General features: G+C 65.9%; 103 protein-coding genes and 2 tRNA genes. 51 read left to right on the top strand and 54 right to left on the bottom strand.

The window, feature by feature from the left end; all coding sequences use genetic code 11:
* Positions 1–500, top strand: a 500-nt coding sequence (locus tag GGQ93_RS13095; RefSeq protein WP_375782444.1) for a Fic family protein, incomplete at its 5' end; no start/stop codon positions are given.
* A gap of 378 nt (positions 501–878) precedes the next feature.
* Here GGQ93_RS13095 and GGQ93_RS13090 read toward each other — a convergent pair.
* Both GGQ93_RS13090 and cpdR read right to left on the bottom strand, forming a co-directional pair.
* Positions 879–953, bottom strand: a tRNA-Val gene (locus tag GGQ93_RS13090).
* Positions 954–1,077: 124 nt separating this feature from the next.
* Positions 1,078–1,434 (bottom strand): cell cycle two-component system response regulator CpdR, encoded by a 357-nt coding sequence (cpdR, locus tag GGQ93_RS13085; RefSeq protein WP_054764657.1) that lies wholly within the window; start codon positions 1,432–1,434, stop codon positions 1,078–1,080.
* Positions 1,435–1,684: 250 nt separating this feature from the next.
* On the opposite strand from cpdR, the gene GGQ93_RS13080 reads away from it, so the two are divergent.
* Positions 1,685–2,509: an N-formylglutamate amidohydrolase gene (locus GGQ93_RS13080; protein WP_183217598.1), complete on the top strand. Its 825-nt coding sequence runs from the start codon at positions 1,685–1,687 to the stop codon at positions 2,507–2,509.
* Between the two features lie 260 nt (positions 2,510–2,769).
* On the opposite strand, the gene GGQ93_RS13075 is transcribed toward GGQ93_RS13080, so the two are convergent.
* Positions 2,770–3,456 (bottom strand): DUF599 domain-containing protein, encoded by a 687-nt coding sequence (locus tag GGQ93_RS13075; protein ID WP_054764656.1) that lies wholly within the window; start codon positions 3,454–3,456, stop codon positions 2,770–2,772.
* A 127-nt stretch (positions 3,457–3,583) separates the two neighbouring features.
* Here GGQ93_RS13075 and ppa point away from each other — a divergent pair, with 127 nt between their 5' ends.
* Positions 3,584–4,144: an inorganic diphosphatase gene (ppa, locus tag GGQ93_RS13070; protein ID WP_183217596.1), complete on the top strand. Its 561-nt coding sequence runs from the start codon at positions 3,584–3,586 to the stop codon at positions 4,142–4,144.
* A gap of 73 nt (positions 4,145–4,217) precedes the next feature.
* Here ppa and arsH read toward each other — a convergent pair whose 3' ends face one another.
* From arsH to GGQ93_RS13055, 3 genes are read right to left on the bottom strand one after another with little or no spacing between them, the layout of a single operon-like run.
* Positions 4,218–4,961: an arsenical resistance protein ArsH gene (gene arsH, locus GGQ93_RS13065; protein WP_183217594.1), complete on the bottom strand. Its 744-nt coding sequence runs from the start codon at positions 4,959–4,961 to the stop codon at positions 4,218–4,220.
* Positions 4,958–5,395: an arsenate reductase (glutaredoxin) gene (arsC, locus tag GGQ93_RS13060; RefSeq protein ID WP_183217585.1), complete on the bottom strand. Its 438-nt coding sequence runs from the start codon at positions 5,393–5,395 to the stop codon at positions 4,958–4,960. Before arsC ends, arsH begins: the two co-directional genes overlap by 4 nt.
* 7 nt (positions 5,396–5,402) lie before the next feature.
* Complete coding sequence (locus GGQ93_RS13055) at positions 5,403–5,738, bottom strand: ArsR/SmtB family transcription factor (RefSeq protein ID WP_183217583.1); 336 nt, start codon at positions 5,736–5,738, stop codon at positions 5,403–5,405.
* Between the two features lie 79 nt (positions 5,739–5,817).
* Between GGQ93_RS13055 and GGQ93_RS13050 the strand changes: the two genes are divergently transcribed.
* Both GGQ93_RS13050 and hslU read left to right on the top strand, forming a co-directional pair.
* Positions 5,818–7,101 (top strand): arsenic transporter, encoded by a 1,284-nt coding sequence (locus GGQ93_RS13050; protein ID WP_183217581.1) that lies wholly within the window; start codon positions 5,818–5,820, stop codon positions 7,099–7,101.
* Between the two features lie 63 nt (positions 7,102–7,164).
* Positions 7,165–8,466 carry an ATP-dependent protease ATPase subunit HslU gene (gene hslU / locus GGQ93_RS13045; RefSeq protein ID WP_183217579.1) on the top strand — a complete coding sequence of 434 codons (1,302 nt, stop codon included), beginning with the start codon at positions 7,165–7,167 and terminating at the stop codon, positions 8,464–8,466.
* Here the strand turns inward: hslU and GGQ93_RS13040 are convergent.
* Complete coding sequence (locus GGQ93_RS13040) at positions 8,456–9,787, bottom strand: YihY/virulence factor BrkB family protein (protein ID WP_224764360.1); 1,332 nt, start codon at positions 9,785–9,787, stop codon at positions 8,456–8,458. The genes hslU and GGQ93_RS13040 overlap by 11 nt on opposite strands.
* Positions 9,788–9,796: 9 nt before the next feature.
* On the opposite strand from GGQ93_RS13040, the gene prmC reads away from it, so the two are divergent.
* Positions 9,797–10,711, top strand: coding sequence for a peptide chain release factor N(5)-glutamine methyltransferase (gene prmC, locus GGQ93_RS13035; protein WP_183217576.1), 915 nt, complete (start codon positions 9,797–9,799; stop codon positions 10,709–10,711).
* A gap of 18 nt (positions 10,712–10,729) precedes the next feature.
* On the opposite strand, the gene GGQ93_RS13030 is transcribed toward prmC, so the two are convergent.
* Both GGQ93_RS13030 and GGQ93_RS13025 read right to left on the bottom strand, forming a co-directional pair.
* Complete coding sequence (locus tag GGQ93_RS13030) at positions 10,730–11,338, bottom strand: DUF1134 domain-containing protein (protein ID WP_183217575.1); 609 nt, start codon at positions 11,336–11,338, stop codon at positions 10,730–10,732.
* Positions 11,339–11,443: 105 nt separating this feature from the next.
* Positions 11,444–12,439 carry an alpha/beta fold hydrolase gene (locus tag GGQ93_RS13025; protein WP_183217573.1) on the bottom strand — a complete coding sequence of 332 codons (996 nt, stop codon included), beginning with the start codon at positions 12,437–12,439 and terminating at the stop codon, positions 11,444–11,446.
* 59 nt (positions 12,440–12,498) lie between these two features.
* Between GGQ93_RS13025 and GGQ93_RS13020 the strand changes: the two genes are divergently transcribed.
* On the top strand, positions 12,499–13,335 hold the full coding sequence (locus GGQ93_RS13020; RefSeq protein ID WP_183217571.1) for an aldo/keto reductase: 837 nt from the start codon (positions 12,499–12,501) through the stop codon (positions 13,333–13,335).
* A 14-nt stretch (positions 13,336–13,349) separates the two neighbouring features.
* On the opposite strand, the gene GGQ93_RS13015 is transcribed toward GGQ93_RS13020, so the two are convergent.
* Entirely contained in the window at positions 13,350–13,751 is a 402-nt protein-coding gene (locus tag GGQ93_RS13015; protein WP_183217569.1) for an HIT domain-containing protein, read from the bottom strand.
* Positions 13,752–13,857: 106 nt separating this feature from the next.
* Here GGQ93_RS13015 and mdh point away from each other — a divergent pair, with 106 nt between their 5' ends.
* Positions 13,858–14,820: a malate dehydrogenase gene (gene mdh / locus GGQ93_RS13010; protein WP_183217567.1), complete on the top strand. Its 963-nt coding sequence runs from the start codon at positions 13,858–13,860 to the stop codon at positions 14,818–14,820.
* Between the two features lie 227 nt (positions 14,821–15,047).
* On the opposite strand, the gene zapE is transcribed toward mdh, so the two are convergent.
* A complete protein-coding gene (gene zapE, locus GGQ93_RS13005) occupies positions 15,048–16,139 on the bottom strand; it encodes a cell division protein ZapE (protein WP_183217565.1) in 1,092 nt (363 codons plus the stop codon).
* A 148-nt stretch (positions 16,140–16,287) separates the two neighbouring features.
* Between zapE and GGQ93_RS13000 the strand changes: the two genes are divergently transcribed.
* On the top strand, positions 16,288–17,334 hold the full coding sequence (locus tag GGQ93_RS13000; protein WP_183217563.1) for an aspartate-semialdehyde dehydrogenase: 1,047 nt from the start codon (positions 16,288–16,290) through the stop codon (positions 17,332–17,334).
* A 210-nt stretch (positions 17,335–17,544) separates the two neighbouring features.
* The gene (gene rarD / locus GGQ93_RS12995; RefSeq protein ID WP_183217548.1) at positions 17,545–18,468 is read left to right on the top strand and encodes an EamA family transporter RarD; all 924 of its coding nucleotides are present in this window, start codon (positions 17,545–17,547) and stop codon (positions 18,466–18,468) included.
* Here the strand turns inward: rarD and GGQ93_RS12990 are convergent.
* From GGQ93_RS12990 to GGQ93_RS12960, 7 genes are all read right to left on the bottom strand, one after another.
* The gene (locus tag GGQ93_RS12990; protein WP_183217546.1) at positions 18,465–19,598 is read right to left on the bottom strand and encodes a serine hydrolase domain-containing protein; all 1,134 of its coding nucleotides are present in this window, start codon (positions 19,596–19,598) and stop codon (positions 18,465–18,467) included. The genes rarD and GGQ93_RS12990 overlap by 4 nt on opposite strands.
* A 224-nt stretch (positions 19,599–19,822) precedes the next feature.
* A complete protein-coding gene (locus GGQ93_RS12985; RefSeq protein WP_054764641.1) occupies positions 19,823–20,092 on the bottom strand; it encodes an ATP synthase F1 subunit epsilon in 270 nt (89 codons plus the stop codon).
* A complete protein-coding gene (locus GGQ93_RS12980) occupies positions 20,092–20,610 on the bottom strand; it encodes a hypothetical protein (protein WP_182713410.1) in 519 nt (172 codons plus the stop codon). Before GGQ93_RS12980 ends, GGQ93_RS12985 begins: the two co-directional genes overlap by 1 nt.
* Positions 20,611–20,612: 2 nt before the next feature.
* Entirely contained in the window at positions 20,613–22,163 is a 1,551-nt protein-coding gene (atpD, locus tag GGQ93_RS12975; protein ID WP_152949430.1) for a F0F1 ATP synthase subunit beta, read from the bottom strand.
* 37 nt (positions 22,164–22,200) lie between these two features.
* On the bottom strand, positions 22,201–23,094 hold the full coding sequence (locus GGQ93_RS12970; protein WP_183217544.1) for a F0F1 ATP synthase subunit gamma: 894 nt from the start codon (positions 23,092–23,094) through the stop codon (positions 22,201–22,203).
* Between the two features lie 33 nt (positions 23,095–23,127).
* Positions 23,128–24,660 carry a F0F1 ATP synthase subunit alpha gene (atpA, locus tag GGQ93_RS12965; RefSeq protein WP_183217542.1) on the bottom strand — a complete coding sequence of 511 codons (1,533 nt, stop codon included), beginning with the start codon at positions 24,658–24,660 and terminating at the stop codon, positions 23,128–23,130.
* 71 nt (positions 24,661–24,731) lie between these two features.
* Positions 24,732–25,286, bottom strand: coding sequence for a F0F1 ATP synthase subunit delta (locus GGQ93_RS12960; protein ID WP_054764637.1), 555 nt, complete (start codon positions 25,284–25,286; stop codon positions 24,732–24,734).
* Positions 25,287–25,544: 258 nt separating this feature from the next.
* Here GGQ93_RS12960 and GGQ93_RS12955 point away from each other — a divergent pair, with 258 nt between their 5' ends.
* From GGQ93_RS12955 to GGQ93_RS12945, 3 genes are all read left to right on the top strand, one after another.
* A complete protein-coding gene (locus GGQ93_RS12955) occupies positions 25,545–26,420 on the top strand; it encodes an endonuclease/exonuclease/phosphatase family protein (protein WP_224764361.1) in 876 nt (291 codons plus the stop codon).
* Between the two features lie 97 nt (positions 26,421–26,517).
* Positions 26,518–27,345 (top strand): TerC family protein, encoded by an 828-nt coding sequence (locus GGQ93_RS12950; RefSeq protein WP_082382597.1) that lies wholly within the window; start codon positions 26,518–26,520, stop codon positions 27,343–27,345.
* Between the two features lie 2 nt (positions 27,346–27,347).
* Positions 27,348–28,121, top strand: coding sequence for a glutaminyl-peptide cyclotransferase (locus tag GGQ93_RS12945; protein ID WP_183217540.1), 774 nt, complete (start codon positions 27,348–27,350; stop codon positions 28,119–28,121).
* On the opposite strand, the gene GGQ93_RS12940 is transcribed toward GGQ93_RS12945, so the two are convergent.
* Entirely contained in the window at positions 28,108–28,689 is a 582-nt protein-coding gene (locus GGQ93_RS12940) for a DJ-1/PfpI family protein (RefSeq protein WP_183217538.1), read from the bottom strand. The genes GGQ93_RS12945 and GGQ93_RS12940 overlap by 14 nt on opposite strands.
* A gap of 116 nt (positions 28,690–28,805) precedes the next feature.
* Positions 28,806–31,076, bottom strand: a complete 2,271-nt coding sequence (katG, locus tag GGQ93_RS12935) for a catalase/peroxidase HPI (protein ID WP_183217536.1) — start codon at positions 31,074–31,076, stop codon at positions 28,806–28,808.
* Between the two features lie 144 nt (positions 31,077–31,220).
* On the opposite strand from katG, the gene GGQ93_RS12930 reads away from it, so the two are divergent.
* The gene (locus tag GGQ93_RS12930) at positions 31,221–32,120 is read left to right on the top strand and encodes a hydrogen peroxide-inducible genes activator (RefSeq protein WP_054766817.1); all 900 of its coding nucleotides are present in this window, start codon (positions 31,221–31,223) and stop codon (positions 32,118–32,120) included.
* A gap of 68 nt (positions 32,121–32,188) precedes the next feature.
* Complete coding sequence (locus GGQ93_RS12925) at positions 32,189–32,650, top strand: hypothetical protein (protein ID WP_183217534.1); 462 nt, start codon at positions 32,189–32,191, stop codon at positions 32,648–32,650.
* Between the two features lie 111 nt (positions 32,651–32,761).
* Here GGQ93_RS12925 and acnA read toward each other — a convergent pair whose 3' ends face one another.
* Positions 32,762–35,488, bottom strand: a complete 2,727-nt coding sequence (gene acnA, locus GGQ93_RS12920; RefSeq protein WP_183217532.1) for an aconitate hydratase AcnA — start codon at positions 35,486–35,488, stop codon at positions 32,762–32,764.
* 360 nt (positions 35,489–35,848) lie between these two features.
* Between acnA and ccmA the strand changes: the two genes are divergently transcribed.
* The 6 genes from ccmA to GGQ93_RS12890 all read left to right on the top strand — a co-directional run bounded on the left by ccmA (position 35,849) and on the right by GGQ93_RS12890 (position 39,196).
* Positions 35,849–36,472 carry a heme ABC exporter ATP-binding protein CcmA gene (gene ccmA, locus GGQ93_RS12915; RefSeq protein ID WP_183217530.1) on the top strand — a complete coding sequence of 208 codons (624 nt, stop codon included), beginning with the start codon at positions 35,849–35,851 and terminating at the stop codon, positions 36,470–36,472.
* Positions 36,469–37,176, top strand: a complete 708-nt coding sequence (ccmB, locus tag GGQ93_RS12910; RefSeq protein ID WP_183217528.1) for a heme exporter protein CcmB — start codon at positions 36,469–36,471, stop codon at positions 37,174–37,176. Before ccmA ends, ccmB begins: the two co-directional genes overlap by 4 nt.
* Positions 37,177–37,369: 193 nt before the next feature.
* The gene (locus GGQ93_RS12905; RefSeq protein ID WP_183217526.1) at positions 37,370–38,089 is read left to right on the top strand and encodes a heme ABC transporter permease; all 720 of its coding nucleotides are present in this window, start codon (positions 37,370–37,372) and stop codon (positions 38,087–38,089) included.
* 1 nt (position 38,090) lies between these two features.
* Complete coding sequence (gene ccmD / locus GGQ93_RS12900) at positions 38,091–38,309, top strand: heme exporter protein CcmD (RefSeq protein ID WP_182713397.1); 219 nt, start codon at positions 38,091–38,093, stop codon at positions 38,307–38,309.
* Positions 38,306–38,872, top strand: coding sequence for a DsbE family thiol:disulfide interchange protein (locus tag GGQ93_RS12895; protein ID WP_183217524.1), 567 nt, complete (start codon positions 38,306–38,308; stop codon positions 38,870–38,872). The genes ccmD and GGQ93_RS12895 overlap by 4 nt, the downstream gene beginning before the upstream one ends.
* 69 nt (positions 38,873–38,941) lie before the next feature.
* Entirely contained in the window at positions 38,942–39,196 is a 255-nt protein-coding gene (locus GGQ93_RS12890) for a hypothetical protein (protein ID WP_183217522.1), read from the top strand.
* On the opposite strand, the gene GGQ93_RS12885 is transcribed toward GGQ93_RS12890, so the two are convergent.
* The 3 genes from GGQ93_RS12885 to GGQ93_RS12875 all read right to left on the bottom strand — a co-directional run bounded on the left by GGQ93_RS12885 (position 39,197) and on the right by GGQ93_RS12875 (position 41,947).
* Positions 39,197–39,967, bottom strand: coding sequence for a M48 family metallopeptidase (locus GGQ93_RS12885; protein ID WP_054764624.1), 771 nt, complete (start codon positions 39,965–39,967; stop codon positions 39,197–39,199).
* An 81-nt stretch (positions 39,968–40,048) separates the two neighbouring features.
* Positions 40,049–41,587, bottom strand: a complete 1,539-nt coding sequence (locus GGQ93_RS12880) for a cryptochrome/photolyase family protein (RefSeq protein ID WP_183217520.1) — start codon at positions 41,585–41,587, stop codon at positions 40,049–40,051.
* 3 nt (positions 41,588–41,590) lie between these two features.
* Complete coding sequence (locus tag GGQ93_RS12875) at positions 41,591–41,947, bottom strand: thiol-disulfide oxidoreductase DCC family protein (RefSeq protein ID WP_183217518.1); 357 nt, start codon at positions 41,945–41,947, stop codon at positions 41,591–41,593.
* Between the two features lie 147 nt (positions 41,948–42,094).
* Here GGQ93_RS12875 and GGQ93_RS12870 point away from each other — a divergent pair, with 147 nt between their 5' ends.
* Positions 42,095–42,556, top strand: coding sequence for a DUF3429 domain-containing protein (locus tag GGQ93_RS12870; RefSeq protein WP_183217516.1), 462 nt, complete (start codon positions 42,095–42,097; stop codon positions 42,554–42,556).
* 72 nt (positions 42,557–42,628) lie between these two features.
* Here GGQ93_RS12870 and GGQ93_RS12865 read toward each other — a convergent pair.
* Both GGQ93_RS12865 and GGQ93_RS12860 read right to left on the bottom strand, forming a co-directional pair.
* Positions 42,629–42,703 (bottom strand) — tRNA-Gly (locus GGQ93_RS12865).
* Positions 42,704–42,969: 266 nt separating this feature from the next.
* Positions 42,970–43,752: an SDR family NAD(P)-dependent oxidoreductase gene (locus GGQ93_RS12860; protein ID WP_054764620.1), complete on the bottom strand. Its 783-nt coding sequence runs from the start codon at positions 43,750–43,752 to the stop codon at positions 42,970–42,972.
* Between the two features lie 55 nt (positions 43,753–43,807).
* Between GGQ93_RS12860 and GGQ93_RS12855 the strand changes: the two genes are divergently transcribed.
* A complete protein-coding gene (locus GGQ93_RS12855) occupies positions 43,808–44,206 on the top strand; it encodes a YkvA family protein (protein ID WP_152949415.1) in 399 nt (132 codons plus the stop codon).
* Between the two features lie 158 nt (positions 44,207–44,364).
* Here GGQ93_RS12855 and GGQ93_RS12850 read toward each other — a convergent pair whose 3' ends face one another.
* A complete protein-coding gene (locus GGQ93_RS12850) occupies positions 44,365–45,366 on the bottom strand; it encodes an NADPH:quinone oxidoreductase family protein (RefSeq protein ID WP_183217514.1) in 1,002 nt (333 codons plus the stop codon).
* 141 nt (positions 45,367–45,507) lie between these two features.
* On the opposite strand from GGQ93_RS12850, the gene GGQ93_RS12845 reads away from it, so the two are divergent.
* Positions 45,508–46,380 (top strand): isoaspartyl peptidase/L-asparaginase family protein, encoded by an 873-nt coding sequence (locus tag GGQ93_RS12845; RefSeq protein WP_183217512.1) that lies wholly within the window; start codon positions 45,508–45,510, stop codon positions 46,378–46,380.
* Between the two features lie 77 nt (positions 46,381–46,457).
* Positions 46,458–49,325 (top strand): M16 family metallopeptidase, encoded by a 2,868-nt coding sequence (locus GGQ93_RS12840; protein WP_183217510.1) that lies wholly within the window; start codon positions 46,458–46,460, stop codon positions 49,323–49,325.
* 167 nt (positions 49,326–49,492) lie between these two features.
* Here GGQ93_RS12840 and GGQ93_RS12835 read toward each other — a convergent pair whose 3' ends face one another.
* The 3 genes from GGQ93_RS12835 to GGQ93_RS12825 all read right to left on the bottom strand — a co-directional run bounded on the left by GGQ93_RS12835 (position 49,493) and on the right by GGQ93_RS12825 (position 51,185).
* The gene (locus GGQ93_RS12835; RefSeq protein WP_183217508.1) at positions 49,493–50,323 is read right to left on the bottom strand and encodes a S1 family peptidase; all 831 of its coding nucleotides are present in this window, start codon (positions 50,321–50,323) and stop codon (positions 49,493–49,495) included.
* Between the two features lie 19 nt (positions 50,324–50,342).
* Entirely contained in the window at positions 50,343–50,783 is a 441-nt protein-coding gene (locus tag GGQ93_RS12830; RefSeq protein ID WP_183217506.1) for a DUF350 domain-containing protein, read from the bottom strand.
* Between the two features lie 69 nt (positions 50,784–50,852).
* A complete protein-coding gene (locus GGQ93_RS12825) occupies positions 50,853–51,185 on the bottom strand; it encodes a metalloregulator ArsR/SmtB family transcription factor (protein ID WP_054764614.1) in 333 nt (110 codons plus the stop codon).
* A 90-nt stretch (positions 51,186–51,275) separates the two neighbouring features.
* Here GGQ93_RS12825 and GGQ93_RS12820 point away from each other — a divergent pair, with 90 nt between their 5' ends.
* Positions 51,276–52,187 (top strand): acyl-CoA desaturase, encoded by a 912-nt coding sequence (locus GGQ93_RS12820; protein ID WP_054764613.1) that lies wholly within the window; start codon positions 51,276–51,278, stop codon positions 52,185–52,187.
* Positions 52,184–52,645, top strand: coding sequence for a hypothetical protein (locus GGQ93_RS12815; protein WP_054764612.1), 462 nt, complete (start codon positions 52,184–52,186; stop codon positions 52,643–52,645). Before GGQ93_RS12820 ends, GGQ93_RS12815 begins: the two co-directional genes overlap by 4 nt.
* On the opposite strand, the gene rlmN is transcribed toward GGQ93_RS12815, so the two are convergent.
* Complete coding sequence (gene rlmN / locus GGQ93_RS12810; RefSeq protein WP_183217504.1) at positions 52,617–53,777, bottom strand: dual-specificity RNA methyltransferase RlmN; 1,161 nt, start codon at positions 53,775–53,777, stop codon at positions 52,617–52,619. The genes GGQ93_RS12815 and rlmN overlap by 29 nt on opposite strands.
* 80 nt (positions 53,778–53,857) lie before the next feature.
* Positions 53,858–54,157 (bottom strand): DUF6356 family protein, encoded by a 300-nt coding sequence (locus GGQ93_RS12805; protein WP_054764610.1) that lies wholly within the window; start codon positions 54,155–54,157, stop codon positions 53,858–53,860.
* Positions 54,158–54,316: 159 nt separating this feature from the next.
* Here GGQ93_RS12805 and GGQ93_RS12800 point away from each other — a divergent pair, with 159 nt between their 5' ends.
* Positions 54,317–55,687 (top strand): trypsin-like peptidase domain-containing protein, encoded by a 1,371-nt coding sequence (locus tag GGQ93_RS12800; protein WP_183217502.1) that lies wholly within the window; start codon positions 54,317–54,319, stop codon positions 55,685–55,687.
* A 295-nt stretch (positions 55,688–55,982) separates the two neighbouring features.
* Entirely contained in the window at positions 55,983–56,327 is a 345-nt protein-coding gene (locus GGQ93_RS12795; RefSeq protein ID WP_152949409.1) for a DUF2794 domain-containing protein, read from the top strand.
* Positions 56,328–56,379: 52 nt separating this feature from the next.
* On the opposite strand, the gene GGQ93_RS12790 is transcribed toward GGQ93_RS12795, so the two are convergent.
* Positions 56,380–57,129 carry a Bax inhibitor-1/YccA family protein gene (locus GGQ93_RS12790; RefSeq protein ID WP_152949408.1) on the bottom strand — a complete coding sequence of 250 codons (750 nt, stop codon included), beginning with the start codon at positions 57,127–57,129 and terminating at the stop codon, positions 56,380–56,382.
* Positions 57,130–57,260: 131 nt separating this feature from the next.
* Between GGQ93_RS12790 and thpR the strand changes: the two genes are divergently transcribed.
* A complete protein-coding gene (thpR, locus tag GGQ93_RS12785) occupies positions 57,261–57,800 on the top strand; it encodes an RNA 2',3'-cyclic phosphodiesterase (RefSeq protein ID WP_183217500.1) in 540 nt (179 codons plus the stop codon).
* Positions 57,797–58,345: a GNAT family N-acetyltransferase gene (locus GGQ93_RS12780; RefSeq protein ID WP_183217498.1), complete on the top strand. Its 549-nt coding sequence runs from the start codon at positions 57,797–57,799 to the stop codon at positions 58,343–58,345. The genes thpR and GGQ93_RS12780 overlap by 4 nt, the downstream gene beginning before the upstream one ends.
* A gap of 24 nt (positions 58,346–58,369) precedes the next feature.
* Here the strand turns inward: GGQ93_RS12780 and GGQ93_RS12775 are convergent, their stop codons facing one another.
* On the bottom strand, positions 58,370–59,914 hold the full coding sequence (locus GGQ93_RS12775) for a methyl-accepting chemotaxis protein (protein ID WP_183217496.1): 1,545 nt from the start codon (positions 59,912–59,914) through the stop codon (positions 58,370–58,372).
* A gap of 303 nt (positions 59,915–60,217) precedes the next feature.
* On the opposite strand from GGQ93_RS12775, the gene GGQ93_RS12770 reads away from it, so the two are divergent.
* From GGQ93_RS12770 to mmcB, 5 genes are all read left to right on the top strand, one after another.
* Complete coding sequence (locus GGQ93_RS12770; protein WP_183217494.1) at positions 60,218–60,736, top strand: lipocalin family protein; 519 nt, start codon at positions 60,218–60,220, stop codon at positions 60,734–60,736.
* 134 nt (positions 60,737–60,870) lie between these two features.
* On the top strand, positions 60,871–61,404 hold the full coding sequence (locus tag GGQ93_RS12765; protein ID WP_182713383.1) for a carbonic anhydrase: 534 nt from the start codon (positions 60,871–60,873) through the stop codon (positions 61,402–61,404).
* Positions 61,405–61,513: 109 nt separating this feature from the next.
* Entirely contained in the window at positions 61,514–61,873 is a 360-nt protein-coding gene (locus GGQ93_RS12760; protein WP_182713382.1) for a type II toxin-antitoxin system RelE/ParE family toxin, read from the top strand.
* A complete protein-coding gene (locus tag GGQ93_RS12755) occupies positions 61,870–62,160 on the top strand; it encodes a helix-turn-helix domain-containing protein (protein WP_182713381.1) in 291 nt (96 codons plus the stop codon). The genes GGQ93_RS12760 and GGQ93_RS12755 overlap by 4 nt, the downstream gene beginning before the upstream one ends.
* Positions 62,161–62,207: 47 nt before the next feature.
* A complete protein-coding gene (gene mmcB, locus GGQ93_RS12750; RefSeq protein ID WP_054764603.1) occupies positions 62,208–62,663 on the top strand; it encodes a DNA repair putative endonuclease MmcB in 456 nt (151 codons plus the stop codon).
* 306 nt (positions 62,664–62,969) lie between these two features.
* Here mmcB and GGQ93_RS12745 read toward each other — a convergent pair whose 3' ends face one another.
* Complete coding sequence (locus tag GGQ93_RS12745; protein ID WP_183217492.1) at positions 62,970–63,755, bottom strand: C40 family peptidase; 786 nt, start codon at positions 63,753–63,755, stop codon at positions 62,970–62,972.
* Positions 63,756–63,928: 173 nt separating this feature from the next.
* Between GGQ93_RS12745 and GGQ93_RS12740 the strand changes: the two genes are divergently transcribed.
* Positions 63,929–64,414 carry a hypothetical protein gene (locus tag GGQ93_RS12740; protein ID WP_183217490.1) on the top strand — a complete coding sequence of 162 codons (486 nt, stop codon included), beginning with the start codon at positions 63,929–63,931 and terminating at the stop codon, positions 64,412–64,414.
* A 2-nt stretch (positions 64,415–64,416) separates the two neighbouring features.
* On the opposite strand, the gene GGQ93_RS12735 is transcribed toward GGQ93_RS12740, so the two are convergent.
* Complete coding sequence (locus tag GGQ93_RS12735; protein ID WP_183217488.1) at positions 64,417–65,799, bottom strand: leucyl aminopeptidase family protein; 1,383 nt, start codon at positions 65,797–65,799, stop codon at positions 64,417–64,419.
* A gap of 76 nt (positions 65,800–65,875) precedes the next feature.
* Between GGQ93_RS12735 and GGQ93_RS12730 the strand changes: the two genes are divergently transcribed.
* From GGQ93_RS12730 to GGQ93_RS12705, 6 genes are all read left to right on the top strand, one after another.
* On the top strand, positions 65,876–66,751 hold the full coding sequence (locus tag GGQ93_RS12730) for a tetratricopeptide repeat protein (RefSeq protein ID WP_183217486.1): 876 nt from the start codon (positions 65,876–65,878) through the stop codon (positions 66,749–66,751).
* 51 nt (positions 66,752–66,802) lie between these two features.
* Positions 66,803–67,468 carry an HAD-IA family hydrolase gene (locus tag GGQ93_RS12725; protein ID WP_183217483.1) on the top strand — a complete coding sequence of 222 codons (666 nt, stop codon included), beginning with the start codon at positions 66,803–66,805 and terminating at the stop codon, positions 67,466–67,468.
* 50 nt (positions 67,469–67,518) lie between these two features.
* On the top strand, positions 67,519–67,974 hold the full coding sequence (locus tag GGQ93_RS12720; RefSeq protein WP_183217481.1) for an iron-sulfur cluster assembly scaffold protein: 456 nt from the start codon (positions 67,519–67,521) through the stop codon (positions 67,972–67,974).
* Positions 67,975–68,053: 79 nt separating this feature from the next.
* The gene (yidD, locus tag GGQ93_RS12715; protein ID WP_054764596.1) at positions 68,054–68,302 is read left to right on the top strand and encodes a membrane protein insertion efficiency factor YidD; all 249 of its coding nucleotides are present in this window, start codon (positions 68,054–68,056) and stop codon (positions 68,300–68,302) included.
* Positions 68,299–70,233: a threonine--tRNA ligase gene (gene thrS, locus GGQ93_RS12710; RefSeq protein ID WP_183217479.1), complete on the top strand. Its 1,935-nt coding sequence runs from the start codon at positions 68,299–68,301 to the stop codon at positions 70,231–70,233. Before yidD ends, thrS begins: the two co-directional genes overlap by 4 nt.
* 89 nt (positions 70,234–70,322) lie before the next feature.
* Positions 70,323–70,823, top strand: a complete 501-nt coding sequence (locus GGQ93_RS12705; RefSeq protein ID WP_152949394.1) for a YciE/YciF ferroxidase family protein — start codon at positions 70,323–70,325, stop codon at positions 70,821–70,823.
* Positions 70,824–70,875: 52 nt separating this feature from the next.
* On the opposite strand, the gene GGQ93_RS12700 is transcribed toward GGQ93_RS12705, so the two are convergent.
* From GGQ93_RS12700 to argB, 5 genes are all read right to left on the bottom strand, one after another.
* Positions 70,876–72,018, bottom strand: coding sequence for an AGE family epimerase/isomerase (locus tag GGQ93_RS12700; protein WP_183217477.1), 1,143 nt, complete (start codon positions 72,016–72,018; stop codon positions 70,876–70,878).
* Between the two features lie 2 nt (positions 72,019–72,020).
* Entirely contained in the window at positions 72,021–73,493 is a 1,473-nt protein-coding gene (rfaE1, locus tag GGQ93_RS12695) for a D-glycero-beta-D-manno-heptose-7-phosphate kinase (protein WP_183217475.1), read from the bottom strand.
* A 97-nt stretch (positions 73,494–73,590) separates the two neighbouring features.
* A complete protein-coding gene (gene dapD / locus GGQ93_RS12690; RefSeq protein WP_183217473.1) occupies positions 73,591–74,460 on the bottom strand; it encodes a 2,3,4,5-tetrahydropyridine-2,6-dicarboxylate N-succinyltransferase in 870 nt (289 codons plus the stop codon).
* Positions 74,457–75,116 carry a pyrimidine 5'-nucleotidase gene (locus tag GGQ93_RS12685; protein ID WP_183217471.1) on the bottom strand — a complete coding sequence of 220 codons (660 nt, stop codon included), beginning with the start codon at positions 75,114–75,116 and terminating at the stop codon, positions 74,457–74,459. The genes dapD and GGQ93_RS12685 overlap by 4 nt, the downstream gene beginning before the upstream one ends.
* Positions 75,113–76,042 carry an acetylglutamate kinase gene (gene argB / locus GGQ93_RS12680; RefSeq protein ID WP_183217604.1) on the bottom strand — a complete coding sequence of 310 codons (930 nt, stop codon included), beginning with the start codon at positions 76,040–76,042 and terminating at the stop codon, positions 75,113–75,115. Before argB ends, GGQ93_RS12685 begins: the two co-directional genes overlap by 4 nt.
* 156 nt (positions 76,043–76,198) lie before the next feature.
* On the opposite strand from argB, the gene GGQ93_RS12675 reads away from it, so the two are divergent.
* Together GGQ93_RS12675 and GGQ93_RS12670 are read left to right on the top strand one after the other, a co-directional pair.
* Positions 76,199–77,551: a glycosyltransferase family 4 protein gene (locus tag GGQ93_RS12675; RefSeq protein ID WP_183217469.1), complete on the top strand. Its 1,353-nt coding sequence runs from the start codon at positions 76,199–76,201 to the stop codon at positions 77,549–77,551.
* Positions 77,552–77,839: 288 nt separating this feature from the next.
* Positions 77,840–78,700: a class I SAM-dependent methyltransferase gene (locus tag GGQ93_RS12670; RefSeq protein ID WP_183217467.1), complete on the top strand. Its 861-nt coding sequence runs from the start codon at positions 77,840–77,842 to the stop codon at positions 78,698–78,700.
* A gap of 13 nt (positions 78,701–78,713) precedes the next feature.
* Here the strand turns inward: GGQ93_RS12670 and GGQ93_RS12665 are convergent, their stop codons facing one another.
* From GGQ93_RS12665 to putA, 13 genes are all read right to left on the bottom strand, one after another.
* Complete coding sequence (locus GGQ93_RS12665) at positions 78,714–83,819, bottom strand: rhamnosyltransferase WsaF family glycosyltransferase (protein WP_183217464.1); 5,106 nt, start codon at positions 83,817–83,819, stop codon at positions 78,714–78,716.
* 96 nt (positions 83,820–83,915) lie between these two features.
* Positions 83,916–84,671 carry a class I SAM-dependent methyltransferase gene (locus tag GGQ93_RS12660; protein ID WP_182713367.1) on the bottom strand — a complete coding sequence of 252 codons (756 nt, stop codon included), beginning with the start codon at positions 84,669–84,671 and terminating at the stop codon, positions 83,916–83,918.
* Positions 84,672–84,720: 49 nt separating this feature from the next.
* Positions 84,721–85,668: an NAD-dependent epimerase/dehydratase family protein gene (locus GGQ93_RS12655; protein ID WP_182713366.1), complete on the bottom strand. Its 948-nt coding sequence runs from the start codon at positions 85,666–85,668 to the stop codon at positions 84,721–84,723.
* Positions 85,669–85,789: 121 nt separating this feature from the next.
* On the bottom strand, positions 85,790–86,659 hold the full coding sequence (rfbA, locus tag GGQ93_RS12650; RefSeq protein ID WP_183217462.1) for a glucose-1-phosphate thymidylyltransferase RfbA: 870 nt from the start codon (positions 86,657–86,659) through the stop codon (positions 85,790–85,792).
* Positions 86,656–87,558, bottom strand: coding sequence for a dTDP-4-dehydrorhamnose reductase (gene rfbD / locus GGQ93_RS12645; protein WP_183217460.1), 903 nt, complete (start codon positions 87,556–87,558; stop codon positions 86,656–86,658). The genes rfbA and rfbD overlap by 4 nt, the downstream gene beginning before the upstream one ends.
* Positions 87,551–88,606 carry a dTDP-glucose 4,6-dehydratase gene (gene rfbB / locus GGQ93_RS12640; RefSeq protein ID WP_183217458.1) on the bottom strand — a complete coding sequence of 352 codons (1,056 nt, stop codon included), beginning with the start codon at positions 88,604–88,606 and terminating at the stop codon, positions 87,551–87,553. Before rfbB ends, rfbD begins: the two co-directional genes overlap by 8 nt.
* A gap of 26 nt (positions 88,607–88,632) precedes the next feature.
* Positions 88,633–89,238, bottom strand: coding sequence for a dTDP-4-dehydrorhamnose 3,5-epimerase (gene rfbC / locus GGQ93_RS12635; RefSeq protein WP_224764348.1), 606 nt, complete (start codon positions 89,236–89,238; stop codon positions 88,633–88,635).
* Between the two features lie 126 nt (positions 89,239–89,364).
* Positions 89,365–90,255, bottom strand: a complete 891-nt coding sequence (locus GGQ93_RS12630) for a hypothetical protein (protein WP_183217456.1) — start codon at positions 90,253–90,255, stop codon at positions 89,365–89,367.
* Positions 90,255–90,929, bottom strand: a complete 675-nt coding sequence (locus GGQ93_RS12625) for an ABC transporter ATP-binding protein (RefSeq protein ID WP_182713361.1) — start codon at positions 90,927–90,929, stop codon at positions 90,255–90,257. The genes GGQ93_RS12630 and GGQ93_RS12625 overlap by 1 nt, the downstream gene beginning before the upstream one ends.
* Entirely contained in the window at positions 90,929–92,086 is a 1,158-nt protein-coding gene (locus GGQ93_RS12620) for a KpsE/RkpR family capsule polysaccharide export protein (RefSeq protein ID WP_182713360.1), read from the bottom strand. The genes GGQ93_RS12625 and GGQ93_RS12620 overlap by 1 nt, the downstream gene beginning before the upstream one ends.
* 26 nt (positions 92,087–92,112) lie before the next feature.
* Positions 92,113–92,892 carry an ABC transporter permease gene (locus tag GGQ93_RS12615; RefSeq protein ID WP_183217454.1) on the bottom strand — a complete coding sequence of 260 codons (780 nt, stop codon included), beginning with the start codon at positions 92,890–92,892 and terminating at the stop codon, positions 92,113–92,115.
* Between the two features lie 86 nt (positions 92,893–92,978).
* Positions 92,979–93,773 carry a class I SAM-dependent methyltransferase gene (locus GGQ93_RS12610; RefSeq protein WP_183217452.1) on the bottom strand — a complete coding sequence of 265 codons (795 nt, stop codon included), beginning with the start codon at positions 93,771–93,773 and terminating at the stop codon, positions 92,979–92,981.
* An 83-nt stretch (positions 93,774–93,856) separates the two neighbouring features.
* Complete coding sequence (gene putA, locus GGQ93_RS12605; RefSeq protein WP_183217450.1) at positions 93,857–96,988, bottom strand: bifunctional proline dehydrogenase/L-glutamate gamma-semialdehyde dehydrogenase PutA; 3,132 nt, start codon at positions 96,986–96,988, stop codon at positions 93,857–93,859.
* A gap of 108 nt (positions 96,989–97,096) precedes the next feature.
* Between putA and GGQ93_RS12600 the strand changes: the two genes are divergently transcribed.
* From GGQ93_RS12600 to GGQ93_RS12575, 6 genes are all read left to right on the top strand, one after another.
* Complete coding sequence (locus GGQ93_RS12600) at positions 97,097–97,558, top strand: Lrp/AsnC ligand binding domain-containing protein (RefSeq protein ID WP_182713356.1); 462 nt, start codon at positions 97,097–97,099, stop codon at positions 97,556–97,558.
* Positions 97,559–97,655: 97 nt separating this feature from the next.
* Positions 97,656–99,893, top strand: coding sequence for an AGE family epimerase/isomerase (locus GGQ93_RS12595; protein WP_311734610.1), 2,238 nt, complete (start codon positions 97,656–97,658; stop codon positions 99,891–99,893).
* A gap of 86 nt (positions 99,894–99,979) precedes the next feature.
* Positions 99,980–101,065: a glycosyltransferase family 4 protein gene (locus GGQ93_RS12590; RefSeq protein WP_183217448.1), complete on the top strand. Its 1,086-nt coding sequence runs from the start codon at positions 99,980–99,982 to the stop codon at positions 101,063–101,065.
* Positions 101,066–101,124: 59 nt separating this feature from the next.
* On the top strand, positions 101,125–102,624 hold the full coding sequence (locus tag GGQ93_RS12585) for a phosphomannomutase/phosphoglucomutase (RefSeq protein ID WP_183217446.1): 1,500 nt from the start codon (positions 101,125–101,127) through the stop codon (positions 102,622–102,624).
* 59 nt (positions 102,625–102,683) lie between these two features.
* Positions 102,684–102,947 (top strand): DUF6894 family protein, encoded by a 264-nt coding sequence (locus tag GGQ93_RS12580; protein WP_183217444.1) that lies wholly within the window; start codon positions 102,684–102,686, stop codon positions 102,945–102,947.
* Complete coding sequence (locus GGQ93_RS12575; RefSeq protein WP_182713353.1) at positions 102,944–103,687, top strand: Crp/Fnr family transcriptional regulator; 744 nt, start codon at positions 102,944–102,946, stop codon at positions 103,685–103,687. Before GGQ93_RS12580 ends, GGQ93_RS12575 begins: the two co-directional genes overlap by 4 nt.
* Positions 103,688–104,096: the final 409 nt, after the last annotated feature.

The raw sequence follows: 104,096 nt of genomic DNA, 5'->3' as shown, positions 1-104,096 counted from the left end.
TCTGCTCTTCCGTGAACCTCGATCGCTTCATTCTGTCCGTCCTTCGTTGGGCGGACTCTAGCTATTCCTGGAGGAGTTTCAGGGGGTCACGTCACATCAACCAAACCAAAGGTGAATATTATCGACTGCTACAAGCAGTGCGAACGGATGGCGCGTGGGAAGAATGGCTGTTGTATATGCTAACTGGAGTCGAGGAGACGGCGCAGCAAACCACGCGGCTCGTCCACAGCATTCGAAGCCTGATGCAATCCTACAAGGTGCAGATGCGCGAGCAGCTTCCGCGCATTTACAGCCAAGACCTACTGAATAACATTTTTGGCCACCCCTACAGTAAGATCGCATTTGTAGAACGTGATCTTAACGTCAGCCGCATCACGGCGACACGCTATCTCGACGAACTCACTCGCATCGGAATGATGCAGAAGCTGAAAATCGGGCGCGAAAATTATTATGTGAATCGCGAACTGATGGCCTTGCTCGGGAACGCCCAATCCGTTTGACGTACAAGCGAACGTGCATAGGAAAATCGCAATTCCTATGCACGTTTTTCAAACATGCATAGCGATGTGCGCTTTTCGATCACGTCGAAAGCGACGTGCTAACGTGAAAGCCGACTTCTATGCATATCGCAAAATCATGCATGGAAATTGGCTCTAACCTATATGTTTGATCCTGCCTTCGGGCTCCCGAATCCGCCGTCATATCCGAACGAGATTCAGACGCCAGATGCTGCAAATCCAACCCATGATAATCCAAGCACGCTATGGCTTTAGCCAATCGGGACACACCGCCGCCCAGTAGCAGGCTGGTGCTGCAAACGCGCGTTTTCGACCGCCCGAGAGCGGTTTCTTCAAGGCTTTGAATGTCTTGAGGAGAAATGGTGGACGCGACAGGGATTGAACCTGTGACCCCTACGATGTCAACGTAGTGCTCTCCCGCTGAGCTACGCGTCCGCCGTGGCGGCTCTCGATCGGTTCGAGAGCGGGAAGGGCGGTCGTATAGCGGCACGACCGGCCCGCATCAAGCGGCTTTGACCGCCGCAACGAGATTTCTGGAAAACCGTAGCGATTTCAACGCTCAGGCCGCCACCATCCGTTCGACCTCATTGACCAGGTCGCGCAGATGGACGGGTTTGGACAGGACCTTGGCCTGGGGCGAGGCCTGGGCGGCGGTCAGGGCGACGGCGGCGAAGCCGGTGATGAACATGATGCGCAGGCCGGGCTGGCGGGCGGCGGCGACGCGGGCCACCTCGATCCCGTCGGCGCCGGGCATGACGATGTCAGTCAGCAGCAGGTCGTAGGGGCCGTGCTCCAGGGCGTCGATGGCGTCGTCGCCGTTTTCGCAGTCGATGACCTGATGGCCCGCCCGCTCCAGGGCGCGGGTCAGGAACCCGCGCAGCGAACTGTCGTCTTCGGCCAGGAGGATGCGCGCCATTCGAAAAGGCCCCTTGAATTCAGAGGAGCGACGCTAGGCCCACAACGGTAAACCGGCGATGAAATTCGCCGGTCGCACGACTTCCTTCCACAGCGAAACGCGCCAGAGCCTGATCGTTTCGGACGGAACCGCTTCGCGGTTCCGACAGAAGCGTGAATCATGCTCTCGCTTTAATCTGGAGCCTGATTCACGGCTTCAGCGGAATCGCGAAGCGATTCCACTTCAACCGATCAGGCTCTATGCGGTGGACATGACCCCGGCCGGCGCCAGTTTCGCGATCACGACGCCGCCTGCGGACGCGCCGCAGACGGCCCTGGTCTTCGCCTCACCCCATTCGGGCGATCTCTATCCGGCGGACATGGCGCCCGCCCCCGGCCTGGCGGACGCCAGTCTGAAGAGCGCGGAGGACGCCCGGGTCAACGCCCTGGTGCAGGCCGGGCCGGCGTGCGGCGCGCCCCTGATCGAGGGCCGGATCGGCCGCGCCTATGTGGATCTGAACCGTGACCCCGCCGAACTGGACCCCGAACTGATCGAAGGGGCTGACGGTGCGGTCGGGGCCAAGACCCGAGCCGGATACGGCGTCATCCCCCGCCGCAGCGGCGACGGCCTGCCGCTTTATGACCGGCGCCTGTCGCGGGCCGAGGCGGAGGCCCGGATCGCGGCGGTCCACCGGCCCTATCATCAGGCGCTGGAGGGCCTGATGCGTCAGACCCTGGCCCGCCAGGGGCGCGCCCTGCTGATCGACTGGCATTCGATGCCGGCGCGGGCCGCAGGCGTGGAGGTGGTGCTGGGCGACCGACACGGCGCCGCCTGCGATCCGCGGCTGACGCGGCGGCTGCGCGACCTGTTCCAGGGGCTGGGCTGGCGGGTGGGCCTGAACCACCCCTACGCCGGGGGCTGGTCCACCCAGGTCTGGGGCCGGCCGCAGGAGGGGTTTCACGCCGTCCAGATCGAACTGAACCGCCGTCTGTATCTGGACGAGGGCCGCCAGGCGCCCAACGCCGCCTATCAGAAGACGCGCAAGGCCCTGACCCGCGTCATCGCCGCCCTGTGCTCTGAGCCCTGGGGCGTTTAGGCCGGCGCGACTTATCGGCGATCAGCCAAAAAAAAGCCGCGCCCGGAGGCGCGGCATGAAAGTCTATAGGGAGGAAACGCCCAGGAAGGGCAAGACGCCCGGAGGCGTCAGAGGAGAACTTAGGTTGCAACGCACAAACGGTCAAGGGCTCTGCGCGTCCTGACGGTCACAGGATGTTACGCAATTACGGCGGTTACGGTCCTAATTCGCCTCATAGGCGCCACACCGCGCGGGAAGCCCGTTGTGCGCCTGCACAATGATCAGCCTTCTCCCAGCAGACGGCGGGCGTTGCGAATGGCGCGCGCGGCCGGCGACGCCTCCTGGCGATAGATCAGAAGGCCGAAGGCCGAAGCCACGCCCAGGGCCAGCCACATCGGGCCGAACAGCCAGGCCGCCGCCGCCAGGGCGAAATAATAGCCCCTGACCCCCTGGCTGAAGGCGCTGAGCGCGGGGTTCAGCAACTCCCCCGCCGCCTGGCCATAGGCCTTGCGGTCCGTTTCGGACTGGATCTCGGGCGCCGCCCCGATCAGGGCCAGGGCGTAGTTCATCTGACGCAGGGCCCAGATGAAGTCCAAAAAGCCGCGCGCCAGGCACATCAGCACCAGGGCCAGCTTGGCCTCCAGAATGCGGATCGGCACGTTTTCGGCCCCCACGGCGGCGAAGCCTTCCAGCTTGCTCTCCCCGCCGAACAGAATCCCCCCCACCGCCGCGATCAGCAGCAGATTGGTCGAGGCGAAAAACGAGGCCGAATTGATCGAATGGCCCATCAGCTGGCTGTCCACCAGCCGGATCTCGCGGTGGGTCATGGCCGCCATCCACCGATTGCGGACATGGACCATGTCCTCGTTCAGGGCGCCGCCGTGCCGGGCGATGAATCTCAGGATCGGCCCATAGCCCAGCCAGCAGACGAAAAAGAGGGTCAGGGCGGTCCAGTCGATCCAGGTCATGGCGCCTAGTGAACCCGCTCCGACGCCGGGCGCAAGAGCCTGAACGCACGTCGCCCTTGCCCAGGCGGCCCGCCCGTCCTATCACCCCTCGCTTTCAAGATTTTCGCAGTCGCAGCAAAGACCCGCCATGAACCTCGACGCCATTCCGGTCGGACCGAACGCTCCCTGGGACATCAATGTCATCATCGAAATCCCGCAAGGCGGGCTGCCGGTGAAGTATGAGATGGACAAGGCGTCCGGCGCCCTGTTCGTCGACCGTTTCCTGCATACGGCCATGTACTATCCCGGCAACTACGGCTTCATCCCGCACACCCTGTCGGACGACGGCGACCCCTGCGACGTGATCGTTCTGAACCCGACGCCGGTCGTTCCCGGCTGCGTCATCCGCTCGCGCCCGATCGGCGTGCTGAAGATGGTGGACGAGGCCGGCGGCGACGAAAAGATCCTGGCGGTGCCGGTCGACAAGCTGAACCCCTACTACACCGAGATCGCCAGCTATCGTCAGCTGCCGGCCATCCTGATCGAGCAGATCGAACACTTCTTCACCCGCTACAAGGATCTGGAGAAGGGCAAGTCGGTCACGGTCAAGGGCTGGGGCGACGCCGGCGAGGCCGCCGAACTGATCTCGGCCGGCATGAAGGCCCACCAGGACAAGCTGGCCGCCAAGAAGGCCGGCAAGGCCGCCTGATCGGGCGGCGACTAAGACAGACGCATTCAGGCGCCCTCCGACCCCGGAGGGCGCCTTTTTGCTGGGCGATACGTCAGCGACGCCCGGCGACGGCGGACAGGTCGGTCGAGGGGTCGAGCGGAACGCCGGCCGCCTTGCGTTCCGAATAGCGGTCCACCAGTTGGGCGGCGTGGGGGCGGGTCAGGACGGTGAACCGGACCAGTTCCTCCATCACATCGACGATACGGTCGTAATAGGCCGACGGCTTCATCCGGTCGTTGTCGTCGAACTCCATGAAGGCCTTGGCGACGCTGGACTGGTTGGGGATGGTGATCATCCGCATCCAGCGGCCCAGCAGACGCAGGGTGTTGACGGCGTTGAAGCTCTGGGAGCCGCCCGACACCTGCATCACCGCCAGGGTGCGGCCCTGGGTCGGGCGCAGTCCGCCGATGTTCAGCGGCAGGTGGTCGATCTGCAGCTTCATGATCCCCGAGATCTGGCCGTGCCGCTCCGGGCTGCACCAGACCATGGCCTCGGACCACATGGCGTGTTCGCGCAGTTCGTGGACGGCGGGATGGTCGTCGCCGGCGACCTGATCGGTCAGGGGCAGGTCGGAGGGGTCGAAGATGCGGGTCTCGCACCCCATCCGCCGCAGCAGCCGCGCCGCCTCCTCCACGCACAGGCGCGAGAAGGACCGTTCGCGCAGCGAGCCGTACAGCAGCAGCACGCGCGGCGGCGGCTCGCCCGGCCCCAGCCCCGCCGCCGGGGCCGCCGACAGATAGGCCGGATCGAGCGCCGGAAGATGGTCGGGGTCGGGCAGGCGGCGAAGGCGGCTCATCCCGCGACCGGGGCCCTGACCCGGCGGCCGTCGGCGTCGATCACCACTTCGCCGTCCTCCTTGGTGAAGGGTTTCAGCCCCTCCTGGGGCAGCAGGTCCAGCACCGCCTCGGACGGCCGGCACAGTTTCACGCCGCGGGGCGAGACCACGATGGGCCGGTTCATCAGGATCGGATGAGCCTCGATCGCGTCCAGCAGCTGATCGTCCGACAGGCCGGGGTCGCCCAGGCCCAGCTCCGCATAGGGCGTGCCCTTTTCGCGCAGGATGTCGCGCACCGATCCGCCCGTCCGCTCGACCATCTGCGCCACCAGGGCCCGGCTGGGCGGGGTCTTCAGATAGTCGATCACATGGGGCTCGATCCCGACGTGGCGGATCAGGGCCAGGGTGTTGCGGGACGTCCCGCAGGCGGGATTGTGATAGATGACGATGTCCATAGGGGCCTCAGTCGCAGCAGGGGGCCAGTTCGGCCAGCAGGGGTTGGCAAAGTTCGGCGCGGCCCTGGCAGCAGTCCTTCAGCAGGAACAGCACCAGGTCGCCCAGCCGATCCAGATCGGCGCGATAGACGATCGATCGGCTGCGTCTCTGGGCGCGGATCAGCCCCGCCCGCGACAGCACGCCCAGATGGGCCGACATCGTATTGGCCGGCACCGCCAGCCGATCCGCCACCGCGCCGGCCGCCAGGCCCTCCGGCGCGCTGCGAACCAGCAGGCGAAAGGCCTCCAGCCGCGTGGGCTGGGCCAGGGCCGCGAGGGCGAGGATGGCGGGTTCGGATTCCATTATTCCAAGATACTAGAAATATGACGCGGTGCAAGCTACAGGTTCGCTGCGGACGCCGGTCCGCGCTAGGATCCGCCCCATGATCGTCGCCCTTCTGATCTTCGCCGTCACCATCGTCCTGGTGCTGTGGCAGCCCAAGGGGCTGCAGATCGGCTGGAGCGCCCTGGGCGGGGCGGCGGCGGCCCTGCTGCTGGGCGTGGTGGCCCTGAACGACATCCCCGTGGTCTGGGGCATCGTCTGGAATGCGACGGCGGCCTTCGTCGCCATCATCGTCATCAGCCTGCTGCTGGACGAGGCCGGCTTCTTCGAATGGGCGGCCCTGCATGTCGGCCGCTGGGGCGCAGGTCACGGGCGGCGGCTGTTCGGCCTGGTGGTCCTGTTGGGCGCGGCGGTCTCGGCCCTGTTCGCCAATGACGGAGCGGCCCTGATCCTGACGCCCATCGTCATCGCCATGCTGCTGGCCCTGGGCTATGGGCCCAAGGCGACCCTGGCCTTCGTCATGGCGGCGGGCTTCATCGCCGACACGGCCAGCCTGCCGCTGGTGGTGTCCAACCTGGTCAATATCGTCTCGGCCGACTTCTTCGACATCGGCTTTGATCGCTATGCGGCGGTCATGGTTCCGGTGAACCTGGCCTCGGTCGCCGCCACCCTGGCGGTCCTGTTCGCCGTCTTCGGGCGCGACATCCCCAAGGCCTATGAGGTGGACCGCCTGCCCCGGCCGGAGACCGCGATCAAGGACCGGGCGACCTTCATCGCCGGCTGGCTGGTGCTGGGTCTGCTGCTGCTGGGCTTCTTCGTTCTGGAGCCCCGAGGCCTTCCCGTCTCGGCCATCGCCGCCGCCGGCGCCGTCGTGCTGCTGATCGTCGCCGGGCGCGGCTCCAAGATCAGCACGACCAAGGTCCTGCGCGAGGCGCCGTGGCAGGTCGTGATCTTCTCGCTGGGCATGTATCTGGTGGTCTATGGACTGGGCGACGCCGGGCTGACGCGCCATCTGGCCCAGCTGATGGACGGCTTTGCTGAGGGCGGCGTCTGGGGGGCGACCTTCGGAACGGGCTTCCTGACCGCCGCCCTGTCGGCCGTCGCCAACAACATGCCCACGGTCCTGATCGCCGCCCTGTCCATCGACGCCTCGGCCGCGACCGGCCCGGTGCGGGAGGCCATGATCTACGCCAATGTCATCGGCAGCGACCTGGGCCCCAAGATGACCCCCATCGGCTCCCTGGCCACCCTGCTGTGGCTGCACGTCCTGGCCCGAAAGGGGGTCCGCATCGGCTGGGTCTATTACATCAAGATCGGCCTGATCCTGACCCTCCCCGTCCTCGCCGTCACCCTGACCGCCCTGGCGTTGAGGCTGGCGGTCTAGCGAAACAGCGCCGCGACGCCCTGCCCTCTCCCGCAACGGTTCTCGGCCTCCTATGTGAGCGCCATGACTGACCTCTCCCCCCGCGAAATCGTCTCCGAACTGGATCGCTATATCGTCGGCCAGGACGACGCCAAGCGCGCCGTGGCCGTGGCCCTGCGCAACCGCTGGCGCAGAAAGCGCGTGCCCGAGGATCTGCGTGACGAGGTGACGCCCAAGAATATTCTGATGATCGGCCCCACCGGCGTCGGCAAGACCGAGATCGCCCGGCGGCTGGCGCGGCTGGCGGGTTCGCCCTTTCTGAAGGTCGAGGCGACCAAGTTCACCGAGGTCGGCTATGTCGGCCGCGACGTCGATCAGATCATGCGCGACCTGGTCGAGAGCGCCCTGGTCATGGTGCGCGAGCGGCGGCGCGGCGAGGTGCGGGCGCGGGCGGAAGGCGCGGCCGAGGATCGGATCCTGGAGGCCCTGGTCGGGCCCGGCGCGGGACCGGCGACCCGCGACAGCTTCAGGAAGAAGCTGCGGGCCGGCGAGCTGGACGACAAGGAGATCGAGATCGCCCTGGCCGACACCGCCTCCCCGATCCAGGGGCTGGACATCCCCGGCGGCGGGGCCGTTGGCCTGCTGAACCTGTCGGAGATGCTGGGCAAGATGGGCGGCGGTCGGACCAAGACGGTCAAGCTGACGGTCCGCGACGCCGTCGCCCCGCTGATCGCCGAGGAAGGCGACAAGCTGCTGGACCAGGACAGCCTGACCAAGGAGGCCCTGATCCTGGCCGAGAACGAGGGCATCGTCTTCCTGGACGAGATCGACAAGGTGGCCGCCCGCCAGGGGGCCTCCGGCGCCGACGTGTCGCGCGAGGGGGTGCAGCGCGACCTCCTGCCCCTGATCGAGGGGACCACCGTCTCGACCAAATACGGGCCGGTGAAGACCGACCATGTGCTGTTCATCGCCTCGGGCGCCTTCCATGTGGCCAAGCCGTCGGACCTGCTGCCCGAACTTCAGGGGCGGCTGCCGATCCGGGTCGAGCTGAAGGCTCTGACGCGCGACGACTTCAAGCGGATCCTGACCGAGCCCGAGGCCAATCTGATCCGTCAGAACCAGGCCCTGCTGGCGACCGAGGACGTGACCCTGACCTTCACCGAGGACGCGATCGAGGCCCTGGCCGACGCGGCGGTGGCGGCCAATTCGGCGGTGGAGAACATCGGCGCCCGGCGGCTTCAGACCGTGCTGGAGCGAGTGCTGGAGGAGACCAGTTTCAAGGCCTCCGACCTGGCGGGCCAGACCGTGGCCTTTGACGGGGCGGCGGTGCGCGACAAGCTGAGTCTGCTGACCAAGGACGTCGATCTGAGCCGCTTCATTCTGTAGCGGTCTCGTCCCGCTCGCGGCGGCTGCGGCGGCGCGTCAGCCGGTCGGCCATGGCCTCGGCGTGGCGCTGGGTGAAGGCCAGGGCGGCCGGATTGCCCCGGCGCGCACCCACCGTATCGGCGACCTTGGCGCCCCGGTCCCCGATCGGCTGAGGCTTGCCGGTCGTGGTGTCCATGGCCGTCTGGTGCTCGATCTCGGCGTTCAGCTCGGCCCCCATCAGGATCACCTGCACCGACAGCCAGGTCCACAGCAGAAAGCCCATAATGGCCGCCAGGGGGCCGTAGGAGTCGGTGCGGACGAAGTTGGTCAGATACCAGCTGAAGAGGAAGGAGACGGTCAGGCTGAGCAAGGCGGCGAAGAGGGCGCCCGGCGTCAACCAGCGCCAGCGCGCCTTCTGCCGACACGGGCCGAACCGATAGATCAGGGTCAGGGCCGTGACATAGCCGACCAGCAGCAGGGGCCAGCGCAGCAGGGCCAAAAGGCCCCATTCCTCCTGAAGGCCGAACAGCCGGATCACCACCGGCGCCCCCACCACCAGGGCCGAGGTCAGGAGCAGGGCCACGACGCCCCCGACGGTGAACCCCATACAGAGGAGGTTGTAGCGGACGATGTTGCGCCGCTCGACCTCGTGATAGGCGACGTTCAGCCCGTAGAACAGCACCTTGACCGCCCCGTTGGCGGTCCACAGGGACAGGGCCAGGGTCCAGATAAGGGTGAAGGTCAGCTGGCCGCTGGAGTTCCGGGCCAGCCGCTCCATCTCTCCGCCCAGGAACTGGGCGATGCTGTCGGGCATGACGGCGTAGAGGAACTGCAGCCGGCTCCAGGCGTCGGCCGGATCGGCGAACAGGCCGTAAAGGGTGACGAAACTCCCCAGCAGCGGAAACAGGGACAAGAGGGTGAAGAAGGTCACGCCCCCCGCGACGAAACCGACCCGGTCGCCGAAATAGGAGCCGCCGGTCCGCCACAGTATGTCGATCCAGCCCTTGTGTGGAATCTGTTCCGGCCGTCTGGCCAGCCGGCCCCGGCCCGGCTCTCTGGCCTCATAGTCTTCGGGCGTCGGCGGCTTGGGCGGCAGGGGTTCGGGGCGTTTGGGGCGCAGCTCCACCCCCACCTTATGCCCCTGGGTGTAGAGCAGATGGGCCGCGCCCGCCCCGGCGGTCAGGCCGCCCAGGGCGGCGGCGACGAACCTCCACCAGGGACGACGACGGGGCTGCGGCGAAGATTTGAACCTGAACATCAGCAGGCGAACGGCGAAGCCGCCCCCCGCGTTCCCAGGCCACGGCGCCCGGTCGCGCTTGAAATCCCCTGTGCGAAGGGCCAATCAGCCGTCATGACCCTCGAGCCCCTTTCCCCCAAGCCCGCCGACGGCGCCGCGACCCTGTTGACCGTGTGGAAGGCCGCCCAGGCCCGACTGAAGGACGGCCGCATCGACAGCCCGGCCATCGACGCCCGCCTGCTGCTGGAGGCCGCCGCCGGCGCCAGCCGCACCGACATACTGACCGACCCCTATCGGATCGTCACCCCCGAGCAGCAGGCCGCCTATACGGCCATGATCGACCGCCGCCTGCGCCGCGAGCCGGTCTCGCGCATCGTCGGCAAGAAGGGCTTCTGGAAGATCATGCTGAACGTCACCCCCGACGTCCTCAGCCCCCGGCCCGACACCGAGACCCTGTTGGACGTCGCCCTCCTGGCCTTCGCCCGGCACGAGGCCTTCACCGCCGTCGACCTGGGCACGGGCTCGGGCGCCATTCTGCTGGCCCTGCTGGCCGAGCGGACGGCGGCCAAGGGGGTGGGCACCGACATCTCAACCGAGGCCCTGGCGGTCGCCAAGGAGAACGCCGCCAATCTGGATCTGAACGAGCGCGCCACCTTCCTGCGCACGGAATGGGCGGCCGGTTTCGGCGACGCGAGCTTTGACCTGGTGCTGTCCAACCCGCCCTATATTCCGACCGACCATATCCCCGGCCTGGACCCGGAGGTGCGCGATCACGACCCTCACCTGGCCCTGGACGGCGGCCCCGATGGCTTGCAGGCCTATCGCGACCTGGCCCCCGAGATCCGGCGCATCCTGAAGCCCGGCGGCGTCTTCGCGGTCGAGATCGGCTGGGACCAGGGCCCGCAGGTCAAGGCCCTGTTCGAGGCGGAGGGCTTCGAGGACGTCAAGATCGTCAAGGATCTGGGCGACCGCGACCGCGTCGTCACCAACGGCCCTGATCCCCGCACCAACCCCATTCCGCAGGAATAGGGGCGGGCCTCGACCGGTTCAGAAGGGCAGCAGATTGCGCTGGCGGCTGTAGCTCATGGTGCCGACATTGGCGCCCAGGCGCAGGCCCACGCCGGTGCGGATCGGGGCCAGGGTGATGCCGTCGGCGCGCTGATAGTTCACGCCCAGGCCCGCGATCAGATAGGCCGAGCCTTCGACGCCCGGATAGCGGCGATAGATCATGTCCGGATGGTACAGGCCATAGACCAGGGTGAAGACGCGGCTGGCGTTGCCGCCCCAGTCCCAACCCACCGAGGCGCCTTGCCAGAACACTTCCTGAGAGGCCGACAGGTCCTTCATATGCAGGGCGCCGCGGCCGTAGCGGGCGCCGACGACCACGGCGCCGGAGCCTTCCTCACCCGCGATATAGGCGGTGGGGCGATCGCCCTGATCCGCAAAGACCCGCTCGATCGCCCCGCCCACCACCTCGGCGGCGATGCCCAGCTCCTTGGACCCGGCCGCGACCAGTTCGTCGAAGGTGTAGGCGGGCGCCGTATTGTCGGAGCTGATCGGATAGTTGGGATTGGCCGGCGCCGAGGCGCAGGCGCCCAGAGATGAGGCCCCTGCGGCGGTGGCCAGGCCGGACAGGATCATTTGGCGGCGATGCATGGGGGCTCCGAGAACGGCGAGAAGACGGGTCGGCGGGTCCGCCGAGGTTCGCGGCACCGTCCCCGACCTTTACGGCAGACTTGCGGCTTCAAGGTTAACGCAGGCTTACGTCTGGCCCCCGTCCGCCTCCGGCAGATCCTTCAGAAAAGCCAGCAGCAGGGCGTTCACCGCCTCGGCCTTTTCCTGCTGAATCCAGTGACCGGCGCCGGGCACGACCACCGACCGGCTCAGGTTCGGAACCCAGTCCTTCAGCCCCGCCTCGGCCGACCCGGCGTAGTGGCGCACCGGGTCGTCCTCGCCGACGATGAACAGGGCCGGCTGGAGGATTCGCTGCTCCTGCGCAAAGGCCGTCAGCGACCAGTTCAGGTCGATGGCGCGGTACCAGTTCAGCGGGGCGTCAAAGCCGCCGGCCGAAAAGGCCTCCACATATTCGGCGAAATGGGCCGGGCTCATCCACGGCGGCAGGTCGGCGGCGTCATCGATACTGTCCAGCAGGCCGACGCCCCGCGCCATGAAGCCGGTAGCCCGTTTCGACGCCGGAGTGGCCCCGTCATAGGCCCAGAACAGCTTCCTCAGCGTCGTCGCCGGATCAGCCTCCAGCGCCAGATGGGCGTCGGCCGCCTGGAACCGGTTGATATAGAGGTCGCCCATGCCGGCCCGTTCGGACAGGACGGCCATGACGGTCGTCGGCGGTCCCTGGGGCCGGCGCGGCTGAAAGGGCACGGACAGGCCGGCCACAGCCGTGAACAGATCGGGCCGCAGCAGGGCGCAGCACCAGGCGACCGGCGCGCCCCAGTCGTGGCCCACCACAATGGCGCTCTGTTCGCCCAGGGCCCGCACCAGATCGACCATGTCCCCGACCAGATGCAGGATCGAAAAGGCGGCGGCGCCCTGGGGCTTGTCCGTGCCGCCGTAACCGCGCATGTCCGGGGCCGCGACATGGTATCCCGCCAGGGACAGGGCCTCGACCTGGGCGCGCCAACTGATCCCCAGTTCGGGAAAGCCGTGGATCAGCAGGACCAGGGGCGCGTTAGGCTGATCATATCCCGCCTCCAGCACCTGTTGGACAAGGCCGTCGGTCTTGATAAGCCGGGTACGCATCTCAACCTCTCCATACCCAAGCCAAGGCGGCCTTTCGCCGCGAATGGAACAGGACCGACATGACCCGCCTCGTCACCTTTGCAGACGGTACGACCGTTCCCGCCCTGGGCCAAGGGACGTGGGAAATCGGCGACCATCCCGCCCGGCGCGACGCCGAACAGCAGGCCCTGGCGCGGGGGATCGACCTGGGCCTGACCCTGATCGACACGGCCGAACTGTACGGCGACGGCCGCTCCGAACGGCTGGTGGGCGAGGTGATCGCCGGCCGTCGCGACGAGGTCTTTCTGGTGTCCAAGGTCCGGCCCGAGAACGCCTCCGAACTGAAGATGATGCTGGCCTGCGAAAAGTCGCTGGAGCGGCTGGGGACGGACCGGCTGGACCTCTATCTGCTGCACTGGGAGAGCCGCGTCCCGCTGGAGGAGACGGTCGCCGCCTTCCAGGAACTGGTCGATGAAGGGATGATCGTCCGCTGGGGCGTGTCCAACCTGGACCTGCGCGCCATGAAGCGGCTGATGGAGATCGAGGGAGGCGAGGACTGCGCGGCCAATCAGCTGCTCTATCATCTGGGGTCGCGCGGGGTGGAGTTCGACCTGTTGCCCTGGATGCAGGCGCGCGACATGCCGATGATGGCCTATTCGCCCCTGGGGCGCGGCGGCCTGCTGGACCATCCGCTGATCCGCGACATCGCCGACCGCCACGACGCCGATCCGGCCCAGGTGGCCCTGGCCGCCGTCCTGCGCCAGGACGGGGTGATCGCCATCCCCAAGGCGAGCTCGGTCGAGCACGTGGAGGCCAACGCCGACGCCCTGGAGATCCAGTTCGACGCCGAGGACCTGCACCGTCTCGACGAAGCCTTCCCCCCGCCGACGCGGGAGACGCCGCTGGACATCATCTGAGGGCGCGCGGCGGCTCACCCGCCCGCGATCAAATCCAACAGCCGCGCCCGCTCCTCATCCGCATAGGGAACCGCCGGCCCCCGTCCCCAGACCGGATCGGGCCACAGGCCGTCGTCGCGGCGGCGCCCCACTACATGGACGTGCAGCTGGGCCGTGACATTGCCGATGGCCCCGACGTTCAGCTTATCGACCGCCCCCAGTCGCCGCACCAGGGCCCCGGCCCGCACGGTCTCCTCCATCAGCACGGCCCGCTGTTCGACGCTCAGATCCTCCAGCTCCACCGCGCCTTCGACGCGCGGGATCAGGATCAGCCAGGGGAAGCGGGCGTCGTCCTGAAGCCGCACATGACACAGCGGCCATTCAGCGGCGGCGATGGAGCCGGCGGCGAAGGCGGGGTCTGGACGAAAGTCGGTCATCGGGGCTCCTGATCGAACGTCGGCCAGCCTTGCAGCGCCGCCCTTGCGGGTCTAGACCGCCCGCACGATTAATCCCCTTTCGCACACGCAATAACCGGAGACATCCATGGCTCGCGCGAAGATCGCCCTTATCGGCGCCGGCATGATCGGCGGCACCCTGGCCCATGTGGCCGCCCGCGAAGCGCTGGGCGACGTGATCCTGTTCGACATCGCCGAAGGCACCCCCCAGGGCAAGGCGCTGGACATCGCCGAAGCCACCGCCGTCTTCGGCTCGGACGTGGCCCTGAAGGGCGCCAACGACTATGCCGACATCGCCGGCGCCGACGTCTGCATCGTCACCGCCGGCGTGCCGCGCAAGCCGGGCATGAGCCGCGACGACCTGATCGGCATCAATCTGAAGGTCATGAAGGCCGTCGGCGAGGGCATCAAGGCCCACGCCCCCAACGCCTTCGTCATCTGCATCACCAACCCGCTGGACGCCATGGTCTGGGCCCTGCAGAAGTTCTCAGGGCTCCCCAAGGAGAAGGTCGTCGGCATGGCCGGCGTGCTCGACTCGGCGCGTTTCGCCTACTTCCTGGCTGAAAAGACCGGCGTGTCGGTTCAGGACATCCACGCCTGGACCCTGGGCGGTCACGGCGACGACATGGTGCCGATGGTGCGCCACTCGACCGTCGGCGGCCTGCCCCTGCCCGACGCCGTCTCGGCCGGCTTCCTGAGCCAAGACGAACTGGACGCCATCGTCGAGCGCACCCGCAAGGGCGGCGGCGAGATCGTCGCCCTGTTGAAGACCGGTTCGGCCTTCTACGCCCCGGCTGAATCGGCCATCGCCATGGCCAAGTCCTATCTGAAGGACGAAAAGCGCGTCCTGCCCTGCGCCGTCTGGCTGTCGGGCGAATACGGCCTGTCCGACCTCTATGTCGGCGTCCCGGCCCTGATCGGCGCGGACGGCGTCGAGAAGGTGGTCGAGTTCACCACCAATGACGACGAAAAGGCGATGCTGGCCAAGTCGGTCGCCTCGGTCCAGGGCCTGATCCAGGCGTGCAAGGACATCGATTCCTCGCTGGCGTAAGCCACATCTTGATTTCGATGACGAAGGGCCGCAGAGCGATCTGCGGCCCTTTTCTTTGGGATGCTCAGACCTTCCCCCGCTTGCGGGGGAAGCAGCAGGTCGTGGCGCGCAGCGACACGCCTGACGATGGGGGAAATCTTCTCGTTGAAACAAGACTCCCCTCTCCGACCCTGGTCCGCTGCGCGGACGCCGGCCCACCTCTCCCGCAAGCGGGAGAGGGTCTGCGCTTACTCCCTCACATGCGCCAGCCAGTCCCTGCTCTGCATCTCGTTGAAGCGCGACACGGTGCGTTCGAACTCGAAGGCCCCCACCCCTTCGGTGTAGAGGGCCTCGGGCCGGGCGGCGGCCAGGACGATCAGCCTGGTCCGGGCCTCGTAAAGCGCGTCCACCAGGGTCACCAGACGGCGCGCCTCATGGTGGTTGGCGGGCCCCAGGATCGGCACATCCTCCAGGAACAGGGTGTGGAACCGCTCGGCGATCGCCAGATAGTCCTGCGGCCCCAGCGGCCGGCCGCACAGGTCCGCAAAGCTCGCCCGCGCCATGGCCCCCACGGTCCGCTCCACCACGACGTCGCGACCCAGGACGGTCAGGTGCGCCGGCTCTTCCGGCTCGCCCCCCTTCAGTTCGCGCCAAAGGGCCTCGAACCCGGCGCGGTCGTCCGGCGTGTGCCAGACCTGGGCTGAGCTGAGCCGGTCCAGCCGCCAGTCGCGCGCGCCCGCCGTCTGGACCACTTCGCAGCGGTCGCGGATGATGTCGATGAAGGGGGTGAAGAGCTGGCGGTTGATGCCGTTCTTATAGAGGTCCTCGGGCGCCCGGTTCGAGGTGACGGCCAGCACCACCCGATCCTCGAACAGGGCCTCGAACAGCCGACCCAGGATCATGGCGTCGGCGATGTCGGTCACCTGAAGCTCGTCGAAACACAGCAGCCGGGCTTCGGAGGCGATCAGCTTGGCGATCGGCGGAATGGGATCGTCGCCCTTGTGCGTTCCGAACACGGTCTTGCGGCTTTTGGAGTCCCCCTCGCGCCACTGGCGCACCAGGTCGTGGATCCGGGCCATGAAGGCGTGGAAATGGGCGCGCTTTTTCCGCGGCTCGGGCGTGGCCGAATAGAAGAGGTCCATCAGCATGGACTTGCCCCGTCCCGGCGGGCCGTAGAGGTAGATCCCCTTCACCTCAGGCGGCCGCCCGAACAGGCCGCGCCTGGCCAGATCGCGCTCCAGCCGCTCAAGGGCGACCAGGACTTCGGCCTGAGCCGGATCGGGCGACAGAACGCCCTCTTCCACGCGGATGTCGTAGGCGTTTCGGATGCGGGAGGTCATGAGAGCCCTGCTTAAAGCCCCAGGCGCCGAAAAGCGATTGCTTCGCGGCTGCGAACGCCTAAATGCAGGACGCTTCTCCCCTCTATTTCGCGCTGAAGCAGCAGGGCCCCGCAGGCCGAGCGTCAGCGCGTCCGAAGGACCAAACATCATGGGTTATCGCGTCGCGATCGTCGGGGCCACGGGCAATGTGGGCCGCGAAATGCTGAACATCCTCGAGGAGCTGAACTTCCCCGTCGATGAAATCCACGCCATCGCCTCGCGCAAGTCCAAGGGGGTCGAGGTCTCGTTCGGCGACCGGACCGTCAAATGCCAGGACATCGAGCAGTTCGACTTCGCATCCGTCGACATCGTCCTGATGTCGGCCGGCGGCGCTGTGTCGCGGGAGTGGTCCGAAAGGATCGGCAAGGCCGGCCCCATCGTGATCGACAACTCCTCGGCCTTCCGCAGGGACCCGGACGTGCCGCTGATCGTGCCCGAGGTGAACCCCGATGCGGTCAAGGACGCCAAGAAGAAGAACATCATCGCCAACCCCAACTGCTCGACCGCCCAGCTGGTCGTGGCGCTTAAGCCCCTGCACGACGCGGCCCGGATCAAGCGGGTGGTGGTCTCGACCTATCAGTCGGTGTCCGGCGCCGGCAAGGAAGGCATGGACGAGCTGTGGAACCAGACCAAGGCCATCTACGGCCTGGGCGACGCGCGTCCGAAGAAGTTCCCGAAGCAGATCGCCTTCAACGTCATCCCCTTCATCGGCGCCTTCAACGAGGACGGCTATACCGACGAAGAGCAGAAGATGTGGGACGAGACCCACAAGATGCTGGATCCGAACATCAAGCTGACGGTCACCTGCGTGCGGGTGCCGGTCTTCGTCGGCCATTCGGAATCGGTGACGGTCGAGTTCGATCGCCCCATCGAACCGGACGAGGCCCGCGCCATCCTACGCGAGGCGCCGGGCGTGCTGGTCGTCGATAAGCAGGAGCATGACGGCTACATCACCCCGGTCGACGCCGCCGGCGAGTTCGCCGTCTACGTCAGCCGCATCCGCAAGGACCCGACGGTCGAGAACGGCCTGAGCTTCTGGGTGGTGTCCGACAATCTGCGCAAGGGCGCGGCCCTGAACGCCGTCCAGATCGCCCAGCTGCTGGACGAGACGGGCACGATCAAGCCGTCGTCGGGGTATCGTTCGATCACGGTCTAAACCGCTCCGCTTAGCTTTCGTCATCCTCCGGCAAGCCGCGTCTTCGCGGCGCAGACCGGGGGACCCAGCGGCGCCGAAGGCGAAATCCATCCGCCGCTGGGTACGAAAGACCTCTTCTGCGACAGGTTCGCGCTCGCGCGCGCCGCTGGGTCCCCCGGTTCCGCTTCGCGGCCCGGAGGATGACGAAAGTAAAATCACGTGCGCTCCCCCATGACCGCCTCCCCCTCCCCCAACGATCCCCGCGCGGTCGGCACGGCCATCGCCTGCTACACCCTGTGGGGTCTTCTGCCCCTGCTGTTCATGGCCCTGGCGGCCCACGGCTTCAGCGCGCCCGAGATCCTGGCTCACCGGGCGGTCTGGTCGGTCTTCGTGGCGGGTCTGGTCCTGCTGCTGGCGGGACAGTGGAACGAGGCGAAACAGGCGCTGGCGACGCCGCGCGTCTTCGGCTGGCTGGCCCTGTCGGCGGCGATGATCGCGGTCAACTGGAGCCTCTATGTCTTCGCCACCACCCATCATGCGACGCTGGAGGCCAGCCTCGGCTATTACATCAACCCGCTCTTGAACATGGCCGCAGGGGCCCTGCTGTTCCGCGAGAAGATCGACCGCTGGAGCGGCGTCGCCATCGCCCTGGCCGCCGTGGGGGTGGCCGTCCAGACCGTCGCCCTGGGCCATGTGCCGATCATCGGACTGACGCTCGCCGTCACCTTCTGCGCCTATGCGGTGATCAGAAAGCGCGTGCCCGCCTCGGCCCAGACCGGCCTGTTTGTCGAGTGCCTGGTGTTGCTGCCCTTCGGCGCCCTGTTCCTGGCCTGGCTGGCGGCCCATGGGCAGGCGACGGGCTTTTCCTCGCCCGCCGGACTGGCCTGGGCCCTGGTCAACGGACCGGCGACGGTCATTCCTCTGGTGCTGTTCGCCTGGTCGGCGCGGCGTCTGCCCCTGTCCACCGTCGGCTTCATCCAGTTTCTGGCGCCGACGCTGCAGTTCGCCTGCGGCGTCTGGGCGGGCGAGCCCCTGACCCCGCTGCGGATCGTCTCCTTCGGCTTCATCTGGGCCGGAGCGGGCGTCTTCGCCCTGGGCGCGGCGCAGCGGTCGCGCGCCGCCCGACGCGCAGTCGTCCTGTCGGAAACCGTCTAGACCGCGGCGTAGAGGGCGTCCAGCAGGCGCCGGGGGCGCGGGTCGCCGATCAGGTGCGGCGACTGGCGCGTCATCACATAGGCGGCCGACAGGCGCCGCGACGGATCGGCCATGGCCATGGATCCGCCCCAGCCGTAGTGGCCCAGGGACTCGCCCGGCCCGAAGACGTTCAGCCCGTCGTTTCGCATCAGGCCCGCCGCCCAGCTGATCACATAGGGCAGCACCTTGTCCTGACCGTGGATCCGCTCGCGCGTCAGGTCGCGCAGCACGCCCTTGGACAGCACCCTTCGCCCGTCCAGCATCCCCTCATTGGCCACGACGCCCAGCATCCGCGCCAGGCCCGCCGCCGTGGCGTGCATATTGGCCGAGGGGATTTCCATCTTGCGCCATTCGGCCGAACCGCGCCCGCCCGGCGCCGAGCCCCGGTCCAGGAAGGCCGCCTGTTTGATGGGGTCGATGGTCCCCAGGCTGGGCGCCGCCGAGGGTTTGCGCATCTGGGCCACCCGCCCGTGCTGGTCCTCCGGCAGGCCGATCCACAGGTCCAGGTCGGCGAAGTCGGCGCGCAGGGCCTGGCCCATGGTCCGGCCGGTCGTCAGGCGGAACACCTCATTGGCCAGATAGCCGACCGTGACCGGATGATAGCCCGAGGCCGTCCCCGGTTCCCACATGGGCGCCTGGGCCGCCAGCCGGGCGTTGACCGCCGCCGGATCGAACCACAGCGACGGCTCCACCGGCTCCGAGAAGCCGGGCAGGCCCGACTGGTGGCTCATCAGCTGGGCGACGGTGACCTTGTCCTTGCCGGCCTGGCCGAAGGTGGGCCAGATATGGGAGACCTTCTCGTCATAGGCCACCTTGCCCGCCTCGACCGCCGTGGCCATCAGCAGGGCCATCACCGCCTTGCCGGTCGAGAAGACCGGGGTCAGGGTGTCCTCGGCGAAGGGCGTCGTCTTGGCCGTATCGGCGTGCCCCGCCCACAGATCGACGACCGGCGCCCCCTCGATCATCAAGCAGAACCGCGCCCCCACCTCGTTCAGCCCCTCGGGCGCATCGGTGAAGTTGGCGGCGAAGGCGTCCTTCACCGATGCGAAACGCGGATCGCAGACGCCGTGGATGTCGAGAGCTTCGGTCATGGAGGCGTTCTAGCCCTTCCCCCGCTTGCGGGGGAAGTGTCAGCTCGTCGAGCGGAGCGAGACGGCTGACGATGGGGGAAGTCTTCTTCCGGAGTGAAACCTCCCCCTCCGTCGCTGGATCGCTTCGCGATCGACGCGACACCTCCCCCGCAAGCGGGAGAGGGCAAAGAAAAAGGCCCCCCGCCGAAACGGGAGGCCTCACTCTTTACGACCCTGAGAAAGGATCAGGCCGCGACGACCTCAGTCGCCTGTTCGGCCAGGATGGTCAGGCCTTCGCCGTTGACGTCGGCGAAGCCGCCCTTGACGTCGTACTGGGTCCTGGTCCCGCCGACATAGACGGTCACCAGGCCCTCGCGCAGGGCCGTCATGAAGGGGGCGTGGGCCGGCAGGACGCCGAAGTCGCCCTCGACGCCCGGCGCATCCACCTGGTCCACGAGGCCGGAGAAGACCTCGCGTTCCGGCGAGACGAGGGAGAAGTTGAGTTTGCCAGCCATCAGTCCGATGTTCCGATTTGATAGGAGGCGATGGAAACCGGGTAAGCCGCACCCGTACCCCAAATCGCCAGATAGATCACGGCCCCGCCAGCGTTCCTCTCAAACAGGACGCCCTTTCCGTTGCCGTCGTTTGACTCGCTGTTGAACGCCCAGTCTGCCTGAGCGCGCGTCTTGGCGATGAATTCGTCCCCCGCTTCCGGCCCATTCAGGTCCAAAATAGAGCAGGTCTCCCTACCCGTTTCGGCCGGACGCCCGACCATGATCCGAACGGGATCGATCGGCGTGCCGGAACGGGTGTAGGTGCGGGAGACTTCATCGGCCTTGACGGTAGAAGCCGCGCCTTTGAAACCTCTCTGTTCAAAGAACGCGCCTTCATCGATCAAGGCCGGGAATCGACCATCAGCCAGAAAGGCAGCACAAGCTCCCGCCATAGCTTCAAAATCTCCATCAGCCTGTGCCCGCGCCGAAACGGGCGAGGCCAGACAAAAGAGAATGAGGCTGGCGAGAGCCTTGCGCATGTTCAGGCTTCCGCCGCCATCTTCTCGGCCTTGGCGACGGCCTCTTCGATCGGGCCGACCATGTAGAAGGCCGCTTCCGGCAGGTGGTCGTACTCGCCGGCCACGATGCCCTTGAACGAGCGGATCGTGTCCTTCAGGTCGACGAAGGCGCCGGGGGTGTTGGTGAACTGTTCAGCCACGTGGAAGGGCTGGGACAGGAAGCGCTGGATCTTGCGGGCGCGGGCCACGATCAGCTTGTCCTCTTCCGACAGCTCGTCCATGCCCAGGATGGCGATGATGTCCTTCAGGCCCTTGTACTGCTGCAGGACTTCCTGAACCGAACGGGCGACCTGATAGTGCTCCTCGCCGATCACCAGCGGGTCCATGATCCGCGAGGTGGAGTCCAGCGGGTCCACGGCCGGGAAGATGGCCTGGGCGGCGATGTCGCGGCTCAGAACGGTCGTCGCGTCCAGGTGGGCGAAGGAGGCGGCGGGCGCCGGGTCGGTCAGGTCGTCGGCGGGGACGTAGATGGCCTGGACCGAGGTGATCGAACCCTTCTTGGTCGAGGTGATCCGCTCTTGCAGGTTGCCCATCTCGGTCGCCAGGGTCGGCTGATAGCCCACGGCCGAGGGGATGCGGCCCAGCAGAGCCGACACTTCGGAGCCGGCCTGGGTGAAGCGGAAGATGTTGTCAACGAACAGCAGGACGTCCTTGCCTTCCTCGTCACGGAAGTATTCCGCGATCGACAGGCCGGTCAGGGCGACGCGGGCGCGGGCGCCGGGGGGCTCGTTCATCTGGCCGTAGACCAGGGCGCATTTGGAGCCCTCGGTCGAACCGCCGTTCTTGGCCGGGTCCACGTTCACGTTGGACTCGATCATCTCGTGATACAGGTCGTTGCCTTCGCGGGTGCGCTCACCCACGCCGGCCAGAACCGAATAACCGCCGTAAGCCTTGGCGATGTTGTTGATCAGTTCCTGCATGGTCACGGTCTTGCCCACGCCGGCGCCGCCGAACAGGCCGATCTTGCCGCCCTTGGTGTAGGGGCACATCAGGTCGATGACCTTGATGCCGGTGACCAGGATCTCGGCCGAGGTCGACTGCTCGTCGAAACTCGGGGCTTCCTTGTGGATCGGACGGTAAAGCTCGGTCTTGATCGGGCCGGCTTCGTCGATCGGCTGGCCGACGACGTTCATGATGCGGCCGAGGGTGCCGGGGCCGACCGGCGCCTGGATCGAGGAGCCGGTGTCGGTGACGGGCTGGCCGCGGGTCAGGCCCTCGGTCGTGTCCATGGCGATGGCGCGGACCATGTTCTCACCCAGGTGTTGGGCGACTTCCAGCACCAGGGTGAAGGGCTCGCCCGTCTTCTGGTCGACGTTCTGGGTGTGCAGGGCGCTGAGGATGGCCGGCAGATGGCCGTCGAACTCGACGTCCACGACGGCGCCGATGACCTGGGCGATCCGGCCCGTGGCGACGGCGGAGACAGGGGCGGCGGGCGCGGCGGCCTTTTTGGCGACGGCCTTGGGGGCGGCCGGCTTGCGGGCGGCGGGCTTCTTGGGGGCGACGGTGTCGGTCATGGCTGGGGTCCGTATCGGAATGTCTGTTCGGTCGGGATCAGAGGGCTTCGGCGCCGGCGATGATCTCGATCAGCTCGGTGGTGATCTGGGCTTGGCGCTTGCGGTTGTACTGCAGCGTCAGGGCGTTGATGAGGTCGCCGGCGTTGCGCGTCGCATTGTCCATCGCCGCCATCTGCGATCCGAAGAAGCCCGCCTGGTTCTCATAGAGGGCGGCCAGGATCTGGGTCGTCAGGTTGCGCGGCAGCAGGGTCTCGAGGATTTCCTCTTCCGAGGGCTCGTATTCATAGACCGCGCCGTTCAGGTCGATCGGGGCCGCCCCATTCTGGGTTTCTGGGCCCTCGACCACCGCCGGGATCAGCTGTTTGGCGGTCGGGACCTGGGAGATGACCGACCTGAACTGGCTGTAGAACAGGGTGACCACATCGGCCTGACCGTCCTCGAAGGCCGTGGCGATCATTTCGGCGATGGGCTGGGCCGAGGGCAGGCCCACCGTCTTGTGCTCGCTCAGTTCGAAGGTGCGGACCAGCTTGTCGCCGTACAGGCGCGACAGCTGATCGCGCGACTTGCGGCCGACCGCGATGATCCGGACGTCCTTACCGTTCGCGATCAGGCTGTTGATCCGTTCGCGCGCGGCGCGGATGACATTGGTCGAGAAACCGCCCGCCAGGCCCTTGTCCGCCGTCGCCACCACGATCAGGTGACGCTGGTCCTGACCCGTGCCGGCCAGCAAGCGCGGCGCATCGGCGCCCGAGACGCCGGCGGCCAGGTTGGCGATGACCGAGGCCATCTTCTTCGCATAGGGCCGGGCGCTTTCGGCCTGGTCCTGGGCGCGTTTCAGCTTGGCCGCGGCGACCATCTGCATGGCTTTCGTGATCTTCTGCGTGGCTTTCACGCTTCCGATCCGATTGCGCATTTCCTTGAGGCTGGCCATCCGGCGCTACTCTCTCAGCTTATCCGGTTGAACTCAGGCGAAGGTCTTGACGAAGGCGGCCAGGATGTCCTTCAGCTCGGCTTCCAGCTCCGCCGTCAGATCCTTCTTGGTGCGGATGCCTTCCAGCAGCGAGGCGTGGTTGGCGTGGATGCGCGCCAGCAGCTCCTTCTCGAACCGGCCGACGTCGCTGACCGCGATGCCGTCGATATAGCCGCGCGTGCCGGCGTAAACCGAGACGACCTGCTCTTCCATCGACAGGGGCGAATACTGGGGCTGCTTCAGCAGCTCGGTCAGTCGGGCGCCGCGGGCCAGAAGCTTCTGCGTCGAGGCGTCCAGGTCCGAGCCGAACTTGGCGAAGGCGGCCATCTCGCGATACTGGGCCAGTTCGCCCTTGATGGTGCCGGCGACCTTCTTCATCGCCTTGGTCTGGGCCGAGGAGCCCACGCGCGACACCGAGATGCCGACGTTCACGGCCGGACGGATGCCCTGATAGAAGAGGTCGGATTCCAGGAAGATCTGGCCGTCGGTGATGGAGATGACGTTGGTCGGAATATAGGCCGAAACGTCGTTGGCCTGGGTCTCGATGATCGGCAGGGCGGTCATGGAGCCCGACCCATAGTCCTCGTTCAGCTTGGCCGAACGCTCCAGCAGACGGCTGTGCAGGTAGAAGACGTCGCCCGGATAGGCTTCGCGGCCCGGCGGACGGCGCAGCAGCAGCGACATCTGACGATAGGCCACAGCCTGTTTGGACAGGTCGTCATAGACGATCAGGGCGTGCATGCCGTTGTCGCGGAAGAACTCGCCCATGGCGGTGCCGGCGAAGGGCGCCAGGAACTGAAGCGGGGCCGGTTCCGAGGCCGTGGCGGCGACGACGATGGTGTATTCCAGAGCGCCCGACTCTTCGAGGGTCTTCACGATCTGGGCGACGGTCGAACGCTTCTGACCGACGGCGACGTAGATGCAGTAGAGCTTGGCGCTCTCGTCGTCGGTCTTGTTGACGTTCTTCTGGTTCAGGATGGTGTCGACGGCGACGGCGGTCTTGCCGACCTGACGGTCGCCGATGATCAGCTCGCGCTGGCCGCGACCGACGGGGATCAGGGTGTCGATGGCCTTCAGGCCGGTCTGCATCGGCTCATGGACCGACTTGCGGGGAATGATGCCCGGCGCCTTGACGTCGACGCGGCGGCGCTCGGTGAACTGGATCGGACCCTTGCCGTCGATCGGCTCGCCCAGCGGGTTGACGACGCGGCCCAAGAGGCCCTTGCCGACCGGCACGTCCACGATCTCACCCAGACGACGCACGTCGTCGCCCTCGGCGATGGCGGCGTCGGCGCCGAAGATCACGGCGCCGACGTTGTCGCGTTCCAGGTTCAGGGCCATCCCTTTCACACCGGCCTTGGTGAACTCGACCATTTCGCCGGCCTGGACATTGTCCAGACCGTGGATGCGGGCGATGCCGTCGCCGACCGACAGCACGCTGCCGACGTCGGAGACATCGGCTTCGACGCCGAAGTTGGCGATCTGCGACTTGAGGATGGCCGAGATTTCAGCGGCGCGGATGTCCATGACGGGCTCTCTGTTCTTCAGTCTTCTGCGGGTGCGCCGTTCAGGCGCGCATTCGTTGGGCGGGAGCGGGCTTACGCCCGCTTGAGGGCGAACTTCATCTGGTCGAGCTTGGTCTTCAGCGAGGCGTCGAACAGTTTCGAGCCGACCTTGACCTTCAGGCCGCCCAGGATGGCCGGATCGACCCGCGTGGTCAGTTCCGGCGCCTTGCCCAGGCTCTTGTTCAGCGCGGTCTTGATCGCGGCCAGCTGTTTGGCGTCCAGAGGCTGCGCCGAGACCACTTCGGCGGCCACGATCCCGGCGTGTTTGGCGTAAAGGCGCTCGAAACCGGCGATCACGGCGGCCAGATCACGGGCGCGGCCGTTCTGGGCCAGCAGGCCCAGGAAGTTGACGGTGTTCTGTTCGAACCGGGCCTTGGCGGCGACGGCGGTCAGGCCCTTGGCCTGGTCGTCGGCCGAAATGACCGGCGAGGTCGCCAGGCGGCGCAGATCGGCGCTCTCGGTCCAGGCGGTCTTCAGCGAGACGACGTCGGCGCGAACGGCGTCCAGGCGGCCGGTTTCCAGCGCCAGATCAAACAGCGCCTGTGCGTAGCGATCGCCGACTTCCGTCGTTCTGAAATCATCAGCCACTGATTAGGGTCCGAGGTCGTTGTGTCAGGGTCGCGACCGACTGCGAGGGTCGCAACGGTCAAAAGCTTGAAATGCTTGCGGAAAGCACGACAGAGGCCGTATTGGTGAATACGCCCCCTTCAAGCCGGGCGCCTGATAGCACGGGGTTTTGCCGCTCGCAACATTGCGTGAAGGGTGAAGAAGCCGCACCCGGCGTCGCACCTCGGTCATAGCCCCGTGCGACATTCGTCTTTCTTCTCGTCGTCTTAGAGATTCGCCATGAAGTTCCGCGTCCTGATGATCGCTCTCGTCACCGTCCTGACGGGAACGGCCGCCGCCCGCGCCGAGCCTTTCGCAGCGCCCGAGCCACAGCCGATCCGGCTGATGAGCTACAACATCCGCTACGACGCCCCTGACGATCGGCCGAACTGGCCCGAACGGCGCCCGCACATGGCGCGTCAGATCGCCTTCTTCGCCCCGGACGTGCTGGGCGTTCAGGAGGCCCTGATTCCCATGGTCGCCTATCTGGCCGAACAAGCGCCGGACTACGACCACTACGGCCTGGGTCGCGACGACGGGGCCGAGGGGGGCGAGACCACCACCCTGTTCTGGCGACGCGACCGATTCGAGGTCGTCCGCAAACAGACTCTCTGGTGTTCGCCGACCCCGGATCGCCCTTCGAAGGGCTGGGACGCGGCCCTGCCCCGCACCCTGACGCGGGTGGTGCTGCGCGACCGTTCCGACGGTCGTCTGCTGGACGTCCGCAACGCCCATTTCGACCATGTCGGCGTGGTCGCCCGTGAACAGTGCGCCGCCCTGGCTGCGGACCTGCCGCCTGCGACCGCCGAGGGCGAAACGGCGGCCGTGGTCTTGCTGGGCGACTTCAACACCGGGCCCGACAGCGCCCCCTATCGCCGGATCGTGTCGGCCGGCCTGCGTGACGCCCGCACCGTCAGCCCCGTCGTCTTCGGCCCTTCGACCACCTATAACGGCTTCGACCTCGCCAAGGCCGCGGACGGGGCGCCCATCGACCATGTCTTCGTCGATCCCCGCCTGGCGGTGGAAAGGTTCGGCGTCCTGACGGACTCCTTTTCGGGCCAGGTGATCTCGGACCACTTCCCCCTGGTGGTCGATGTGACCTTCGCCGCGCGGTGAGCCAGGGTGCGACCATTGCACCGCACCCCCGCGCTTGATCGGAACCTGAGCCGGGCCTAGCTGTTCCCGCCGACGCCTTTCCCCTCCTGGACATTCCATGCTCGACAGCATCCTGCCCCTTCTCTCCGACCCGGCCGCCTGGGCGGCCCTGGTGACCCTGGTGGTGATGGAGGTCGTGCTCGGCATCGACAATCTGATCTTCATCTCGATCCTGTCGAACAAACTGCCCGAGCATCAGCGCCAGAAGGTGCGGCGCATCGGCATCGGCCTGGCCCTGGTCATGCGCCTGGCCCTGCTCTCGATCATCGCCTGGCTGGTGGGCCTGGTTCAGCCGGTCTTCACCGTCGCGGGCAACGAATTCTCGTGGAAGGATCTGATCCTGATCGCGGGCGGCCTGTTCCTGGTCTGGAAAGCCACCAAGGAGATCCACCACACGGTCGATCCCACGCCCACCCATGACGTCATGGACAAGAAGGACGTGATGATCACCAACGCCGGGGCGGCCATCTTCCAGATCATCCTGCTGGACCTGGTCTTCTCGATCGACTCCATCCTGACCGCCGTGGGCATGACCGAGCACCTGCCCATCATGGTCGTCGCCGTCCTGGTCGCCGTGACGGTGATGCTGCTGGCCGCCGACCCGCTGGCGAACTTCATCAACGACAACCCCAGCGTCGTCATGCTGGCCCTGGGCTTCCTGCTGATGATCGGCATGGTGCTGATCGCCGACGGCTTCGGCTATCATGTGCCCAAGGGCTATATCTACGCCGCCATGGCCTTCTCGGCCGGGGTCGAGGCCCTGAACATGCTGGGCCGTCGCTCCGCCTCCAAGAAGGAAAAGGCCGAGGCCGCCCGCGCCGAAGCCGAACGCGCCGAGGCCCGCGCCCGCAAGGCCGAGGCGGAAGCCGCCGCCGAAGGCGCCTGACCATGCCGCGCCCGCCCCTGCGCTTCGCCGGCCTGATCGTCGGCCTGCTGCTGGCGGTGGGCGCGACCCTGCCCGTTCGGGCCGAGGTTCCGACCCAGGCCTATCAGGTGGTGCACGCCTATCCGCATGACCGGACGGCCTTCACCGAGGGCCTCTTCTTCCACGCCGGCGCCCTTTACGAGAGCACGGGCCTCTATCCGTCGTCGGTGCGCCAGGTGCGGTTGGAGGACGGCGAAATCCTGCGCCGCCACGACCTGCCCACCGTCTATTTCGGCGAGGGTTTGGCCGCCCTGAACGGCAAGCTCTATAATCTGACCTGGCGCAACCACATCGGCTTCATCTTCAAGCTGGAGGACTTCTCGCCCCTGGGCGGCTTCTCCTATCCGGGCGAGGGTTGGGGGCTGACCACCGACGGACGCCGACTGATCATGAGCGACGGCACCGATCAGATCCGCTTCCTCGATCCCGACACCCTGGCCGAGACCGGCCGGATCTCCGTCACCGCCGACGGCCGGCCGCTGGACCAGATCAATGAGCTGGAATGGATCGACGGCGAGGTCTTCGCCAATCTGTGGCAGGACAACCGCATCGCCCGCATCGACCCGGAGACCGGGGTGGTGAAGGCCTTCATCGACCTGACGGACCTGGTCCCCAAGGACGCGGGCCTGGACCCGAACGACGACGTCCTGAACGGCATCGCCTGGGACGCTGCGGGCAAGCGGCTGTTCGTCACCGGCAAGCGCTGGCCCCAGCTGTACGAGATCAGGCTGCGCTGACCGGGGCGAGGTGTTCCGCGCCGAACAGGCTGAGATAGGCGTCCAGCTCGGCGCTCTTCAGCCCCAGCGAGTCCAGCACCGCCCCCATGAAGCTGACCGGCGCCGTGCCCGCCGCCGTGACGACCCGGTCGGCCAGAACGGCGTGAGGCTGGTCGCGGTAATGGGCCGCCCCGCCGTAGCCGGTGACGGAGAGGCTGTCTGGCCCGTTGGCGGTATGGGGCCGGTCGTCCAGCAGGCCCGCGCGCGCCAGGGCCAGGGTTCCGTCGCAGATGCCGCCCACCGTCTTTCCGGCTTCATGCGCCCGGCGCAACAGGTCGGAGACGTCCGGCGCGCCGGGCTGGCGCCAGATGGAGCCGCCGTTCACCAGGACGGCGTCGATCTCGTCCACCTCGATGTCTTCGATCGAGAGATTTGGAACGACCAACAGGCCGCCGGCCGACACCACCTCCTCCCCATCGGGCGAGGCGAACAGGGTCTCAAACCCATAATGGCTGCGCGCCCCCGCCATGATCAGGGCGGTCTCCCAATCCGCATAGTCCGGCGTCAGAAGCGTTACGATGGTGGTCATGGCGGCGTCCCCTGCTGTCGCCCCAGTTTAACGGCGCTGCGTGACAGTTCATCAGACAAGGATAAGGGCGGACGCCTTGCGACGCCCGCCCCCTTCGCCTCTGCTTCTGCGCCCGATCAGCCGCGCAGGTCGAACCGGTCCAGCTCCATGACCTTGGTCCAGGCCGCCACGAAGTCCTCGACGAACTTCTTCTGGGCGTCGGCGGCGGCGTAGACCTCGGCTAAGGCCCGCAACACGGCGTTCGAACCGAACACCAGATCCACGCGCGTCCCGGTCCAGCGCAGAGCGCCGGTCTGGCGGTCACGGCCTTCGAAGACGTCGCGCGCCGGGCTGGTCGGGGTCCACTTCACCCCCATGTCCAGCAGATTGACGAAGACGTCGTTGGTCAGGACGCCGGGCCGTTCGGTCAGCACCCCGTGGGTCGAGCCCCGCACATTGATGTTGACGGCGCGCAAGCCCCCGATCAGCACCGTCATCTCCGGCGCCGTCAGGGTCAGGCGCTGGGCCTGGTCGATCAGCAGGGCCTCGGCCGGGACGCTGTAGCGGGCCTTCTGATAGTTGCGGAAGCCGTCGGCCACCGATTCCAGATAGGCGAAGGATTCGACGTCGGTCTGGTCCTGGCGGGCGTCGGTCCGACCCGGATTGAAGGGGACGGTCGTCTCATGGCCTGCCGCGCGCGCCGCCGCCTCGACCCCGGCGTTTCCGGCCAGGACGATCAGATCGGCCATGGAGACCTTCTTTCCGCCGATCTGGGCCTGGTTGAAGGCGGACTGGACGCCCTCCAGGGTCTTCAGGACACGGTCCAGCTGTTCAGGCTGGTTGACGTCCCAGTCCTTCTGCGGCGCCAGGCGGATGCGGGCGCCGTTGGCGCCGCCGCGCATGTCGCCGCCCCGGAAGGTCGAGGCCGAGGCCCAGGCGACGCCGACCAGTTCGGACACGCTCAGACCCTTGGCCAGAATCTGCGTCTTCAGGGCGGCCGCGTCGGCGGCGTCGATCAGCGGATGGTCGACGGCCGGAACCGGGTCCTGCCAGACCAGCTCCTCCTTGGGGACTTCCGGCCCGATGTAGCGCGAGCGCGGGCCCAGATCGCGGTGGGTCAGTTTGAACCAGGCGCGGGCGAAGGCGTCGGCGAAAGCCTGGGGATTGTTCAGGAAACGGCGCGAAATCTTCTCGTATTCGGGATCGAACCGCAGCGACAGGTCCGTGGTCAGCATGGTCGGCCGACGCTTCTTGGACGGGTCATGGGCGTCGGGAATGATTTCGCCCGCGTCCTTGGCCACCCACTGGTGGGCGCCGGCCGGCGACTTCTCCAGCTCCCATTCGAAGCCGAACAGGTTTTCGAAGAAGAAGTTGCTCCACTGGGCCGGGGTCTGGGTCCAGGTGACTTCCAGGCCGCTGGTGATGGCGTCGCCGGCCTTGCCGCTGCCGTAGCTGGAGGTCCAGCCCAAGCCTTGCGCCTCCAGTTCGTCGGCCTCGGGCTCGGGGCCGACATGGTCAGCCGGGCCGGCGCCGTGGGTCTTGCCGAAGGTGTGGCCCCCGGCGATCAGGGCGACGGTCTCCTCGTCGTTCATCGCCATGCGGGCGAAGGTGTCGCGGATGTCGCGCGCGGCGGCGATCGGATCGGGATTGCCGTCCGGGCCTTCCGGGTTGACGTAGATCAGGCCCATCTGGACCGCCGCCAGCGGGTTCTCCAGATCGCGCGTATGCTGGACCCCGTCGGCCGTGTCGTCGGCGACCAGAACCGCCTCGTCGGCCGGCTTGTCCACCCCGTGCGAGCCGCGCGCATAGCGTTCATCGCCGCCCAGCCAGGTGGTCTCGCGACCCCAGTAGACGTCCTGGTCCGGCTCCCAGGTGTCCTCGCGCCCGCCGGAGAAGCCGAAGGTGCGGAAGCCCATGGTCTCCAGCGCCACATTGCCGGTCAGAATGAACAGGTCGGCCCAGGAGATGGCCTGGCCGTACTTCTGCTTGATCGGCCACAGCAGACGGCGCGACTTGTCGATATTGACGTTGTCCGGCCAGGAGTTCAGCGGGGCGAACCTCTGCTGGCCGCGTCCGCCGCCGCCCCGGCCGTCGCCGACGCGATAGGTGCCGGCGCTGTGCCAGGCCATGCGGATGAACTGGGGCCCGTAATGGCCGAAGTCGGCCGGCCACCAGTCCTGGGAGTCCGTCATCAGGGCGCGCAGATCGGCCTTCAGCGCCTCATAGTCCAGCTTGGCGAAGGCCTCGCGATAGTTGAACGTCTCGCCCAGGGGATTGGAGCGGGACGAATGCTGGTTCAGCAGGTCCACGCGCAGCTGGCCTGGCCACCAGTCGCGGTTTTGGACGCCGCCGCCCGCGACGGACTCCGTCGTACGGCCCGAAAAGGGGCATTTGGCTTCGGTGGTCATGCGGCGTGTCCTTCTGCTTCGAGACGGCGCCGGGCGGCGCGCCTCAATGGCCCCTGTGATGTGAGGGATATTGGACACGCGGCCGAGAATAACTCCAATCGATTGTCTTTGTATTTTGCATAGGCCGAGCCTATGTATCGCGCCATGCTCCCCACCCTGCGCCAACTCCAGTATCTGAAGCTTCTGGCCGAACACGGCAGTTTCTCCCGCGCCGCCGAGGCCGCCCACGTCAGCCAGCCCGCCCTCAGCGCCGGGGTGCAGGAGCTGGAGCGGATCCTGGGCGCACCCGTGGTCGAGCGGGCGCGCGGCGCCGTCATCATGACCGCCGTCGGCGCCGAGGCCGTGCGCCGGGCCGAGGACGTCCTGGCCCGAACCGAGGATCTGGTCGAGGCGGCCCAGAACGCCGGCCGTCCGCTGTCGGGGCGGTTCCGGCTGGGCGTCATCCCGACCGTCGCCCCCTTCCTGCTGCCCGCCAAATTACCGTCGCTGAAGACGGCCTATCCGAACCTGAAGCTCTTCATCCGCGAGGATCTGACGCCGCGTCTGATCGCCGCGCTCAAGGCGGGTCAGATCGACGCCGCCGTCATCGCCCTGCCCTATGAGGCGCCGGGGATCGAACACGCCCGGATCGGCGACGACGAGATCCTGGCCGCCGCCCCGGCCGACCACGCCCTGGCGGCCCCCGGCCCGATCCGTCCCGGTTCGCTGAAATCCCAGGACCTGATCCTGCTGGAGGACGGCCATTGCCTGCGCGACCACGCCCTGGCGGCCCTGGACATAGAGGCGCCGCGCGGCGACGACGTCTTCGCCGCCACCAGCCTGCACACCCTGATCCAGATGGTCGGCTCAGGGCTCGGCGTCTCCTTCCTGCCCAGGATGGCGGTCCAGGCGGGCTTAGCCGACACCCCGTCCGTCGTCATCCGCCCCTTCGAGAACCAGGCCGACGGCGTCCCGCCCCACCGCGAAATCGTCGTCGCCTGGCGCTCCGGCTCCAGCCGCGCCGCCGAGGCCCGGCTGCTGGCCGAGGCGCTGAAGCTGGATTGAGACCGGTAGCGCGCCATTCGCGCTTGAGCTACAACATCTTCATGGTGAGGTTGCACACGGAGACAGCGATGGCGGCCTATCGGGTTGCGCTGATGTTTGGGCTAGCTATCGGCGCCGCAGGCTGCGCCGCCACGCCGAAAGCGATTTCCGGCGGCGCTGAATTCGCTCTTTCTTCCGACCTCGCCGCCCAGGCGCGCGTACGCAACATGAACATAACCTCGACCAGCCTTTACAACATGCCCCTGCCCCATTTCAGCGAGGATCTGCGAGCGGCGTTGAACCATTGCGCCACCGGGGATCGCGAACTCGACCTCAGAGCGCATATCGAACAGCCGGATCGCGCCCATCTCGTCACCACGTTCGAGTTGACCGATCCAGCAGACAATGATCGCGTGGTGGGCCGCTATCGCATTGGGATCGACGAGGTTGCGCCGCTGGTGCTTTACACAGGAGCCCCGAACCAAAGCGACGCAGGCGCCCGTACCGGGCATGGCCTGTGTGCTCAAATCTTCGGATCGACCGTCCGGTAAGGCGAGGTCCGTTCGCGTGACGTCAAGGCAGAACCGGCGCGGCACGGCGCCCAACAAAAAGGGCCGGCGGATCGCTCCGCCGGCCCTCTTTCTATCTCAGCGCGCCGCCGACTATTCGGCCGCGATCGGCGCCTCGGTTTCCGGGCCGCGCGCGAGGTTGCGCAGGACGTAGGGCATGACGCCGCCGGCCAGCAGATAGTCCATCTCGGTCTGGTTATCGATGCGGCAGCGGACCGGGAAGCGGGCCATCTTGCCGTCCGACGGGCGGAACAGCTCGACCCACAGATCCTGACGCGGGCGCAGCTTGCCGACATTGGCGTCGGACAGGCCGCGGATGGTGACGATCTCCTCGCCGGTCAGGCCCAGCTTCTGCCAGCCGTCCTGTTTGAACTGCAGCGGCACCACGCCCATGCCGACCAGGTTCGAGCGGTGGATGCGTTCGAAGCTTTCGGCGATGACGGCGCGAACGCCCAAGAGGCGGGTGCCCTTGGCCGCCCAGTCGCGCGACGAGCCGGTGCCGTATTCCTTGCCGGCGAAGACGACCAGCGGCCGGCCTTCCGACTGATACCGCATGGCGGCGTCGTAGATCGACATGGTGTCGCCCGACGGGAAGTGTTTGGTCACGCCGCCCTCGATCTCGGGCGTGATTCGGTTCTTGATGCGGATATTGGCGAAGGTGCCGCGCATCATGACTTCGTGGTTGCCGCGGCGGGCGCCGTAGCTGTTGAACTCGGCCGCCTCGACGCCGTGGTTCGTCAGATAGACGCCGGCGGGCGAGGTCTTCTTGATCGAACCGGCCGGGGAGATGTGGTCGGTGGTGATCGAGTCGCCGAAGATGGCCAGGACGCGGGCTTCGACCACGTCCTGAACCGGGGTCAGCTCCATCGACAGGCCGTCGAAATAGGGCGGGTTGGCCACATAGGTGGAGGCGTCGTCCCACTCATAGGTCTGGCCGCCGGCGACCTTGATCGCCTGCCAGTGCTTGTCGCCCTTGAACACGTCCTTGTAACGTTTGGCGAACATGGCCGGGGTGACCGACTTGCGCTGAATGTCGGCGATTTCCTGGGTGGTGGGCCAGATGTCCTTCAGGAAGACGTCATTGCCGTTCTTGTCCTGACCGATCGGATCCTTGGTGATGTCGATCCGCATCGAGCCGGCGATGGCGTAGGCGACGACCAGAGGCGGCGAGGCCAGATAGTTGGCCTGGACGTCGGGGTTCACCCGGCCTTCGAAGTTGCGGTTGCCCGACAGGACCGAGGTGGCGACCAGGGCGTTGTCGTTGATCGCCTTGGAGATCGCCGGGTCCAGCGGACCCGAGTTGCCGATGCAGGTGGTGCAGCCGTAGCCGACCAGGTTGAAGCCCAGGGCGTCCAGGTCCTTCTGCAGGCCGGCGTCGGTCAGATAGTCGGTGACGACCTGCGAGCCGGGGGCCAGCGAGGTCTTGACCCAGGGCTTGGCCTTCAGGCCCAGGGCGTTGGCCTTGCGCGCCACCAGGCCGGCGGCGATCAGGACCGAGGGGTTGGAGGTGTTGGTGCAGGAGGTGATGGCGGCGATCACCACATCGCCGTCGCCGACGGTGAAGCCTTCACCCTCGACGGCCGCGCGCGGAGCGTCGGCGGGACGGTTGAAGACCTCGGTCAGGGCGGTCTCGAAGGCCGGGGCGGCCGCGGTCAGTTCGACGCGGTCCTGGGGACGCTTGGGGCCGGCCAGCGACGGCACGACCGTGGCCAGGTCCAGCTCCAGCACGTCAGTGAAGACCGGGTCTTCCGAGGTCTCGTCGATCCACAGGCCTTGCGCCTTGGCGTAGGCTTCGACCAGGGCGACGCGCGCCTTGTCGCGGCCCGTGGCGGTCAGATAGCCGATGGTGGCGGCCGAGACGGGGAAGAAGCCGCAGGTGGCGCCGTATTCCGGGGCCATGTTGGCGATGGTCGCCTGGTCTTCGATCGTCATGTTCGGCAGGGCGTCGCCGAAGAATTCGACGAACTTGCCGACCACGCCCTTCTTGCGCAGCATCTGGGTGACGGTCAGCACCAGGTCGGTGGCGGTCGTGCCTTCCGGCAGACGGCCGGTCAGTTTGAAGCCGATGACTTCCGGGATCAGCATCGGGATCGGCTGGCCCAGCATGGCCGCCTCGGCCTCGATGCCGCCGACGCCCCAGCCCAGAACGGCCAGGCCGTTGATCATGGTGGTGTGGCTGTCGGTGCCGACGACGGTGTCGGGATAGGCGACGGTCTTCTTGCCCTCTTCCAGGGTCCAGACGGTCTGGGCCAGGTTCTCCAGGTTCACCTGGTGGCAGATGCCGGTGCCGGGGGGCACGACGCGGAAGTTGTTGAAGGCCGACGAACCCCAGCGCAGGAAGTTGTAACGCTCGATGTTGCGCTCATATTCGCGCTCGACGTTCTGGCCGAAGGCCTTGGGCGTGCCGAAGTGGTCGACCATGACCGAGTGGTCGATGACCAGATCGACCGGCACCAGCGGGTTGATCTTGGCGGCGTCGGCGCCCAGGGCGCTCATGGCGTCGCGCATGGCGGCCAGATCGACCACGGCGGGCACGCCCGTGAAGTCCTGCATCAGGACGCGGGCGGGGCGGAAGGCGATCTCGTGCTCGACCGAGCCCTTGTTCTCGACCCAGGCGGCGATGGCCTTCAGGTCGTCCTGCGTCACCGAGACGCCGTCCTCGTTGCGCAGCAGGTTCTCCAGCAGCACCTTCATCGAGCGCGGCAGGCGGGAAATCCCGGCCAGACCCGCTTCCTCGGCGGCCGGAAGGCTGTAATAGGCGTATTTCTTGCGCCCGACGGAAAGGTCCTGGCGGGTGTTGAAGCTGTCGATTGACGGCATGGAGAGTTTTCCTCTGGTCAGCGCCGCCCGACAATCCGGTTGCGCCTTCGCGCGGCAGACGCAGCGGCTCACAGGGCCCCTGCGCGCGCGGCGAAAGCCTGCTGCGGCAAGCGTGCCTATAGACCCGCTCGATCGCACCGTCCATGTGTCCACACCCCCGACGTGGACATTGAGAAAGGTTCTCAAAACAGCGGCCTGGCTCTCCCTCCCCCGGCGGGGGAGGGTGGCCGAGCGAAGCGAGGCCGGGTGGGGAGGGCCAGGCGAAATAACGCCCTGCAAACGCTCCCCATCCCCGCCGGGCCGCCCCCACCCGGTCGCTCCGCGACCACCCTCCCCCGCCGGGGGAGGGAGAATGTCGCAATGATCCACGCCCTCTCCCTCTCCGACCTGACCGTCTCGCGCGGCGGACGGCGGTTGTTCACCGGCCTGGACCTGCGCCTGCAGGCCGGAGAGGCCGTGGCGCTGACCGGCGCCAACGGGGCGGGCAAGACCAGTCTGCTGCGGACCGTCGCCGGCCTGCTGCGACCCGACGCGGGCGAGATCGCCTTTCACGACGGCGACGGCAATCGGCTGGACGACCATCTGGCGCGCGGGCGCGAAGTGCATTTCCTCGGCCACCAGGACGGACTGAAGACCGGACGCACGGCCCGCCGGGAGTTGGGCTTCCAATGCGACTGGCTGGGCCACACCCAGACCGGCTTCGATCACGCCGTCGAGGCGTTCGGCCTTGAGCCCCTGCTGGACCTTGAGGTTCGGCGCCTGTCCGCCGGCCAGCGCCGTCGTCTGGCCATGGGCCGGCTGGTCGGATCGCCGCGCGCCCTGTGGCTGCTGGACGAGCCCATGGCCCCGCTGGACGCCCGCTGGCGCGCCGTCTTCGCCGACCAGATGCGCCGTCATCTCGAGGCCGACGGCCTGATCCTCGCCGCCGTCCACGACCCCCTGCCCATCCCGGCCCGCACCCTGGACCTGGGAGGTCTGGCGTGAGCCGGCCGGTGGACGCCGAACCCCGCCCGCCGGGCCTCCGGGGCGCGACGCGCGTCTTGCTGGAACGGGAGCTGGACCTGGCCTGGAGCGGCGGGGGCGGCCCGCTTCTGGCCTGCGGCTTCTTCGCCTGCCTGACCGCCGTCCTGCCCCTGGCGGCGGGGGGCGATCCGCGCACGCTTTCGCCGGTGGCGGGCGGGATCGCCTGGCTGGCCCTGGCCCTCGCCTCGCTGCTGTCGCTGGAGCGGCTGTTCGAACGGGACCTGGAGGACGGGGCGCTGGACCTGTTGGCGATCGGCCATCTGCCGCTGGAATCGGTGGTTCTGATCAAGGCCCTGGCCCAGTGGATCGCCGTCGGCCTGCCCCTGGCCCTGACCGCGCCGGTCGCCGCCCTGGCCCTGGGCCTGCCGGTTTCTCTGGCGCCCCTGGCCGCCCTGTCGGCCCTGATCGGCGGGGCGGGCTTCGCCTTGACCGGCGCCCTGGGCGCCGCCCTGGCCCTGGGCGCCAAGCGGGGCGGCCTGCTGATCGCCGTCGTGGTCCTGCCCCTGTTCATCCCGCCCGTGGTGTTCGGCGCCGGCGCGCTGGAGCGGGCGGCGTCCGGCCAGTCGCCCGCCCCGGCCCTGGCCTTCCTGACCGCCTATGTCCTGTTCGCCGGGGTCATCGCCGCCTTCGCCGGGGCGGCGGCGGTCAGGAACGCCCAAGGGTAGAGCATGATCGTTTCGGACGGAACCGCTTCGCGGTTCCGACAGAAGCGTGAATCATGCTCTCGCTTTAAATCTGGAGCCTGATTCACCGTTTCAGCGGAACCGCGAAGCGGTTCCTCCTCAACGGATCAGGCTCTAGGGGACGCCGTGACACGCCGCTTGCCCGCCGCCGTCCCGCCGCGTAATCGCTGACACCATGTTCGGCCTGTCCAATCCGCAGCGGTTCATGCGCTTCACCGGCCCGCTGACGCCGGTGCTGTGGACGGCCGCCGCCGTCCTGCTGGCGGTTGGAACCTGGCTCAGCTTCACCGTGCCCGCCGACTATCAGCAGGGCGACACGGTGCGGATCATGTTCGTCCATGTGCCCGCCGCCAGCCTGGGCCTGGGGGCCTATGCGGCGCTCGGGGTCTCCAGCTTCTTCGCCCTGGTCTTCCGCCACGCCCTGGCCGACGCCGCCGCCCGGGCCGCCGCCCTGCCCGGCGCCGCCTTCACCGCCCTGGCTCTTTTCACCGGCTCGCTGTGGGGCCAGCCCATGTGGGGAACCTGGTGGGTCTGGGACGCGCGCCTGACCAGCGTCCTGGTGCTGTTCCTCTTCTATCTCGGCTATATGGCGCTTCGGGCCTCGATCGACGACGAGCAGAAGGGCGCCCGCGCCGCCGCCGTCCTGGGCCTGGTCGGGCTGATCAACCTGCCCATCGTCAAATTCTCGGTCGACTGGTGGAACACCCTGCACCAGCCGGCCAGCTTCCTGACGCCGGGCGCCTCGGGCCTGGATCCCGTCTATCTGCCCCCCTTCCTGACCATGCTGGCGGCCTATGGGGTGTTGTTCGCGGCCCTGTGGCTGACGGCGATCCGCACCGAGATCCGCCGCCGCCGCGTCCTGACCCTGCGCGCGCGAAAGGCGCTGGAGGCCTAAGATGCTCGACCTCGACATGGCGCCCTACGCCGCCTTCGTCTGGCCTGCCTGGGGCGTCAGCGCCCTGGTCCTGGCCGCCCTGACGGTCCGCGCCGTGATCGCCTCGCGCAAATGGAAGCGGGAACTCGAGCGTCTGGAAAAAGACCAGAGCGCGACATCAGACGCGGCTGTCTCCCTGCGTCCTCAAGCAGCGCAAAGCGCGATAGGGCCCTTAAAATGAACCGCTGGCTGGCCCTGCTGCCGCTCGTCGTGGCGGTCGCCCTGTTCGCCCTGTTCGCCGGCTGGTCGCTGAAGCGCGACCCGGCCTTCAAGCCCGACGCCCTGCTCGGCCAGCCCATCCCCGAGACCGTCCTGCCCATGCTGGAGGGCGACACGGCCGGGCCGGGCAATCTGGACCTGAAGACCGCCGGGGTGGGACGGCCCATGCTGGTCAATGTCTTCGCCTCCTGGTGCGCCCCCTGCCGGATCGAACACCCCAAGCTTCTGGCCCTCAAGGCGCGCGGGATCGCCGTCGTCGGCGTGGCCTATAAGGACGAGCCGGTCGCCACCCGCGCCTTCCTGGACGAGCTGGGCGATCCCTATTCCATGGTCCTGGTCGATCGCGAAGGTCGGGCCGGGCTGGACCTGGGCATATCCGGCGTGCCGGAGACCTTCGCCGTGGACGCCATGGGCCGGATCACCGCCAAACAGTCCGGCCCCCTGCTGAACGACGCCGACATCGAGCGGCTGGTCGCCTCCATGCAGGCGCCGGCCCGCGCCCCGCCTTCAAAAAGCAGCCGTTAAGCCGGGATTAACCTTCTTTCCTGAGATCTTGTTAACGATTGTCGCCCCGCGATGCGTTAACGGTTGGCTATGAGCGCGATTCGTCCAGGTTTGCCCCAGACCCTTCCGCCGTCCGGCGGCGAGACCTCGTCGGCGCGCAACGCCCAGGCCGCCTTCTTCCGCGCGGCCCTGAACCAGGTCCAGGCCAATCCGATCCAGGCTGCTCCGATCCAGCCTCAGACGCCCGCCGCAAGCCCGACGCGGCCGACCCCGCCCTCGCCATCGACCGACGGACAGCCGCCCCGGATCATGCGTCCGGGGACCTATCTTGACATCAAGGTCTGATCAGCTCCAGCCCTTGCCGGCGATATATTGCTGCAGCAGGTCGATCCGGGTCGCGTCCGACGGGTGGGTCGAGGCGAACTGCGGAATGCTGGCCTGACGCTGGGCCGCCATCAGCCGCCACAGGGCCACGGCCTGGGACGGGCGGAAACCGGCGGCCTGCATATAGTCCACGCCCAGCCGGTCGGCCTCCAGCTCGTCGCGCCGTGAATAGGGCAGCAGCAGACCGTACTGGGCCGCCAGACCGCCATAGGCGTTGACCGCGTCGCCGTAACGCCCCGCCGCCCCGCCGACGGCCGCCAGGCCGATGGAGGTCGCCGCCTGGCTCGACGCCCGCTCGGCGGCGTGGTTGGCGACGACATGGCCGATCTCATGGCCGATCACGGTCGCCAACTGGTCGTCGTTCTGGACCAGGGCCAGCAGGCTGTCGGTCACGCCGATCTGGCCGGATGGCAGGACGAAGGCGTTCGGGCTCTTCTCGCTGAAGACCGCATAGTCCCAGGTCCGGTCGCCGAGGCCCGCCGCCTGGACCAGACGGTTGCCGACGCGACGGATGCGATCGACCTGGGCGCCCGAGGTCTGGACGCCCGGCTTGCTGATCGCCTCGCGCCAGGCGGCGTTCGATTGCTGAGCCAGAGCGGCGTTGTCGACCAGAAGCAGCTGGTTGCGACCGAGCGCCTCATTATAGGCGCAGGCCGACAGGGCCGAGGCCGCGACGGCGGCGGCCAGCAGACGGACAGGAAGACGGGAGGCGGGGCGGCGAAGGGCGATCATGGAGGCGACCTCTCTGGCTCGAACGGGGAAACAGCCAAGCAAATCCCGCAGCTCCCGTCGAGGTTCCAGCCAAGCTCGCGCTCAATCCCTGGGCGTCGCGCCCAGCAGGGTGCGACACGCCTCGGCTTCCGCCGCCAGGGCCGCCCGCCTCGCCTCCCCAAAACCGTCCAGGGTCCGATAGGGCATGGCCAGGCGCGGATTGTCCCTCAGCCGTCCCCGATTGCGCTCCAGAAAGCCCCAGTACAGCCGGTTGAACGGGCAGGCCGCGTCGCCGCTCTTGCTCTTCACGTCATAGCGACAACCGCCGCAGTAGTCGCTCATCCGGTCGATATAGGCCCCCGACGCCGCATAGGGCTTGGACCCCACGATCCCGCCGTCCGCGAACAGGGCCATGCCCCGTGTATTGGGCATCTCCACCCACTCATAGGCGTCGGCGTAGACGGCCATATACCAGTCGTCGACCGCATCCGGATGCACGCCCAGCAGCAAGGCCAGATTGCCCGTCACCATCAGCCGCTGGATATGGTGGGCGTAGGCGTTCTCCCGCGTCGTCTTCACCACATCGGCCACGCAGGCCATGTCGGTTTCGCCCGACCAGTAGAACCAGGGCAGATTCCGGTCCGCGTCCAGGAAGTTCCTTGCCCGATATTCGGGCGCCTTCAGCCAGTAGATTCCGCGCACGAACTCCCGCCAGCCCAGGATCTGGCGGATGAAGCCCTCGACCGCGTTCAACGGCGCCCGTCCGGCGCGATAGACCGCCTCGGCCCGGCGGCAGACGTCCACCGGATCAAGCAGGCCCAGGTTCAACGACGTCGAGATCAGCCCGTGCCACATCCACGGCTGATCCTCCGCCATGGCGTCCTGCCAGTCGCCGAAGCCGGGCAGGATGTTCGCCAGGAAATCCTCCAGAACCGTCTCGGCCTCCTCGGCCGTCGTCGGCCAGCCGAAGTCGTGCAGGGCGCCGAAATGATCGGGAAACAGGCAGGCGACGTCCGCCATGGCCCCCTGGGCTATGGCGTTGGGCGTGATGCGCAGCCGTTGGGGCGGCTTCACCCCGCGCGGCGCCTTCTTGCGGTTCTCGGCGTCATAGTTCCAGCGCCCGCCCTCCGGCTGATCGCCGTCCATCAGCAGACCGGTCGCGCGCCGCATCTCGCGATAGAAGAACTCCATCCGCAGCTGCGACTTGCCCGAGGCCCAGCGTCGGAACCGGTCGTGGGAACAGATGAACCGCCGGTCCTCGCGGATCTCCACGGGCAGGCCCGCCCCTTCGGCGAAGGCCGCCAGATGTTCGGCCAGGCGCCATTCCCCGCATTCGGTCAGGACGGCGCGGTCATAGACGCCCGCCGCCAGGGCCCGCGCCAGTTCGCCCGTGATGGAGCCGCTGTTGTCCGGATCGTCGATCGCCACATAGCGCACCCGCACGCCCCGAGCCCTCAGCCGTTCGGCGTGGTTCCGCATGGCGGCGAAGACCAGGGCGATCTTCTGCTTGTGATGGCGGACATAGGTCGCCTCGTCGCGCACCTCGGCCATCAGCACCGTGTCCGCGGCGGGATCCAGCCCCTCCAGGGCGGTCAGGCCGCCCGAAAGCTGATCGCCCAGCACCAGTCTCAGAACCGCCATGGCTCAACCCGCCCTTCGCGCCAGGGCCTGAAGTCGGGGCCGCACCATCAGAAACAGGCGATAGGCCGCCTCCAGCCCCGCCAGCACAACCGGCGACCGCGCCGCGAGGCCCAGGGGCCGCAACAGGGGAATGGCCCGCCACATGGCCGCGAAGGCCGCCGCCCCCGACAGGATCCGCCCGTCCTCGCGCGCATGAAACCGGGCCAGCAGGGTCTCGCGATCCAGCGGGCAGGCGACATCCCCGTCGCCCGCCACATCGACGAATTCGATGGCGCCGCGCCGGTCCAGCCGTCGCATCAGGGCGATCTCGCGGCGGCACAGGGGGCAGGCCCCGTCGTGCCAGACGACCAGCCGGCTCATCGGCTCGGTTCAGAACAGGGCGCGGGGCGGGCTGAACGTCGGATCATCGGGGAGGAGAGCTTCCGGAAGGCGCGGCGCGCGGTGATCGTGATATACGAACCGGCGCCGGGGATCGGATTTGCCTCCCCGCACAGACGCCGGATCGAGATGGACACGAACGCCCCCGCCCGCCTTCCCTCCCTCGCCCGCCTGCTGGGCTTCTCGGGCCTGCTGCCCCAGGCGGCGGCGGTCGCCCTGCTGGTCGGCGGCGGGGCCGAACTGCGCCCCCTGGCCCTGGGTTTGGCCTTTGGTTACGCCGCCCTGATCTTCAGCTTCCTGGGCGGGGTCTGGTGGGGCCTGGCGACGGCCGCGCGCGGCAAGGCCCCGGCCTGGGTCTGGAGCGTGGCGGTGCTTCCGTCGCTGCTGGCCCTGGCTGCGGCCTGGCCCCTCGCGGCGGGCGAGAGCGATCTCCGACTGTCGCTGGGCCTGCTGGGCGGCTTCATCGCCCTCAGCGTCCTGGTCGATGTCCGGCTGAAGGCCTTAGGCCTGACGCCCGAGGGTTGGCTGGGGCTGCGGCTACCCTTGTCTCTGGGCCTCGGCGCCCTGACGCTGGCGGCCGCCCTGCTCTGAGACATCGCTGGGTTTCAGGCAAAAAATCGGGGCCTGCCGAGAACGACAGGCCCCTGATTTTGCATCCCGACATGGAGCGGGCGAGGCGATTCGAACGCCCGACCCCAACCTTGGCAAGGTTGTGCTCTACCCCTGAGCTACGCCCGCAATCCGTAAGGCGCCGCGTGTGCGCCCCGTCGAGGAGGGGGCGTATAGCGGAGGGTTGCGGCGGACCGCAACCCTTTTTTTCGGCCTATCGCACTTCGTGCTGCTTGAGGCCGAGAGACCGCCTTTTGATCGCGGCCGGAGCCCCTTCGCCCTCAAGCAGCGAGCCTCGTCATTCCCGCGAAGGCGGGAAAGCGTCGCGAGCGTAGCGCCCTTCCGCGCTCAAGCAGCGAGCCGCCGCGCGGCGAGCGATAGCGCCCTTCCGCGCGTCAGCGCGGCGCCAGTCGAATGGCCCCGTCCAGGCGGATGCACTCCCCGTTGATATAGACGTTGCGCGCCAGCTCCAGCACCAGGGAGGCGTAGTCGGCGGGCGTGCCCAGACGGCTGGGGAAGGGGATGGCGGCGGCCAGGGCGTCCTGAATCTTCTGGTCCATGCCGGCCATCATCGGCGTCCACATGATGCCGGGCAGGATGGTGTTGCAGCGCACCCCTTCCTGGGCCAGGTCGCGCGCGATCGGCAGGGTCATGGCGTAGACCCCGCCCTTGGAGGCCGAATAGGCCGCCTGGCCGATCTGGCCGTCCTGGGCCGCCACCGAGGCGGTGTTGACGATCAGGCCGCGCTCGCCGTCCGCCATGGGCTCCAGGGTCACCATGCCCGCCGCCGACTGCGACAGGACGCGGAAGGTGCCGAACAGATTGACCCGCACGGTGCGTTCGAACTGGGCCATGTCGTGGGCCTTGATCTCGCCGGTGTCCTTCTTGCGCGAGACGGTCTTCATGCCGGTGGCGATGCCCGCGCAGTTGACGGTCAGCCGCTCCTGGCCGTGGGCGGCGCGCGCCTTTTCGAAGGCGGCGGCCACCGAGGCGTCGTCGGTCACGTCCACCTGGCAGAAGACGCCGCCGATCTCGGCGGCAATGGCCTCGCCCTTCTCGGCGTTCAGATCGAACAGGGCCACCTTGGCGCCCGTGGCGGCGATGGCGCGGGCCGTGCCTTCGCCGAGGCCGGACGCCCCGCCCGTGACCACGGCGGCGATGCTGCTGTCGAGTTTCATCTCGGTCTTTCCTATGTTGTAATGAACCTGAGTTTCGTTTGAGGATTTAGCGGCCATGACCGCCAAAGCCAAACCCGTCTCGCCCGAAGACGCCCTGGACCCGAAAAAGGCCCTGGTCCCGACCGTGGTGAAGGTCAATGAGGCGCGGGTGACGCGCGGCTTCTGGCCCAAGATCCAGCGCACGGCGGCCCGCATCCCCTTCGCGGATCAGGCCCTGGCCGCCTGGTACGCCGCCCGCGATCCCCAGACCCCTCTTCCGGCCAAGGGAATGATCTTCGCCGCCCTGGCCTATTTCGTCATGCCGGTGGACGCCATTCCCGACCTGTTCGCCGGCATAGGCTACACCGACGACGCGGCGGTCATCGCCGCCCTGATCGCCACCCTGGGCGCCAACATCAAGCGCCGCCACCGCGACCAGGCGGAAGAGGCGGTGGAGCGGCTGAGGGGGAAATAGGCACACCCCTCTCCCCCTGCGGGAGAGGGAGACCGCGCACGGCGGCGCAGCCGTCGTCCTGGCGCGGTCGGGCGAGGGGTCGCGCCGGCATAGCCGTTTCGCTCAAACCCCTCATCCGGCCCTTCGGGCCACCTTCTCCCGCAAGGGGAGAAGGAAACCTAATCCCCCACCGTCACCACGATCTTGCCCAGGGCCTGCCGGTCGCCCAGGGCCGCGATCGCCGCCCCCGCCTTCTCCAGCGGGAAGGTCTTAGACACGCGCGGCTTGATCTTGCCCTCGGCGTACATCTGCATCAGTTCGGCCATGTTGGCGGCGTGGCCCTTGGGATCGCGCGCCACGGCCGCGCCCCAGAAGACCCCGATCACCGACACCGATTTCAACAGGGTCAGGTTCAGCGGCAGGGCCGGGATGCCCGCCGGGAAGCCGACGACCAGATAGCGCCCGTTCCAGTCCATGGCCCTGAGCGCCGGATCGGCGTAATCGCCGCCGACCGCGTCGTAAACCACGTCCGCGCCGTCGCGGCCGGTCGCCAGCTTGAACTCGCCCGACAGTTCCTTCTGCGCCGCCTTGTCCATCGGCCCGGTCGGATAGATCAGGCCGTTGTCGGCCCCCAGCGCCAGGGCGAACTCGACCTTGTCATTGGTCGAGGCGGCGGCGACCACGCGGGCGCCCATGGCCTTGCCCAGCTCCACGGCGGCGGCGCCGACGCCGCCTGCGGCGCCCAGCACCAGCAGGGTCTCGCCCGGCTTCAGCTGCGCCCGGTCCTTCAGGGCGTAATAGCTGGTGCCGTAGGTCATGATCAGGGCCGCCGCCTCCTCGAAGCTCATGGCCTCGGGCATGGGAATGACCGTCTCGGCCCTGACCGCCAGCCGTTCCACCAGCCCGCCCCAGCCGGGCACGGCGATGACCCGGTCGCCCTTGGCCACGCCCTTGACGCCCTCGCCCACCGCCTCGACCACGCCCGCCACCTCAGCGCCGGGCGAAAAGGGCCGTTCGGGGCGGAACTGGTATTTGTCCTCGATGATCAACGTATCGGGATAGTTGATCCCCACGGCCTTGACCTCGATGACCACTTCGCCCGCCTTGGGTGTCGGATCGAGCACGTCTTCGACCACGAGAGTTTCGGGACCACCGGCGGCCTTGGACAGAACTGCGCGCATTATTCCTCCCTTGGGCCTACCGCGCTTAGCGCGACTTGAGGCCCGCTTGTGTTCGACCGACATGGCGCGGCCTTCATCCCGACGCTAAAGAGCGCCACGCCCGATTGAAAGAGGCGACAGAGACAGGCTCAGGAAGACGACATGACCGCCCTCATCCTCCACGGCGGCGCCGGCGCCCGGCGCGAACGCAACTATGACGCCGAAATCGCCCACATGCGCCAGGTGGTCGAGGCCATGAAGCCGCGTCTGGACGCGGGCGAAAGCGCCCTGGACGTCGCCACGGCCGCCGTCGTCATGCTGGAGGATTCCGGCCTCTATGTCGCCGGCAAGGGCGCCTCGCCCAATCTGGCCGGCGCCTATGAGCTGGACGCCAGCCTGATGGACGGATCGACGAAACGGGCCGGGTCCGTCGCCGCCCTCCAGGGCTTTCGCAACCCTGTCGTCGCCGCCCGCGCCGTGATGGAGCGCACCCCCCACGTCATGCTGGTGGGCGAGGGCGCGGCCCTGTTCGCCCAGGATCAGGGGCTGGAGCCCGTCGCCGACGAGGCCGCCTGGTACACGGGCGCCGGCCAGGGCGAGGACAATCATCCGCCCGGAACCCTCAGCCACGGCACCGTCGGCGCTTGCGTGCTGGACGCCGCCGGCCGCCTGGCCGCCGCCACCTCGACCGCCGGGGTCTTCGGCAAGATGCCGGGCCGCGCCGGCGACACCCCCATCCCCGCCGCCGGAACCTGGGCCGACGGCCACGCCGCGACCTCCTGCACCGGCCAGGGCGAATATTTCATCCGCGTCGCCGCCGCCGCCCAGGTCGCCTGGCGTGTCGCCGCCGGTCAGTCGCTGGCCGATGCGACCCAGGCCGTCATCGACGAGATCGGCCAGATGGGCGGCGACGGCGGCCTGATCGCCCTTGACGCCGCCGGAAACATCGCCGCCCCTTTCAACAGCCAGGGAATGAAACACGCCTGGCTGACGCCGGACGGCGAGATCGGCGTCGAGGTGTTTGAACGACGATAATTACAGCTCGGTAAGGTGCATGTCAGCCGAGGGCTGATACGGTCTCATCGCCCGGCGCTCCGGGCCTGGAGACCCGCATGAAATTTCGCCTCACCGCCACCGTCGCCGCCTCGGCCCTGCTGCTGGGCCTCGCCGCGCCCGCCTTCGCAGCGCCGGCCGCCGCACTCGCGCCTGCGCCTGTCGCCGCCCAGGCCCAGCAGGGCGTGGTCGTCCCGCCCCTGGGCTTCACCAAGCGCGTCCTGCCGAACGGGCTGGAAGTCTACACCGCCCGCGACGCCGACACCTCGAACGTGACGGTTCAGGTCTGGTACAAGGTCGGGTCCAAGGACGATCCGGCCGGCCGCTCGGGCTTCGCCCATCTGTTCGAACATCTGATGTTCAAGGCGACCAAGAACCTGCCGCCCGAGACCTTCGACCGGCTGACCGAGGATGTGGGCGGATCGAACAACGCCTTCACCGCCGACGACACCACCGCCTATTTCGAGACTGTCCCCGCCAACCACCTCCAGCGCATGCTGTTCGCCGAGGCCGAGCGGATGGGCTCCCTGGTCGTGGACGAGCCGACCTTCGTCGCCGAGCGCGACGTGGTGAAGGAAGAATATCGCCAGCGCATCCTGGCCAACCCCTATGGCCGTCTGTTCGGCCTGTTCGTGCCCGAGACCCTGTATCAGGAAAGCCCCTATCGCCGTCCCGGCATCGGCTCGATCGAGGAGCTGAACGCCTCGTCCCTGGACGACGTCCTGCGTTTCCACGCCACCTACTACCGGCCCGACAACGCCTATCTGATCGTGGCCGGCAATTTCGACCAGGCCCAGCTGGACCGCTGGATCGATCAGTATTTCGTCCCGCTGAAGAACCCGGCGACGCCGCTGCCGACCAACAATGTGGCCGAGCCCGAGCCGACCGGGCCGCGCGACGTCACCTATTATGCGCCCAACGTCCCCCTGCCCGCCGTGGTGATCGGCTGGCCGACGGTCAAATACGCCGACGCCGACCGCGCCGCCCTGACCGTGCTGGACGGCATACTGTCCACCGGTGAATCGAGCCGCCTGTATCGTTCCCTGGTCTATGATCAGCAGATCGCCGCCCAGATCGGCTCGACCCCCGACTTCGCCCAGCAGGCCGGCAATCTGACCGCCCTGGCCATCATGGCCCAGGGTCATACGGCGGACGAAGGGATCGCCGCCCTGAACGCCGAGATCGCCAAGCTGCGCGACGCCCCCGTCACCGCCGCCGAACTGACCGAGGCCAAGAACGAGATCGTCGCCGACGCCCTGCGCAATCGCGAGACGGTGGACGACCGCGCCTCGGCGCTGGGCTTCGCCCTGATCAACACCGGCGACGCCGCCGCCGCCGACCGCGAGATCGCCCAGATCCAGGCCGTCACCGTCGCCGACGTCCAGCGCGTCGCCCGCAAATATCTGACGCCCCAGCGCCAGTCGACGATCCGCTATCTGCCCGCCGACGAACAGAACCCGCCTTCGGTGCAGAAGATGAACGTGGATGCTCCGGTCAAGGTCGCCGATCTGGCCCCGGCCGGAACCCCGGCGGTCCTGCTGCCGGAAGCCCAGCGCACGCCCCTGCCGCAGCCCGGCGCGGAAGTGGCCCCGGCCACCCCCGCCGTCGCCGACTTCCGCCTGGACAACGGCCTGCGCGTCCTGGTGGCCCCGACCGACGGCGTGCCTCTGGTCTCGGCCCGCCTCAGCTTCGACGCCGGCTCGTCCGACGACCCGGCGGGCAAGGCCGGAATCGCCGCGATGACCGCCGCCCTTCTGACCCAGGGCACCAAGACCAAGTCGGCGCCCGAGATCGCCACCGAGATCGAACAGCTGGGCGCCTCGATCGGCGCGGGCGCCGGGGTGGACTTCACCAATGTCTACGCCAACGCCCCGGCCAACGCCTTCCCCGCGACGGTCGCCCTGATGGCCGATCTGGTGAAGAACCCGACCTTCGCCGCCGAGGAGCTTGAGCGCCAGCAGGCCCAGACCCTGGACAATCTTCGCGTCGCCCTCAGCCAGCCGGGCTCGATCGCCGGCCAGGCCGTGGGCCGGGTCGTCTATGGCGACGCCCCCTATGGGGCGCCGGGCTCGGGCACGGTCCAGTCGGTGCCCGTCATCACCCCGGCGGACGTCGCCGCCTTCCACGCCGCCCGCTATCGCCCCTCGGACGCCACCCTGGTCTTCTCGGGCGACATCACCCCCGCCGCCGCCCGCGCCCTGGCGCAGCAGGCGTTCGGCGACTGGCGTCCGGAGGGACAGGCGGCCGCGCCTGTCGCCAACCCGGCCGGTCAGGCCCTGGCCCCGCGCATCGTCGTGGTGAACCAACCGGGCGCGGGTCAGGCTGCGGTCGTCGCCGCCATTCGCGGCGTGTCGCGCACCGACGCCGACTATTTCCCGCTCACCCTGGGCAACACCCTGCTGGGCGGGGGCTTCTCGTCGCGGCTGAACCAGGAGATCCGCATCAAGCGCGGCCTGTCCTACGGCGCCGGCTCCTCCCTGGGCGCGCGCGCCGATGCGGGCCTGTTCACCGCCTCGACCCAGACCAAGAACGAGACCGCCGATGAGGTGGCCGATCTGATCCTGGCCGAGATCGCCAAACTGGGCGCGGAAACCCCGACCCAGGCCGACCTGGCGCCGCGCCGGGCCACCCTGATCGGCGGCTTCGGCCGCTCGCTGGAGACGGTCGACGGCCTGGGCGCCCTGGTCGCCAACCTGGCCCTCTACGACCTGCCGATGAGCGATCTGGCCGACTACGCCGGCCGCGTCCGCGCCGTCACCCCCGAACAGGTCCAGGCCGCCTTCGCCGAACACCTGCCGGTCAATCGCGCCAGCCTGGTGATCGTCGGCGACGGGTCGCTGTTCCTCGACGCCCTGCGGGCCAAACACCCGAACCTGGAGGTCATCGAGGCGAGCGAACTGAACCTCAACAGCGGTTCGCTGAAGTAGGCGCAGTCATCATGTCTCCTCCCCGCTCTGCGGGGAGGTGGCGCGACGCTCTTCGCGTCGTGACGGAGGGTTCTTTCCGCATCATTACGGTCGGTGCGGCGTTGACAACCCCTCCCCCACGCTTCGCGCGGTCCCCCTCCCCATTTCATGGGGAGGAGACGAAAGCCTCAAACCGACAGACACACCACCTGCGCCACCCGCAGATCGCGCCTCAGCGCATCCGCGACCCGGCCGTAGTTGTCGATGGTCACCGGCTCGCCCAGCGCCGCCTCGTCCGCCCGCTGTTCGCCGCGAATGGCGGGGGCGAAGGATTCAGGGGCCGTGGTGTAGATCCGGCCCCGGCGCGGCGCCTCGGCGATGGTGACGCCCAGCACCCGCCCGCGCCCGTCCATCACCGGCGCGCCCGACAGTCCCGACAGGGTCCCCTCCAGCCCGTCGGTGCGCCCGACCTCGGCCCAGGCCAGAACCGGTTCGTCATGGGCGCCGCGTCCGAACACCTTCAGGGTCTCGCGCCCCAGCAGGCGCGAGGTCACCTCGCCCGCCCGCCCCTGGGGAAAGCCGGGGTGAAAGGCGCGCTGGCCCTTGCGCAGCGGGGCCTGGACCGCGACCGGCAGGGCGGGCGGCCCGCCTTCGGTGAGCAGCAGGGCCACGTCGGCCCGGGGGGCCAGGCGCACGTCGGCCGCCACCGCCCGGCCGCCGCCCACCACCAGGGCCGGCCGACGACAGCCCTCCACCACATGGCGGGCCGTGACCCAGCGACCGCGCCCGGCGATCGAAAAGGCGGTGCCGGATTTCGGCGTAAAGGGCGTGTCCGGCGCGTCCAGGGTGACGGCTGTGTCGAAGGGGGTGATGGGGCCCAGCAGGGCGCCCTCGATCTCGTCGGGCGGCGGCGGGGCGGGCGGGGCGTCGGCGTTTTCGCGCCGGCCCAGCGACACCGCCAGCAGCACGCCCGCCACCGCTCCGTAGATGGCCCAGTCCGGCAGGCGGGGGAATTGCATGACGCGATCCGTTCGCCGCTCAGCCGGTCAGGGCGGCCGACAGGATCAGGGCGGTCGCCAGCTTGGCCCCCACCAGGACCACCGAGGCCGCAACCTCGCCGTCCTTGATCCGCTGCGGCAGGCCGTGCAGCATCAGGTCGACGATCCGGAAGGCCAGCAGCTGCAGCACCAGGGTCGCCACGCCCCAGATGGCCACGTCCCGCACCGAGGTCGAGACCGACAGGGACACCGCCAGCGGAATGGCCAGACCCACCAGAATTCCCGCGAAGGCCACCGCCGCCGCCGGATTGCCCTCGCGGATCAGGGCGATCTCCTTCCACGGCGTCAGCAGGGCGTAGACCGTCGCCCCCGCCGCCAGCAGCAGCAGGGTCACGATCAGGTGCGTGACCATGACCGGAAAGCCCGAGGCGAAAGCCTGCACCTCGGCGCTCGACAGGACGTTCGTCAGTGAGGGGTCCATGTCTCTACGCCTTGCCCGATTGCCGCCCCAATCCGCAAGCGCGGCGAAGCAACACCTTGTGACGAAAGATTACAGGCCTGCGTCATCCGGCTTGTTCGCGCGCGCCTTGGCCAGGGCCGCGCTCTCGCGTTTCAACGGCTTGGCGACCGGGCACACCTCCTGGACATAGCCGTTCAGGGTGTTGGTCAACTGGTCCGGCGCCAAGCTGTAATGGACGTACTGGCCCTTCTTCTCGCTGGTCACCAGACCCGCGACCTCGAGCACCGACAGGTGTTGGGACACCGCCGGCTTGGAGATCTCGAACTTGGCCGCAATCTCCCCGGCGGTCAGGTCCGCGTGGGCCAGATAGGCCAAGATCTTGCGGCGGACGGGACTGGAAAGGGCTTCGAACACGCGTTGCATGGGCGGTATTTAAGCGATTTGCTAAGCGCTTGCCAGCGGGTCATTTCAATGTTTAAGTGATTGCCTAATTACCTACGAAGGGAGGCCGACATGGACCACGCTGATCCCTGCGCCGTGAACAGTCTCGTCGAGACGCCCGGCTGCAGCCCGATCGAAGGCCGTGTCGTCTGGGACCCGCGTCACTCGCTGTGGAACGGCGCCATGTTGGCCGCCGCCCTGATCTTCGGCGCCAAGACCTTCAGCCTCGCCGCTGTCGCAGTCTTCGTCGTCGTGACAGGGACGACGCTTCTGCTGGGCCATTCGGTCGGATTTCACCGTCGGCTGATCCACGGCAGCTTCGATTGCCCGCTGTGGCTGGAGCGCGTCTTGGCCTGGTTCGGGACCCTGGTCGGCATGAGCGGCCCCTTCTGGATGATCCGCACCCACGACATCCGCGACTGGGCCCAGCGCCAGACCGACTGTCACGACTATCTGGCGCACCGGCGGCCGATGGCGGTCGACGCCTGGTGGCAGATGCACTGCCGGCTGGTGCTGGAACGGCCGCCCCAGTTCGAGCTGGGCCGGATCGGCCGCGATCCCTTCTATCGGTTCCTGGAACGGACCTGGATGCTGCAACAGCTTCCTGTCGCGGCGGCGCTGTGGCTGATGGGCGGCTGGGGTTTCGTGGTCTGGGGCGTCTGCGCCCGGGTCTCGGCCAGCGTCATCGGCCACTGGTTCGTCGGCCATCTGGCCCACCGTCGCGGTCCGCAAACCTGGCTGGTGCGCGAGGCGGGCGTCCAGGCCCATGACGTCCCCTGGGCCGCCATCCCCACCATGGGCGAGGCCTGGCACAACAACCACCACGCCTATCCCGGCTCGGCGAAGATCGGCCTCTACCCGGGCCAGAGCGACTGGGGGTTCCGGTTCATTCAATTGCTGGAACGGCTGGGTCTGGCCTGGGATGTGCGGACGCCGGAAAGCATGGGTCCGAGACCTCTAAACAGAGTTGTGGCTAAGATATGATCAAGTCGATGTCGGATCGGCTTGGTACGCTCATCATTGCAAACGTCCTTGCCGCAAGCACCACAGCTGGAATGTCGGCCATAGGAATGTGGATCAGCATAATCGTTTCGCCCGGCGAAACTGGCTTGGGCAACGCCCTGGGCGGGGGACTTCTGTTCGGGCTGCTCGCAGCCCTCTACGGCTTCATAATCTCTTTCCCGGTCTATCTTGTTGGCCTGATCGTCGTCGGAATTCCAACTTGGTGGATTCTGCATAATTCAGGCCGAACCAGCGTAGGCGCCTTCTCGATTACGGCCGCAATCGAAAGCGTTATCGCGGGCGCAATCGTCTTTCGGCTTCTTGCCCCGGGCACGGAATTAGCCGCCCCACTGTTGGCGATCCCAGGCGGGCTGGCCGGATGGATCATTTGGAGGCGTAGTTACAGGCCGCTCACGCCGCCGCCTGCTCCGCCTTCCTGATTGCGCTCGCCCGCAGCTTCTCGCTTTCGGACTTCAGCTGGCCGCAGGCGGCCAGGATGTCGCGGCCGCGGGGGGTGCGGATGGGGCTGGCGTAGCCGGCGCGGTTCAGGATGGCGGCGAAGGCCTCGATCGTCTTCCAGTCCGAGCACTGATAGTCCGTGCCGGGCCAGGGGTTGAAAGGGATCAGGTTAACCTTGGCCGGTATGCCCTGGATCAGCTTGACCAGGGCGCGCGCCTCCTCGGGGCTGTCGTTGACGCCCTTCAGCATGACATATTCGAACGTCACCCGCTTGGCGTTGCCCAGGCCCGGATAGGCGCGGATGGCGGCCATCAGCTGGTCCAGCGGATATTTCTTGTTCAGCGGCACCAGGACGTCGCGCAGCGGGTCGTTGGTGGCGTGCAGGCTGATGGCCAGCATGGTCCCGGTCCGCTCGCCCAGCTCGGGGATCATCGGCACGACGCCCGAGGTCGAGACGGTGATCCGCCGCCGCGAAATGGCGATCCCCTCGTTGTCCGAGATGATGTCGATCGCGTCCGAGACGTTGTCGAGATTATAGAGCGGCTCGCCCATGCCCATGAAGACGATGTTGGACAGGCGGCGGTCTTCCTTGGGCGACGGCCATTCCTCCAGGTCGTCGCGGGCCACCTGGACCTGGGCCACGATCTCGGCGGCGGTCAGGTTGCGGACCAGCTTCTGGGTTCCGGTGTGGCAGAAGGTGCAGTTCAGGGTGCAGCCGACTTGGCTGGACACGCAAAGCGCTCCGGCCCGGCCCACGTCGGGGATGTAGACCGTCTCGATCTCGATGCCCGGGGCGGTGCGGATCAGCCATTTGCGCGTGCCGTCCTTGGACACCTGGCGTTCCACGATCTCGGGCCGGGTCAGGGTGAAATGCTCGGCCAGCCTGGCCTGCATGTCCTTGGCGACGTTCGACATGGCCGCGAAGTCGGTGACGCCGTAGTGGTGGATCCAGCTCCACACCTGGCTGGCGCGCATCTTGGCCTTTTCAGGCGGGCAGACGCCCGCATCGATCAGGGCCTGGCGCAGGCCGGCCCGCGTCAGACCGGACAGGTTGACGGGGGCCTTCACAGCGGGCGCGTTCGAGACACGGGAAAGATCGAGCGTAATGCTCAAGGCGGCGATCCTGGATGCGGTTTAGCCCGCCTCTATAGCACAAACCCCGGCAATTGCATGACCGGGCCGGTCGGAGCGCCCTAAAGCCCCACGTCCCAGACCCCGGCGTCGCGCATCCGGCTCTGTTTCGCCTCCTCCGCCCGGCCGCCCATCTCCTGGGCCATGCCCCGGATGGCGGTGGAGACGGTGGTCTTGTGCACGCCCGGAACCAGGGCGTGGGCGAAGGCGGCGCCCGCCAGCCGCAGCAGGCGGAAACCGAAACCGCCCGAGGCGGCCATGTGCTGGAAATAGGTCTCGCCCACCTCGCGCGGATGATCGCGGAACAGACGGTCGAACGGCGTCGAGCACCGGCGGGCGCGGTCGATCGTCGTCTGGCTCATGCGGCGGCTCCCGGTGTTCGCCCGACGATGGTCACGCGGGAACGGTCGCCGCGCAAGCCCTGTTTCGCGGATCCGACGCGACGGCCTTCGATCGGGACGGCGCCCATCGTCAGTTTGATCAAGTCGGGCTAAGGTCGGGGCTCGATCAAGGGACATTCCATGACGCTTCGCTTTTCGGCCGCCGCCTCCCTGACTGTCGCGACCGCCCTTTTGGCCGCCGCCGGCCCCGTCCTGGCCCAGTCGGCGCCCACCGTCCTGCCCTATGACGCGCGCCGCGGCGTCTTCAGCTTCGCCGCAGGTCTGGAAAGCTCGCTGCCGGCCGTGGTCAAGGTGACGACCCTGGGCCAGTCGCGCGGCCCCAGTTCCGATGCGGACGATCCCAAACCCTACGCCTCCGGCTCCGGCGTCGTCATCGACGCGGCCCAGGGCCTGGTGATCACCAACAACCATGTGGTCGAGAACGGGCGGAAATTCACCGTCGATCTGATCGACGGCCGGCTGTTCGACGCCGTCCTGGTCGGGGCGGACAAGGCCACCGACATCGCCGTGCTGCGGATCACGCCCGACGGGCGGCCGCTGAACCTGAAACAGGTGCAGACGGTGGATTCCGACACCCTGCGGACCGGCGACCTGGCCTTCGCCGTCGGCTACCCCCTGGGCCTGGACCAGACCCTGACCATGGGGGTGATCTCGGGTCTGAACCGATCGGGCCTGGGCGATGCGGTGGAGGACTATATCCAGACCGATGCGGCCGTGAACTCGGGCAATTCGGGCGGGCCGCTGCTGGACAGCCGGGGCCGGCTGATCGGCATCAACACCGCCATCCTGTCGGGCGGCATGGGCGGGGGCAATGACGGCATCGCCTTCGCCGTGCCCACCCGCATCATGCTCTATGTCGCCGACCAGCTGCGCACCCAGGGCGAGGTCAAGCGCGGCGAGACCGGAGCCATCTTCGCCTCCCTGACGCCCGAGCAGGCGCGCCGCATGCGGCTGGGCATCGTGCGCGGCGCCGTGGTGGCCGACGTGGCCCCCGGCTCGCCCGCCGAACGCGCGGGCCTGCGCGAGGATGACGTCATCCTGCGCCTCCAGGGACGACCGGTCGCCAACGCCGGCTCCATCAACGCCACCGTCGGCGTCGCCGCGCCGGGCTCCAGCCTGAGCGTCGTCTATCTGCGCGGAGGGCGCGAGGCCACGACCGCCCTCGCCGTCGAGCCGCCGGTCGAGGCCCCGGTCCAGGTCGGCGCGGATCGCGTCCTGGCCTATGGCGCCACCCTGCGGGACATGGAGGGCGAGGTTCAGGTTTCGGCCGTCGAGGCCGGCACGCCCGCCGCCCAGGCCGGACTGCTGGCCGGCGACCTGGTCCTCGCCATCGACGGCGTTGCGACGGCGGACATCCGCGCGGCGGCTCGGGCGCTGGAGGCCGCAGCCGGCTCCGTCGCCCTGGAGGTGCGGCGCGGCGGCGACACCCAAACGATCACATTGGAGAAGACGCCCCGGGAGAAGACGGCTGAGGAGAAGACGCCCGCCTGAGCGGCGCCGGCCGGGCTCCGGACAGCGAAACGCCCGCCTTGCCTGGGAGGGGGAGGGGATCGGCAGGGCGGGCGCTCGCTTGGAGGAAGCATCGGCCGCCGGAGCCCTTGTTGGAAACATCCAGGGGGCTGGGGGGGCTGTTCAGGATCCGGACGCTTCCGAACTCCGACGAGCCGATGATCGTTATTTCGCCGCCCAAACGGGCGGGCGAAGGACCGAAACGGGGCCATTTGGTGTCTGAAGCGCTTTTTCCACCCCCTCTGGCGTCCCGCGCCGATGCGCCTAAGTTCAGATCATGAGCCTGACCCCGCACGAGCCGCCGCCCCCATCTCCACAGGCCGGCCCGGTCTTCTTCGAACGGCGCGAGTTGGACCTGATCCTTCGGGTCTACGGCCGGATGGTGGCCCTGGGCGACTGGCGCGACTACGCCATGGTGGGCCACAAGGACTTCGCCGAATTCGCCGTCTTCCGCCGCTCGGGCGACGCCCCCCTGTACCGCATCGAAAAACGCCCGGCGCTCCAGACCCGCCAGGGCCAGTGGGCCGTCATCGGGGAGGGCGGCCAGATCCTGAAACGCGGCCGCGACCTGGCCCAGGCGCTCAAAGTGTTCGACGGGCGGAAGTTTCAGGTGGTGGACTGACCAAAAAAGGGCCCCGCGAGGGGCCCTTTCCGCATCCGTCTTGCGACCAATCTCAGTTCCGGTTGCCGCCCATGAAGGCCAGCAGGAACTGGAACAGGTTCACGAAGTTGATGAACAGGCTCAGCGCGCCGAAGCCCGTGGCCACGCCCATGGCGTTCTGGTCGCCGCCCAGGGCGTAATAGGTCATCTTCAGACGCTGGGTGTCATAGGCGATGAGGCCCGCGAAGATCAGCACGCCCAGGCCCGAGATGATCAGATAGAAGGTCCCGGATTGCAGGAACATGTTGACGATCATGGCGATGATCAGGCCGATCACGCCCATGATCAGGAAGGTGCCCATGCCCGACAGGTCTTTCTTGGTGGTGTAGCCCACTAGGCTCAGACCGCCGAAGGCCGCCGCCGTGACCAGGAAGGTCGAGGCCAGCGAGGCGCCCGTATAGCGCAGGAACAGAATGCCCAGGCCCGCGCCGATCGAGGCGACAACGGCCCAATAGAGCAGGTTCACCCCCTTGGCCGTCGGGTTCTTCATGAAGAACATCGAGCCGAACAGCAGAACCAGGGGCGAGAACTGGACCGCCATGCCCAGGACCGTCAGGCCGACGCGGCCGTCCGGCGTCACGCCGAACAGCAGTTGCTGCACCGCCGGCACATTGCCGGTGACATAGGCCAGGGCCGCCGCGACAACGAGGCCCAGGGCCAGCTTGTTGTAGACGCCCAGCATGAAGCTGCGCAGGCCGGCGTCGACCGACATGTCGGCCGTCTGCGGAAGCGGGCGGGCGTAGCCGTTGTTGAAATCGCTCATGGCGACGAACCTTCTCCGAGTCGGCCGGGGAGACTTCCCCGGTCACAGGCCTTGAATATCGGAAGCCGAGGCTCCCAGTGCAAGGAAAACCGGACTTGGAAGCGGCGGTTCCGACCGCTACCAACAGTCGCATGTTGCGTCTGTTCACCGCCCTGACCCTGCCGCCGGACGTCGGCGAGACCCTGCAACGGCGTCAGTCCGGCCTACCCGGCGCCCGCTGGCGGCCGCTGGAGGCCCTGCACGTCACCCTGGCCTTCTACGGCGAGACCGACGAGCGGCGGGCCGACGACCTGGCGTCCGAACTGGCCCGCGTGGCCGGCGCCCCCTTCGAGATCGTGCTGAAGGGGGTCGGCGCCTTCGGCGACAACCATCGCAGCCACACGATTTGGGCCGGCGTCGAGACGCCCAACGAACCCCTCTCGGTCCTGGCCGGTCGCTGCAGGAAGGCGGGCGAGCGGGCGAACATCGTCCTGGAGAAGCGCGACTATCGCCCCCACGTCACCCTGGCCTATCTTAAGCCCCAGACCAATCCGGGCCGGATCGGCGCCTGGATGGCGGGCCACAATCTGCTGCATTCGCCGCCAATCCGCATCGACCGGTTCGGCCTCTATTCCAGCGTCCTGACCGACGACGGCAGTCACTATGAGCTGGAGCGGGAGTATCTGCTGTGACCGAGATCCGTATCGAGACCGAACGGTTGACCCTGCGTCCCCCGAGGATGGAGGATTTTCCGCGTTGGGCCGAGTTCCAGGCCGATCCCGATGCGACGCGCTTCATCGGCGGCCCCAAGACGCCGGCCGAAACCTGGCGGATCATGGCGACCGTCGCCGGCGCCTGGAGCCTGACCGGCGAAAGCTTCTTCTCGGTGCTTGAGAAAACCACCGACCGGTGGCTCGGACGGATCGGGCCGTGGCGACCCCACGGCTGGCCGGGGCCGGAGGTCGGTTGGTCCCTGCACCCTGACGCCACGGGACGGGGCTATGCGCTGGAAGCCGCCGCCGCTGCGATCGACTACGCCTTCGACGTCCTGGGCTGGGACGAGGTGGTGCACACGATCGACCTGGACAATACGGCCTCGATCCGGCTGGCCGAACGGCTGGGCTCGACTTTGCGCGGCCCCACCCGCCTGCCCGAGCCCTTCGCCGACCTGCCCGTCCATCTGTGGGGCCAGACGCGCGCCGACTGGGGCAGGAACCGCCTCGCCCTGGCGGGTTAGAGCCGACCAGGCGCCGGGGGCGCGTCAGAACTCTTCCCAGTCCTTGAGCGCAGTATTGCCCTGGGTGGCTCCGACCGCGACGGCGAGCCGTCTTTGGGCCTTACCGACCGGATTGTCGGCCGGGGCGTGGCGGCCGGCCTGGGCCGGCTGAGGCCGGTTGGCGGCCTCTCCGGTCTGGAACCGCGCCACCAGCCGTTCCAGCTCGCCCGCCTCGGTCCGCAGATTGGCGGCGGCGGCGGTGGTCTCCTCCACCATGGCCGCGTTCTGCTGGGTGACCTGGTCCATCTGATTGACGGCGGTGTTGACCTCGTTCAGCCCCGTGGACTGTTCCTGCGACGACTGGGCGATTTCGGACACCAGCCCGTCGATGTCGGCGATCCGCTTGACGATCCCCCCCAGGGCCTTGCCTGTCTCTCCGACCAGTTTGACGCCGCGCTCGACCTGGGCCGTGCTGTTGGCGATTAGGGCCTTGATCTCGCGCGCCGCCTCGGCCGAGCGCTGAGCCAGGGCCCGGACCTCCTGGGCCACCACGGCGAAGCCGCGCCCGGCGTCCCCGGCGCGCGCCGCCTCCACCCCTGCGTTCAGGGCCAGAAGATTGGTCTGGAAGGCGATTTCGTCGATCACCCCGATGATGTTGGTGATCTGTTTTGAGCTTTCCTCGATCTCGCCCATGGCGGCGACCGCTTCCTGCATCTCCTCGCCTGAGCGGGCGGCGCCGACGGTGGCGTCGGAGGCGGCGGCGGAGGCCTGTTTTGCGCCCTCGGCGCTGCGTTTCACGGTGGCGGTGATCTGGTCCAGGGCGGCGGCGGTCTGTTCCAGACTGGCCGCCTGCTGTTCGGTGCGGCGCGACAGGTCGTCCGAGGCCGAGGCGATCTCGTCCGAGCCGGCCCGCAGCCCGCTGGTGGAGGTCGAAATCGCGCTCATGGCCTCGCGCAGACTGTCGATCGCCGCGTTGAAATCGTCCTTGATCTGCTGATAGCGCCCGTTGAACGGCGCGGTGATCACCGCCGTCAGATCGCCGCGCGCCAGCCGGTTCAGACTGTCGGCCAGGGCGGCGACCACCGCATCCTGCTCCTCGGCGACGCGCCGCCGCTCCGCCTCGACCAGGGCGCGCTCCTCGTCGGCCTTGGCGTTCAGGATCTGGAAATAGTTGAACATGACGACGCTGGCGTCAGAAAAGACCGACCGCATCAGGCTGAGCATCAGGGCATGGTCGGCCTTCTCGTTCCAGGGCTTTTCCTTCACCAGCCCCGAGGCCAGACCGGCGGCGTAGGCCGCATAGGTCTTGCTCAAATAGGTCGCGTAGTCGAGGCTGCTCGAGATGTTCTCGGTAATCACCGCCTGCTGTTCGAAATATTCGGGCGGAAAGTCGCCGCGCGAAATGAAGGCGAACTTCCGCTTCTCGTTCTCCCACACGTCACGAGGCAGGGCGTCCAGCGTCGGGTCGATTACGCGATAGGCGTCCAGCAGGGCCTGTTCGAGATGTTTGCCTGCGCGCTTATAGACCACTTCACCCACTTCACGCTGCTGCGCGTTCCAGGTGACGATTTTCTCACTGATGTCAGACATTTCGTCTCGCCTTTCTAAATACTTTTGGGCCTAAGCATATGCGATATTGGCATCTCTATTTCGATTTACTGAGGCAATCGGCGCTCTTAACGAGGCGTGAACTTCATCCTGCCCCGCAGACCAAGGTTCGAGATGGCGGAGCGCCCCTGTCTCAGAACTGCGACAGGTGTCGGGATTTTTCGATTTCAGGCCCGGGCCGGCGCCTCGCTGCGGATTTCGCCCGGCTGAGGCGTCGCTGTGGGTGGAGGCAACCGCGCCGCGCCGTCGGGCGTATCAAGGCGAGATCAACGAGAACAACGCCCAATGCTTCGCGCCACCCTAATCGCCGCCTCGCTCATCATTGCGCCGTCCGCAGCCCTGGCCCAGTCGCGCGCCGTCGATCTGGACCGGTTCGACGGCCGATGGTTCGAGATCGAGCGCAGCCACAACGACGTCCAGAAGGACTGCAGCCGGGCCCAGATCGACTTCACGCCCCTGGACCGACCCGACCGGTACGGCCTGGTCGTCACCTGCACCCGTCTCGCCGACGGCCGCAACGAAACCCTGCGCGCCGCCGCCCGGATCACCGACACGACCACCAACGCCAAATTCCGCTTCACCCTGCCCGGCCTGCTCAGCTTCGGCGGCCTGGCGGGTCAGAACTACTGGGTCTGGGATCACGACCCGAACTACGACTGGGCCATCCTGGCCCTCCCAAACAAGTCGGACTGGTGGATCTGGCATCGTGACCAGAACGCCTCGGCGGCGGATCGCGCCCGCCTGCTGGCCCGCGCCAGGGCCCTGGGGCTGGACATGAGCCGGGTCGTCAGCACCGGCCGTTAAGCCTGATCGGTTGAGGCGGACCCGATGCGCGATCGTTAACGACAGGTTGTCAACCGGCTCCGGAAGGGTACGAACTATGCGCACTGAACGAACGCCGATACCCGTGATCGCCTGATCAATCCGGAGCGATCGCCATGCCCGACTGCTGCGCCCACACCCCGTCCCTGTCCCGCCGCGGCGCCTTCGGCCTCTTGGCCATGGCCGGCGGGGTCAGCCTTCTGTCCACCCTGGCGCCGGGCGTAGCCCGGGCGCGGGGCCATACGGAAATCCTGCTGCTGACCTGCATGGACTACCGCCTCACCGACGACACCGTCGCCTATATGGAAGGCCACGGTCTGCACGACAAATACGACCACGTCGTTCTGGCCGGCGCCTCCCTGGGCGCCCTGACCGACAAATTCCCCAGCTGGGGCCAGACCTTCTGGAGCCATCTGGACGTCGCCATCGACCTGCATCACATCCACAAGGTCGTGGTGATCGACCACCGCGACTGCGGCGCCTACAAGGTCATCCTGGGCGCCGAGACGGTGGACACTCCCGAAAAGGAACTGGCGGTCCATACGCAGGAGCTTCACGCCCTGCGCGACGCCATCAAACAGCGCCACCCCCATCTGGAGGTCGAACTGGCCCTGATGGGCCTGGACGGCCATGTCGAAGAGATCGCGTAAGGCGGAGATCGCCTAAGACGGGGCGCAATCTCGCACCCCGTCCTTCTCGGCCCAATTCAGTGTCGCCGCCGGATTGAAGTGTGGGCGTCATTGACGTATATCTCGGTCGATGCAGACGCGCCCGATCACCGTCGCCGAGACGCAGGCCTTCGTGCGCTCGGCCGGAACGATATGGAGCGATGAGGAACGGGCTGCGCTCATTGATTACGTGGCGCGCAATCCGGAAACAGGCGACCTGATCCCCGGCACGGGCGGCGTGCGCAAGCTGCGCTGGGGACGATCGGGCAGCGGCAAGCGCGGCGGCGCCAGGGTGATCTATTTCTATTATCGCCCCGACTGCCCGCTGTACCTGTTGCTGGCCTACGCCAAGGCGCAGGCGACCGATCTGACGTCGGATGAGAAAAGGACGGTGTCCGCATTGGCCGGCGCCATCAAGGCCGCTGCGGACAGAGAAGGAGACAGGCAATGAGCACCTTTGGACAGGATCTGATCGCAGCGATGCAGGAGGCCGCCGACCATGCGCGCGGCGCCGGCGAGCCGGCCGGCCTCCACACGATCGACGTTCCCAACGTGCGCGCGATCCGCGAGGGGCTGGGCCTGTCGCAACAGGCGTTCGCGACCGCCTATCGCATCCCCTTGGCGACGTTGAAGGGCTGGGAACAGGGCCGCCGTCAGCCGGATGCGACCGCCAGCGCCTATCTGTCGGTCATCGCCCGACTGCCGTCCCAGGCCCGCGACGCCCTGCGCGCGGCATGAATGATCTGCCGCTTGCGTTCGGAACATAGCCGGAACATAAAGTCGGCATGGCCGCCGCCGCCCTTCATCTCGAACTGGTCTTCAGCCGGCCGGAAACCACGCTTTCGGTCACGCGCGGGGCGGCGCGGCTGATGCTGGACCTGGGCTATGCGCCCTTGCTGGAGGTCGGCCTGCCCAATGGGCGACGCGCCGACGTCATGGCCCTGGGGCCGCGCGGCGACGTCGTCATCTGCGAGGTGAAGTCCGGCGTCGACGACTATCGCGTCGATCGCAAATGGCAGGCGTACGGCCCCTTCTGCGACGCCTTCTATTTCGCCGTGGCGCCCGAGTTTCCCCAGGACATTCTGCCCGAGGCGCCGGGGCTGATCGTCGCCGACGGCTTCGGCGGGGCGGTGGTGCGCGAGGCGCCGGCCACCCCCCTGGCGCCGGCCCGACGCAAGGCCCTGACCCTGGCCTTCGCCCGTCTGGGCGCCCTGCGGACCTTCCGCGACGAACGCCCCTAGTTTCGCAAGGAGTCCCTCGTCGATTCAATCGGTTGCGAAACAGGCCGGCGGTTCGACGCGACCGGGGCGCGGCCGGGGCTAGGCTGGCGATCCGGTCTTTGACATGGCGAACCGACTGAGAGGACGCCGACCGTCCTCCCCTCGCTAGATTCAATGCCGAATTTCAAAAATGAAACCGCCCGCCGCAGCCTGAACCGGACACATCGGACACATCGGACACATCGGACACATCGGACACATCGGACACATCGGACACATCGGACAGTCTTTTTAGGGGCGTCACAACCCCGACGGTCCCGCCCGGTCTCAGAGGCGGCGGAAGATCGCCGTCGCAAAGCCTTCGGCGGTCAGCCGGGCCTCGACCTCGGCGAGGGGTTCGATCAGAACCCCCTTGCCGCCCGTGGCGTGGATGATCCGTTCGGCGTCGATCATCAGGGCCGAATGGCCGGTCCAGTCGTGGTCGCCGCCGGGCGCCAGCCAGATCACCAGGTCGCCGCGCGCCGGGGCCTCGGCCGACACGGCCCGGCCCAGCTCCGCCTGGGCGTCGGACCGGCGCGGCCCCGGCAGGCCGCAGGCCAGCAGGGCCTGCTGCACCAGACCCGAACAGTCGGTCGAGACCGAGGACCGGGCGCCCAGTTCATGCGGCCGGCCCAGCAGGCGTTCGGCCACGGAGACAGGATCACGCTCAAAGGTTCCGATCGGCGCCAGGTCGGCGTCCGCAACGCCCTCCGCCGTCTCGACCACCAGGGCGTTCAGCGGCAGGGCCGCATCGACCGCAGCCACCCTTCGCGTCGGCAAGGCCGCGCCGGCTGACAGACTGTCCAGAACCACCCAGCCGACCACGCCGTCGCGGCGCGCCCGACCCCAGGCCCGGCCCTCCGACCGATCCAGAACGTCGAAGATCTCGCCATGCAGAAGCTGGTCGATCCGCTCGCCCCCGTCCGACCAGACGTCGGCGACGGCTACGCGGCAGGACATGGCTTCGGTCGCCCGATAGGCGGCCGCCCGCACAAGGCCCTCCAGCGCCTGTTCGGCCAGGTCCGGGCGGGCGAGACGATCGCCGGGCGGGAGAAGATCGAGGCGGTCGGTCAAACCTGGGCTCGCATTGGCTGAAGCGGCAGTCTTATCCCCGGAAGCCGAATCGGCCGTTAATGGGCACGGTCTTTCTGTGGAATTCTCGTCCGCAGGCCGACCTTGCGTCTGGTCGATGGACGCCCATCTCGATGCGGAACGGCCAAGCCGCCGTCCGCCGTCCTGGGGTTTCGATGCTCGCGCCCTTGTGTCTGCTGATCGTCCTGGGATTGACGCTGTTCGATCAGGGGCCCGTCGGAACCGTCCTCCGGCTTTGGCTGGTCGAGCGCCCCGCGTCGATCCTGTCCCGTCTGACGCGCGGTCAGATCCTGGGCGTGATCCTCGTGATCGGTCTCGGTGCGGCGGCGGTCGCCCTGTTCGAGGCGGAAGGGGTGCGGCTGTTCGCCATGGCCGCGCCGGACCTGATCGCCTGGGTGCTGATGTTCGACGTGACGGTGCTGTTCGATCTCGCCGTCCTGGCCCTGAGCCTTCGCGCCGTCGCCGGCTGGCGTGGCCTGGTCAGGGCGGGCAAGGCCCTCCGGGCCCAGACCCGCCTTGCGGTGCAGCGACTGCGATCCCGCACCCGCGCCCGCCGCGTCCGCCGCCCCCGGCCGCCGCGCCCCCGCTCGCCCGACGATGCGCCTCAGGGGGCGTGGACCTTCGGGCTGAGCCCGGCCTGACCTCAACCGCCGTAGCGCGCCTTCAGCACGGCGTAGCAGGCCCTTATGGCCTGGGCCTCTCCCCCTTCGGGGAAGCCGGGCCGGGCGCGGGGATTCCAGGCGAAGATGTCCATATGGGCCCAGGCGCCGCTGGCGGGGGCGAACCTTTGCAGGAACAGGGCGGCCGTGACCGACCCGGCTTGCGCCCAGGCCGAGGCGTCGTTCTTGATGTCGGCGATCTCGGTGTCCAGGGCGGCGCGATAGCTGGGCCACAGGGGCATGCGCCACAGGGGGTCGCCCACCGCCCGCCCTGCGGCCAGCAGATCGGCGGCCAGGGCCTCGTCATCCGTATAGAGGGGCGGCAGCTCCGGCCCCAGGGCGATCCGCGCCGCCCCCGTCAGGGTGGCGAAGTCCAGGGTCAGGTCGGGGGAATGCTCCCCCGCCCGCGTCAGGGCGTCGGCCAGGATCAGCCGCCCCTCCGCATCCGTATTGCCGATCTCGATCGTCAGCCCTTTTCGGCTGTTCAGTATGTCGCCCGGCCGGAAGGCGTCGCCCGAAACCGCATTCTCCACCGCCGCCAAGATGACCGCCAGCCGCACCGGCAGATCAGCCTGCATGACCAGCCGCCCCAGGGCCAGGGCGTGGGCGGCCCCGCCCATGTCCTTCTTCATATTGCGCATGCCGGCGGCGGGCTTCAGGTCCAGCCCCCCGGTGTCGAACACCACCCCCTTGCCGACCAGGGCCACCAGAGGCAGGTCGGTCTGGTCCAGCTTCCAGCCGATCTCGATCAGCCTGGGCGCCCGGTGCGGGGCCGCCGCCCGACCGACCGCGTGGACGGCGGGGTAGTTCTCGTCCAGCAGGGCCTCGCCCTCGGTCACGGTGATCGCCGCCCCGGCGCTCTCGGCGATCTCGCGGGCGATGGTCTCGATCTGCAAGGGCCCCATGTCGGCGGCCGGGGTATCGACCATCTCGCGCGCCAGGGCGCAGGCGGCGACGATCCGCGTCGTCTCTTCCAGGTCCAGCCCCTCGGGCGCGACCAGCCGAACCGGCGGCCGATCCGGCCGGGCCTTGTAGCGGTCAAAGACATAGGCCCCCAGGAGGAAGGCCAGGGCCGCCGCCCGCGCCGTCTCGGGCTCGGCCTCCAGCCGGTACAAGCCGCCGGGCAGCCGGGCCGACAGACCCCGCGCCAGGACCGGATCGAAGGCCGCGCCGCTCCCCAGCAGCACCTGACCGATCCCATCGCCCTCCGGCACGATCAGCAGTTCCCCGGCCTTGCCGGTGAAGCCGTGCCGTTCGCCCCAGGACTTCGCCGCCCCGTCCAGAACCGCGCCCGGCGCCGACAGGCGGATCGGAACGGCCTGCTCTCCGGTGTTCGCGGCGACCAGCAGGGGATGGGAGGCGAGCATGGCGAACCTTCTTAACCAAGAGTTGACACGAACCGGCGATTCTGAGGCGGACCGAGGAACCGTCAGGACTCCCCCCATGTCGCCCATGCCCGCCCTTCTCGCAACCGTCGCCCTTCTCAGCCTATCGGCGGCCCCCGCCGTCGCGGCCGCCCCGGTCCAGAGCCAGGGCGCGCCCCAGAACGCCGTCCAGAGCGGCGCCCAGAGCAGCGCCCAGAGCGCGACCCGCGCACCCGCCTCGGCCGAGGTCCGCGCCGCCTATGATCGGATGGACGCCCTGGCGCGCTCGGTCTTTTGGTCGGGCGAGCACGACCTGAACCCGGCCGATCCCGTGGCGGCGATCAAACTGGCCCAGGCCCTGCGCGAACTGGGCCGCTATGATCAGGCCGCCCAGACGGCCCAGGCCCTGCTGGCCCTCCAGCCCGCCAATCTGGACGCCCTGCTGGAGCTGGGCCGCGCCCACATTGGCCGGGGCCAGGCCTTCTACGGCATCGCCCCGCTAGAAAAGGCCCGCGACCTGGCGCCCCGCGACTGGCGGGCCTATTCGCTGCTGGGGGTGGCCTATGAGCAGGTGCGCCGGTTCGACGATGCGCGCGCGGCCTGGAACCAGGCCCTGGTCCTGTCGCCCGACAATCCCGACGTCCTGACCAACGCCGCAACGGCGGCCCTGACCCACGGCGACGCCCCCGGCGCAGAGGCCCTGCTGCGACGGGCTGCGGCCCAGCCGACGGCCTCCAGCAAGGTGCGCCAGACCCTGGCCATGACCCTGGGCCTGCAAGGCAAGATGGGCGAGGCTGAACAGATCCTGCGCCGCGAACTGCCCCCCGAGCTGGCCGATCAGAACCTGGCTTGGCTGGCGGCGCGCAATACGCCGGCCGCGCCCCAGCCGGAGGTCGCCTCCGCCCCATCGACCAGCGAAACCGCCCGCACCTGGTCCTCCTTGAAAGGCGGCTGATCGGCAGGAACGTCGGCTTGCCGCCCGGCCGGCGCCGTGCTGGATAGGGGCATGACCGTCTCCCCCGGGTCCGCCCCCCGCGCCTATCGCGCCTTCCTGTTCGACATGGACGGCACCCTGATCACCTCCACCGCAGCGGCCGAGCGCGTCTGGACCCGCTGGGCCGAACGGCACGGGATCGACCCGGTCGCCTTCATCCCCACGATCCACGGGGTGCGCACCGCCGACACCATCCGCCGCCAGAACCTGCCGGGCGTCGACCTGGCGGCCGAGGTCGCCTGGGTGGAACGGGGCGAGATCGAGGATGTCGAGGGCGTCGCCCCCATTCCCGGCGCGATCGACTTCGTCAAACGCCTGCCGCCCGACCGCTGGGCCGTGGTCACCTCGGCCACGGCGCCCCTGGCCCAGGCCCGGCTGAAGGCCGCAGGAGTCGAACCGCCCGCCGTGCTGATCACGGCCGAGGACGTGGAACGCGGCAAGCCCGATCCCGCCGGCTATCGGCTGGCGGCGCAGAGGCTGGGCGTGGACATCGCCGACTGTCTGGTGTTCGAGGACGCCCCGGCCGGCATCGCGGCCGGCGAGGCGGCCGGGGCGGAGGTTCTGGTGGTGACCGCGGCCTGGTCCCACCCGCTGGAGACGCCCCATCCGCAGCTGTCCGACTATGGAACCGCGACCCTGGTGGTCGAGGCGGACGGCGGTCTGACGCTGAGCGTCTAGCGGACGTTTCACGCCTTCCACTCGCCCCTTGAGCCCCCTATCTTCCAGCCATGATCGACGACCTCTACAGCGCGCGCATCCTGACCCTGGCGGCCAACCTGCCCCATGCCGGTCGGCTGGCGTCGCCGGAAGGGACGGGCGAGCGGGTCGCCAAACTGTGCGGCTCGCGCGCGATCGTCGATGTGAGCCTGGACGACCAGGGGCGGGTCATGGACTTCGCCCAGGACGTGAAGGCCTGCGCCCTGGGCCAGGCGGCCGCCGGCGTCCTGGGCCAGTCCGTCCTCGGCGCCTCGGCGGATGAGATCAGGGAGGCCCGCGACGCCATGACCGCCATGCTGAAGTCCGGCGGCGAAGGCCCCGTCGGGCGTTTCGAAGGGCTCCGCGTTCTGAAACAGGTCGCCGACTATCCCGCCCGTCACGCCTCGACCCTGGTGGCGATCGAGGCGACGCTGGAGGCGGTCGATCAGGCCCTGGCGGGGCGAACTCGTCTCGCCGGCGCGGCCTGACGGGCTCTGACCGGTTGATCCCCCTGCGATGACAGGGGATAAGCGCGGCGAACCCATCCAGCCCCCGGCGAAGGGACATATGTCTCTCTACGAACGCGGCGTCCGCGCGGCCCACCGGGGCTATAAGCTGACGCTGTCTCCCCTGATCGGCCAGCAGTGCCGGTTCCTGCCGACCTGTTCGGACTATGGGCGCGACGCCCTGATCCGGCACGGGCCGCTCAAGGGGGGATGGCTCACCGTGCGCCGCCTCTGTAAATGCCATCCCTTCGGCGGCTCGGGCTATGACCCGGTCCCGCCCCTGAAGACCGACGAAAAAGAACAGTCATGATCGATCTGAAATTTCCCGACGGCGCGGTGCGTCAGTATCCGGCCGGTTCGACGGCGCGCGACGTGGCGACTTCGATCTCGCCGTCCCTGGCCAAGAAGGCCGTGCTGGCCGAGCTGAACGGCGAGCAGCGCGACATGGGCCGGGTGCTGGAGACAGGCGGCGACTTCCGCCTGATCATGCGCGACGATCCCGAGGCCCTCTACACCATCCGCCACGACACGGCCCACGTCCTGGCCGAGGCGGTCCAGACCCTGTTCCCCGGCACCCAGGTCACCATCGGCCCGGCCATCGAGGACGGCTTCTATTATGACTTCTATCGCGAAGAGCCCTTCTCGACCGACGACTTCGCCGCCATCGAGAAGGAGATGGCCCGGATCGTCGATCGCGACGCCAAGTTCGAGCGCGAGGTCTGGGACCGCGACGAGGCCATCGTCTTCTTCGAGGCGCGGGGCGAGAAGTTCAAGGCCGAGCTGATCAAGGACCTGCCCGAGAACGAGACCATCACCCTGTACAAGCAGGGCGACTGGATCGACCTGTGCCGGGGCCCGCACTTTCCCTCGACGCGCCACGTCGGCAAGGCCTTCAAATTGACCAAGCTGGCCGGCGCCTACTGGCGCGGCGACTCCAAGCGCGAACAGCTGCAGCGCATCTACGGCACCGCCTGGGCGACCAAGGAGGACCTGGACGCCTATCTGCAACGGCTCGAAGAGGCCGAAAAGCGCGACCACCGCAAGGTCGGCAAGGCGATGGAGCTCTTCCACATGCAGGAAGAGGGCCGGGGCATGGTCTTCTGGCACCCCAAGGGCTGGATCCTGTGGCGCGTGCTTGAAGCCTATATGCGCCGCCGCCTGGACGCCGCCGGCTATGTCGAGGTCAAGACGCCCCAGGTTCTGGACCGCAAGTTCTGGGAGGCCTCGGGTCACTGGGACAAGTACCGGCCCAATATGTTCGTCTGCGAAACGGTCGAGGGCGAGACCCTGAGCCTGAAGCCGATGAACTGCCCCGGCCACGTCCAGATCTTCGACCAGGGCCAGCGCTCCTATCGCGAACTGCCGCTGCGCATGGCCGAGTTCGGCGCCTGCCACCGCTATGAGCCATCGGGCTCGCTGCACGGTCTGATGCGGGTGCGCGGCTTTACCCAGGACGACGCCCACATCTTCTGCCGCGAGGACCAGATCGTCGAGGAGACGGCCGAGTTCATCAAACTGTGCCGCAGCGTCCATGCGGATCTGGGCATGGAGACGGCCTACATCAGCCTGGGCACACGGCCCGAGCAGCGCGCCGGCACCGACGAGTTCTGGGACAAGGCCGAGGCCCAGATGCTGGAGGCCGCCCGCGCCGCCGGCTCCGAGCCGGTCATAACCCCGGGCGACGGCGCCTTCTACGCGCCCAAGCTGGACTTCATCGTCAAGGACGCCATCGGCCGCGAATGGACCTGCGGCACGATCCAGCTGGACTATGTCCTGCCGGAACGTCTGGACGCCACCTATATCGCCGAGGACGGTCAGAAGCACCGGCCGGTCATGCTGCACCGGGCGATCCTGGGATCGTTCGAGCGGTTCATCGGCATCATGATCGAGAACTACGCCGGCGCCTTCCCCCTGTGGCTGGCCCCGGTCCAGGCGGTGGTCGCCACCATCACCTCGGACGCGGACGACTACGCCCGCGAGGTCATGGACCGATTCAAGGCGGCGGGCCTGCGCACCGAGATCGACCTGCGCAACGAAAAGGTCGGCTACAAGGTCCGCGAACACTCGGTCGGCAAGGTCCCGGTCATCGCCGTCGTCGGCCGCAAGGAGGCCGAAGAGGGCAAGGTCGCCATCCGCCGCCTGGGCTCCCAGGAGCAGACGGTAGTGACGGTCGAGGAGGCCATTCGCATCCTGACCGATGAGGCCACGCCGCCGGATCTGAAGCGGGCGACGGCCGCCTAAGCCCGGAGTCCGACACAGGAACATAAGCCGGCCTTATCGCTTGTGATGGGGTGCGCCCCCGCGCCCCATCACCATTGCGAGAGACGACCATGGCCGAGAAGACCCTCGACACCCTGTTCCACGACACGCTTCGCGACATCTATTACGCCGAGCGCAAGATTCTGAAGTCCCTGCCCAAGATGGCGCGGGCGGCCCAGTCGCCCGAGCTGAAGGCGGCCTTCGAAAAGCACAAGGACCAGACCGAAGGCCAGATCGAACGCCTGCAGCAGGTGTTCGAAATCATCGGCAAGGCCCCGCGCGGCAAGACCTGCGACGCCATCGAAGGCATACTGGCCGAGGGCGATGAGATCATGGAAGAATACAAGGACAACCCGGCCCTCGACGCCGGCCTCTTGGCCGCCGCCCAGGCGGTGGAGCACTATGAGATCACCCGCTACGGCACGCTGAAGCGCTGGGCCAATGTCCTGGGTCTGAAGGACGCCGTCGCCCTGCTGGACGAGACCCTGCAGGAAGAATCCCAAACCGACGAAGACCTGACCGGCATCGCCGACGCCGCCGTCAACAAGGATGCGATGAAGAGCGCCGCCTGAGACCCTTGAAGCGAGGCGGGAGGCGGGACTGCGCCCCCTCCCGCCCTTCGTCCTAAAGGTCCGCCCGCTCCAGCTCGGCCACGGCCGTGGCGATGTGATAGAGCGAACTGGCCGGAACCGGCGTGTCCAAAAAGCCGCCCGCCCCCGGATCCCATTGTTCGAACCAGAGACCGGGCGTCGGGGTGTTCAGGAACCGGCTCAGCGCCCCCCAGGCGTCAGGCCAGCTTGGCGCCAAGGCCGGGACACGCAGAGCCGCCTTCAGCCATTCACCGTGCGGCCAAAGCCGGACGCCCGCGACGGCCATCGCGCCGTCCTCGAACACCTCGCCCCGCAACAGGCCCGACGCCGGGTCCAGGCCGTGCGCAAGGGCGAACCGCCCCAGCCGCTCGGCCTCGCCGTCGGCGCCTGCGCTCGTGTCCATGCCCAGCCGCTGCGCCTCCCGCAACAGCCAGGCCCATTCCATCTGATGACCCGGCTCGACCACGGCCCGCCCTTTCGGCCGCAGCGGGGCCGTCAGATCGTCCTGAAAATACTCAAACAGAAGCCCCCGCGCCCCGTCCATGAACCGTCGCCGACACAGGCCGACCAGTTCCGCCGCCAGGGCGGAGAAGGCAGGGTCCGGCATATGTTCGACACAGGCCAGGGCCGCCTCCAGCAGATGCATGTGCGGATTCTGCCGACGCGGGGCGCGCGGCGGCAGGGCCTCGACATAGCCGCCTGCAGGATGGCGCATGGACGTTTGGATGAAGTCCAAAAGCGCCAGGGCCTCGGCCTTCAACCGACCGTCCCTCGTCAGCCTATAGGCATGGGCCAGGGCGAAGAGGACAAAGGCCAGGTCGTACAGATCGCGCGTCTGATCCAGGCCCTCCCCGTCCAAGTCCAGTCGACTGATGAAGCCGCCGTCCGGATGGCGGGCGCGGTTCAGCAAAAAATCCAGACCATGCTCAACCGCCGCGCCGGCGTCCGAGACGCCGCGCTGCGCCCCCTGGGAAAAGACATAGATCTGGCGGCTCAACACCCGCAGCCGCTTATAGTCGTGGACCGGGCTGAGGTCGTGGTGAGACAGGGCCTCATAGAAGCCCCCGCGCCGACGATCGACGCCGTGTTCCAGCCACAGCGGCAGGGCCGTCTCATAAAGCCAGGCCGTCGCCTGGCGCGACGCGGCCTTCAGCTCGGTGCTGGGATCGGGGCTCATATCTAGGCCGAAGGCGTGCGGCTGCGGTCCACCAGGCCGGTGGTGGAATGGCCGGCCCTCAGCTCGACCCGGATGATGATCCCGCCCTTGGCCCTGACCAGATCGGCGCCGACGATCTGATGCTCCTGATAGTCCGCGCCCTTGACCAGGACATCGGGCTCCAGGGCGGCGATGAGTTCATAGGGGGTGTCCTCTTCGAACAGGACCACCGCGTCCACATGTCGGATGGCGGCCATCACCTCGGCGCGCGCCCCCTCGCTTTGGATCGGCCGAGTCTCGCCCTTCAACCGCCGCACCGAGGCGTCGCTGTTCAGCCCGACGATCAGCCGGTCGCAATGGCTCGCGGCCTCACGCAGCAGGGCCACATGGCCAGGATGCAGCAGGTCGAAACAGCCGTTGGTGAAGCCGACCGAAAGCCCCTGATCCCGCCAGGCGCCGCGGACGGCCCGGGCGTCTGCGCGCGACAGGATCAGTCCGTCGCGATGGTCGTCGCGCTGATCCTGGTGATTCAGCACGGTGCGCAGCTCCGCGGCGGACACCACCGCCGTCCCGGCCTTGGACACCACGATGCTGGCCGCCGTATTGGCCAGGCGCATCGCCCGCACGACCGGCAGGCCCGAGGCCACACCCAGGGCGAAGGCGGCCATGACGGTGTCGCCGGCGCCCGAGACGTCGAACACCTCCGCCGCCTCCGTCTCCAGCAGGATCGCCTCCCCGTCCACGCCATAGAAGGCCATGCCCTGTTCGGAGCGGGTCACCAACAGATTGGCGCCGGTCTGGTCCACCACCTGCCGGGCCGCCTCGCCCACGGCCGCGTCGTCGTCGCAGCGCCGACCGGTCGCGCCCGCCAGCTCCGACCGGTTCGGCTTGATATAGGCCGCGCCGCGATAGGCGGAAAAATCGGGACGTTTGGGATCGACGAAGACGGGAACCCCGACCTCGCGCGCCCGATCGAACACGGCCGCCAGAACCGCATCGGTCAGACATCCCTTGGCGTAATCCGACACGATCACCGCATCCGCCTGATCCAGCGCCTGTTCGAACAGGGCGATCAGGGCGGCCTCATCCTCGGCCGACAGGGCGTTTGAGCCTTCGCGGTCGATCCGGACCACCTGGTGGGCGCCCGCCAGGACCCGGGTCTTGGTCGTGGTCTCTCCGCCCTTCAGTCCCAGCAGCCGGCAGGAGACGCCCGCCTGTTCGGCGATCGCGCGCAGCTGATCGGCGGCCTGGTCATCGCCCACCACCCCGATCAAACGCGCCGAAGCGCCGAGCGCCACGGCGTTCAAGGCCACATTGGCCGCGCCGCCGGCCGTGAACCGGTCCCGCGCATGTTTCACCACCGGCACCGGCGCCTCGGGCGAGATGCGGCTGACGTGGCCCTGGAGATAGGCGTCGAGCATCACGTCGCCGATCACCACAACCGTCACGCCCTCGAAACTGGTGAAACGGTCCAGCGGCGAAGTCCGATCGGTCATTGCAGGTCTCAACGGAAGGCGGGGTCAGAACGGCGGGCGCGACGCAGTGTGCGCCCTCGGACGCCGCGGCGTCAAAGCCCAGGCGGGCGGCGGACGATCAGTCGCGCAGCAGCTCATTGACGCCCGTTTTGGCGCGGGTCTGGGCGTCCACCCGTTTGACGATGACGGCGCAATAGAGCGAAGGCCCGCCGTCGGCGTCCGGCAGGGCGCCGGGCACCACCACCGAATAGGCGGGCACCTCGCCCCGGAAGACCTGACCGGTCGCCCGATCGACGATCTTGGTCGAGGCGGACAGATAGACCCCCATGGCCAGCACCGCGCCTTCGCGCACGATCACGCCCTCGGCCACCTCGGCTCGGGCGCCGATGAAGCAGCCGTCCTCGATGATTGTCGGATTGGCCTGGAGCGGCTCCAGCACCCCGCCGATGCCGGCGCCGCCCGACAGGTGCACGTTCTTGCCGATCTGGGCGCAGGAGCCGACCGTGGCCCAGGCGTCGACCATCGACCCCTCGTCAACGAAGGCGCCGATGTTCACGAAGGACGGCATCAGGACGACGTTCCTGGCGATGTGCGCGCCCCGCCGGACGACGGCGCCGGGAACCGAGCGGAAGCCGGCCGCCTGATAGTCGCCCGCGCTCCAGTCGCCGAACTTGTTCGCAACCTTGTCCCAGAACGGGCCGAGTGCGGCCGGATGATCGGCCGACAGAGGGATGGTGGAGGCGTGGCCGGCCCGCATGATCTGGTTGTCGTTCAGGCGGAAGGACAGCAGCACCGCCTTCTTCAGCCACTGGTGCGTGGTCCAGGCGCCGTCCGCCCCCCGCGACGCCACACGGGCCTGGCCGGAATCGAGCAGGTTGAGCGCGGTCTCGACCGCGTCCCGGACCTCGCCTCCTGTGGCGGGCGACACCTCGGCCCGGTTGTCCCAGGCGGCCTCGACGACGGATTCGAGATGCGACAGGTCGGTCATGCGGCGTCCTTGAAGGTCAGGGCGTTGAGAAAGTCGAGAAGATCGGGGGCGATATGGTCGATATGATCGCCCAGGGGCTTTCCATGGCCGTCGCCGATCAGGACGGTCGCCATCCCCAGGGCCTTGGCCGGCTCCAAATTCCTAGGCGTGTCCTCGAAGAAGGCGGCGCAGCGCGGCTCGAAGTCGAACCGCTCGATCATGCGACGAAAGGCCGACGGGGCCGGCTTGGGCGTCAGATCGCCGTCCTCGATGGCGAAGACCCCGTCGAAACAGTCGGCGATCCCGATCCGGTCCAGAACGCGGTGGGCGTAGTCCCTGGCCCCATTGGTGAAGACGAACCGGCGCCCGGGCAGAATCTTCAGCCGCTCGGCCAGACGGGGATTTCGCTCCACCCCGTCCAGCGGCACCTCATGCACCACCCTCAGAAAGTCCTCGGGATCGATGGTGTAGTTGGCCATCAGCCCGGCCAGGGTGGTGCCGTGCTCGTCCAGGAACTGGCGCTGCAACAGCCGCGCCTCCTGGGGCGCCAGGCCGACGGCCTCGACCACATAGGCGTTGATCCGCGCCTGAACCAGGGACATCAGCCCCTGTTCGCGTGGATACAGGGTGTCGTCCATGTCGAACACCCAGGCCTTGACGTGCGACAGGTCGATCAAGACGCCTTCACCAGGGTGCCGGCGCCGAATTCGGTGAACAGCTCCACCAGCATCGCATGGGGCCGGCGGCCGTCCAGAATCACCACGGCTTCCACCCCGGCCCGCACGGCCGCCATGGCCGTCTCCAGCTTGGGGATCATGCCGCCCGAGGCCACGCCGGTGTCGATCAGGCCTTGCGCCTCCTCCAGGGTCATCTGGCGAATGATCTCGCCGTCCGCCCCCTTGACCCCCGGCACGTCGGTCAGCAGCAGCATCCGCTTGGCGTTCAGCGAACCGGCCACGGCGCCCGCCACCGTATCGGCGTTGACGTTGTAGGTCTGGCCGTCCTCGGCCACCCCGATCGGGGCGATGACCGGCACCCAGTCTTCGGTCTCCGAGGCGATCAGCCCCTTGATCAGCTTGGGGTCCACCTTGGTCGGTTCGCCGACGAAGCCCAGATCGACCTCATGCTCCATCATACTGTCGGGATCGCGCTTGGTCCGGCGGGTCTTCTCGACCGTCAGCAGGCCGGCGTCCTTGCCCGACAGGCCGACGCCGCGCACGTCCGCCTCCTTGCCCGCCATGGTGATCCAGTGGGCGATCTCCTTATTGACCGCCCCGGACAGGACCATTTCGGCCACCTCCATCGTCGCCGGATCGGTGACGCGAAGACCATCGACAAAGGCCGACTTGACCCCCGCCTTGTCCAGCATGGCGCTGATCTGCGGCCCGCCGCCGTGCACCACGACCGGGTTCACCCCCATCAGCTTCAGCAGCACCACATCGGCCGCGAACTGTTTCGCCACGGCGCTCTCGCCCATGGCGTGACCGCCGTATTTGATGACCACCGTCTCGCGGTCATACACCTGAATATAGGGCAGGGCCTCGGCGAGCGTCTTCGCCGTTTCCCAGCTGCGTTCCTCGGATTGGCGCTCGGTTTCGTTCATCACCGGCGCGAAATAGCGGGGGATGGCGGCGGTGTCACTGGGAAAGGGAGCGGTCCCGCCGTGGGCGTTCAGACGGAGAGGCATCGCTGGTCAGTCAGTCTTGCCCCATGATAGGCGGGATGATCGTCAAGCTCACGCCGCTCGAGACCCGACTGAATGCCCCAAATCCCGCCTGATCGATCGGACCGCCCCTCGATCTGTATTGACGGCTTCAACCTGGCGGCCGCCCAAGGCACAGGAATCGCGACCTACAGCCGCAACCTGCTCGACGCTGCGAGCCGCTTGGGCTTCAGAACCGAGGCTCTATTCGGGCCGACGCTCCCGATAGGCTCGGTCAAGCCGTTCGGCGACGTCGCCATCCTGGATCCAGAGCGTCCCGCTGAACCGCTCCGCTTTATGCAGAAGATCGAGCGTGACGTTCGGACACTTCTCGGCCCGACGGGTCGAACCGCCTTCCCCGTGCGCCCGTCCACCGACGTCATCTGGCCCGGCGGCGAAGCGGCTCGACCGAACGCAAGCCGTTTCTGGGCGGGCGACCGACTCTATTTCTACGCCAACCGCGCCTTCAAGAAACACGGCCGCAGCACCCCGGTGCGTTTTTTCTCCACTCGCGACGCCCCGGCGCCTAGCGTGATGCACTGGACCACCCTGCTGCCGCTCAGGGCCCTAAACGTTCCGAACATCTACACCATCCACGATCTGATCCCGTTGCGCCTTCCTCATACGACGCTGCACAATAAGCCGGTATTCATGGCCCTGTGTCGCGAGGTTGCCCGGCGCGCCGATCATATCGCGGTCGTATCGGAAGCGACTCGCCGGGACGTCATCCGGATGCTCGGCGTTCCAGAAGATCGCGTTAGCAACACCTATCAGGCCGTTAGCCTGCCCAAGGCACTGATCGAACGATCGGAGCGCGACGTCGTCATCGAACTGGAGGCCACCTTCCGGCTGGGATGGGGAGACTATTTCCTGCATTTCGGCGCTGTGGAGCCGAAAAAGAACCTCGGACGTGTGGTCGAGGCCTATCTGGCGTCCGGCGTGAAAACACCTCTCGTGATTGTCGGCGGCCGAGGCTGGCTGAGCGAACCTGAAACCGCTCTGCTTAGCCACGTTAAGGCGATTGGAGGCCCAAGCTCAGATCGGATCCACGTCTACGAATACATGTCCTTCGCCACCCTGATCAGTCTGATCCGAGGAGCCAGGGCCGTACTGTTTCCCTCGCTCTACGAGGGTTTCGGCCTGCCCGTTCTCGAAGCGATGAGCCTTGGCACCCCCGTGCTGACTTCCACCCAGGGGGCGCTGCCCGAGGTCGCCGGCGACGCCGCCATTCAGGTCGATCCCTATGACGTGCAGGCCCTATCGACAGCGATAAGGATGATCGACGCGGACGCCGGCTGGCGCGCGGAAGCCTCATTACGCGGACGAGCCCAGGCGGCGCAGTTCAACGATGATGCTTACGATGCTCGCCTCAGAGCGCTGTACAGCAAGGTGGGCGTCTATCTGCGATAACGAGGCATCTCTAATATAACCGAGGGCAAGCGGCGGATTCGGCCGACGACGCTATTCGAGCGAACGAATTACTCCACTTCAAATGCACGAGCGAAATATAGCTTCTACAAGCACCGCTGGGACGAGGCCGTTTAAGGAAGCGACCATCATCTGGTATGCTTCCCGATGTCGCCACTGACGTGCGATTGCTGCAGACTGCGAAACCCGCCTTCGACGTCAAGTGGACAAAATGAACGTTTTCAGGTTGATGCTAGACGGTGCAGATAAACCCGAGCGCGTGATTTCAGAATGCCCGAAGTGAACAACTGCCCCTGCTGCGGCCTTACGGGTCTCGTCGTCGCCCTACGAACGCAGGATCAGCAGGACAAGGTTGTAACCATATTTCATTGCTCCAATTGCTGCGCGCTCGTTCCCGACTACGCCCCAGGTCAGGGTAGGATAATCAGCCATCAAGCTGATTTTCACGCCAATTATTGGTCTAACTCGACAAAGACAGATGTAATACGTGAATCTTTGGCGATGAATAATACGGTGAATTTCTATAAAAATTATTTAGATTATTTCGGGGTTGAATCGCCAGTTCTTGATCTGGGAGGTGGTAGAGGCCTGCTCACCAAAGCACTTTTGGATTGCGGATACGAAGCCATGGGATGTGATGCAAGCGCCGAGCTCGTTCAGATCGGCCGATCCCACCTTGGCCTTCCAGATCACGTCTATGTCAACCAAGATATTGCCAGCTTTGTTGAAAGCTACAGACCATCCCTCGCGCACCAAGTTGGAGCTATATTCCTGTGGCATGTAATAGAACATCTAGAAGATCCAATCGCACTCCTAGAATCATTAAAGGCCCTGATGAAGCCTGATGGTATAATCATTGCACAGGGACCTTTGCTGGACAAAAATTACATATTCCCCGAACACAGATTCCTCCATTCAGAATCTAATATTGGATGGATAGCCAATCAACTCGGCATGAAGTTACTTTTCCTTGATTCACACTCCGAGGAACGGTTTGTTTCTTTTGTGCTGTCTAATCCAGACCACCCGAGCAGTGGCCTGGATATATTTTGCGTTTCAGATGTTCACGATGCGATCGGAAGTTTATTCAGCAATTTGTCAAACGCGCTGCATCTGACGAAAATGAGCTGAAGCGCCTTCGGCGTCACCAGAGGTTCCTATCCTCAGAAGGAAGCTGTTGACGGCAAAACGCACGAACGGCCGCGTTGTCATCTGCCGGAGCGATAACTGGCTCTGCTTTATATAGAATTGGCGGATTCCAGCTTGCGCAGAGCTTTCCGTCAAGCACACCAATGATGTTGGCCACCGCCGCATCCCGCTCCCAAATCAGCGTTCTGTCATTAAGCTGACTTGCGACCGAAGACGCATAGCTTTGATCATCGTGAGACTTTTCAAGAACATCAGACAACGCCTGAGCAATAGAACGGGAGCTCTGGAAAGCTAGTACACTGAAACGATCACCGAGATCCATAACGTTATTATAGCGATAAAGACTCACTGGAGTGCATCCGGCAGCCGCCATCTCGAAAGCCATACGTGAGGGATTGGACATCCCCAATGCCAGTCCCGCTGCACATTGGTTGAACAAATCACTGATTAACTTCGGGTCGCGCAGCATCCCAAAATTCTCATATTCAAAACTCAACCGAGGTCCCGTTTCGGCTCCGAAAAGAATGATTCTCACGTCCGGGCGACTTTTCTTAAGCAAAGCCAAGGCGTCCAAAGCCAACCGGGCCAACGGGCCGGACTGTCCTGCCGGATAATGCATGCAGACGGCCAATTCACGCTTCACGTCCGACCGACATTTATAGACTGCTGTGTCCACGCCGTGGCCTGCGGGAAACGCGCGCGAGAAATAGCGGCTGCTGATCATGTGGGTCAGCCAATTTCCCAGGGTGAAATGACTGAGGCCGTAGATGTAGCTGTTTTCGGTAAGGACCAATCCATCGACCGTGCCAGCCAAGCCGTCGTGATCTTGAACAAGATAACCGCGAGATTGTGCAATCACGTTTGAATGGACGTAGGATGCAGAACTAGCGTCTGTGGCTAACGCCAAACCGGCGTTTCGATGGCTGCTCCACGAGGTGATTACACTGGCAGGCATGTCCCCCAGACTGGCGTCTAGGCGGGCCGTAATGTCGTCATCGCCTTGCCAATAGATTTCCGCTTGGAAACCAGCATCAACTAATCCCTGCGTGGTTCGTAGAACAGAGTCCAGCCGTTCAGGGGCAAGGCCGTCTTCTGAAAGGTAGAGTGCAAGCCGGGAACCGGTCGATCGGATGATCGCCGGCGCCGCGCTCTTGGTGATCGCAAGCGGCGCCGACGCGCGCTCCTGAGGCGTTGCGCCTTTCCACCATTGTTGCACTATGTCCTGTCGACTGAGACCCTCTGGCCAACGATCCCCCAACCAAGACGTCAAAGCAGCGTGCATCCTGCCGCCTGGTTGCTCCGCAATCGCCGCTTCGAAGCTCGATTTCTGCATGACGTCCAGAGTGCCGGCGCCGAATGTTTCGTTGTGTTCCAGCTTCGCGAACATGTTGGCGATGGCCGAGGGAGGGCTGGCGATCAGGTCATCGACTATCTTGCGACCGAGATTCTGGAGGTTCTCGGCGACAAGACCGTGAAGATTGACGTAGCGAGCAAGTTCACGCACGACCGCCGTCATTCCGGCGCGGCACGGTTCTAGAGCTCGAACCACCGCCTCTTCACCATCGAATATCTCCTTGACCGGGAAGACCTGTCCTTCAGAGTCCACGTCATAACCGACCGTGGATCCGCCCAGCCCATTGAAGATCATCTCGATCACAGCGAGCTGGTCGGGGATTTGATAGTCGGTTCCTCTGTTCAGGTCGCTCAGCCACCCGACCTTGCTAGAAAATGCAGGCTGCTCGTTGAGGTAGCCGAGCAAGGCCAAGTAGTGGCCACGGACGGGCTTGCCGATCGTGTGCGCGAGATTGTCTTGGATCGTGCCGCGCCAGCCGATGTCGCAGATCAGGAGTTCATCCTGATCGGGAGCCAACTCTTGCGCCAAATAGCGTTGAAGCAGGTCACGCTGAGCGGCCAGTTCAGCTTCGGCGTGGCGGCGGAAGCTCTCGTCCGAAAGCAAATTATTGAATCGTGCGTCTGTCCAAGGCGCCTTCACCACCTGATGGGGATCCAGACCCGCCCGCTTAGCCGCCGCCGCTGTTATCGCTGGATCGAGGTTGAGCGAGGCGGAAAACGTCAGCGGCGACTGCTTCCAATACATGGTCCAAAGACGCATGAGCTCTTCGGTATCGAAGGATCGAAGCGAGGCCGCGAAAGTGGCTCTGCGGCTTACGCTCAGCAACTTTGAGGGAGGCGGAGGGGTCGTGAATGGATTGTGCTCTGCAATGAGATCATAGATCTTTTTAAAGAGAATGCCTTCTCGAGTGAAGAAAACCACCTCCTTGGACTGTCGAACTATCGCGTCCTGCATGACATTAAGGCAATAGCCGAATGCAAGGAGGCCGATGTGACAACCGGCGGCGTAGAGATCAAAAGCCTCCCCCTCCATCTCTCCAGACGCCTCTGCGGATTGCCTTTTAGCCAAGGCCAGGAGGCGTCGCTCGTGTTGGGAAACATCGCCCAGACAGAGGGCATGGAAGGCCTGCTCATACCACTTGAGGCGCTCCTCATCAGAGGAAGACACATAGCTGATGGTGTTGATGCCGAGCGATGCGGGGCGTTCCTTGTCCGAGAACGGGTTATCCCCTACGTGCGTCAATTCATGCGGCGCAAGGTTGAGGTCCTTCAACACCTTGCCAAAAAGGGCGCCCGATCGCTTATTCTGATAGCCGTCGCAGGAAACGTAGCCTCTGAAGAAAGCCGATCCCAACTGTACGCTGTGCAGAAGGTTCTCTAAAAAGGGCGCCGACATATAGAAGTCGGAAATAAATATTGCTGGCTGTTCCAAAGAGCGAATTGTGCGCTCAGTGTTGGGATCGACTTCAATAGCGTCCCGTTCGGCGTCGAATTCGTGTGCGATTATGGATTTGGCTAATCGCGCGCGCCGTTCCGGCGAGCATGAGGTATTCAGAACGTTTTGAAGCCAAGAGTGGACAGCTACGTTGAACGAGTATTCGTAATCCCCATTGGGCGCTGACGCATTCTCGGCTCGCATCCTCGCATTCATCAGCGTCACGACATCACGCATCCCGGGAATGATGTCGGTCCAAGCCTGGAGCAGCAGAAAACGTGCGGAGCGGAGCTTGATCTCATCCGGATGGCAACGACGATGCAATATCGTGCTCCAGATATCGAAGGACACCTGCCCGGAAGGTGGTCCTTTCTCAAAGAGATTAACGTAAGAGCGGTCGGTCGATGGCTCTAAATCTCTAGGCGACACTTCAGCATCGAACAGGTTTTCGAACGTTAGGGCCGCCTCACGCGCGCTTCGCTGCAGCGCCCCCCGCACCTCCGTCCGAGGAACGGGTAGCCTGCCTTCCCGCTCTCCATGGTGCATGTAGTGAAGCAAAAGCGGGTGTTTAGCAGCGACGACATCCAGATTGTTCGTACGATACCACGCCGTTGAGAACTTCTCGGACGGGTCGCGATTCTCGGCTTCTCCATACCGTATGAAATGGAACAGCGGATGCAGCCCAGCCTCGGCCACGTCACGATTTCGGGCAAGATACCAGGTTGCGTCGAACAACGCGTTCGGTGAACGGTTGAGCGCGGAGCCCTCTGTCAGATAGTGGTCAACGGCAGATAGTTTGGGCGCCAAGGCCGCTGCGTAAGTGTCTTCGTACCACTTCGCATCGAAGTACGGCGATGGCGAACGACCCTCGGCATGACCATAGCGCACGAAATGGATGAACGGGTCCATACCCGCCTCCATCACATCATGGTTCACATCCAGATAGTAGGCACGGTCAAACAGGTCGAGCGAAAGTCGTTTGTCGAGATTGTATTTTCGGACTAGCGCATTCAGGATCCGCACATGACGTCTGCGCACTCCAGGCGCCACCTCTATTGCAGCTTGGCGTGCAAGATGTTGTTCCGTTTCAAGCGGTGCGGGCGCCTCGAACCTTAGCTCGTCAGTAGGATAATACTGGAAATGCGCCAGCGATTTCACGCGAGACCCGCCCCCGGCGCTCGCTTGCCTCTGAAGGAAGCTAGCCGAATATGCATTGCGGTCTACTTTCGCGACAACGGGAGGGTTGTCGTAGAACAAGGAGGTGATGACCGCCCTTGAACCGCCGTGGCCTTGACCACGCATAATGGCGTCAACCGCCGCGAGGAAGCTTTTGACCTCCCGCTCTTGCGGCCTGGATTTCATAAATTTGATGCCGAACTCTGATCTTTTGAGAAGTTCTTTCGGATTATTCAGGAGATGCAGTATTGCTTCCGCGACCGATTCCGGAGTCTGGAGCGCCAACAGAACGCCTTTCGAGGGCGTGTCGAACAGATTATTCTGGCGATAGAGATCGACCGACGGCAGCCCCGCAGCCATCATATCGAATGGATTGCATGAGGGATTGGTAGAACTTAGACTCAGGCCGACGCAGCATTCATTATAAACTCTGTTCAGTTCCTGAATCGTCAGATTGCCCAAGTTTTGGAAATCGTACCAAAGGTGAGGGGGCTCGGCCGACCCGACAAAAAGGATTTCCGCATCGGGCCGGTAATGCTTCACGATACCCAGCGCCTCGATGCCAAGGCGCGGACAACGGCGCGCCTTGTCACCTTGAAAGACGAAGGCGATCCTAGCAGGCCCTTCCAGACGCTCTTTCATAGGACGTTGGCATCGAAAGACCTGGTTATTGGAGGCGAACTCGAAGAAGAACGGCTCGCTACCAAACTCGGTCTCCAGTTTGTGTGCAAGCCAGCGACCGTAGGTAAGTGGCCTCAAACCGTGAATATATGAGTTTTCCGCAAAAACGCTGCCGTCGCCAACTGGATTGAAATAGGCTTCGAAGTCTTGGATCAGGTAAGCCTTTGCATGGCTGACCATACGCTGGACCAAAATGGCAGTTTCCCATTGCGTGGCGATCGCAAGATCGAACACCCCGGAAGGGACGTCCGTGCTCGGGTGGCAGATGAATCCGGTTGCTCCGTAAAAGTCGTTTGCTTCCCGTGCGAGTTGCGCAGCGTCCCTGCCATTGCTGTTCGTTACGAACACATGGCATTCATAATTTGATTTACTCAGCGCTTTGGCGAAATTGTATATTCGACCAACCCCTCCGGAACCTCTCATCGGACCGGGCGCATAGAACGCAACTTTTCTCATAAATTTGCTCGATGTTTAATTCTATGCGCGGCAACTACGGCCTCTGCCATCTCTTGCCTAACGCATGTTCGCCATGCGTTCATATACGATGATGGGTCAATAAGGCTTCTGCAGCAATCCAAACCCACAAACGTCCGTATAAATCATAGGGTTGGTGGTCGCCCTCCCAAAATTCCCGTTGATGAGGACGCTGTTAGCGGCCGTGGTCTGGCAAAATTCCAGAGCCGCACGATGAGATCCACCCAATCCCGTTCGGTCATACTCCGCCGCCCATTGAGAGATGTCGTCCATGACGATCAGGCCTCCAGGTGGCAGGGCGCCCCACCACAAATTCAACTCCTGCATCGTATGTTCGTATTGATGAGACGAGTCGATGTAGACCAGCTGGGGTGGTCCTCCCAAATGCTCGATCGCCTCGATGACGTTTTGTGGGTCCGCAGAATCGCGAACTGCGATCTTGATGTCGTCGTTTAACGACGCCCTATTTACCCATTCCTGTGTGTAGGCAGAAGGTTTCGGATCCAAATCCACCGTGTAAAGGAATTTTTTCCTATTCATTTTCCGGCAGATAAAGCCCAGCACCAGCGTCGAGAACCCGACGTAATGTCCACATTGAACTATGCGGGAAAGCCCAGCCGACATGATTAAGCCAGACAGCATCGACATCATCTCGACGCCGGACGATCCCGAGTTAGGCCATTCAGCAGCGGTCTGTTCGCGCCAAGCCACCAAGACCTCATGATCCGCCTGGTCGATCACGTGAAGAAAAGGCGGATCGTAATCGTTATTTCGAAACCACGTGTAATCTACGCCTTGATCTTCAGCTGCAACGCGACCGAATAGAGTTCTCATTGCTTTCCCATTCAACTGTCATAAAAACGAAGGGCGAATTACCATGTCACTAGCGGCCCGTGGGGCGCTCGGGCTGGTCAGTATCGCGCAACGAGTTAACAAGCGCAACGAGTCGCTCTTGCACGTCACGAGGTCTCCATTTGGCGTTAAGCTGAAGCTTTTCGACGTTCAAGACGTTGTTCGGAATATCAAAATCTCTACGATCAGAAAACGCCAGGTTCGCTTTGACGCCTGCAGCGAGCTCGAGGCGCCCAATCAAGCCCATTAAGGACAAACCCTGCCCCGCCCCGACATTGAAGACCGGGTATGGATCCAGATTTTCTGCCTTCAACGCCATGATCGCCGATAGGCCAGAAGCGACATCGTCGACGTCGATGTAATCTCGAACTACGCTCCCGTCGCCCCAGATCTCGATTTTCTCTCCGCGTAGGATCTTGCGCGCGAATATAGTCGCAGCTCCCTGCTGCCGGGCGTGGGCCTGCCCTGGGCCAAAAGGATTGCTAATACGTGCTATGCGAATGTCGAGCGCTTGCATTCTCTGGCACGAGAGTGCGTAGCGCTCCATGGCGAGCTTGGTTGTTCCGTAGATGCTAATCGGATTCAGCGGGTGTACTTCTGGGATTCGTTCTACATCAGTTCGACCGTAGACTGCTCCGCCGGAAGAGATCAGAACGATGGGTATGCTTGAAAAACCACTAAGGCTTTCTAGCAATGCGATTGTTCCGGCAAGATTGATGGTGATGTCGGCGACCGGATCCGATTCCGCCGTGCCCGGCGTCGTCGACCAAGCAAGATGGAAAACGCCGTCTGGGCGGACATTGGTTACGTTATTGGCCGTAGAGCGGTCGTTGAAGTTAAATTCCACCCAGTCATCATTTGAATCGCCGCGATGGTGCGCTCGAGATGCTATAACGACACTGTGACCGTCTTTTTTGAGGCGAGACACCAAGGCGCGACCTATAAATCCGTATCCGCCCGTTACGACATACAACGCCATGAAATTGACCGCCCGCAGATAAATATACGTTCAGAATGAATACAAAACCCGCAGCTGCCGGGCGATATCTTGTCCGAAGATTCCCAAGACGCCGAGGTAGTCCCACGCTGCATGAATCTATTCAAGCCCGAAGAGCGAGGCTTTTTAGATACGCGCCATATGAGCTTTTTCCTAGTTTCGCTGCGATTTCTTCGAGCTTGGCGGCATCGATGAAGCCCTTCTGGAAGGCCACCTCTTCGGGACAGGCGATCTTGAAACCCTGGCGCTTTTCGAGGACACGTACGAACTCGGCCGCCTCCAGCAAGCTGTCCGGGGTGCCCGTATCCAGCCAGGCGTAGCCCCGCCCCATGATCTCGACCGAAAGCTTGCCGCGCTCCAGATAGATCCGGTTGACGTCAGTGATCTCCAGCTCGCCCCGTGTTGAGGGCGTCAGGCTGCGGGCGATCTCGACCACGTCCTTGTCGTAGAAGTAGAGGCCGGTGACCGCCCAGTTCGACTTGGGTTCGGCTGGCTTCTCCTCAATCGACAGGGCGCGCATGCGGTCGTCGAACTCGACCACGCCGTACCGCTCCGGATCATTGACATGATAGGCGAAGACGGTCGCCCCGTCGGGCCGGGCCATGGCGCTGGTGAACAGATCGGTGATGCCGTGGCCGTAGTAGATGTTGTCGCCCAAGATCAGGGCCGAGGGGCTGTCGCCGACGAAGTCCGCGCCGATGACATAGGCTTGGGCCAGGCCGTCGGGGCTGGGCTGGACCGCATACTGGATTTCCATGCCCCACTGCGAGCCGTCGCCCAGCAGGACCTGGAAACTGGGCGTGTCGCGCGGGGTGGAGATGATCAGCACCTCGCGGATGCCGGCCAGCATCAGGGTCGACAGCGGATAATAGATCATCGGCTTGTCGTAGACCGGCATCAGCTGTTTGGAGGTGACCAGGGTCATCGGATGCAGGCGGGTGCCGGATCCTCCGGCCAGGATGATGCCCTTCATGGCGCGGTCCTTTCAGCGTGCAGTTCGTGGACGATCTCGGCGACGGCGGCCTGCCAGGGCCGGGGCGCGATGCCGTAATCTCGGGTCAGCTTCTCGGTGGACAGGCGCGAGTTGGACGGGCGCCGGGCCGGGGTCGGGTATTCGGACGAAGGAATGGCCTCGACCGTGGCGGACGGACCGCCGGTCGCGGCGCTGAGGGCGAAGATCTCCTGGGCCAGCCCTGCCCAGGTCGTCTCGCCGGCGTTGACGAACTGATAGACGCCGGTCGGGGCGTCTGCGTCGGCGATCATCTTCAGGGCGATGGTCATCAGGGTGTCGGCGATGTCGCGCGCCGAGGTGGGGCAGCCGTGCTGGTCGCCCACCACCCGCAGGGCCGGCCGGTCGGCGGCGAGCCGCAGCATGGTCTTGAGGAAGTTGGCGCGGTGGACGCTGAGCACCCAGGCGGTGCGCAGCACGACCGAGCGCGGATTGCCGGCCCGCACCGCCAGTTCACCGGCCAGCTTGGAGGCGCCGTAGACGCCCAGAGGCCCGACCGGATCGGTCTCGACATAGAGGCCGTCCTTGGACCCGTCGAACACATAGTCGGTCGAGACCTGGATCAGCGGGATCCCCGCCTCGCGCGTGGCGTCGGCCAGGACCGCCGGGCCCATGGCGTTGGCGGCGAAGGCGGCGGCGACCTCGGCCTCGGCCTTATCGACCGCCGTATGGGCGCCGGAGTTGATCACGGCGGCGAAGGGGGTGGCGGCGAAGGCGGCCCGCACCGAGGCGGCGTCGCCCAGGTCCAGCTCGGCCCGCGTCGGGGCGTGCAGCACGACGCCTTCCGGCCAGGCGGCGGCCTGGAGCTCCAGTCCCACCTGACCGGCCCCGCCCGTGATCAGGATATGGACCGGATCAGCCATGGGCGACCCCGAGTCGCTGGGTCGCATAGCGAGCGTCCAGAATGGCCTGCCACCAGGCCTGGTTCTCCAGATACCAGACCACGGTCCGCTCGATCCCCTCCTCGAAGGTCACCGACGGGGTCCAGCCCAGGTCGGCGCGGATCTTCGAGGCGTCGATGGCGTAGCGGTGATCATGGCCGGGCCGGTCGGTCACATAGGTGATCTGGTCGGCGTACTTCCCCTCGGCCTTGGGCCGCAGCCGGTCCAGGATCGAACAGATGGCGGTGACCACCTCAATATTCTTCCGCTCGGCGTTGCCGCCGACATTATAGGTTTCGCCCGGGGTTCCGGTCTCGAACACGGCCTGAAGGGCGCGGGCGTGGTCATCGACGAACAGCCAGTCGCGCACGTTCGACCCGTCGCCATAGACCGGCAGGGGCTCGCCGTTCAGGGCCCGAATGATGATCAGCGGGATCAGCTTCTCGGGGAAGTGATAGGGGCCGTAGTTGTTGGAGCAGTTGGTCACCAGCACCGGCAGGCCGTAGGTGTGGCCCCAGGCCCGCACCAGATGGTCCGATCCCGCCTTGGACGCCGAATAGGGCGAGCGGGGATCATAGGGGGTGGTTTCCGTAAAGAAGCCCTCTTCGCCCAGCGAGCCGAACACCTCGTCGGTCGAGATGTGGTGAAAGCGGAAGCGCGCCTTGGCGGCCTCGTCCAGGCCGCGCCAATAGCCCAGGGCCTGGTTCAGCATGACGAAAGTCCCGACCATATTGGTCTGGATGAACTCACCCGGCCCGTCGATCGAGCGATCCACATGGCTCTCGGCCGCCAGGTGGGCGACCACGTCCGGCTTGAACTCCCTCAGGGCCTTGGCCACGGCCTCGGCGTCGCAGACGTCGGCCTGGACGAAGGAATAGCGGTTGCTGGACGCCACCGGCTCCAGAGAACTGAGCACGCCCGCATAGGTAAGCTTGTCATAGACCAGGACCTCATGGTCCGTATGCGCGATCAGCCGCCGCACCAGGGCCGAGCCGATGAAACCGGCGCCGCCGGTGACCAGGATACGCATCGATTGTCTCTCAGTCAGTGTTCAGGTTAGCGCGTGGGCAGGGGTTCGAGCGGCCTGCCGTCATACTCAAAGGGACTGTCGAAATCGACCAGGTTCGGCAAAAGCCTGTCCTTGTCGGACAGGACCGCACCAGTTTCTGGGAGGGGCCAGTCGATGCCGATGGTCGGATCGTTCCAGACGATACCGCCATCGCAATCGGGCGCATAGACGTCACTCACCTTGTAGGCGACCTCCACATCCGGCTCGAGGGTGACAAAGGCGTGTGCGAAGCCCACCGGCACGAACAACTGCTCCCCGCCCTCGGCGGTCAGCTTGGCCGCTACATGCCGGCCATAGGTCGGCGATCCTCGGCGGATATCCACCGCATAGTCCATGATCGACCCCCGCACGCAGCGCACCAACTTAGCTTGAGCGCGTGGCGGTCGCTGGAAGTGCAAGCCGCGGATTGTGCCAACGGCGGCTGAAAACGATTGATTGTCCTGAACGAAACGTACCTCGATCCCTGCCGCCAACGCGGCAGCCTCCGAGTATGTCTCCATGAACCATCCTCGCGCATCGCCGAAGCGGCGCGCCTGGAGAGGAACGATCGGCGATGAGAACATGGCGAAAGATAATCCAAACAGCAGCTGCAAGGCGACGAGTCGGCGAGTTCTCAAAAATCCCTAAGACACACAACGACTGCGGAGGTGAAAATAATACAGGCCGTACAGCCAAATTAAACTAGGCGCGAGACGCATCTAACCTTGCGACGTCGAGCCCTATACGCTTGATACTGTTGCCCCCAGAAAAACTAATTCGCCAGAAACGCAACCGTGGACGAGAGCAATCGTAAACTCCATGCCGTCAATCTCATCCCACTCGGCTTCGAGTTCTACCTCGTATATGCCAGGTTTTTCTGCGCTCGTTTTCAAGGTGGTCGGTTTCAACGGCGGCCCCCAGCGAAACTGCAGTTCTTGGCGGGCTCCATCGACATCGATGGAAAACCGAGCGACAATTTTCCAGCGTCCAATAGGGGCCCAAAGATAGGGCCCGCGCAACAGAGCGCGAGGCGGCCCAGTCATGTCTAGAGTGACGGCGACTTCGCTAGCCTTCAAGGGCTGGCGATCATAGATGAAATGAACAGGACACCAATAAGCCTCTCGGGCCTCGCCGGTAAGGTAGGCTATAGCCGCAATAGCTCGGCGATCTCGCGGGTCGTCGCCAAATTCCTCCAACCTCGGAGGAACAACCGATAACCCTAGCAAGACAAACGGCTCACCGTTGCGGGCGGCATCGGCCGTTGCAGTGGTTATAATAGCGTCAGTTTTCGCCCACAATAAAGCTTCAACTGCTTGGCGCGAAACTTCGATCAAGTGAATACGAGCGTGATCTTCAGGAATATCCCCCATTCCGGAGAAACGGTCTATGCCGTCCAACACAACTACACGATCAGCATTCTCTGTCGGAGCGAAATGTCGATGTTCTCGAGATAGATAGATGCGCGAATCATCTCCGAAATCAGATCGGGTTGGTATATCATCGAGCAAAACAACATCTTGTCCACTTTTCAGCGCAGCAGCTTGCAGTGTCGATATCCATCTGTCCGACTGCCGTGCAGCGCCGATCAGTATACAACGCCGCATCCAGCCTGCAGTGTCCTCTTCAGGCATCACGCAGTCCTCAGCCACTTATAGATTTCGACAGCTTCACCGATATCTTCAAATATTTTAGTTTTGCCGCTTTCGACCAGAAGCGCTCGATCACAATAGCCGGAGATCAGATCTGTATTGTGGGAGGCAAGCAGAAAGGCTCTTTCTGCACGTCGCTCAAAAAGCTCGTGCTGACATTTGCGTTGGAAGCGGGCATCGCCAACCGCGACCAGTTCATCGATAAGATAACATTCAAATTCGATCGCTAGAGATAAACCGAAGGCTAAGCGCGCCCTCATACCGGAGGAGTAGTGCTTCACGGGCTGACGCAATGAGCGGCCCAACTCCGCAAAATCATCTACCCTATCCCGCACTTCCCTAAAGGGGCGCCCATAGATGCGCGCGAGGAAGCGGATGTTGTCGAGGCCCGACAAGCTTCCTTGGAAACCACCGTGGAAGCCAATAGGCCACGACTGGCTCATATGCCAATCGACCCGCCCACCCGTCGGGGACATGACGCCGCCGAGGAGTTTGATCAAGGTGGATTTGCCCTGACCATTCCGCCCCAGGATGGCCAACCTATCTTGGCGACCTAGGGTGAAGTTCAAGTCACTGAACACGGGACTGATCGCAGTCCGGTACGTCAAGCTCAGGTTTTGGACCGACAAACCGACAGAAGAGGTCAAGTCCCTCATCAGCCCTGCCTATGTTCACGCACACCAGCCCAGATCAGCCAGCCCAATCCATAGAGGAGCATTGCGGTGGAGAATACCGCCAGCAGCGAAAGCCATCGACGGGGCTCTTGGGCGGTTTGCGGCAGGTTCGGCGACACGACGCGTTCAAGGTATGCCTGTTGCCGCCGCGCCTCCTGTTCAGCAGCCAGCAACGCTGTGGTCGCGGTAGCCACCTCGCGCGTAGCGAGTTCCCTGTTGAATGACAACTCCTCATAGACACCGACCTGAGGAGCCAAGGAAGCAGCCCCCCCGGTCACCTTAGAACGCTCTGCGTCCGCCTGTCTGCGATAAGCGGCGATGCGTGCGTCAATGGCCGGAAGTTGCGGACTTTCAGGGGTTTGAGACGCTACCTGACTGCGTTCGGCCTGGAGCTCCGCAATACGCGCGTTCAGTTGACCCACCAGTTCGGCGTTCTCGGTGACAAGAGTTTGCGGATCAACGAACGCTTGGCGGTTACGAAAGCCGGTCAACTCGGCCTGAGCGCGCGCCAGGTTATTTATAGCGTTCTCCCGCGTCAGTCGCGCTTGGCGAACAGCATCATTTACTGATCGCTCGTTCAGCCGATTGACCAGCCCTTCACCGCCATCCAGCAGTATAGTGGCGATGTTTTGAGCGTCTTTGGGACGAAACGCCTTGACTTCGAGAGTGCTGATCCCCGTCGAAGAATCGTAACCGACTACGACAAAGCGGTTCAAAGCCTTGAGCAGCCCTTCTTCGCTTGGAACCTCCCCTATTCTTGGGTAGCGCGAAAACAGGTCGGCACCTGGGCGACTCAACACGGACGACACATCTATTCGCTTCTGGAGGTCCTTCAATCCATCGGCGGAAGTCATGTACTCGTGAACTGCGAATGCGTCGCTATGCGTCTGCCCCAATCCGACACCTTGAAGCGCCAGCCCTAGAGAACTGGGCGTCTGACCGGCCGAACGAACAACAAAACGTGCCTCCGATACATACAGAGGCGACGCAATCAACAGAAAATACACCGCCGCCAAGGCCGTCGGCGCAACGACCACGAGCAAGAACGCCAATGGTATGCGTTTCCACAGGGGTGTTCTACGCTCGTAGGTCAGAGCTTCGGGCGGCGGGCCCACGTAATTGAGTTTCGGCTCAGTCATATCTTGTTCCAGGCCAGGAAGCGACGCTACTCCACATCAACCCGATCACGGGCGTCAGCAAGCAAAGTTAGGCCGATAAAATTCAGCACCCCAGCCCATATCAAAGCATAGGGCGCATGGTAATGCGTCTCGACAAAAGGTCCGAATATGCCGGCACGGACCATCTCGATGCCATGAGGTATGGGCACCAGCAGATAGAGTTCTTGGAACTGCTTCGGCAGCCAAGACACCATGAAGAATGCTCCGGACAGCGGGATTAGGAGATATGTGACCAAGGGCACAGTCCTCTCCATCACGTCCCACCTGATCGCCAAAGCCGCCATCACGGTGGCGAGGCCGACACTGTTGAGTGTGAGCACTACCCACCCGGCATATAGCAAGAGAACGTTCTGCGGGGGAGAAACCTGGCCAAGGCACACCAGCACAAAGTAAACGACAATAAAGGCGGCGGTAGAACCAAGAAACTCCAAAAAATTACGCGCTATAAAAAGATGTATTACTGCTATTTGCTTGTGAAAAAGAAGTCCTACGTTTCCTTGAACTGCACCCTGAGAGTACGAAATCTGATGCCGCAGCAAGAGCAGGCACATATACCCAGTCATCACGAATGGGGCAATGCGAATGCCGTGCTCGTATTCTGGCTTGATGATCGACCACATCACAATCACGCCCATGCAGAACAGCAAAGGTTCGCCAATAAGCCACAGGAAGCCGAACCCCTCCCGCCCAAAGCGGGTCACGATTTCGCGCATCATCAATGCGCCAATGATCCGGCCTTGACGGCGTGTGAAACTGGAAACGCTCATGACCCTGCGCTGATGCGACGACGTGGACTACGCCGCGGGGCGCACCATAGGCTTGCGATTGGAGAGAGCAAGAGCCTCGACGAGGGTCAGAAATCTCGCCTGTCAGCGAGCACGGCAACCGTCTGGCCGTCCCCCTGATGCGGCAGGCCGAGATCGTAGCTGATCACGTCCATCTGGAGATGGCGCGCCCAGGATTCGATTTGGGAGCGTTCGGTAATCATATTGAGTTGATCGTCCCGAACCCCCGCCTCAGCACGATCCACCATTCCTTGGAAGATAGGCCAGTTAAAATCGCTTTCCAAAAAGGAAAAAACAATCCGCCCACCAGGCTTCAAGGATCGACGCGCTTCTTTGAGATAAATGAAACTCTCTTGGTGAAGCAAGTGAGTTATGACGCTAAAAATCGCCACCATATCAACCGACGAATCCTCGACCGGGAGCTTCAAGGTTTGATTGAGAATAAAACGAAAATGATCTGGTGACTGCCGTTCCGCATAATCCAACAGCTCTTGCACGATATCAATGCCCAAATACTGAATATTTGGGTACCTTATTCCAAGGTGCTTGGCGAGACGCCCGCTACCGCAGCCAAGGTCGATGATGGACATGCCATCCTTCAGGCCGCACCGTTCCATCACCTCAACCAGGAGCGAACCGGTCACATCATAGGAGCCTCCAACGGCATAGGACATCGCCTCATCCAGCGGATGCTTCTGAATGAGGTCGCGAACATAGGCCGTATAATCTGAAACGAAGTGAGGCTGCTGCTCACGCAAAGCCAACTCGGCCTTCAGCCGATTAACTTCCGCTATTAAGTCCGCATGTTCTTTATTTTTCAAACCGGCCGAGGCTCTGGCTTTCTTTTTGGAAAATCCGAACATTCCAAATCCTTTTGGCGTAAGCAGCTTCAGCCCATAACAAGCTCAACCGAACGGTTAAAGGTGAAAAGCACCGGAACCCGCCCCTACAAATTCAACAGCGCCGGATCCCCCCCCTGCGCCGCGATGTTCACGCTGATCGCCTTTTCCGCCGCATAGCGGATCAGGCTGTTCGGCCCTCCGGCCTTGGGGCCGGTGCCCGACAGGCCCTCGCCGCCGAAGGGCTGGACGCCGACGACGGCGCCGGTGATGGAGCGGTTGACGTAGACGTTGCCGGCGGGGACCAGGGCCGTCACCTCGGCGGCGAAGGCTTCGATACGGCTGTGGACGCCCAGGGTCAGGCCATAGCCGCGCGCGGCTAGGCGCGAGGCGACCGATTGCAGCTCGGACGGCTCGTAGCGGTAGATGTGCAGGATCGGGCCGAACACCTCGCGCTCCAGGAAGTCAGGCGTGGGGATCTCGGCGATGGTGGGGGCGAACAGATCGCCCTTTTCCGAACCCAGCGGCAGGGCGGCGCGGGCGATCACCTTGGCTTCGCGGGCCAGACGTTCGACGTGGGCCTCCAGGGCGCGGCGCGATTCAGAGTCGATGACGGGGCCGATTTCGGTCTTGGGATCGGCGGGGTCGCCGACGGTCTGGACCGCCAGGGCGCCCTTCAGCCCCTCGATCAGGGCGTCGGCCGACTCCTTGGGCGCATAGAGGATGCGCAGGGCCGAGCAACGCTGGCCGGCCGAGCCGAAGGCGGACTGGATCACGTCGTCGATCACCTGCTCCTTTAGAGCCGTGGTGTCGATGAACATGCCGTTCAGTCCGCCGGTCTCGGCGATGAAGGGAATGATGGCGCCGGGGCGGGCGGCGATCGACCGGTTGATGGCGCCGGCCGTGTCGGTGCCGCCGGTGAAGGCGACGCCGTCGACGCCCGGATGGGCGACCAGGGCCGCGCCGACCGTCTCGCCGCGTCCTGGAACCAGGGCCAGAAGATCGGGGTTCAGGCCGGCCTTGTGATACAGGCGCACCGCCTCCGCCGCGATCAGGGGCGTCTGTTCCGCCGGCTTGGCCAGGACGGCGTTGCCGGCGGCCAGGGCGGCGGCGATCTGGCCGGTGAAGATGGCCAGGGGAAAGTTCCACGGGCTGATACAGGCGAAGACGCCGCGCCCGTGCAGGATCAGCTGGTTGGTCTCGCCGGTCGGTCCCTTCAGGGTCTGGGGCGCGGCGAAGTCGCGCTCGGCCAGCAGGGCGTAGTATCGGCAGAAGTCGGCGGCCTCGCGCACCTCGGCGACGCCGTCGTTCAGGGTCTTGCCGGCTTCGCGGCTGAGCAGGGCGACCAGTCGGTCCAGATCGGCTTCCAGGGCGTCGGCCATGGCGCGAAGGACGACGGCGCGTTTGGCTCCGCCTTGGCGGTCCCAATCGATCTGGGCGCGGCCGGCGGCTTCGACGGCGGCGTCTATGTCTGTGCTCGTCGCTTCCGAAACATGGCCCAGCACCTGGGACCGGTCGAACGGATTGGTCACCGCCTGAGGGTCGATCCCGGCGCGCAGCTTGCCGCCGATGATCGGGCCGGAGGTCAGCTTCTCGCGGTCGACCGTCTCCAGCGCCTTGGCATGGGCTTCGCGGTCGGCGGCCTGGGAATAGTCGCGGCCGAGGGAGTTCTGACGATCGCCGTACATGTCTTTGGGAACCGGAATCTTGGGGTGGCGGTCGGGCGCCTGCTCGACCAGGGAGATGGGATCGGCCGCGACGGCCGAGGCGGGCACCCGCTCGTCGAGCAGGGCGTGGACGAAGGAGGAGTTGGCGCCGTTTTCCAGCAGGCGCCGCACCAGATAGGGTAGAAGCTCCTCATGTCCGCCGACCGGAGCATAGGCGCGGACGATGACGGTCTCGTCTCTCCAGGCCTCCTGCGCCGCGTCGTAAAGAGCCTCGCCCATGCCGTGCAGCCGTTGATGCTCGACGGCGACGCCGCGATCCCGCGCCATGCGGCGGACGGCGGCCAGGGTATGGGCGTTGTGGCTGGCGAACTGGGAATAGAGGGCCGGCGCCGCCTCGATCATGGCCCGGGCGCAGACCAGATAGTTCAGATCGGTCGCCGCCTTTGTGGTGAAGACCGGATAGTCGGTGCGGCCGAAGACCTGGGCCCGCTTGATCTCCGTGTCCCAATAGGCGCCCTTGACGAGGCGCACCATCAAGCGGCGACCCGAGCGGCGGGCCAGGTCGGCGACCCGCTCGATCGTCTCCAGCCCGCGCTTCTGATAGGCCTGAACCGCCAGGCCCAGCCCCGTCCAGCCGCCGAGCGACGGCTCGTGCGCCAGCCGGTCGAGCAGTTTCAGCGACAGGGCCAGACGGTCCGCCTCCTCGGCGTCCATGGTGAAGTTGATGTCGTACTTCGCCGCGATCTGGGCCAGGTGGAGAATGCGGGGGTAGAGGCTCGTCCAGACCTCGTCCTCATGCGTGGCCTCGTAGCGGGGCGAGAGGGCCGACAATTTGACCGACACGCCATGGCCGTGCTCCGGCCCTTGGCCCTTGGCCGTCCTGCCCACCGCCTCGATGGCGTCGGCGTAGATGCGTTCATAGCGGTCGGCGTCGGCCAGGGTCCGGGCGCCTTCGCCCAGCATGTCGAAGCTGCACAGCCAGCCTTCCCTATTCGAGCGTTTCAGCGCGCTCTGGATGGTGCGGCCGACGACGAACTGTTCGCCCATGATCTTGACGGCGGTGGCCACCGCCTGACGGATCACCGGCTCGCCCAGACGACCGGCGATCCGCTTCAGAAAGCCCGGCAGGTCGCTGCGCGCCTGGTCGTCCACATCCACCAGCTTGCCGGTCAGCATCAGCCCCCAGGTGGAGGCGTTGACGAAGAGACTGTCCGACTGGCCCAGGTGCGCGGCCCAGTCGGCCGAGCCGATCTTTTCGGCGATCAGCCGATCGCGCGTCTCCTCGTCCGGCACGCGCAGCAGGGCCTCGGCCAGGCACATCAGGGCCAGGCCTTCGCGGGTGCCCAGGCTGAATTGCTGCAGGAAGCTTTCGACCACCCCCTGCTTCTTCTGGCTCCGGCGGGCCTGTTCGACCAAGGCCACGGCTTCGGCGACGACCGCGGCGCGTTCGGCGGCGTCCAGCGAAACGCGGGCCAGATTGTCGGCGACCACGGCCTTTTCATCGCGGAACTTGTGATGGTCCAGCTCGTCCCAGAGGGCCAGGGACGAGGGTGAGAAGGCGGGCGGGGTCATCGGCGACAAATCCTGTGGATTTTAGCCGTATATGCCGGAGTTCGTTGAAGGTGCTTCGTATGATATGCGCCAAAGCCGAAGATCGTTCGTGAAAAGGCGTGATTTCCAATGACGGATTTGGATCCGGTAGACCGGCGCATCCTGCGCGTGCTGCAGGCCGACGGTCGCATCTCCAACGCCGAACTGGCGCGCCGATGCCACCTCTCGCCCGCCGCCTGTTTCGAGCGGGTCAAGCGGTTGCGCGACCGGCAGGTCATCACCGGCTACGCCGCCATGGTCGATCCCGCCCAGGTCGGCCGCGACCTCTTGATCTTCGTCGAGGTCCTGTTGGACCGAACCACCGGCGACGTCTTCGAAGCCTTCGCCGCTGCGGTGCGCACACAGCCCGAGGTGCTGGAATGCCATATGGTCGCCGGCGGCTTCGACTATCTGATCAAGGCCCGCGTCGGCGACATGGATGCCTATCGCGCCTTTCTAGGAGACGTGCTGGTGCGCATGCCGGGGGTCCGCGAAACCCGGACCTATGCGGTGCTGGAAGAGGTGAAGTCGACAACCGTACTGCCGATTTGAGCGGATCGGTGCAGCTTCTGGTCTCGCCGCCGTCGCCCCTTGGTTACGGCATGGGATGACGCGCGCTCCCAATTCGCCTAAGCCTGAAGCCCAAACAATGAGGGTCAACGCCGCGCCGATGCCGGTCATCTTTCCTGTCATCATGTGCGGCGGCTCGGGCACGCGGCTTTGGCCTGCGTCCCGCCCCTCTCGGCCTAAGCAGTTCATTCCGCTAGCCGGCAATCGGTCCCTGTTTCAGGATACGGTTGAGCGTGTCGCCGACCTTGCAGGGGAGCACGGTCGATTGATCATCATAGGCGGCGTGTCGCACCGGCAAGCGATCTGCGACCAGCTGAAGGAGTTGGAGCGGGACGCCGTCGTCCTACTTGAACCAACAGCGCGGGATTCGGCGGCCGCCATGGCCGCAGCGGCGATCTGGACCGAACGGCAGAACCCGGACGCCGTGAATCTGTTCGTCGCGTCCGACCACCACATTCCGGATGGCGCGGCGTTCCGCAAGGCCGTGGCATCGGCCAGCGACGCCGCCTTGGCAGGCCGAATCGTGACGTTCGGCGTCATACCCTCCGGCCCGTCGTCGGCCTATGGCTACATAGCGCCGCGCGGCGAAGGCTTAGCCGAGGTTCGGGCGTTCGTCGAAAAGCCGGACCTGGCCACGGCCGAACGCTACATCGCCGACGGTTATCTGTGGAACAGCGGCAACTTCGTCGTGCGCGCCGACATACTGAAGGCCGAGCTAGGTCAAGTCACCGCAGGTCTGGTCGAGGCGGTGACGGACTCCATGGAGGCCGCCGTCGTCGATGGCGGCGTGATCCTGTTGGGGCGCCGCTTCAGCGATGCGCCTCGCATATCAATCGACTATGCTGTGCTGGAGAAGACGGAGCGGGCCTCAGTGCTTCCTGTCGCTTTCGACTGGTCCGATCTGGGCGCGTGGGACGCCGTCCAGAAGTCCGGTGAGGGCGACGTCGGTCTGCACATCTTGGAAGATGCGGAAAACTGTCTGGTGCGAGCCTGCGACGGCGTGATGGTCGCCGCTGTGGGGGTATCCAATCTCGCCATCGTGGTGGAGCAGGACGCCGTTCTGGTCGCAGATTTGGCGAAGAGCCAGGACGTGCGGAAAATCGTCAAACGGCTACAGAGCCTGTCGCCGCGTCATCTGGATTTCCCGCAGCCCGTGCAGGAAACACTGGATGAAGGCGCTGTACGGTTTGCGGCCTGGATGCGCCAGTCGGCCCTGCCGACCTGGTGCACCCTGGGACAGAACGCCCAGGGCGGCTTTGAAGAATTACTGACCCAGGACGGTCGCAGACTTCATGCGTCTCGCCGCGCCGTCGTCCAAGCGCGCCAGATTCAAGTTTACGCCCAGGCCGGACACCTTGGATGGCCCGGCCCTTGGCGCCCAGCGGTCGCGGCCGGTTTGGACTGGATGAATCAGCGCTTGATGACGGGCGGCGGACGTCTGCGGACACGCATAACCACAGGCGGCGCGCCTGAAGACGATACGACCACCCTTTACGACCAAGCCTTCCTTCTGTTCGCCCTTGCCTCCGTCTCGCGTTTGGATCCTGAAGCTGCACATCAGTTCCAGGCCGCCAACCTGCGGGATCAGTTGATGACTGCGATGGACAAGGGCGGCGGTTTGGTGGAGGCTGGGGCGCATCCATATCAGGCCAATGCGCATATGCATCTGCTCGAGGCCGCCTTGGCTTGGGAGGAGGCTGAGGGCGACCCATCTTGGGCGGAATTAGCGGATCGGATCGTCGTCCTGGCACGCAGCCGTTTCATCGACCCCAAGACAGGAATGCTCAGAGAGTTCTTTTCGCCCGACTGGTCCCCGGCCGAGGGGCCGGATGGGACGCTCGTGGAACCTGGGCATCAGTTCGAATGGGCATGGCTTCTCGCTCATCATGCGAAGCGTCGTGCCGACGCCGAGGGGGTGGAGGTCGCCTGGAATCTTTTCGAAGCCGGGTTAAAAGGGGTCGATCGAGGGCGGGGCGTGGCGATCGACGCAATGAATTTGGACGGCTCGATCCGCAGCGCCCGCGCGCGTTTGTGGCCCCAGACGGAATGGTTGAAGGCGGCGCTGCTTCTGGCGTCTCTGACCGACGACGGACGGCGCGATCTTTGCCTGATGCAGGCCGCGAGAGCGCAAAGAGCCTTGTGGCGATACCTCATCCCTGTCGGTCTCTGGCGAGACCAGATGCTGGAAAGCGGGGACTTTATTGACGAGCCGGCGCCCGCCAGTTCCTTTTACCATATCATGGCGGCTTTCGTTCAGACGAGGGCCACCCTCGGCGCGCTTCGGCCCGACATCAGCTGGGCTCTGGAGCTGGCATGAGGTTCCTCCATATCCATCTCGCCATCGTCATTCGAAGCGTCTAGAAGTTCCGCTCTTACTCAACGGCTCAGGGTCCGCCCGCCTCCATGCGCATCGTTCTGGCCACCGACGCCTGGGAACCTCAGGTCAATGGCGTCGTCCGCACCCTGACCCGCACGGTCGCGGAATGCCGCGACATGGGCCATGAGGTGGAGGTCATCGAGCCCAGCCTGTTCAAGACCATCCCCTGCCCCACCTATCCGGAGATTCGGCTGGCGCTGGGGGCCGAGGAAGAGATTCGCGAAATGCTGCGGGCCTTCGAGCCGGAGGCCGTCCACATCGCCACCGAGGGGCCGATCGGCATCGCCACGCGGCGCATCTGCGTGGAATGGAAACTGCCCTTCACCACCAGCTATCACACCAAATTCCCGGAATATGTCTCGGCGCGTTTCCCGATCCCTGTCCAGGTCGGCTACGCCTATATGAAGTGGTTCCACAAGCCGTCCGGCCGGCTGATGGTGGCGACCCCGACCCTGCGGGACGAACTGGTCGAACACGGCTTCAAGAACGTCTCCCCCTGGTCGCGCGGCGTGGACACCGAAGTGTTCCGGCCCGATCTCGAGCCCATCTATGACGAGATGGGCGCCAAGGACTGGCCCCGTCCCTTCTTCCTGAACGTCGGCCGGGTCGCGGTGGAGAAAAATATCGAGGCCTTCCTGGAGCTGGATCTGCCCGGCACCAAGATCATCGTCGGCGACGGCCCCGCGCGGGCGGAACTTCAGGAAAAATACTCCGAGGCCAAATTCCTGGGCGCGCGCTTCGGCGGCGAACTGGCTCGGTGCTTCCGGGACGCCGACGTCTTCGTCTTCCCCAGCTGGACCGACACCTTCGGCCTGGTGATCCTTGAGGCCATGGCGGCGGGCACGCCGGTGGCCGCCTATCCCGCCCACGGACCGATCGACATCATCCCGGGATCCGGCGCCGGGGTGATCGACGACGATCTGAAGACCGCCTGCCTGAAATGCCTCGATCTGGATCGGGGGACGGTCCGGGCCTATGCGGAGAAGTTCAGCTGGCGGGCGTCGGCCGAGCAGTTCGTGGAGAATCTGCAGCCCTATCCCGAGCCTGAACGGGGCCGCTTCTGGCGACGCCTGCGTCGCATCGCCCGCATCCGCAAACGCGCGGCCGCCTAGCGCCGTCGCCGCTGCCGGTTCCTCTCCCGCCCACCGCCGACCGCCTTCAAGGATCCGCCATGCTCAAGCCCCGCCAGGACCTGAAGCCGAACACGGCCGCCTATGAGACAGAGCCCCTGGTCAAGCCGACGGGGTTTCGCGAATATGACGCGCGCTGGATCTTGGAAAAAGAAATCAACCTCCTGGGCGTTCAGGCCCTGGGGCTGGGGCTGGCGACCTATGTCCATGAGATCGGCGTGGCGCCGAAGATCGTCGTCGGCCACGACTTTCGCGGCTACAGCCTCAGCGTCAAACAGGCTCTGATCCTGGGCCTTCTGGAAGGCGGGATGGAGGTGCTAGACGTCGGCCTGGCCCTGTCGCCCATGGCCTATTTCGGTCAGTTCGAACTGGACGCGCCCTGCGTGGCCATGGTCACCGCCAGCCACAACGAGAACGGCTGGACCGGGGTCAAGATGGGGGCGAACAAGCCTCTGACCTTCGGCCCCGAGGAGATGGGCCGGCTGAAGGAGATCGTGCTGAACGGCGAGGGCGTGGCGCGGCCGGGCGGGAAGCTGGTCCGGGTCGAGGACTTCCGGGAGACCTATGTGGCCGACGTGGCCTCCAAGGTTCAGATCAAGCGGCCGCTGAAGGTGGTGTGCGCCTGCGGCAACGGCACGGCCGGCGCCTTCGCGCCCGACGCCCTGCGCCGGATGGGCGTCGAGGTGATCGAGATGGACACAGACCTCGACTACACCTTCCCCAAATACAATCCGAACCCGGAAGACCACGCCATGCTGGTGCAGATGGCTGAGCGGGTGAAGGAGACCGGCGCCGACCTGGCCCTGGGCTTCGACGGCGACGGGGATCGCTGCGGCGTGGTCGATGACACGGGCGAGGAGATCTTCGCCGACAAGATCGGCCTGATGCTGGCGCGCGACCTGTCCAAGGTCCACCCGAACAGCACCTTCGTCGTCGATGTGAAGTCGACCGGCCTCTACAAGACCGACGAGATCCTCAAGGCCAACCGCGCCGAGGTGGTCTATTGGAAGACCGGCCATTCCTACATCAAGCGCAAGACGGCCGAACTGGGCGCCCTGGCCGGGTTCGAGAAGTCGGGCCACTTCTTCATGGCCGGCGACCTGGGCTACGGCTATGACGACGGCCTGGTGGCGGCAGGCGCAGTCCTGGCCATGCTGGACCGCAATCCCGGCAAGAAGCTCAGCGAGCTGAAGGCCGCCCTGCCCGACGCCTGGACCAGCCTGACCATGTCGCCCCATTGCGACGACGAGCTGAAGTACGGGGTGCTGGAGCGGATCGTGAAGGAATACGCCGATCTGGCCGCAGCGGGCGGCGAGATCCTGGGGCGCAAGATCGTCGAGGCCATCACCGTCAACGGGGTGCGGGTGCACCTGGAGGACGGCTCCTGGGTCCTGGTCCGCGCCTCGTCCAACAAGCCGGAGCTGGTCGTGGTGGTCGAGAGCATGCGCTCAGAAGACGACATGCGCGACCTGTTCCGCAAGGAGATCAAGCCGCGCCTGGCCGCCTATTCCGAGATCGGCGCCTTTAATCAGGAAATCTGAAAAGGCTGAACCAATCCGGCCGGTCGTCGCTTCTTGCAGGTCTGCTGCTGGAGGTGGGGTTGCCGCGCTATTTCTTTCATACCCAGAATGGGGACCGCATTCGCGACGACCAGGGCGAGGACCTGCCGAACGTCGACGCCGCACGAGAGGAGGCGGTCACGGTCCTGGGGGAAATTCTGCGCTATCGCAGCGCCGGATTTTGGGACACGGGCGTCTTCAGCGTCATCGTCACCGATGCAGAGGGCGTGACGGTGGTCAGCGTTACGGCCAAGGCGTCCCAAGAGGCCCCCCAGGGTTGGGCCTTGGCGGACGCCGACGAATGAACGCCGTCCCAACCGATCCGACCATAAGAACCCTGGTCGATAAGCTGGCGCTTCGCGACCGGCTGTCGCCCGAGGAGATCGCCGCCCTGGACAAGGTGCTCGGTCCGCCGAGGGAGGTCCGCAGCGGGGCGGACTTCGTCCAGCGCCACGGCCATCCGACCCACAGCACCCTTCTGATCAGCGGCTTCGCAGCGCGCCATGTGTCCCTCGCCGACGGCGGCCGGCAGATCACCGAGATCAATGTCGATGGCGACTTCGTCGATCTGCACAGCCTGCTGATGAAGCAGATGGATCACGGCGTGCAGGCCCTGACGGACTGCGTCATCGCCCAGGCGCCGCACGCGGAACTTATCGCCCTTACGGAAAATCACCCGCATCTGGCCCGACTGCTGTGGCTGGACACCTTGATCGACGCGGCGATCCACCGGCAGTGGCTGGCCGTCATCGGCCGCCGCAGCGGCCTCGGCGGCCTGGCCCATCTGTTGTGCGAACTCTATTTGCGCCTTGAGGTCGTGGGACAGGCGGAAGACCGAAGCTTCAGGCTTCCACTGACGCAATCCGTACTAGGCGATATGCTGGGCCTGTCGACGGTCCATATCAATCGTCTGGTCGCCGAGTTGCGCGCCCAGGGCCTGGTCAACTGGACCGGCGGCCAAGTCGAAATCCTGGATTGGCCGCGTCTGGCCGCGATCGCGGAATTCGATCCCGCCTATCTGCGTCTGCAGCGAGAACCGGTGTGACCCGCATAGCACTCAATTCACTACTATAGAGGGCGGAATCTTGCTGCTGCCCCGCCTGACCGAGGGCTTCCTACGCAGGTAGCTCACATGCGCAGGGCGAAACGGGTCTATAGTCTTCCTGACTTCGTGGAGTGCTGGAGCCTCGTCACTAAACAGCGGACTAAAGTACGGATCATGCCTACCCATTAGATCTGACCACCTCGCGCTCATTAAGCTGGTGTCTTTAGGATGACTCAGCTGCTTGGATGTCATACGTGTTGCAGACTCATGATGGTATAGCACGGCATGACCATCAAAGAGAACCTTATACCCCGCTGACGTGACCCCCGTTTCTCATCCAGCCATAACGAGAGTCCTAGGTTGATCTGAGCTGTGATCGGCTGGGTTGGCAAGAGGCCGGTCTGCGCAG

The organism is Brevundimonas aurantiaca, from assembly GCF_014199955.1.
Taxonomy (GTDB): Bacteria; Pseudomonadota; Alphaproteobacteria; order Caulobacterales; family Caulobacteraceae; genus Brevundimonas; species Brevundimonas aurantiaca.
This window is presented reverse-complemented; position numbering and strand designations above follow the sequence as displayed.

Coding starts and splice junctions, on each gene's coding strand:
- cpdR (WP_054764657.1), bottom strand. CDS start 1,434: ATGGCGCGCATCCTCCTGGCCGAAGACGACAGTTCGCTGCGCGGGTTC.
- GGQ93_RS13080 (WP_183217598.1), top strand. CDS start 1,685: ATGACCCCGGCCGGCGCCAGTTTCGCGATCACGACGCCGCCTGCGGAC.
- GGQ93_RS13075 (WP_054764656.1), bottom strand. CDS start 3,456: ATGACCTGGATCGACTGGACCGCCCTGACCCTCTTTTTCGTCTGCTGG.
- ppa (WP_183217596.1), top strand. CDS start 3,584: ATGAACCTCGACGCCATTCCGGTCGGACCGAACGCTCCCTGGGACATC.
- arsH (WP_183217594.1), bottom strand. CDS start 4,961: ATGAGCCGCCTTCGCCGCCTGCCCGACCCCGACCATCTTCCGGCGCTC.
- arsC (WP_183217585.1), bottom strand. CDS start 5,395: ATGGACATCGTCATCTATCACAATCCCGCCTGCGGGACGTCCCGCAAC.
- GGQ93_RS13055 (WP_183217583.1), bottom strand. CDS start 5,738: ATGGAATCCGAACCCGCCATCCTCGCCCTCGCGGCCCTGGCCCAGCCC.
- GGQ93_RS13050 (WP_183217581.1), top strand. CDS start 5,818: ATGATCGTCGCCCTTCTGATCTTCGCCGTCACCATCGTCCTGGTGCTG.
- hslU (WP_183217579.1), top strand. CDS start 7,165: ATGACTGACCTCTCCCCCCGCGAAATCGTCTCCGAACTGGATCGCTAT.
- prmC (WP_183217576.1), top strand. CDS start 9,797: ATGACCCTCGAGCCCCTTTCCCCCAAGCCCGCCGACGGCGCCGCGACC.
- GGQ93_RS13030 (WP_183217575.1), bottom strand. CDS start 11,338: ATGCATCGCCGCCAAATGATCCTGTCCGGCCTGGCCACCGCCGCAGGG.
- GGQ93_RS13025 (WP_183217573.1), bottom strand. CDS start 12,439: ATGCGTACCCGGCTTATCAAGACCGACGGCCTTGTCCAACAGGTGCTG.
- GGQ93_RS13020 (WP_183217571.1), top strand. CDS start 12,499: ATGACCCGCCTCGTCACCTTTGCAGACGGTACGACCGTTCCCGCCCTG.
- GGQ93_RS13015 (WP_183217569.1), bottom strand. CDS start 13,751: ATGACCGACTTTCGTCCAGACCCCGCCTTCGCCGCCGGCTCCATCGCC.
- mdh (WP_183217567.1), top strand. CDS start 13,858: ATGGCTCGCGCGAAGATCGCCCTTATCGGCGCCGGCATGATCGGCGGC.
- zapE (WP_183217565.1), bottom strand. CDS start 16,139: ATGACCTCCCGCATCCGAAACGCCTACGACATCCGCGTGGAAGAGGGC.
- GGQ93_RS13000 (WP_183217563.1), top strand. CDS start 16,288: ATGGGTTATCGCGTCGCGATCGTCGGGGCCACGGGCAATGTGGGCCGC.
- rarD (WP_183217548.1), top strand. CDS start 17,545: ATGACCGCCTCCCCCTCCCCCAACGATCCCCGCGCGGTCGGCACGGCC.
- GGQ93_RS12990 (WP_183217546.1), bottom strand. CDS start 19,598: ATGACCGAAGCTCTCGACATCCACGGCGTCTGCGATCCGCGTTTCGCA.
- GGQ93_RS12985 (WP_054764641.1), bottom strand. CDS start 20,092: ATGGCTGGCAAACTCAACTTCTCCCTCGTCTCGCCGGAACGCGAGGTC.
- GGQ93_RS12980 (WP_182713410.1), bottom strand. CDS start 20,610: ATGCGCAAGGCTCTCGCCAGCCTCATTCTCTTTTGTCTGGCCTCGCCC.
- atpD (WP_152949430.1), bottom strand. CDS start 22,163: ATGACCGACACCGTCGCCCCCAAGAAGCCCGCCGCCCGCAAGCCGGCC.
- GGQ93_RS12970 (WP_183217544.1), bottom strand. CDS start 23,094: ATGGCCAGCCTCAAGGAAATGCGCAATCGGATCGGAAGCGTGAAAGCC.
- atpA (WP_183217542.1), bottom strand. CDS start 24,660: ATGGACATCCGCGCCGCTGAAATCTCGGCCATCCTCAAGTCGCAGATC.
- GGQ93_RS12955 (WP_224764361.1), top strand. CDS start 25,545: ATGAAGTTCCGCGTCCTGATGATCGCTCTCGTCACCGTCCTGACGGGA.
- GGQ93_RS12950 (WP_082382597.1), top strand. CDS start 26,518: ATGCTCGACAGCATCCTGCCCCTTCTCTCCGACCCGGCCGCCTGGGCG.
- GGQ93_RS12945 (WP_183217540.1), top strand. CDS start 27,348: ATGCCGCGCCCGCCCCTGCGCTTCGCCGGCCTGATCGTCGGCCTGCTG.
- GGQ93_RS12940 (WP_183217538.1), bottom strand. CDS start 28,689: ATGACCACCATCGTAACGCTTCTGACGCCGGACTATGCGGATTGGGAG.
- katG (WP_183217536.1), bottom strand. CDS start 31,076: ATGACCACCGAAGCCAAATGCCCCTTTTCGGGCCGTACGACGGAGTCC.
- GGQ93_RS12930 (WP_054766817.1), top strand. CDS start 31,221: ATGCTCCCCACCCTGCGCCAACTCCAGTATCTGAAGCTTCTGGCCGAA.
- GGQ93_RS12925 (WP_183217534.1), top strand. CDS start 32,189: ATGGCGGCCTATCGGGTTGCGCTGATGTTTGGGCTAGCTATCGGCGCC.
- acnA (WP_183217532.1), bottom strand. CDS start 35,488: ATGCCGTCAATCGACAGCTTCAACACCCGCCAGGACCTTTCCGTCGGG.
- ccmA (WP_183217530.1), top strand. CDS start 35,849: ATGATCCACGCCCTCTCCCTCTCCGACCTGACCGTCTCGCGCGGCGGA.
- GGQ93_RS12905 (WP_183217526.1), top strand. CDS start 37,370: ATGTTCGGCCTGTCCAATCCGCAGCGGTTCATGCGCTTCACCGGCCCG.
- ccmD (WP_182713397.1), top strand. CDS start 38,091: ATGCTCGACCTCGACATGGCGCCCTACGCCGCCTTCGTCTGGCCTGCC.
- GGQ93_RS12895 (WP_183217524.1), top strand. CDS start 38,306: ATGAACCGCTGGCTGGCCCTGCTGCCGCTCGTCGTGGCGGTCGCCCTG.
- GGQ93_RS12890 (WP_183217522.1), top strand. CDS start 38,942: ATGAGCGCGATTCGTCCAGGTTTGCCCCAGACCCTTCCGCCGTCCGGC.
- GGQ93_RS12885 (WP_054764624.1), bottom strand. CDS start 39,967: ATGATCGCCCTTCGCCGCCCCGCCTCCCGTCTTCCTGTCCGTCTGCTG.
- GGQ93_RS12880 (WP_183217520.1), bottom strand. CDS start 41,587: ATGGCGGTTCTGAGACTGGTGCTGGGCGATCAGCTTTCGGGCGGCCTG.
- GGQ93_RS12875 (WP_183217518.1), bottom strand. CDS start 41,947: ATGAGCCGGCTGGTCGTCTGGCACGACGGGGCCTGCCCCCTGTGCCGC.
- GGQ93_RS12870 (WP_183217516.1), top strand. CDS start 42,095: ATGGACACGAACGCCCCCGCCCGCCTTCCCTCCCTCGCCCGCCTGCTG.
- GGQ93_RS12860 (WP_054764620.1), bottom strand. CDS start 43,752: ATGAAACTCGACAGCAGCATCGCCGCCGTGGTCACGGGCGGGGCGTCC.
- GGQ93_RS12855 (WP_152949415.1), top strand. CDS start 43,808: ATGACCGCCAAAGCCAAACCCGTCTCGCCCGAAGACGCCCTGGACCCG.
- GGQ93_RS12850 (WP_183217514.1), bottom strand. CDS start 45,366: ATGCGCGCAGTTCTGTCCAAGGCCGCCGGTGGTCCCGAAACTCTCGTG.
- GGQ93_RS12845 (WP_183217512.1), top strand. CDS start 45,508: ATGACCGCCCTCATCCTCCACGGCGGCGCCGGCGCCCGGCGCGAACGC.
- GGQ93_RS12840 (WP_183217510.1), top strand. CDS start 46,458: ATGAAATTTCGCCTCACCGCCACCGTCGCCGCCTCGGCCCTGCTGCTG.
- GGQ93_RS12835 (WP_183217508.1), bottom strand. CDS start 50,323: ATGCAATTCCCCCGCCTGCCGGACTGGGCCATCTACGGAGCGGTGGCG.
- GGQ93_RS12830 (WP_183217506.1), bottom strand. CDS start 50,783: ATGGACCCCTCACTGACGAACGTCCTGTCGAGCGCCGAGGTGCAGGCT.
- GGQ93_RS12825 (WP_054764614.1), bottom strand. CDS start 51,185: ATGCAACGCGTGTTCGAAGCCCTTTCCAGTCCCGTCCGCCGCAAGATC.
- GGQ93_RS12820 (WP_054764613.1), top strand. CDS start 51,276: ATGGACCACGCTGATCCCTGCGCCGTGAACAGTCTCGTCGAGACGCCC.
- GGQ93_RS12815 (WP_054764612.1), top strand. CDS start 52,184: ATGATCAAGTCGATGTCGGATCGGCTTGGTACGCTCATCATTGCAAAC.
- GGQ93_RS12805 (WP_054764610.1), bottom strand. CDS start 54,157: ATGAGCCAGACGACGATCGACCGCGCCCGCCGGTGCTCGACGCCGTTC.
- GGQ93_RS12800 (WP_183217502.1), top strand. CDS start 54,317: ATGACGCTTCGCTTTTCGGCCGCCGCCTCCCTGACTGTCGCGACCGCC.
- GGQ93_RS12795 (WP_152949409.1), top strand. CDS start 55,983: ATGAGCCTGACCCCGCACGAGCCGCCGCCCCCATCTCCACAGGCCGGC.
- GGQ93_RS12790 (WP_152949408.1), bottom strand. CDS start 57,129: ATGAGCGATTTCAACAACGGCTACGCCCGCCCGCTTCCGCAGACGGCC.
- thpR (WP_183217500.1), top strand. CDS start 57,261: ATGTTGCGTCTGTTCACCGCCCTGACCCTGCCGCCGGACGTCGGCGAG.
- GGQ93_RS12775 (WP_183217496.1), bottom strand. CDS start 59,914: ATGTCTGACATCAGTGAGAAAATCGTCACCTGGAACGCGCAGCAGCGT.
- GGQ93_RS12770 (WP_183217494.1), top strand. CDS start 60,218: ATGCTTCGCGCCACCCTAATCGCCGCCTCGCTCATCATTGCGCCGTCC.
- GGQ93_RS12765 (WP_182713383.1), top strand. CDS start 60,871: ATGCCCGACTGCTGCGCCCACACCCCGTCCCTGTCCCGCCGCGGCGCC.
- GGQ93_RS12760 (WP_182713382.1), top strand. CDS start 61,514: ATGCAGACGCGCCCGATCACCGTCGCCGAGACGCAGGCCTTCGTGCGC.
- GGQ93_RS12755 (WP_182713381.1), top strand. CDS start 61,870: ATGAGCACCTTTGGACAGGATCTGATCGCAGCGATGCAGGAGGCCGCC.
- mmcB (WP_054764603.1), top strand. CDS start 62,208: ATGGCCGCCGCCGCCCTTCATCTCGAACTGGTCTTCAGCCGGCCGGAA.
- GGQ93_RS12740 (WP_183217490.1), top strand. CDS start 63,929: ATGCTCGCGCCCTTGTGTCTGCTGATCGTCCTGGGATTGACGCTGTTC.
- GGQ93_RS12735 (WP_183217488.1), bottom strand. CDS start 65,799: ATGCTCGCCTCCCATCCCCTGCTGGTCGCCGCGAACACCGGAGAGCAG.
- GGQ93_RS12730 (WP_183217486.1), top strand. CDS start 65,876: ATGTCGCCCATGCCCGCCCTTCTCGCAACCGTCGCCCTTCTCAGCCTA.
- GGQ93_RS12725 (WP_183217483.1), top strand. CDS start 66,803: ATGACCGTCTCCCCCGGGTCCGCCCCCCGCGCCTATCGCGCCTTCCTG.
- GGQ93_RS12720 (WP_183217481.1), top strand. CDS start 67,519: ATGATCGACGACCTCTACAGCGCGCGCATCCTGACCCTGGCGGCCAAC.
- yidD (WP_054764596.1), top strand. CDS start 68,054: ATGTCTCTCTACGAACGCGGCGTCCGCGCGGCCCACCGGGGCTATAAG.
- thrS (WP_183217479.1), top strand. CDS start 68,299: ATGATCGATCTGAAATTTCCCGACGGCGCGGTGCGTCAGTATCCGGCC.
- GGQ93_RS12705 (WP_152949394.1), top strand. CDS start 70,323: ATGGCCGAGAAGACCCTCGACACCCTGTTCCACGACACGCTTCGCGAC.
- GGQ93_RS12700 (WP_183217477.1), bottom strand. CDS start 72,018: ATGAGCCCCGATCCCAGCACCGAGCTGAAGGCCGCGTCGCGCCAGGCG.
- rfaE1 (WP_183217475.1), bottom strand. CDS start 73,493: ATGACCGATCGGACTTCGCCGCTGGACCGTTTCACCAGTTTCGAGGGC.
- dapD (WP_183217473.1), bottom strand. CDS start 74,460: ATGACCGACCTGTCGCATCTCGAATCCGTCGTCGAGGCCGCCTGGGAC.
- argB (WP_183217604.1), bottom strand. CDS start 76,042: ATGAACGAAACCGAGCGCCAATCCGAGGAACGCAGCTGGGAAACGGCG.
- GGQ93_RS12675 (WP_183217469.1), top strand. CDS start 76,199: ATGCCCCAAATCCCGCCTGATCGATCGGACCGCCCCTCGATCTGTATT.
- GGQ93_RS12670 (WP_183217467.1), top strand. CDS start 77,840: ATGCCCGAAGTGAACAACTGCCCCTGCTGCGGCCTTACGGGTCTCGTC.
- GGQ93_RS12665 (WP_183217464.1), bottom strand. CDS start 83,819: ATGAGAAAAGTTGCGTTCTATGCGCCCGGTCCGATGAGAGGTTCCGGA.
- GGQ93_RS12660 (WP_182713367.1), bottom strand. CDS start 84,671: ATGAGAACTCTATTCGGTCGCGTTGCAGCTGAAGATCAAGGCGTAGAT.
- GGQ93_RS12655 (WP_182713366.1), bottom strand. CDS start 85,668: ATGGCGTTGTATGTCGTAACGGGCGGATACGGATTTATAGGTCGCGCC.
- rfbA (WP_183217462.1), bottom strand. CDS start 86,659: ATGAAGGGCATCATCCTGGCCGGAGGATCCGGCACCCGCCTGCATCCG.
- rfbD (WP_183217460.1), bottom strand. CDS start 87,558: ATGGCTGATCCGGTCCATATCCTGATCACGGGCGGGGCCGGTCAGGTG.
- rfbB (WP_183217458.1), bottom strand. CDS start 88,606: ATGCGTATCCTGGTCACCGGCGGCGCCGGTTTCATCGGCTCGGCCCTG.
- GGQ93_RS12630 (WP_183217456.1), bottom strand. CDS start 90,255: ATGCCTGAAGAGGACACTGCAGGCTGGATGCGGCGTTGTATACTGATC.
- GGQ93_RS12625 (WP_182713361.1), bottom strand. CDS start 90,929: ATGAGGGACTTGACCTCTTCTGTCGGTTTGTCGGTCCAAAACCTGAGC.
- GGQ93_RS12620 (WP_182713360.1), bottom strand. CDS start 92,086: ATGACTGAGCCGAAACTCAATTACGTGGGCCCGCCGCCCGAAGCTCTG.
- GGQ93_RS12615 (WP_183217454.1), bottom strand. CDS start 92,892: ATGAGCGTTTCCAGTTTCACACGCCGTCAAGGCCGGATCATTGGCGCA.
- GGQ93_RS12610 (WP_183217452.1), bottom strand. CDS start 93,773: ATGTTCGGATTTTCCAAAAAGAAAGCCAGAGCCTCGGCCGGTTTGAAA.
- putA (WP_183217450.1), bottom strand. CDS start 96,988: ATGACCCCGCCCGCCTTCTCACCCTCGTCCCTGGCCCTCTGGGACGAG.
- GGQ93_RS12600 (WP_182713356.1), top strand. CDS start 97,097: ATGACGGATTTGGATCCGGTAGACCGGCGCATCCTGCGCGTGCTGCAG.
- GGQ93_RS12595 (WP_311734610.1), top strand. CDS start 97,656: ATGAGGGTCAACGCCGCGCCGATGCCGGTCATCTTTCCTGTCATCATG.
- GGQ93_RS12590 (WP_183217448.1), top strand. CDS start 99,980: ATGCGCATCGTTCTGGCCACCGACGCCTGGGAACCTCAGGTCAATGGC.
- GGQ93_RS12585 (WP_183217446.1), top strand. CDS start 101,125: ATGCTCAAGCCCCGCCAGGACCTGAAGCCGAACACGGCCGCCTATGAG.
- GGQ93_RS12575 (WP_182713353.1), top strand. CDS start 102,944: ATGAACGCCGTCCCAACCGATCCGACCATAAGAACCCTGGTCGATAAG.